The following is a 115,343-nucleotide window of genomic DNA, read 5'->3' on the forward strand; positions in this document are numbered from 1 at the left end:
GTAAATCAGTAGGCATACCTAAAGTTTTAGTATTACCTTTAATATTTGCGTTACCTATGAAAGAATTATTTTCGCTATCAAATTTTCCTTCGATTTTAATTTTTGCACCGGCAAGATTAATATTGGCACTTAACGGAATTATTTTACCGATTTCTTCAATATTTCCGTCTATATTAATTTGCTGTTCCAAAGCTTTTAAAGCTAAAGTCAAATCTATAGGACCTTTAAGGCTTTTAATTTTAGTCTCTAAGTTAATATCGTAAAATATTTTCTTACTGTTTTTTTCTATATATATTACTTTGCCGTCTATAATTTTAAAATGACTAATCAAAATAGGAAGTGCTAATTCAGTTTTAGTATCGGTAGATTCTACAGAGCTAATTTCATTTGTTTTGGATGCATTATTAGGTGTAGAAAATTGCCAATTTTTTTGTCTATTATTTAAAACTTCTAGATTTATAATCGGTTTTTGCAGTTCTATAGAAGCTACTTGAATTGCTCCTCTAAAAAGAGGCAAAAGTCGCAATGACGCTTTAGCACCTTCAACGGAAACTAGATGAGGTTCTTTTGTACCGTTTATTGATGATAATTTAATTTCTGATAGTGATATTGCGGGATTTGGTAGTAAAGATAATTTTATGTCGCCGTTAATAGTTAAATCTCTATTTGTAGCCTCTTTAACTTTATCTATTACTATTCCTTTATAATTATTTAAAGGAATAAAGAAAGGAATAACAATTAATAATAATATTATACTTATAAATATAATAAGTGAGTATTTTAAAGTTTTAGGCATAGAGCTTAACCTTCTATTTATATACATATATTAATTATAGTATTTAAGGATTAATTGTCAATTTTATATAATTTATTCAATTAAGGATTGAAATATTATATTCTATGTCATTCCCATGAGGTGTTGTTGCGTGGATCAGTTTTTCTGTCATGACGAGTAGGTATTGTTGCGTGGACCGGTAAAACCCACTGTGTCACCCCGTGGTTTGACCACGGGGTCCATAAAAACAATAAATACTAATAAATTTAGTATTTTTAACTGGATCCCGTGGTCAAGCCACGGGATGAGACAGAGGTGAATAAGAATTGTAGGGTACTATAAAGAAATTGAAAACTACGGTAAATTATTCAAGCTTCTCTTTGATAATTTAAAATCACATAATCTTTAGTTATAATAGGAAAAAATTCTTTATTGAAAGGTAATAATTCGGTTGTTTGATCTGAAAATTCTATTTCAATTATGTCACCAGCACCAAAGTTAAGAATATTTTTAATTTTGCCTATTTCTTTATGATCTTGGTTTAATACCAGTAAATGAGTTAAATCCGCTATATAAAATTCATCTTCTTCTAGTTCCGGTAAACTGGCTCTTAAGCAAAATATTTTATAACCTTTTAAATTTTCAGCTTCATTTCGAGTAGCTATATCATTAAATGTACAAATTAATTCTCCTTTGGCATTTTGGCTAATTAGCTTAATATGTATATTTGCTCCTGACTCATTTACTAAATTTCTTTCAAGTATTTTTGTAGCAGGGGCGGTAAAAGATTTTAACATTACATGACCTTTAATTCCGTGACATGATTTTATTACACCGACTAAAATTAAATTTTCTAAAGAATTCATTAATTTGCCTTTAAATTTTGATAATTATATATAATAATATATTTAAAAACTTTTTTACAGACATGATAAAAAAAATAGCTGCCGGCGTCATAATTTGTTTCTCATTATTGTTATTTATAATGTTTGGTGCATTATCGTTTGTTAACTATAATTCGGTTACTAATAATTTTACCAGTCATTTAGGAATTGCAAAAGAAAATATCGGAAAAATAAAGATGAATAAATTTCCTTTGCCCTATTTAGTTATTGAGACGATAAGAGAAGAAGGAAAGTTAGATTTAGAGCAGATTAAAATTCATTTTTCGTTGTGGTCGCTTATAAAATTTAATCCTAAAATTAATAAAATAGATATATTAGATGCTAAATTTTATTCACATTCTAATCTATTAAATATTTATAATCATGAAGAGTTAATAAAGAATTTCTGTAAATATAAATTACAAAATATAAATCTAAATGTTACTAATCTAAGTATTATTAATAAACAAGATTATTCTATTTTAAATTTTAGTAATTGTATATTAAAAAAAGAAAATGCTTTATCGTCTAATTACATATTTAAAACTACAAGTAACTATATAGGTAAAATTTCAGGTTCAATTAATAAACGTGACGATATAGTAGATTTTAGTCTTAATATTGATAATAATGATTATGGTTTTAAGTTATCGCAAATTTACAAAGATTCTAAGCTTACTAGCGGTAGTGGTGAATATCAGATTAAAAATTTAGCATCGGTAATGTATAATATATTACCGGATTTAAACCATCTTTTTAATAAATTTAATCAACATGAGGCAGTAAAAGTTAAATTTAATATTTCAAATAATGCAGATGAAATAGAGCTAAAAGACATAGTAATAGCATCGTCTTTTATTATTGGTAATGGATTTGTTAACATTGCTAAAAATGATAATATTACTACTAATGTAAAACTAGATTTTCCTAAAATAGATTTAAGTTCTTTAATTTCTCCAAATGCAGAGGTAACATTTAATACTTCTTCTTCAAATATTAGATTTATTTTTGCCGATAAATTACTTAAAGCAGATGTGGCAATTAACAAAATAATTTTAAGTAATAATGAAGAACTAGAAAAAATAGTCTTTTCTTCTAACTTATCAAAGGGTACTTTAAAGATAAATGAATTTTCAGGTAATATTAAATCAGGTGGAGAATTTAAGCTTACAGGTAATGTAACACAGAATGCCGTTAGAAGTATGTTCGATGGACAACTATATTTAAAGCACAACGATATAAATTCGTTACTGAATATTTTAGGATTTAACGACGTTACTATTAAAGAAGCTATTCCTTTTAGCTTGTCATCGGATTTAAAACTCACTTTAATAGATTTATTTTTTAAAAATTTATTACTCAAAACAGATAATTTAAATTTATCAGGAAATTTTTCTAGTAAATTTATTGCTCAAACACCTCGTTTAGACGCTACGCTTAATATATCTTCGCTTGACTTAAGCAGTAGAACGTATCCAATAATTTCGCCGCTTATCGAATTTACAAAAAATTTAACTAAAGATATGAAAGCTCTAGATTATCCAAGTAAATTCATCCCTATTAGAACAATAGGATATTTAGCTAATTTAGATATTCTGATAGATAGCGTTAAGTATAACGATCATGTATTTGACAAAATGAATTTGCTGGCTAAAATCGTACCGGCTAATATAAAAATTAGTAATTTAGATTTTAAAACTGCTAATAGCTATTTATCAACTAGCTGGAACTTAGATGCATCAAGTGTATTACCGTCTTTGACCGTAGAAATTAAGGACGGTAATCTTACTACTGATTTATTATCACCGGCAGGAATGCTTAATTTAAGAAATAAATTAATAAATGATTATAGTTTAGATAAAGCTACCTTACAAGTTTTCGGTACATTGTCAACATTATTACAAAATGATTTAATATTGAAAAATGTTAAATTTTATGTAGTAAATAATAATAATTTATTACAATTTAATAATATTGAAGCAGGATTATTAGGCGGTAAGCTTCAAGGTAACGGCAATATTTTATTAGAACCTTATGCTATAAATTTCGTATATGCTTTAAATACAATAGATTTAAATAAAGTTTTGGCTCTTATGCCTAAAATATTTACTGCAAGTGGCGGGAAAATAAGTATAAGCGGTAGTTTAGGAACTAACGGTAACACTCTTCAAAGCCAGCTATATAACCTTACTACAAAATCACAATTTGCTATAAACAATATAGATGTTAATAATTTTGCAATTGATTCTTTTATAGAAAAAATTGATACAGCTGATTATAAGGTACAAAATTTAGATAAAGATATAAATAGTGCTATAACCACAGGACAAGAAAATATTAGAGGTATAAGCGGTGATATTGAACTACAAAAAGGTATTGCCCTTTTAAAGAAAGTAAAATTTGCAACACAATATAGTAGCGGTGCGGCCTCTTTTGCAGTTAATATATATAATTTTGATATGGATGCATCTAGTATTTTATCATTTTATGTGCCGGCAAGGCTTGTTAAGTTAAATACCTCAAATACACGTTCTGATAAAGATAGTTTGGCACATCTTAATATAAAAATGCAAGGGAGTATTTTTGCTCCTAAGAAAACTTTTGATAGTAGTGAGCTAAAAAAATTGCTTATACCCCAAACAACTGAAGACACAACTACTACAGATAACCATTAAAAAATAAAAATAAATGACTAATACTAAAACTTTAGAAGCAAATATTAGCTTTGAAGAAGCTTTAAAAGAGCTTGAGGAAATTGTTAAAAAAATAGATAACGGACAAGAGAGTCTAGAGACGGCAGTTAATAGCTTTGAAAGAGGTATTTTACTTAAGAATCATTGTGAGAAAAAACTAAAAGAAGCTCGGTTAAAAATTGAAAAAATTACTAAACTTGCTGATTCTACAGTAGTCTTAGAAGAGACGGAAGTGTAGTGTTGACATAAAGCATACATTGGACTAATAGTATAAGATGACAAAGAAAGGTAATGATAGCTTTTCTGCTGAAAAAAAATTATAAGTTAATAAGTGAGCGCAAGGTAAGTTTTGAAGAAATAATATCAGTTATAGAAAGTAATTGTTTATTGGATATAATAGAACATCCAAATCCTAATAAATATTCAGCGCAAAAAATGTATATAGTTAAATTTAATGAATACGCCTATTTAGTGCCTTTTATTATTGAAGTTGATGGAACAGTTTTTTTAAAGACTATTATTCCACGTCGCAAAGCTACTCAGAAATATCTAAAAATAGGAAAAAGTAATGAGAAATCAAGAGAATATATCAAATATAATACTAGATGCTGAAGCAAACGCATTGCTGGAGTCTTTTGCAAATGATGAATGGCAAAGAATTAAAAATTTTGAACAAGAGAAACATATAGCACAAGTGGCAGCAGCTAATTATTTAAAAAAAAGATACTCGAATAAATATTCGTATTTCTAGTAGTGATTTAATGAGCATAAAACAAAAAGCTGCTTATGAGGGATTACCTTATCAAACTCTTATTTCTAGTATATTACATAAATATTCAGCAGGATATGGTTAATAATACCTATATAATCATATAATTGACTTTATCTATACCGTGTCTAATATTGTTTTGATGAGTTTTTATGCGGGATGTTTATATTTAACAAAATACATTATTCCTAATAATTTTCAAAAAGAAGAGCTTGGAAGTCTTGGCGGGTTTTTGGGTGTAGTCGGTAGTGTGTATGCGGTATCAACCGGTTTTGTATTAATTTATTTACTCGGTAATTTTTAATAAAGCACAAGAAGGGGTGGCAGTAGAATCTATAGTGTTGATGAGGCTTGCAGATAGTGTAGGTTGGCTTCTCCATGAAATGAGACCTACAATTTATCTAGATATTAAAAATTATACCAAAGATATAATGCAGCGTGAATGGTAATTAATGAAAGGCAGCAAGCAAATCAGTCATGAAGCTATTAGTTTCTTCCAAGATATTAATAAGAGACTACAAGCTTATAAAGCAAGCGAGCAAATGCAGCTATTGACTAAGTAGGAAATCATTGAGGAGATAAAAGAGCTTTATACAGTAAGGTATAACAGGATTAAAATGTCCTATTTTCCCTTAAATATTCAATATTGGATAGTTGTATGTATAATGACTGCTATTAATTTAATTTTTGTCTGTATGCTTGGCACCAAGCTTTATTTACATAAGATTTCGGTTGGTTTAGTTTGTATCACTTCATCATCAATGCTTTTGTTATTATTTATATTAGACAAATCTTTTCAAGGTCCTTGCGCCGTAAATCAATATGACCTTATTAAGGCTATACATTATATTGAGAGCTTAAATTAGTGATATCTGTAACAACATAACGCCATAATTTATCCGTGCCTTTAGTAATACCTATACGAGCAGTAGTAGAGTAGGGTAGCTTTAAGCCGATATCGCCGACAAAAAATTCGTTGTTATTTATAAGGTCGCATTTATTATGAGAAATATTAATTCCTAAATATTTACATAATTTACCCGGACCGTTGAGGTATAGATTTTCAGGCGAAATAACACGTACACCTCTTATTAAGGTTGCAGCAGGGAAGCCTTGAGCTTCGGTTACGAAATTTAAACAATAATACATTCCGTAAATTAAATAGACATAGCTAAAGCCTGCAGGACCAAACATTATATCCGTTCTTTTTGTCCGCCCTCTTGCTGCATGGCAAGCAGGATCATTCTGCCCTATATAGCTTTCAGTTTCAGTAATGATAGCTGTTTTACCTTGGAAATAAAGAGCTTTACCGATTAACTCAGTGCTTACTACATTAGTATCTCTTGCAAAAAATTCACGAGGTAAAGGGATTAGTTTATTCATGTTTTTAAAAAAATATTTAAATTCTTATGCCATTTTGTAGGAGTGAACTTAGTAATTTCATATTCAGCTAATTATTTATATAAAAAAGATCTTCTCTTAATATATCTTTAAGCTGACTTAGTTTTTCTATATTAGCTAAAATAATACCGCCAATTCTTGGATGTATAGGATCTAATAAAATATCCTTTATCATAACATGTATCTAAAAATTTTCTATATTCCGTAATAAATTTTTCAACAGAAGAAAGGTCTAAGCCTAAGGTATATTTAAGGTTTGCATAAACATAATTTATATTTTTTTATTGAGTGGTTTAGAATTTTTTATAGAGATTGGAACGGTATCATATCCGCCGTCGCAGAACGGTTGGCATTTGATGATTCTTTTAAGGGTAAGCCACAAGCCTTTTATGCTGCCGTGCATTGATATAGCTTCTTTGGCATATTCAGAACAAGTGGGGTGAAACCGGCAATTATTGCCAAATAGTGGAGAAATGAAATATTGATAAAATCTAAGTAATAATAATAAGATTCTAGTCATTTTGAAGCTTGTCTATTATGTTTTCCATTTTTTCTTGATTTAGATCTTCATAATAATCGTCATTAATCTGTACGACCGGAGCGTTAACGCATGCTCCCAAACATTCTATCTCGCTTAAAGTAAATTTTTGATCTTCAGTAGTTTCTTTGAGTTTTACCCCTAATTTCTTTTCGCAAATTTTCATTATATCATCACTACCACGCAGCCAGCAAGGAGTAGTAGTACATACTTGGATATGATATTTACCAACTCGCTTTAAGTTAAACATAGTATAAAATGTTGCAACCTCATAAGCCCGTATATAAGGCATTTCTAACATATTTGCGACATATTCGATAGCAGGAACAGGTAGCCAGCCGCCGTTTTGACGTTGTGCTAGATCAAGCAGCGGAAGTATTGCACTTCTTTTTCCATGCGGTGGATATTTTTTTATAATCTCTTCTGCTAGATTTAAATTTTTCTTATCAAATGTAAAATTTGTAATTTTTGTATTCATATATTTTTAGTACGGTATAGTTTTATGTCATTCCTGCGAAAGCAGCAATCCATAGAACTATTCAATTAAATCTTTCCATTCAGGATTAGTTTTTTCTATCAGTTCTATTTTCCAACTACGTTGCCATTTTTTTTAAGTTTTTTTCTCTTGTAAATGCTTCTTGAATATCAGTAAATTCTTCTGTATAAACAAGCTTTATAATATTATTTTTTGAGGTAAAACCTTTTATTATTTTTTGTTTATGTTCATAAGCACGACGTATTATATTATTAGTAATACCGATATAAAGTACCATTATTAGAGCATCATATATATACCCAATACATTTTTTGTTTTTTAGTTTTATTTTATGGATTCCTGCTTGCGCAGGAATGACAAGAGCAACGCGAGTACAAGCCACGGCATGACAAATATATTACCTATCTATCTCACCAAATACTATATCAAGCGTTGCAATAATAGTAATAACATCTGCCATTAAATGACCTTTAGACATAAAATCTAGTCCTTGCAAATGAGCAAAGCCGGGTGCTTTAATACGACATCTATAAGGTCTATTACCTCCTTGCGAGTATAAATATACACCAAATTCGCCTTTAGGGGCTTCTACGGCTTTATAGGTCTCGCCGGTTGGGACGTTATATCCTTCCGTATAGAGCTTAAAATGATGAATCATTGCTTCCATAGATTCTTTCATTTTGGCTCTTGTCGGTGGTATTAATTTAGGATCATCGGTTTTAACTGCACCTTTCGGCATTTTTTCTATACATTGCTTGATTATCTTGATTGATTCGTACATTTCAAGTATACGAACGAAATATCTGTCGTAACAATCACCGTTTTTGCCGATTGGTACTTTAAAGTCCATTTCATCGTAAACGTCATAAGGGTTTGACTTGCGTAAATCCCAAGCTATACCCGAACCTCTAAGCATTGGTCCTGAAAACCCCCAGTCCATTGCCTCTTTTTGAGACACAACGCCGATATCTACTAAACGTTGTTTCCATAATCTATTTTCATTTAGTAGACTTTCAATATCGTGAAGTTTAGGAGGAAACTGTTCTATAAACTTATCTATATCCTCAAGTAAACCTTCAGGTAAATCTGCTGCAACCCCGCCCGGTCTAAAGTAGTTTGAATGCATACGAGAGCCGGAAACATGCTCGTAAAATTCCATGATCTTTTCTCGCTCTTCGAAGAGCCATAATAAAGGAGTAGTAGCACCGATATCTAAAGCTTGGCTGCCAATATTCAAAGTATGGTTCAAAATTCTTGTTAGTTCTGAGAATAGTACCCTGATAAACTGAGCTCTTCGTGGGACTTCGCATTCTAATAACGACTCGACCGCTAAAGCAAATGCATGTTCCTGACACATCGGCGAAACATAATCAAGACGATCAAAATATGGTATAGCCTGCAAATATGTTTTATGCTCAATAAGCTTTTCCGTACCACGATGAAGTAACCCAATATGAGGGTCGGCATTATTTACTACTTCCCCGTCCATCTCAAGGATTAACCTTAAAACTCCGTGAGTTGCCGGATGCTGTGGACCAAGGTTTAGAGTTATAGTTTTAGTGTTGTTAGTCATAGTATTTTTCCTACTGTTACCTAGTGCGCTTGCCCACGGGGGCCAGTCTTTTTTATTTTTTCTGGATTCCGCAATCAAGGCATAGGATGACATTCATTTTATTTCTGGATTCCTGCTTTCGCAGGAATGACATCGGTTGCCTTCTCATCACCTGGCAATACATAACTCGGGCTATGCCAGTGCGAGCTAAAATCAAACTCACGATATTCTATGTCTAAATCGACCGGTTCATAAGCTACTTTCTTTAGTTTCTCATCATATTTAACTTGTGTATAGCCTGTTAACGGGAAATCTTTACGTAATGGATGCCCCTCAAATTCGTAATCGGTTAGTATGCGTCTTTTATCGTTATTACCCTCGAAATTTATTCCGTACATATCATACACTTCACGTTCATACCAACAAGCGGCACTAAATATATTCATTGCTGAAGGTATAGTTTCTTTTTCAGATATATATACTTTTATTATAAGACGCTTATTTAATTTTAAGCTTAATAAATTATATACTACTTCAAACCTTTTATAGTCAATTGATTTGGACTCGCCTACATTGTTGCTTGTCGCTCTCCTATGAGTTATAGGCTTCGCACCTTGCTCCTTGTAGCCAAGCCCAACTGAATTGACTACGTTATTCTGAGGAAAATCAGCCCCAAATAAATCAGTAAGTAAAGTGAAGCGTAATTCTTCCGATTCTTTTAAAGCTTTTAAAAACGGCAATAAAAAATTCGGCTCAATTTTATAAGCTAAGTAATCTTTAACCGTGATCGGAGTTATTAAAATGCTAGATTTAGCTGCAAGTCTTTCAATGAGTTTGTCTAGCGTCATACTTAAAACCTGTAGTGCTTTTAATTTTTTTCTGTAACTGCATAAGCCCATAAATTAATGCTTCGGCGGTAGGAGGGCAGCCAGGGACATATACATCAACCGGTACAATTCTATCACAGCCACGCACTACCGAATAGGAAAAGTGGTAATAGCCGCCGCCATTGGCACAGCTACCCATTGCAAGTACCCATTTAGGTTCAGCCATCTGATCATATACTTTACGTAGAGCCGGTGCCATTTTGTTAGTAAGCGTTCCTGCAACTATCATAAGGTCGGACTGTCTTGGACTTGGTCTAAATAACATACCGAAGCGATCCATATCATATCTACTTGCTGCTGCCTGCATCATCTCAACCGCACAACAAGCAAGCCCAAAAGTCATAGGCCATAAGGAATTAGCTCTCGCCCAGCCTATAACGTTATCAACTTTAGTGAGTAAGAATCCTCTATTAGAAAGCTCATTACTTAATAATGCGTCTTCTTGATAAAAATTATTTTTCATATTACTACCAGTCTAAAGCTCCTTTCTTCCATTCATATATGAACCCGATAATAAGTATAAATAAGAAAAACATCATTGAGAAAAAGCCTATTTTACCTATCGTATTAAGACTAATAGCCCAAGGCACTAAAAATGCAATTTCAAGATCAAAGATAATAAATAAAATAGCAACTAAGTAAAAATGTATGTCAAATTTTGATCTTGCATCGCTAAAAGGCTTAAAACCGCACTCATAAGGTTCTAGCTTATCTTTATTATATTTTTTTGTCGATAATAGGTTAGGTAGAATCATTATTAAACCGGAAACCAATACCGCAATACCAAAAAATATAGCAATCGGTAGATATTTTTGTACAAGTTCTGAGTTTTGTAGCATATGTTTTTTATTATATTTTTCCGTTATTGCAAGAAGAATTGCACAGTAATTCAACAAAGCAATCTCAGGATATTTGATGAGATTGCCGTGCAGCCTACGGCTGCTTGCAATGACGTAGATTTAATGACACTTAACTCTATATTTACCTCAAATAGCATCAATTATCAATGACAATATCAGGTTTAACTAGTAGCTTCATTAAAACTAGTACCCAAATACCGCTTGATATCCACCATATCTGCCAAATATTATATGAAATCATGCCGATAATATAGTAATTTATAAAACATGCATAGGAAATTGCCTTGAAATTTTTATTTTCGAGATTACTAATTTGTTTGAGATATTTATAAACTAAGCATAAAAATAATATTAAACCTATTATACCGAGTTCAAGAGTAATTTGTAATATATTATTATGAGGATGAAGCGGCAAAGGATGCCATTTTTCTCCGTTGTAATCGATCATTTCACTATCACCAGCTTCGATATATTTAGAAGAAGCTAAGCCATAGCCTAAAATCGGCTTTTCAATGATTTTGTTTGCGACGAAATGCCAAATAAATAAACGATGAGCAGCGGAAGGTTGTGTAGCTAAATATTTTTCAGATAAATCTCGTGGTTCTATTTGTTTAGCTATCACAGGAAATAGTAACGAGCCGGTAATTAAACTTATTGCGATTAATTTGAAAAATATCGGCTTCATAAATCTTGTTAAAATAAATATTACTCCTCCTATACCGAAGCCTAAAAAACTTGCTAAACTATCGGAAATACTTAGTAAATAAAGCACTAATATATATAGCATTAAGGCATGTCGTTTTTTACCGTTAGAAAGTAAAATTATAATCGCTACCCAAGCGGTAATTGAAAGTAAAGCACAACCACGATCTAGCATATATAAGCTAAAACTAGCTTTGAATATTCTTGTTAAAAATCCATGAGAAGAATATTCGATGAAGAATAATAATATTGCTGTGAGAATCCCGAATATTAAGGCTTTTTTAAGCTGTAAGCGATTTTGAAAAGGAGCAGAATTACTAACTGCAAAGCCAAGAAATAAGAGTATAAAAACTTGAGTAAAAGTAGCTAAGCTATTAATAAGATGCATTGCGAATAAACAAGATATAAAGCACCAAGCGGTGAATAACATTGTTATCCTGTGAGCTTGTAGCGGGATCCAGTCTTTTTTCATTTTTTGGATACCGTGGTCAAGCCACGGTATGACATTGTTACTGGATTGCCACGCTCCTTTCAGTCGCTCGCAATGATGATTAATACCTCGTAGGAGTGATATAAGCAAAAAAATTGTAATAGTAGTTGCAGCTGATAAGCCCGCCAGCATCCCAAGGCTTGGAATTAAAAATATTAAACTTGAAATTAAATATTGCATCTAAAAACAATCTTTAGCAAAAATTTCGTAGATTGGGTGTTCAAACGTTGAAAGTGAAATGCTTGAAGAAATCATCCATCCTTGAAAGAGTACATTAGGATCTTCGTCTATTTTATATTCCGTTATGGTCATCAACAAATAATTATCTTCATTATATGGATCAAGGTTTTTTATACATTTGTGCAATTTGATTTTTATATTACCGAAATATTTTTCTTCCCCGACTTTAAAATCTATCTCTTCAGAAGTAGCAGTAATGTTATTTAGAGCAATAATTTTGCCATTTGTATAATTCTTAAACTCAGAACTATCATTATCATTTGAATTTAAAATAGGATGATTGTCATCAAGAGGGATAAATACGTCATTTTCAATATCTTCGGTTGTAGTAACCGACTCTAAATTTTCTGCGAATATAGGAAAATTAATGCATATAGTAATGATAAAAATAATTTTTAGTAATTTCATAGATAAATATATTATTTTTCAAAATTATATACTATAGGGGATTAATGGCAATGATAATTTATGATAAGGTTTTAAGGTCATTGTGAGCGATTTCAAGGAGCGTGGCAATCTCAGGAATCTTGCCTAAGATTGCTTTGTCAAAACTTACAATACAATTTTTTCGCGCAATGACGATGTAGGTACAATATGCTCCACTCTAAAGCACTCTTAAATTCTATTTTACGACAGGATTTTCATAGTTTTATGATTAAGGTATTTAATACTATTAATCCTGGAGCGGAGTATTATCCAAGTAAGCATATAAGAATAATTACCGATTATTTAAATGCCGTGCAAAGCGGTGATATTAATCGTTTAATAATTAATATACCGCCAAGGAGCTTACAATCTATTTGTGTTAGTGTTGCTTGGCCTGCTTATTTATTGGGGGTTAATCCTGCCAAAAGGATTATGGTTGCCAGCTATTCTCAAATACTTAGCATTAAACACTCACTAGATTGTCGGTTCATTTTAAATTCTGATTGGTATAAAGAACTTTTCCCAAGTACTATCCTTAGTAAACCCCATAATCAAAAAAGTAAGTTTTTAACGACAGCTAATAGCTTTAGATTTGCAAAATCGGTTGGAGGATCAGCAACAGGTGAGGGCGATGATATCTTAATTATCGATGATTCTCATAACCCCACGCAAATTCATTCTTATAAAATATGTAAGAAAGTTATAGATTGGTTTGAGCAAACTTTTGTTAGCAGACTAAATAATCGTAATAAGGGAGCGATAGTTTTAGTTATGCAGCGTCTGCATATGGATGATTTATCCGGTTATCTACTTAATCATAGCAATTCATGGCATCATTTAAAAATTCCGGCGATTAGCATTCAAGATTACTCCTTTAAATTAATGAATAAAGAATATCAATATCTTAGTGGTAAAGTATTAGACAGTTATAGAGAACCTCCTGATTGTTGAATGAAATTAGAGCAGGAAATAGGTAGCTATAATGATAATGCTCAATATTTACAAGAACCGATAGCACAAAGGTCATCGTTACTGAATATGGAAGATATTAGCTTTTATGAAAATCTACCTTCAAGATTTGATTATTTGGTGTAAAGCTGGGATACGGCAATTAAGATTTCTGAAGATTCCGATTAGATTATAGTGTTTGTACTATATGAGGGATTCTTGAACAGAAATATTATCTAGTATCATTAGTACGGAAAAAATTGATTATCCTGAGCTTAAGAATTTGACGGAAAAATTAGCTAGAGAATATCAGCCAAAATTTATATTAATCGAAGATAAGGCAAGTGGTCAACAATTGATTCAAGGTATAGGATTTTTAGGTGGTAATATTAGAGTGATAGGGATTAAGCCAAGCTTTGATAAAGTTACAAGATTCGCCTCGGTAGTTCCTTTATTTCAATCAACTAGTGTTCTAATACCTAAACAATCAAGTATAATTTTAAAGGAATTACTGAATTTCCCCCATATTAAAAATAATGATATAGTAGATTCAGTTAGCCAGTTCTTGAATTTTATGAAGGATTAGGAGTTTGATATAAAAATAGTTGCTTTTTTGTATGGATGTTGGTAGTATTTATGTCATTCCTGCAAAAGCGGGAATCCAGTAAAAATACAATTATCCGTTTATGGATTCCTGCTTTTGCAGGAATGACATAGGATTGTGGTATGACCCTGATTAGGCTGGGTAGCAAAGTGGTAATGCCGTGGACTGCAAATCCTCTATTCGTCGGTTCGATTCCGACCCTGGCCTCCATTATAGAAATTAAAACATCTTATGGAATTTATTGCGCAATTCCTAGAAATGCTTTTAGCTGAGAGAGCATTGTCAAAAAATTCCATACTTAGCTATAAGCGTGACTTATTCGATTTTCAAAATTATCTTGCTAAACAAAAATTATCCGAATTAAATATTACTACTGAGAATATTAGAGACTGGATTGAGTATCTAGCAAATAATGATTTGCAAGCACGCTCAATCAACAGAAAAATCTCAACTATAAAAAGTTATTATGAATTTTTAATTAGCGAAAACCATACCGCTTTTAATCCGGTTCTTAATGTAGATTTGCCCAAATATCAAAATAAACTTCCCGAAATATTATCTATAGATCAAATTAAATCATTACTTGAACATTGCTCTCAAGATAATTCTCCTGAAGGTATCAGGCTTAATGCTATGATTCATTTGCTTTATGCTAGCGGTCTTAGAGTCTCGGAGCTTGTTAGTCTTAAGCTTGCTGATATTCTGACTAATAAAACGTCTAAAGGAGAAGTAAGAAAAATATTTTCGGTACTTGGTAAAGGTAATAAGGAAAGAGTCATAGTAATAAATGAACAGGCAGTTATCAGTATTGCTAAATATCTTGCAATTAGAGATGTTTTTGTGAATAAAGTTAAACCAAGAAATCTAATTTATTTATTCCCCTCATCAGCTTTAGCTGGTTATATGACTAGACAAAATTTTGCTATTCTATTAAAATCTGCTGCCCTTTATGCAGGACTTAACCCTGAGTATATTTCTCCGCATATATTACGTCACAGTTTTGCAAGTCATTTGCTTGAGGGCGGAGCAGATTTAAGAGTAATTCAAGAGCTGCTTGGTCACGCTGATATATCTACTACCCAAATATATACTCATCTTCAAACTAATCATCTCAAAAAAGCATTGTTGCATCATCCTCTCAATAAAAATTAATTTATCTTAATCTTCTATAAAGTACTTGTTAATATTTCTTAACTAAATATAATACTCCTTTTTAATGTAAGGAATAAATTATATGAAGCTAAAAGACATTATGATCTCTTGTATTAGTAAACCTAGAGACATTGAAAAAGAATATTCTAGATTAGCTCAAAAGAAAGAATCCGGATACAATGTTTATGCCGGGTTAGGATGCAAAAATCAAGAAGTAGAATTTAGCAACTATTATGAGTTACTTAAAAAAATTCAACTAGGAGTAGTAACTTTAGAAGTGCTAGAAAATTTAAGGAAATTAAAAATAGATGATAAAAAATCTTTTCTAGCAGATGCAGAAGAGATGATATCTAACCATAGGTTACATGAGCTTAATGCAGAAATAATGAAACATGCTTTAGATTTAGTTGATTCTAAAGATGCAGCTTTTTTACTTCGTAGAACAAAAGAGGATAGTATATTTCGAGATCTAATATATTTAGAAGCAAAAGAAAACAGGTTTACTGTAGAAATTGATAAAAAAGGAACTTTGAAAATTAACTTTCCTAGTGGGATACTTGAGCTTTACAAGTTATTAATTAATAATTTCTATTTGAAAAAATTTGAGGATGAGGAATTGCAGAAAAAATTATATCAAGAATTATTACCTGATTTCAAAATTCCTTTTGAAGAACTAATTGAAAAAAAGGAATTGCAGAAAAAATTATATCAAGAATTATTACCTGATTTCAAAATTCCTTTTGAAGAACTAAATTTTTTTGAAAATTTTATTGAATGCTTAAAAGAATGTTATATTAAAAATAGTTTAGCACGAAGCATAATGAGTTTATTTGTAAGTAGAGATATTAAAGAACATGCTGTATGTGAAGAATTACTTGAATTAGATACATTTAAAAAATTATTTGAGGCAAAAATGTCATTATATGGAACTTCTGCTGATTCTAAATTATTAGTGGTTGATTATGTATTAAATGATGTACAAGGTGTTTATATTAGCAATTTAGCATCTTCAAATATTTTAGATTTAGTAATGCATAGTCAATCAAATAATGAAACAATAGAATCAATAGAAATTTTGGGTAATAGCCAAGAACCAGTATGACTTGTTAGATACTGTTTTAAAGTTTTGATTATAAATATAGTAAAAACATCTATAATTTAATCTATCATTAATATTTAAATAATTATAAGTGAGATTAATACTAAATATGGCTACAAAAAATAAAAAAGAACCAGTGAATACTGAAACAAAAAATTTAGCAAATTTAGTTATCCAAGAAATAGGTGACAAAAATTTTGATTTTGGTGTTTTGCAAAAGATGCAGCAGGCTTTTAGTACTGCAAGTAAGCAAAAACAAAGAGAAGCTTTTATAAGTTTGTTAGATAAAAAGCTTAATAAAGAGCAATTACATAAACTCAATCAAGCAATAATGGAAAATGCAAATGAATTAATGCCGGATAACGATCCTAATTTCGTTTGTCGTACTCCTAATAATAAAGTTTTTCAAGAAATATTATTATTGGAAGCAAAACGCTCAGGTATGAAAGCAAAATTTAATGATAAAGGAGAATTACAATCTCTTGATGTACAAGATATAACACAGGAAATATTAGATCACTATCGTGTTTTACAAGAAAAATTTTATCCCAAAAGAGATTCTAAAGATTTGATAGATAGTAGAATAGCTCAAAGTATTAATTTTTTATTATATGCTCCACTTTTCCGAGAATCAGATATATATACAAAATTAGGTTTAAAATCTGCTGAGATAGAGCGAGAAATACAAGATCCTAACGGTAAGTATGCTAAACAATTAGTAGATGCTAAAATAGGAACTAATATAAATTTTAATACCAAAGAAAATTTAGAAAATAAAGCACATGAAGGAAAAGAAACTAAGATATCTTCAATAATTGAAAAAGCAATAACAAAACTCAAGAAAGACAAAAAAGTCAATATTAAAGATAAGAGACAAGGAGAAATAAAAAGGCATTTATCTAAATCCTTAGAAGGAGCTTCTGATTATATATTAACATTCAAAAAAAATGATTTAGTAGATGTAATATATCAAGGATTAGATAAAAGACAAACTTGGTGGTCAAAGATTGTTAATTATATAGGTATAAAATCATATTTCATTTCTAAAGAAAATCTTGAGAAAATAGGCACAATAATAAATAGTGAAATGAAAAATTCTCATACTCCTTTAAAGATAGAAGTACAAGAACAGTTAAAACAAATCTCAAAAGAGTTAAATAGATTAAAGAATCCGACATTGCCGTTAGAGGCTAAAAAGGTGCAGGCAAAATCTAACAAACCGCCTGTTCCTCCAAAACCTGAACACCTCAAAAAAAGAAATCATGGATTGTGATGATTTTGTTGTGTGACTTGAAAAATGCAGTTGTCATCCCGTGATTTATTCACGGGATCTAACTTAAAATACTAATATTATTAGTATTTTTTATTGTTTTTATGGACCCCGTGGTCAAGCTACGGGGTGACACAGTGGATTTTATTGGTCCACACAAGCAAGTCTTTTGCGGGGATGACATTAATGCCTACAATAATTTATTACTTCCCATAATATTATAACCGCAATCTACATAATGGATTTCACCGGTAACACCTTTAGATAATTCACTAAATAAATATACTGCTGCTCCTCCTACATCTTCTTGGGTAGTATTACGTTTTAATGGTGCGGTTGCAGCGTGAGATTTAAGCATAGTACTAAAATCACCTATTGCACTCGATGCTAAAGTTTTGATAGGTCCTGCCGAAATAGCATTTACCCTAATATTATTTTCTCCCATATCGTTTGCTAGATATTTTATACTAGCCTCAAGAGCAGCTTTGGCTACTCCCATAACGTTATAATTAGGTATTACTTTTTCAGCGCCGTAGTAAGTTAATGTCACAATGCTTCCGCTGTCATGCATTAAGGCTTCTGCGGACCTTGAGAGTTCTAAAAGAGAGTAACATGATATATGTAAAGAATTATGAAAATTTTCTAAGCTAGTATCAACATAACGTCCTTTTAATTCATTTTTATCGGCAAAAGCCATACCGTGAAGTAAGAAATCGAAGCTACCCCATTTCTCTTTTATATCATCAAATAAATTACTAATTGATTCTGGCTTCGTAACATCAAGTTCGCTAACAAAATTACAACCTATTTCTTCAGCGAGTGGTTTAACTCGTTTTTCTAGTACTCCCGATTGATAAGTAAACCATAGCTCTGCTCCGTGTTTTTTAGCAAGCTGTGCAATCGCCCACGATATTGACATATTATTTGCAATACCTGTAATTAAGCCTTTTTTTCCTTGTAGTAATCCTGTAGTCATTTATTTAACTCATTATATTAAAACTTGCTGAAATGATAGCATGATGTATTATTTTGTAAACAAATAATCGATAAAAATGTATAAACCTAAAATCATATGTTTACTGCTAGGGATATTAAGCGGTTTAGTTTTTGCTCCAACTTTCTTTATGCCGGCATTATTAACATTATCTTACTTATGTTATATAGTTCAAAAATCCAAAAATTGGCAAGAAGCCACAAAATTTGGTTATTTATTCGGTTTTGGGCATTTTTTAAGTGGAATATATTGGATAAGTATCGGTGTTAGCGTTTATATTGCAGATTTTTGGTGGGCAATTCCTTTTGCGTTATTTGGACTACCTATAGTTTTAGCTTGCTTTATATCGGCAAGCTGCACACTTAGTTTTTTTGCTAAAAATAATAAATATTACCAATTTATATTCTGTTTATGTTGGGTATTATTTGAGTGGGTACGTTCGTGGATTTTTACCGGTCTTCCTTGGAATTTGATCGGTTATGCTTTTTCGTTTTCAGATATTTTAATACAGCCTTTAAGTATAATAGGGATATATGGGCTTAGTTTTATAGTTATATATATTTCTACATCAGCTTATCCTTTTTTTAGCAAGCAATTTACTCAGTTAAAAATATTACTAGCTAGTTCAGTCCTAGTATTAACCATAATTGTCATTTACGGAGCAGTAAGGCTAAGTAATAACCATACAAATTTCACTGATATAAAAGTACGATTAGTGCAACCTTCAATACCTCAAAACGAAAAATGGAATGAAGAAGAATTTTGGCATAATTTAATGCTACATATTAATTTATCGGAAAATTTGGAACCTACCGATTTAATTATTTGGTCTGAGGCAGCATTAGTAGTACCTGATGATATACCGCAAGTTAAATCACAATTATTAAAAATGCTAAATTCTACAAATGCTATTTTGATAACAGGAGGAATTTCAGATAATAAAAAACAAGGTGATGAGTTTGAACTTTACTCAGCTATGTATGCTCTTGATAAAAATAATCATAAATTATTTGAATACCATAAATCACATTTAGTACCTTTCGGTGAGTATATGCCCCTTAAAAAGATACTACCGTTTAAAAAATTAACTCATGGTTTAATTGATTATAAAGAAGGCAACGGAGGGCTTGTTTATCTTGAAAAATATAATCTTAAAATTAAACCTTTGATTTGTTATGAATCTATTTTTCCTGATTTTGTACGGACGAATAATGAAATAGCCGATGTAATAATTAATATTACAAATGATGCATGGTATGGTAAGTCAAGCGGTCCATATCAGCATTTTTATATTAGTAGAAGTAGAGCCGTAGAGAACGGTTTACCTATGATTAGAGTAGCGAATAACGGTATTTCAGCTATAGTAGATCCTTTTGGCAGAACAATAAAAAAACTAAATCTAAATGAAATAAATTATACTCAAAGTTTAATTCCTAAAAAACTAATCTCTCCCACTATATTCTCGCAATTCGGTAATGTTACTATTCTATTACTCATTGTTTTTATACTTTTAATTAATTATTTATTAGCCTTGATTTTTGATAACCAAAGGGTTTTAGCATTATTATATTAAATTTTTAATAAAGTTGTTTGATTAAATATAAAGTAATATATACTACATTTAAAGTTGAATAGCATTTATTAATAATTAATTTTAATAATTAACGCTTATTGTTAAAATGAATGATTCAATAAAACATCCAGACAAACTTGCAAGTGAACGTTTAAAAGAACGGTGTCTTGCTGTAGGTATTAACCAAAAAGAATTAGGGTAAGCTTTAGATATTAGTGCTCTCCAAGTTAAAAAATATGAAGAAGGTTTAAGTAATATACCTATAAGTAGGTTATATGTTTTTGCAAAAGTTTTAAATACGCCTTTAAAATATTTCTTTAATAGTTCTGAAGCAGAAAAGTTAAAAGCTGACGATGAAAATACTCCTAATAATAAAATTGAATATCTATTCAAAGAAATAGAAAGTGATTTCTTAAATAATATTGCTGAAGAAGAAGGGCAATATGAACATGACGTCTCTTTTGATTATAAAGAATTATCAAGGACTATGGAAAGAGCACTTTTATCGTTAACTAGAGCATTTACTAGAGTACAAAATCCAAATAAAAATAATCATTGAACTTGTCAGATCAGTATCGATACCTTGTGAATAATATTTAAATTTTCATTGACTTAGCATTACCAAAGTATTAATTTTTGTTCAGGTTTAGTAAATTCTGAATCGTCAACAATTATTAAATATATTGGAGGAAGTTTATGAGTAAAAGTAAGGCTATTGAAAATAACGGTATTAGTAATACCAATAGTCCAAACGGTAAATATATGGCTCCAAGACCGGAAGGAGTAAAACCTACCTGTGTAGTAATTACTTATTCTGTAATCAATGATATTAAGGCTGTTCGTGAAGTATTGGATGAGCGAGGTGCAAGTGTTCATTACATCATTGATAAGGATGGGACTCAAAAAGAATATCATAATGATTTAACAGATCAAGCTTTTTATGCAGGCAAGAGTAGTTGGAAAGGAGAAGTAGGTGTTAATAAGTTTGGTATTGGGGTCATGCTTATTAATGATGCAAAAAGTGATTTTCCTGAAGAGCAAATAGGGAAATTAAAAGAATTTCTTAAGGATGTAGCAGCAAGATATCCAAATTTAGATTTAAAACATGATTTAGTCGGTCTTGGTGAAGTAACTGTAAACCGAGAAGGAAATGCTCATATAGCTCCTGGATCAAAATTTCCTTGGAAAGCATTAGCTGAAGCTGGTTTTGGTAGATATTTTGAGACTACGCAAGAGCAAAAGAGTAAATTATTATTAAGTCTTGATAGTACTGGAGAAAAAGTTAATACTTTACAGGAAAATTTAAAAGAATATGGCTATGGAGTAGAATCCACAAGTACATTTGATCAATTTACTCAGCAAGCAGTTAGAGTATTTAATGATCGTTATGGTACAGGTTTACCAAACGAAGAGCCGCCTGTAAGTTGGACTGAAGCAGGTCAAGATGTTCTATCGCAATTACTAGGGCAAACGGTATTAGAACAAACAGAAAATGCATAGTTTAAGAAATGAATTCCTTTTTCATTTTGCAAGCCTTGCTGCCTGGGTACTGAATCGTCATTAAGAAGATGAATGGCTTGTTTAGGTCATTCCTGCGTGGATCGATTCCACCCCTGTTATCCCGCGACTTGATCGCGGGATCCAATTTAAAATACTAAAAATTTAGTGTTTTTAAGTTACTTTTATGGATACCGTGGTCAAGCCACGGTATGATACAAAATACATTTTGCGATCCACGCAACAATGTTATGCGGGGGTGACATCGAGTAGGTTTTTTGTAGCCGTGCAACAACTTTATGCAATAATAACGTTTCGCAAAAGCAGTCATGACAGAAGTATAGGCTATCTCAAGTAATTCTTTTAGGCAATACTATTTATTGGTTATTGACATAATCTTAAAATGGTGCTAAACTTAAAAATTAATAGGCTATCTGTAAATAAGTTTTCATTGGTAATTTAAAGAGCTTTTTTACTGCAAATTGATAAGATTTTTGAAAAAATATTACTTTATATTTCAAAAAAGTCTTACAATTTGCAGTAAAAAAGCTCTTTAAATTACCAATGAAAACTTATTTACAGATAGCCTCTAGGTAGAGCTTTCTTGACTATGTTAGCTTCTAGTCAAAGAAAGATAAGTTTTTTATCTTTACTTTATATTTCTACAGTTAAAAATATTTATGATATCTTTAAGGGTTAATAGTTTAATACAAAATTGGCGTTGGCGTAGATAATTTTTTGCGTTTATGTGTTTGCTATATGCAAATTTAAATTTTGATTATTAAATTATAACTTATAACAGGATATTAAAATGTTTATCTCTAATATTTTTCAAAAATTTTTTTCTTTTCTTTTTGTTTTATTCATCACAGTTGCAGTTTATGCGGGTCAAAAAAAAGTAGCAGTCATTGTTCCACTTGAACATGCCGCAATGACTGAGATTATATCAGGAATTAAAGAGTCGTTAAAAGATATAGATGTAGAAATTATAGTTAAAAATGCTCATGCTGATTCTAATATTTTACTTGCCATTATAAAGCAAATAACAGCTCAGGATATTGATGTAATAATTCCAATAGGCACGACAGCCAGCCAAACTGTTATTTCTCATATAACAAATAAACCAATTGTTTGTGCTGCTGCTATGATTAATAGTAAAAACCTACCTTTAGTTACCGGTGTTAATGATGAGATAAAAATCACTGACACTATTAGTAAATTACCTTTTTTACAGAATATCACTTTAATTTATAGCAGTAGCGAGAAAGTTATACCTGAAGTCGCAATGTTAAAATTATATGCTGAACAAAACAATATTTCGCTGCACACGGTAATGATACAAAATTTCAATGATATGCCTATGGCTGTAAAAAATGCTCCTGAAAATACGCAGAGTTTTATAATTTTGAAAGATCATTTAATAGTCAGTGGGATTAATATTTTAAAGCAAGAAGCATTTAAACGCCGTATTCCGATAATTGCTTCCGATGAAGGTTCGGTAATTAGCGGGGCAACTATTGCGGTAGGAGTACAAGAGAAGCAAATAGGCGTAGAAGCAGGTTTAATGGCAAAAAAAATCTTACAAGGAATAGAACCAAAAGATATTCCATTTGGGGATATGAAAGACTTAACTTTATTTATTAACCTTAAATCATTTGTTAAACAAGATATTCTTACTAAAGAAAATTTATCCATACTTCCTTTCGCGCGTAAAGAACTTGAAGAGTAGTAACATGAACATTTTAGTTACTGCTCTTGAGCAATCCTTAATAATGCTGCCGCTTATTTTAGGGATGTATATAAGTTATCGGATTCTCAAAATTACCGATCTTACCGTAGACGGTACTTATGTACTTGGTGCGGCAGTGTTTGCCCGCAGCCTTTCATTTGGGTTATTTCCTGCATTAATATTTGCCGTAATAACAGGCGGAATTATAGGCAGTATAGTTAGTTTTATGCAGAAGAATAACCGAATTAACGGGCTTATAGCCGGAATACTTGCAAGTTTTATGCTTTATTCGGTTAACTTACAAATTATGCAGCGTCCTAATATATCAGTTCTTGGTATGCCGACTCTATTATCTATATTAGATCTTGAAAATTGGTTAATACCTTTAGTAATAATTAATTGTCTTATTATATGTTCAGTTATAATTTTATTAAAAGGTAAGCTCGGTTTATTTCTTCGTGCTTTTGGTTTTAATAAAGATTTATTGATTAATTTAGGAAAACCTGTCGAGCTTTACCGTACTATCGGTTTTAGCATAAGTAATTGTTTGGCTGCTTTAACCGGTACTTTATCTGCACAAGTAAATGGTTTTGCCGATATTAATATGGGTTTCGGGGTGGCACTAGTCGGTATCGGTGCAATTGTTATAGGGCGTCATATTTTAATCCATGCTAATAATTTTAATGCGTTTAAAGAGATATTTTCTTGTTTGATAGGTATATTATTTTACTTTATTGCTCTAGGCTTTTTACTCCGAATTGGCATTGATCCCATAAATCTTAAGCTTATTTTAGGGATAGTATTGTTTATTTCGTTGGGTTCTGTAAAAAGAGAGGCTTTATGAAACCTTATTTATATGCAGAAAATATACAGTTCAAAGTTAAAGAAAGAACTGAACCTATAATTGCTGAAACTACTTTAAATATTGCTAAAGAAGAGTTTGTTGTAATATTGGGTCATAACGGTAGCGGTAAGTCTACTTTAGCTAAAATACTTGCTGGCTATTTAAAACCTACTAGCGGGAAAGTGTGTCTAGATCAAGTCAGAATCGATAAAATACCTAAAGGACAAAAAGCTTCTACATTAGTTACATTAACACAAAAAGCTGAAGAGAGGCTATTTACCGAGCTAACCCTTGAAGAAAATATCATTTTGTGGGAAAGTAGATTCTCTAGTAATAAACGGTTAACAAGTAGCGAGTTGTTAGAGCTTACAGGGGCGCCTAAACGCTTTTTGCCTTTACTTTCACAGCCATTAGGTAAATTTTCCGGTGGAGAAAAGCAGATTATACTGCTGGCACTTAGCATAGCTCATCCACCTAAAATATTATTTCTAGACGAACATACGGCAAATTTAGATCCGAAAGCTTCTTTAGAAGTGATGAAAAAAACAGCAGAGATTATAGAGAAACATAAGATAACTTCCGTTATGATCACGCATAATTTAGAAGATGCCGTAAATTACGGCACAAGGCTTATAGTCTTAGATAGTGGTAAGGTAGTACTAGACTACCTAAAACCACCGGGTTTTTCTTTAAAAGAACTTAAAGAGATTTTAAATTAGAATTGAATATCTGCACCTATCTGTCCGGCTAATTCAGTACCGAAAGAATATTCACAAATATAATCTATTAGCTCACTTTTTACATTCTCATTAGTAGTCTGATAAAGAAGCACGAAATTAATAATATCATCCTTATTTTTCCTATTGTAAAGGCATGTCTTCAATTCAGCCGATAACTTTTTTTCTGTTGAAGTTGATGGAGCCGGTACTATAGGGGGTGCTACAGGAGTAACTAATGCTGGAGCTGCTAAAGGATTATTATCATTAACATTATAATTTAAAACTTTTTCTATTAACTCTGCTCTTGTATCTTCATGAAGACTAATCTCAATTAATGTATTAATAATGCCATCTTTATCTTCGCTGTTTTTAAGACGTTGCATAACATCTTTTGATAATTTTTCGTAAACCCTTCTTCATTCGGTAAATTATAATTATAATCATTAACATCCATGTCTTTATAATTGTTGGCTGATTTTGCACCCAAGTATTTTTGTATGGTGTTAATTTTTAATTGTTCATTAATATGAGAATTATATTTTTTAATGCATAAACTATCTTTTCTTTATCAACACCTATCTTTACAAGTTCTGCTATACTGCGATCGAATGGATTACGCAATAGAACGCCTTGTCCTATATCGGCACCTTTAGATATTAACTTCTCAAGTAACCATTTATCTCTTGATGTGAGTTCGTGATTAAAAACTGACTCACCACACGCATTAATATTAAGATTAACGTTATTATTTAAAAAGAAGTCCAGTAACGTTTTATTTTGACTTGATTCATGCTTTAGTAGCAAATAGAAAAAAGGTGTGTCGCCATAATTGTCTACTGTATCAATTGCACTGCCGGGTTGTAATAAAATTTGAGTTATTTCGTGCTGTTTAGAATAAGTTGCATAATATATAGGTATACGTCCCTTTCCATCTTTAGTATTAACATCCACATTTTTTTTCAGTAAAAAGCTTCTTATTTCCTATTGTTGCCGCCTAATGTATAGGTGAGTATAGATATTCATGCTCAACTTCAAAACTTGTCCCTTTGTCTAATAAAATTTTAGCTATTTCTTGAGTGCTTGCATAAAATAATGCCGTATTTCCTTTTTCATCCTTAGCATTGACATCATGACCTTGCTCAATTAATTTTTGAACAATATTTGTATTCCCGGCTGAGACTGCTATACTAAACGGTGTACGGTTGTCTTCAGCTTCAATTAAGGTGTCATATATTTCAGGGTTTGGTGCACGTACATTGTCCTCTGCTGCTATTTCTGTAGAAGTAGTGGTTGTTACTGGTATTTTTCTTCATCTCAGCAAGCTTTTGTTCTGCTTTGAATTTAGGCAGTGCTGAGCGTGCATTAGCGGAATCAGTTAGTATTTCTTTAATTTCTGATTTAGATGCATAATCTATAGTTTTTTTCCTTTAGCATCTAAAGTATTAACATCAGCACCTGGTGAAAGTAAAAGTCTAACATTATTTACATGTTCTAATACGTGCTGCATTATGTAAAACCGTAAGTCTGTAATTAGCATTATTTATTGGTTGATTCATCATATAAATATTCCTTTATGTTTAAATATTATTTTGTCGTGCGAGCATTATACATAATATTTGAATTTCTGCAAGCTAATAGTTAATTTTTAATTATTAATTAATAAAATTTAATGTTTGTAGTGATGTTATTTTTGCGGAAGCAGGAATCTAGAAAAAAGCGAAATTATTTGAGCTTTTAATTGTAAAAATTTAGTATGTTTATACTTTTTAGTGACTGAATTCCCGCTTCCGTGCATAAGTATCAAATTAAGAGCAGTCTTACTCAATGTTATACCCATGAAAGCGGGTATCCATAAAATGACTGTCACCCCGTGGCTTGGCCGCGGGGTCCAGAAAAAAATTAAACAAGACTGGATCCCGCGATCAAGTCGCGGGATGATATTAGAGGTTAATGGATTCCTGCTTTCGCAGGAATGACATAGATTCTTAGTTGACACTCATGCGTTTCCGCAGGAATGGTATAAGAATTAAGCAATATCGCCTGTTAGTTCAGTTTCAAAAAGATTAGCTGAATCATAAATTATTTGCTCTGCAGTTTCAGTCCAATAAGAGGTTGTTTTGGTACTTTTCATATCAAATGTGATATTTAGTTTTTCCTCTGTTGCTTTACTTGTTGCTACTTCCTTTAATATAATATCACTACCCGTGATTTTAAAACTAGGATGTAAAGATAAAAGTGTCTTGAATGCTTTATATTCTAAGGATTGTGTATCGTTGTTAAAAAATGCGGCAATACTTTCAATCTTTTTTGTAAAAGTAGGATCTTCAAATATTCCTAATGAAGTAATTGGGGAGTGAAAATATGGAAGGTTATTATCCATTTGATATTTATATTCATCATAATTCTTTTTTAAAAAACCTTTGTATTTATTGTAACTGTCTATAAAATTTTTATTTCCTGTTTTATTGTCTGAGTTAACTATCGCATCTTTAAGAAAGTTATTTACTACTTTATGATGAATATCATTTGAATATTTGAGTTCAAATATGGCTTGAGGTCTTACCTCATCAATATTCACATTATTAATAGTTAAAAAATTATTAGAGATATTATTAAAGGTTAGTGGTTTATTATAAGTTAATAAAGATTTAAGTATAATCTCATTATTTACATTGAAATGCTCAAATGTCCAAACTCTTTTAGGAGGGTTATTGTTATCTACTATTATTTCTGCGCCATGTTGAAGTAAAATCTCAATTAATTCTTGCTTTTCAATTGGTGTGATGGTTTGACTTTGCATTATGCTTGTTAAAGGAGTAAAACCAAAATTAGCATCAGTACCATTGTTAAGTAAAAGCTCGGCAGCCTTAATATTTTCATCAAATACTGAAGAATATAAAGGAGTAAAGCCGTAATGATTGTTTATTTCTAAATCAATATTAGTAGCATTTTGAAGTAAAAATTCCATTTTATCTATAGAATTAAATGATATGAGTTTATGTAAAATCGTTTGTCCGTAATTATCCTTAATATTAGGACTAGCATTATGTTCAAGTAATAATTTAGCTCTGTCCATATATCCTGTAAATAATGTATGGTGTAATGCTGTTTCGCCACGTGCATTTTTGTGTTCGTCAAGGTTAACACCTTTTGTTAATAAGCTTGAACTTCGCTAAGTTCACCAAAAGCGAGTGTTGCGAATAGATTGTTTTCATGATCATTCATCATAGTGTTTGCTTTTTTTTAAATTAGTTGAAATTATTATTTTTATACAATTCCTAACTAATTCTTAAAAAATTGAAATATATCAAAATATTGGAATTATAATTATACACAATATTTTTAATTTTTGCAAATAAATAGTTAATTTTTAACTATTTATTAGACTTTGGATAAAACAAAACGAGGAGTAAACAGATTAGAAGACTGATATTTAAGAGTAGATTATACTCTGTCATAGAAATACCAAAGATTTTGATGGCGGGTTTCGTGCAGGACGTGATTGGCTGCGAGTAGAACATTTGTTTGATGTGGTGTATAGACAAGCCTTTCGGGATGTGCATCATTGATGAACAAAGAGCACTTGGTTGTACTATGCCTCTTTCTACGAAGCTATGATAGGTTGATAATATGCAAGAGCTAAAGATAGTTAGGAGAATGAATATTAAAGTATACTTACTTAACTTTCGGATGATTAAAGCAGTTAAGCAAATTTTGATTAGGGTTAAATAGGGGAATCGTTCGTAAACACATAAAGGACAGGGTGTATAATGGAATATATATTCAGCAATATAAGCGGTAGCAAGTGCTATTATAGAAATTGCAATCAGTCCTAAATGTAGAACTTTATAGCTATCTTTTTTAATGTAATTTATAGTAGTATTAAATGGCATGGTTTTTTGTTTTTAATGTCATTACGAGCGACTGCCAGGAGCGTGGCAATCTCAGGAAGTTTGATGCGATCGCCACGTCGCTTTGCTCCTCGCAATGACGGTGTTTAATTTGATATTTTACAAATAAATAAATTTAGTATATTGTCACTGATTATTAATTAAAGTGCAAGAAAAATCAATGTCAGAAATTTGGGAAGATGCTATTAAGTCAAACGCGTGGCCTTTTGTTGAGGCTAAGAAGATATTAGACAGCTTAAACGGTAAAATTCCTGAGAAGGGGTATGTATTATTTGAAACAGGTTACGGTCCTTCAGGTTTACCTCATATCGGTACTTTTGGTGAAAATGCCCGTATGGTGATGGTACAGAAAGCATTTGAGCAATTATCCGATATTCCGACTAAACTAATTTGCTTTTCCGATGATATGGACGGGCTTCGTAAAGTACCTAGCAATATCCCAAATCCTGAAATGGTGGCACAGTATATGGATATGCCGCTTACTTCTATCCCTGATACATTCGGTGAATGTGAAAGTTATGGGCATTATATGAATGCAAAGCTTCGCTCATTTCTTGATAAATTCGGCTTTGAGTATGAATTTTATAGCAGTACTAATTGTTATAAAGCTGGTATGTTTGATGAGATGCTGATAATGGTGCTTGAGAAATATGACGAGATAATGGAGCTAATGCTACCAACTTTTAGAGAAGAGCGCAAGGCTACCTATTCACCTTTCATGCCTATATGTCCGAAAACAGGTAAGGTACTGCAAGTACCTATAGAGAAATGGGATGCTAAAGCAGGCACTGTAACGTATAAAGACGAAGCCGGTAGTTATAGCGAGGTACCGGTAACGGGAGGGCATTGCAAATTACAGTGGAAGCCGGATTTTGGTATGCGTTGGGCTGCGCTTCAAGTCGATTATGAGATGTACGGCAAAGACCATTTGGCAAATGCTCGTCTTTATTCGGAAATTTGCCGAATCCTAGGAGGAAAGCCGCCAGTGCAGTTATGTTATGAGTTATTCTTAGATGAAAACGGTGAGAAAATATCAAAATCAAAAGGTAATAGTATTAGCGTTGATGATTGGCTTAAATATGCTCCTGTTGAAAGTATGGCATTATTTATGTATCAAAATCCGACTAGAGCTAAGCGTTTGTTTTTTGATGTAATTCCTAAAAATGTTGATGAATATATTACTTTTAACCAGAAATATCATTTAGAAGAGGATAGGGCAAAGTGTTTTGCAAATCCCGTTTATCACATCCATCACGGAAATGTACCGAAAATTGAGACTTTTGGAATTACCTATTCGTTGCTTTTAAATCTTACTTCTGTGTGTAATCCTTCGGATAAATCGGTGCTTTGGGGATTTATTAGCAAATATGAGCCAAAAGTAACTCCAAATACTCACCCTTATCTTGACCATTTAGCAGAATTTGCTATAAGATATTATAATGACTTTATTAAAGCACATAAATCATATTTATCTCCTTCTGAAAAGCATAAGGTTATTTTGCAGGATATATTAGATATGTTATCTGATATAGCTGATCAAACCGAAGCTGAAGCAATTCAGAAAGCAATATATGATATAGGAATGAAAGCAGGATATGAAAATCTGCGTGATTACTTCAAAGATTTATATCAAATATTGCTTGGACAGAATGAAGGTCCAAGACTTGGGACTTTTATAAAGCTTTACGGGGTGCAGGAAATGAAAAAGCTGGTTGAAGAGCAGTTGTAGCCTATATATCATTCCCGCATGGGTATCTAAGCGTCATTGCGAACGAACGAAGTAAGTGTGGCAATTTCAAGAAGTTTGACGAGATTGCCGTGTTGCTTCTCGCTCCTCGTAATGACGTTAAAATAAAAACTATTAACAAATGAATGAAATTTTTTGTAGTACGTTACCTATTTTTTTAATTACGCTGCTTGGTAGTATTATCAAAAATAAATGGTTAACTTCAGAAGAATTTTGGCGTGGTATTGAGAAATTATCGTATTTTGTACTATTTCCTGCCATGCTGTTTAATTACGTATCTACTGCCGATTTAAGTGTTGCATCCATAATTAAATTAGTAGTGGCTCTTATTATATCCACTATTCTTGTATCAATCGGTCTTATAATTTACCAAAAAAAATACAACATAGATAAAGTCCAATTTACTTCCATTTTTCAAGGATCGATTCGTTATAATAGCTACATTTTTTTTGGGGTAAGTAGTCCCTTGCTTGGTTCTAGCGGGCTTTCAATCGTTGCCGTTATTTCTTCTTATATGATTATTTTTACCAATATTTTATCGGTAATGATTTTCGCTTATTATATCCCTAATAAATCCGTTACTAATACTATTAGCACTAGTTTTGTTTTAATGATGAAATTAATTGTACGTAATCCGTTAATTATCGCAAGTTTAGTAGGATTCATTTTTAATTACTTAAATCTTGAATTACATTTAGGGCTTAAGAAAATGTTAGATAGCCTTTCTAATGCCGCTTTAGCTATCGGTATGCTAAATGTTGGGGCAGGGCTTAATTTTACTATTAGACAAGAGCTTTTACATAATGTAATGTTTACAAGCTTTGTTAAATTAGTTGTATTTCCTCTAGTTAGTGTAGTAGTACTATGGTTAATGTCTATTGACGGATTAGATAGATCGGTAGGAATATTATATAGCTGCCTTCCATGTGCGAGTACGGCTTATGTTTTATCTCGTCAACTTGACGGTGATCCTGATTCTATGGCGTCGATTATAACATTTACTACTTTTTTCTCGGTAGTTACTATATCAATTATTATGTATATAATGGGGTGAATTTACCACGTCATTGCAAGCGACTGAAAGGAGCGTGGCAATCTCAGGAATATTGCCTGAGATTGCTTCGTCGACGCCTATTGCGTCTGCTCGCAATGACGAAAAACCAAAACAAACAAATAAAACAGGAATTTCTAAAATGGATGAAATGAATAAAATAAATTATGCTGAGGCTCTTGAATATCATGAAAAAGATAAGCCTGGTAAGATCGCTATTTCTGCAACAAAGTCTTTAGTTACTCAGCAAGATTTATCACTTGCTTATTCCCCAGGGGTTGCAGCTCCTTGCCTTGAAATTGCTAAAAATTTAGAGGATGTATATAAATATACTGCTCGTGGTAATTTAGTTGCCATAATCTCTAACGGTACTGCCGTACTTGGGCTTGGTAATTTAGGAGCTGCTGCTTCAAAACCGGTGATGGAAGGTAAAGCGGTACTATTCAAAAAATTTGCTGATATTGATGCAATTGACTTGGAAGTGAATACGGAAGACCCTGAAGAATTTATTAATGCCGTGAAGTATCTTAGTTATAGTTTTGGGGGTATTAATCTTGAAGATATTAAAGCTCCGGAATGTTTTATTATAGAAGAAAAATTAAAATCTTTAATGGATATACCGGTCTTTCATGACGATCAGCATGGAACAGCGATTATTACCGCCGCAGGGCTAATAAATGCTGCGTATCTTACTAATCGCAAGTTTGAAGATTTAAAAATCGTAGTTAACGGAGCAGGTGCAGCAGCTATTGCTTGCATTGATTTATTAATTGCTCTTGGAGCTGATAAATCAAAGATTATTGTATGTGATACTAAAGGGGTTGTTTACAAAGGACGCCTAGAAGGTATGAATAAATGGAAAGAGCTATATGCAAGTGATACCAAGTTTAGAACTTTAGCGGAAAGCTTAAATAACGCTGATGTATTTATAGGGTTATCGGTAAAAGGGGCAGTAACTAAAGATATGGTGAGTAGAATGGCAAGTAATCCGATTATTTTTGCTATGGCTAACCCTGATCCGGAAATTACTCCGGAAGATATAAAACTTGTGCGCGATGATGCGATTATAGCAACAGGGCGATCTGATTATAATAATCAGATTAATAATGTTATGGGATTTCCTTATATTTTTAGAGGAGCATTAGATGTAAGAGCTAAGACTATTAATACGGAAATGAAAATAGCTGCAGCAAAAGCCATTGCAGATTTAGCTCGTAGACCTGTACCGGAAGAGGTATATAAAGCTTACTCAGGGCGTAGGATGGTTTTTGGTAAGGAATATATCATTCCTGTACCGTTTGATCCTCGTTTAATTACTGTAGTAGCAGCAGCGGTTGCTGTTGCTGCAATAGAAAGCGGCGTTGCTAGGGTTAAAGATTTTAGTATAGGTAAATATAAGAAAGCATTAGGTAGCAGATTAAATCCTACTGCTAACTATATGAATTTCTTAGCTGAAAAAATTCATAATGCACCGCTTAAACGGATTGTTTTTGCTGAAGGTGAAGAAGAAGAAGTAATTTCTGCCGCTCTTATGATGCGAGATAAGAAATATGGTCATCCGATTATAATTGGTCGTGTTGAACGCATTGAGGCTATGTTAAAAAAGATAGGTCAAGATATTAGCTTAGACGGAATTCAAATAATGAATGCGGCCTTAAGCGATAGTTTAGAGAAATATACTGATTATTTATATAAAAGACTTCAGAGAAAAGGTTATTTATACCGTGATTGTGCAAAGCTTGTTAAAACTGATAAGAATATTTTCGCTGCTTGTATGTTAGCATGCGGTGACGGTGATGCTCTTTTAACCGGTGTTACGAAAAGTTATATCGATAGTTTAGAAGATATCATGAAAGTCATTTCACCAAAAACTAATCGTAGCATCCTTGGCTATTCAATTATGATTGCTAAAGATAATAATATTATTATTGCCGATAATTGTATTACGGAATATCCAAACAGCTGGGAACTTGCACAAATAGCAGCCCAAACTGCAGAAATTGCTAAAAATATGGGAATCACGCCTCGTGTTGCACTTCTTTCTTTTTCAACATTCGGTAATTCTTCTAAGGCAAAAACAGCTCGTATTCGTGAAGCAGTAAATATACTAGATAATTTTAGCAAAGACAAAGAAGAGCTGAGCGGCATGAAGGTAGATTTTGAATATGACGGAGAGATGTCGGTTAAAGTGGCTTTAGATGGTGATTTACGTAAATTATATAAATTTTGTAGATTATCAGGATCTGCAAATGTATTAATTATGCCTGGTTTAAATTCAGCTGCTATTTCTACTGAGTTGTTACAAGAATTTTCGTCAAACAGCTTTATAGGTCCTATAACAAACGGTTTTGAAAAACCCGTTCAAATACTTCAAGCTACAGCAACAGCTAATGAAATACTAAAAATAGCAACTTTTGCTTGCGTTGAAGCTATAAAAGAGTTGTAATTACTATATCTTTAAAATCAATTAACTTGTGAGAGGTAAAGTGGTGTCGATTACAGAACTTCATAAAAATATACAAGAAATTACAAAAGATTTACGAAAACATGATCCTCAAATACCTGATACCAGTAAAAAACTGTTAGCGTCTAGAGAAAATTGTGAAGATCTAATACATTCTGATTTAGGAAAGCCTGTACGAAATAAACCGCTTTCTTTTGATGAAGAGTTAAAGAAAAAAGTTCAAAGCAGAGATAAGTAAAGGATTCTTTCGAGCAGCAAACAAAGAGTACAGAAGAAAAAATAGATAATCATGCAAAACGTATAGAAGAATTAAAGCAAAAACAGAAAGAACTAGAAGAGAGGAAAAAGGGGCTTGAAGAAAAAAAAGCTAATTCTAATATTACTAGAGAAGAAAGATGGGAAATCGCTGCAGAATTAGAAGCTATTAATAATCAATTTAAGGCTATAGAAAAAGAACATAATAATATTAATAGTGCTTCCGATAGAGCAAAAAAGTTGGATAATAAAAATCAACACTTAACTTCTACAAAAAGAGAGCTGACAGCTGCAGATTTACAGCAACAAGGAGCATTAGCAGCTATAAAACGTATGAAAGAAGAGAAGATAAAGCAGTAGCTGTTAATCAATCTTCAAAAAATACTCCAACTATGCAGCGGTACTATATCGATGCCGCCTCCAATGTCTGGAAGCGGTATTCCTATTCCCCCCATCGCCTCCGCCACCACCTATATCAATTTCAAAAACTATAAAAAAAGAGGCAAAGGATATTGCTAAACAAATGCCTCTCAAGGAGGAGATAAGCATAAAGAAGAACTAGCAAAAGCTATGAAAGCACGAAGAGAAAAAATAGAAAAGCAACACTCAGGAAGAGGAAGGTAATTATTATAGTATCATAATGGCTCTTTTTTCAAATTTTATCATAAAATGAGCTGTTAGGCTCTATGAAGATTTCTAAGAAGATTTAATTTTGGTTATTTTTTGCTGCAAATTATAAGGTTTCTTTGAAATAGGAGTAGCTATTCTTTTAAAAATCTTATTAATTTTCGCTAAAAAATACCTCAAAATAGCAAATCAATTAGAAATTTTTATAGAGCCTAGCGAATTAAAACGATTTTACAATTTAATTACAGTTTAGCCCAAATTTTATCTGCAGTATATATATTATATAGGATAGTCTGTAATTAATCCTAGGCTAATGCAAGCTCTGTCACCAAGAGATAAGTCAAATTGTTCTATTTCTTTCTTTAAGCGTCCAATTTCTATAGCTTGATCAAAATCTAAGGCTACAATTTTATTTATTGAAGCTGAGATCATTTCTTTACTTTGAATAAAAGATATGTTCAATTTTTTATCTAGTTCAGCTACTACTTCTGCTATATTTACTGTAGACATAATAGATAACGGTAATAATTCTTCGACCTTGTCACTACCAGTTTCTGAGTTAAATAATGCAAGTAAAGCAGATGAATCTAAAATATATTTATTCATTATTAAATTCCTTTCTTCTTGATTCAATTCAAGAGTCAACTAATGATATGTTATCTTTATTTCTAGATTTTACTAATGCTTGAAATTCTTTAATTTTATTTTTTAGAGGAATCAATGTTAATTCTTTATCAAGTATTAGCATTAACTGATCTCCTGAAGCAAGATGTAATTGATCACGAATTTTTGCAGGAATATTTATTCTGCCATTTTCAGATATAGTAACTTTATAAAAGATTTCTATATTGAAATTATGCTGTAGTTGTTCCTATTTCAAAAAAATCTTATAATTTGTAGACACAAAGAGTAAAAATAGATTAAATTAATTTTCTTTCACACAGCCTAAATAGTTGGTATCATATGATGTTGCTACAAAAAGAAAATATTATATGTCTAATTCAGCTTTTTTAGTTGCATTTTTTACAACGATTATCCGTTATTATGATTATGCTCTATTCGGTTTATCAGCTAGTATTCTTGCACAAAATTTCTTACCTAATATAGAGCAGGATAAACAACTACTCAGTTTTTTTGCTATTCTTAGTGCAGTCGTTATAGTACGACCTTTAGGGTCCTTAATTTTTGGATTTATCGGGGATAAATACGGGCGTACTAAATCTATCAAGATATCAATGTGCATGAGTAGCATTTCTACCGGATTAATTGCTATTACTCCTTCCTTTGAGATAATAGGTATTTTTGCTACGGTAATACTAACATTATGTCGAATGTTTTTTTTAGCAAGCCTTGCCGGAGAAGTTGACGGAATAAAGGTTTATGTAGCTGAGAAAACAGGAGATAATCGGAAAAATTTAAATATAGGAATAGTTTCATGCTGTAGCCAAATAGGTGCATTACTTGCGGCTATAGCTTATTATTACGCTAGTAATTCCGATATCCAATATTTATGGCGTTTTAATTTCTTTATTGGTGCAATATTTGGTTTATTTGCTATTTTGATGAGAAATTTTTTTAAAGAAAGTAGCGAATTTTTAAGAACGTCATCAAAAAGTACCTTGCAGCAAATTATATGGAATAATAAATTATCCGTTATAATAGCATTACTAATAAATGGTGCTATTGGAGGAGTGTATCACTTTTTAGTAATTTTCTTAGGAGTTTTTTTAACAAAAATAGCTTTTATAAATCATCCTGAAATAAGATTTATAAATATAGCTCTTACTGCTACCTATGGAATATCAGCTGTTTTTGCAGGGCTGTTTGCCGATAAAATAAACCCTTTAAGACAGATTACATGGGCTTTATTTGCCAGCATTATTGTTGCTTTAGGCATGCAAATAATGTTATGCAAACAAATATTTAATATTCTCTGTCCCATTATATTAATAGGACTTGCAGCATTTTATGCAGTACCGCTACAAATTATTGTTCAATCCTTATTTAAGACTAATGTTAAAATGAGGCTTTATAGTCTATCACATTCTTTTGGAGGTATTATTCTATCCTCAACTACTCCTTTCTTTAGTATGTTGTTATGGCAAAATTTTAAGTCAATATCTCTAACTTTAAGCTTTTTCATATTTTTGCTTATAATATTAATGAGTACAGTGTTGGTTTTACGTAGGATGTCATCCTCACAAAAGTAAAGCCTTGTTGCATGGCTTGAAAAACCTACTCAATGTCATCCCCGCGAAAGCGGGGATCTAGAAAAATAACTTCAATATTGATACAGAATTTACATATTTGACAAAATAAACACATAAAAAACTTGTTTTTTATGTGTTTTACTGGAGTTCTGCCTCCGCGGAAATGATATAAACGAGCCATGCAACAAGACCCAAAAACAAGAATAACATCAATGGCCTTAGATATTTCTTCCGTTTTTACTGCAATCTGTAGGTTTTATGCTAGGACTACTTGAAGATTTGGAGCTTTGCTGTGCTTGTGTCCCAATTTGCTGCGCTTCTTTTGCTAAGTTTTCAAATTTGTCTTTTAAGTTTTTTGTATTGCCTTTTAGCTTTAAATCGTGAGTTATTTCGTTAATATTCAATTTTTCAGGAGTTAGATGATATATAGGCTCTTTAGATTGAGTATGTTTAGAGTGTTCTATTGCAAATTTTGTACGAGGTCTTATTAGTTCATTCTCTTTTCCTGTACCTTTCTGTTTTTCTCCCCCCATTTATCCCATTCCGCCGGTGATGTCCAGTATCTTGTTATTTTACTATCAAAGCCTTTTTCAAATTTGTTTATTAAATTTTTGGTGCTATTCTCTTTAATTTCTTTACCTCGATTTTCAAACTCAAAATTTTTCTGAGGAGTTATATAGTCAGATTGGGTATTTTCATGTTGTTTTTCTACAGTCTGTTTCTTTTCTTCTATCCAGTATTTGTTGATTTTGCTGTCAGAGTCTGCTTCAAATTTTGCTATTCTATCTTTTATACCGGTAACTGCTCCTGTAGATATTTTAGGTTGATCTTGGGTTGATTGCTTAATATGTTTCGGAGATGTATTTTTAGATAATTCATAAGTCAAAGATTCTAAATTAAATCAATTCTTTTGAACTTTTTCTATATTGGAATTTAAATATTCTATTTCGGGTCCTTTATATTCTATTATATTTTTTAATGTGGTATTAATTTCTACAAAAGATTCTTTAATCTCTTTATTAAATTTATCATCATTATTACTTATCTTACTACAATTAGTAGAAATTTTTTGAAGTTTATCTAATATATCATTAATTCTCTCATCTTGTTGAGAAGTCGATACCATACTTGCTAAAAATTCACTTCTTCCTAAATTTCTATTAATATTACTTCAATATAGAGGTATGGTAGAGGCTTTAGTATAATCTTGTGGAAATTTATCGATCTCTTCTTTAAACCTCTTTAAGAACTTTATTGTATCATCGAATAATAGGATGAGTATTCTAGGAAAGAGCAGGAGGAGTCGGTATTGCTGCCTGTATTGGATGAGTTATTGCCTCAACTTGTTTCGGGGATGTATCTTTAGATAGTTTTTCATTTTGTAGCTCAGATATATAATCATCTACTGCTTCTTTTAATTTATCTGAAACGGTACTATTTGGGGCAGGAGGCAGCATTTCGGTGTTCATCCTGCTCTAAAGCGATATTATCGCTTCTACGCTCCTCATGAGGATCAGTTAGCTTATAGTAATTTTTATTTAATAAACGAGGAACACGTGAATTATCGCTCTTTTCATATTCCTTAATTTCTTCAAATATACCTAGTGTCTTATAAATATTATCTATTTCTTCTTGAGTAAGTCTTTCATTGCTTACTTCTTTTTGTTGGATAGATTTTTGTAGTTCTTTTGTTGCCGTTAACTTATCTTTTGCTGTATTTGAATTTGATAAATTTTCGATTGTGCTAAATCAAGAGCTTCAATTAAATTAGTAGAGCTGCTTTTTCCAAATGTGGTAGATAATTCTTCTTGACTTGAGCTTATTCCTGAATCAATAGAAGAAGATCTAGAAACGGTATTAGATTTAGGATTAATATTTGCCTGTTGTACATAAGATTTGCCAGCATCTATTAATATTTTATCAGTAAATTATGCTAGTTCATTGAATGAATTTTCTAGTTTTGCAAAAAGTTCTGTTGAGGAATGTACTATTGCTGGTGATAACTTAGGTATAGAATCTTCAGGTATAGTTTTTAAAAAAGGAGAATATTTACCTATTTCTTTTTGTAGTACCGATTCATTTTGCCTGATTAAATTTGATATATTTTTAAATTTATTTGCTAATTCTTCAGATAATATATCAATCTTGTTATTGTTATTACTTCCGGCATATAAGACTAGAGCCTCCTTTATATTTTGCGAGATATTATCTGCATGATCTATTAATAACATCTTATATTGTAAATCTAATTCGCTTGAATTATTAGTATTACGGAAGTAATTTTTATTTACTGATATACTTTTGCTGAGTATATTGTTAGAAGTTTCTATAAGTTCTTTTCCCCCAGTCTCTTCTTTAAGGCTAAGCTCTACTTTTTGTTAACCATGTGTTATAGCTTGTTCGTTTTTTTGTGAGGTAAGTACTTTTTTATCTTGCTGTATATTTAAGCTCTTTTCCCCTACTTTCTGAACAACTTCTTCCATCAATTGCAATAGATTAATATTGCCCTTTATTTCTAGTTCTTGCTCATTAGTGATCGGTAATGAATTACTTAGTCTTAATCATGCTGAAAAATCTGAAGGGGATATTAGGACATCAAGTTGAGCCTTTGTTTTTCTACCTTTTCCGTCTTCCTTAAAGCCTTCAACTTTACCAATACTAATAGGTAGATTTTTTAAATAAATTTCTTTACTAGCACCCTGTATATTTTTATCATTTGTTACTTTGAAGTTAGCTTGTTGCTGAGAAACATACGGTGGTCCCGGCGTTCTAGGGTCTATTTTGTTTATTAGAGCTTCTATCAAATTAGTTGTACGTGTTACAGCTAGTTTATCTGTTTCTAAAATATTATTTAAATTAGTATTTTTTATTAAATAAAGATTTCTTATTAGCCAGTCTAATTCATTCTTATGTTTCATAATTTCCCTCTATTAATAAAAATAAACCAAAATGTAATACCATTTATATTCAATTAACAATACTAACTAATTAGTATTAATTCAATATTTTAAATCTTATTGCATTTGTGCTTCAATAATATAATTTTATCATTTATTTTATCGTCTCAATGAGTTTTTTAACTCCCTCGACTGATTTATCAAATAGTGCTTTTTCCTCTGCGGTTAACTGTAGTTCTATTACTTTTAGAACACCTTCTTTACCGATCATAATAGGCACTCCGACATATAAATCATGTACGCCGTACTCACCTTGTAAATGAGCGGCACAAGTTAGAATCTGACGTTTATCTTTTAAATATGACTCAAGCATTGCTATTGCTGAGGCTGCGGGAGCATAATAAGCAGAACCTGTTTTAAGTAATGCAACAATCTCACCGCCGCCGTTTCTAGTACGATCGATTATTTTTTCAATATTTTCATTACTTGATAAGCCCATTTTTATCAAGTCAGGTATCGGCACGCCTGATATTGTAGAATATCTTGCAAGAGGTACCATAGCATCGCCGTGACCGCCGAGAACCATGCTATTAACATTGCTAACCGATACTTTAAACTCTTCAGCAAGAAAAAGATTAAATCTTGATGAGTCAAGTACTCCTGCCATACCGATTACTTTATTGTGAGGCAATCCGCTTTCTTTAAGCATGACATATACCATAACATCAAGTGGATTGGTAATTACTATTACAAAGGCATCAGGAGCGTATTTTTTAACATTTGCTGCAACCGTTTTCATAATACCGGTGTTAATGCTAATTAAATCGTCTCTACTCATCCCTGGTTTTCTTGGTACACCGGCAGTAATAATTATAGCATCAGATCCTTCAATATCTTTATAGTCGTTTGTGCCTTTTATTTTGATATCAGACCCGGCTATTGTACCAGCTTGCATGAGATCCAATGCTTTTCCTTGCGGTACTCCTTCAGTCACATCAAATAACACGATATTGCCGAGTTCTCTAAGGCTAATTAAGTGAGCAAGCGTACCACCTATGTTACCGCTACCTATTAATGAGATTTTTGGATTTTGTTTCATTACTCCCTCTACAAATATTAAATATGCCTATTACTATATTACAAATAGATTCAAGAAAAAAGAATTTTTAAATTATATTGTTAATTGGTTAATTCGTAAAAATTAACCATTCACATTGACTTTATTAAAATAGATTAATATAATGTCGAGTCAAAAATACCATGAAACATAGAATTTTAATAAAATAACTAAAAAAAATAATTATACCTAAAATTTCTAAGTTAATAAATATTTTTAAATCTTGTATAGGGAAGGGGAGTAATACAAAAGAATGTAAAACCGCTTTAGAAATGTTTCATGATTTACGCATTAGTATTAACAATAGTCTTAATAGTACAACAGTAAAGATGTGAGTTTTGATACGGTAGATAGCCCAGAAAACAAAAGTACCATACATTATGTAACTGACTTAGCAGACCTTAAAGAGTTACTGCAAAAAGGTATTGATCTTAATATACAAGATGAGAATGGTGATACTGCTTTAGAGGTAATTTTAAAAAAGCCAACATGTTACTTGAATATGGTGCTACGGTGAAATATTACATTACTGTAGTCGTAACTCAGTAGAAAACAAAATTATTCTTTCACTATTAATGCATAACAATGCTAATACTAATTTTACAAAAGCAAATTGAGTAAGACAATGTAAAGAACCGAATGAAGAGGCAGAGCGGTTAATAAAACAAATTAAAAAAAATAGAGGGCTTAATATATCAAAGTAAAGAAGTAAAGACGTTAAGAGTATATGTTGACAGATTACAGAGCTTAAAAAATAAATATGAAAATGAAAAAGCAAAGGATAGTAGCCGAGCTGTTTTAAAAATAATATTAGATTATATTAAAAATCAATAGAATGATGGTTTAAAAGCTCAACTTGTTATTACTTGTCAAAATCTAGGGTTAATCGCAGATTATTCGGAAGTAGCTTAAGAAAATGCAGTATATTAAGTGCTTGGATGAGGCTTTTGATTTGCTTGATCAAGGATTAATAGGAGAGGATGTTCAAAATACAATAGTTTGATTCATAGCATCAGGCAATTTTTGAAAAGCACTGCTCCATGCAACAAGGTTGAGCTAGACATCATATGCCTTTTCTGAGTCATGCAATAACGCCTACGTAGCTTATGAAGATTAGGTATCAACGCAAGCAAGCCTTCGCAGAAATGGACATCCTTATCAACGTTGTATCATCTTATTATAATATTTCGATAAAACTTGTACGCCATATAGCCATAATAGACATACGATAATAAAACTAAACATCAATAAACCGGCTATGTCATTATGTACGGCGTTCGGGAAAATACTAAAGGATATGAATTGAATAATAGCACCTATTGATTTACCGATTTTAGCACCCATAACATCAACTGCAGCTTTACCTTTGGTCTTCATTTCACTATCGAGCGGAATATATACCATTTCTTTAGTAGCATCAAAAAGTGAATATTTTACGGATTTAGAAAGTATATGCCAAAGTCCGCCGATACAAACTATAACGACAAGCGGTGCACTATAGCCGAGAGTATTTACGATATTTCCTAGGTGATTTTCAAAAACCGTGAATGAAAAGAACATAACACCTGCTCCAAACATCATAATTGGTGTTATAATAGCTCCCCAAAACCAGCCGCATATTCTAATTAAACTACTGCCTAAAAACGCACTAACTAACGTGAGTACTCCCGTCCAAAAAAACACTTTACCGTGATAGGCTATAAAATCCTTTGTAGCGGGATAGAGTTGCTTTACTTTGGACATCCATAATCCTTCTATTAGGCTAATACTCATAGAATAAGACATTACAAGAAGACAAATAAAACCGAGATATCTAGAAGTTAATATCACTTTTGTACTTTCAACCAAGCTTAATTTCAATATATCCGTTCTTTGGTTTTTAAATTTAATATTTTTGTCAGCTTCTACGACTGATTTATCAATAAGTTTATGAAGAGCTAAACAAATTAATCCGGATATTAAAATAACCGTAATAAATGATTTTAAAAGAATTTCATTTGTATCGTTTAAATAAGAAAATAAAGGTAATAAAAAATGCTCACTCTTAGCAAAATAAATAATTACGGTTCCTGAGATGAGTAAATTAGTTTGTCCGAATAAAGTAAAAAATGAGTAAAATCTTGGTGCTTCTTCAACTTTAGTAATTTTATTTGCAAGCTGCCAATATAAAAGAGTAAAGACTATAACCGGCCATAATTCTCCTATAATATAAAATAATACCAAACTCCACTGTCCCCAAATTATTAAAAACCATTTTAAGTGAGGAAGAACAGTGATATAGTGCTTAATTAATTCGGGATCGGGATGAAAAAACTCTCTGTATGGAAATAAAATAAAACCAAAAATTGCGAAGAAAAATAAAAAAGTACTGGTAATTATCCTAAAAACTTGCTCTGTTGTCATAATATTACAGAGTTTAGAATAAAAAATAACAAATAAAATTCCCATCGGCATTTCGCCCCAAAGTTTGATAAAACTCAATACTTCCGAGCTAATTAAGGTAACAACAAAACTATCTTTAATACTACGAACTAAGTTTTGATTAAGTAGAATAAAAAACATTAGTAAAGCCATCGGGATGAACTTGGTTAATTCATACGATCTAATCGGCCATACTATATGCCTAAATTTACTGTTTCTGGCTTTATTCCAAATTGTGAAATTAGAATCCACGCTATCCATTGATTTGCTATGAGCTTATTTTTTTTAGTACCGGATAGTTTTTAAAAATGTTATGTTTTTGCAAGGCTTAGAGCTTTATAGGTCATTCCCGCATATGCGGGAATGACCTCAAACGCTTTTCAGAAACTGTCCGGCTATATTATTTTTATGCACCCTAGACTATAATAAAAACTATGTCAAGATTTTTTAAAATAGTCTCATATATTGTTGTTAATTACATTTGTTATACTCAATCGCTGCTTTAATAAACTGAATAAATAACGGATGAGCTTCAAAAGGTTTAGATTTAAATTCTGGATGAAATTGTACTCCTACGAACCAACGCAGTAGCGGTAGTTCAATTATTTCTACAATCTCTTCATCTTTTGAAAAACCGCTAAATACTATTCCGTGTTTTTCAAAAATATTTTGAAATTCATTATTAAATTTATATCTATGACGATGTCTCTCATTTATTTCAAGGCTTTTATAAGCATTAGCTGCAATGGTACTTGCGACCAAACTACAAGGATAAGAGCCAAGCCTCATAGTCTTTTTTACATTTTCAACTGTTATTTTGGAGTCTTCACAGTTTTTATTTATTTTCTCAATAATTTTTGTACCGTCTACTTTAAATTCTTCCGTTACTGCATCTTTAATACCGATTAAATTCTGAGCTATTTCGATCGTCGCAAGTTGCATACCGAAACATATTCCAAAAAAAGGTATGTTATTAGTACGGGCATATTTTATTGCTATAATTTTTCCTTTAGTCGCCCGTTCTCCAAATCCGCCTGGTACTAAAATCCCATCTATATCTAATAATTTTTTATTAATATTCTCTTCAGTTAGATTTTCAGCATTTATCCATACTAGATCAATTTTGTATTTGTAATAAATACCTGCATGATCAAGTGCCTCGATTACTGATTTATAAGCATCTTTTAATTTATGATATTTAGCTATTATAGCGATTCTTACTTTTGAATTAGAATCTTTTAGCCTATTAATTATATCATGCCATTTATCTAATTTAGACGGCATGACATTAATATTAAAAAATTTTAATACTTTATTGTCAAGACCTGAATTATGATATGCCATCGGTACTAAATATATATTTTTTTGATCTATTGCCGGGACAACATACTCAGATTCTATATTACACAATAAAGCTATTTTATCTATTTTACCTTTTGAAATGTTACGTTCTGCACGACACACTAGTATATTAGGTGAAATACCTATAGCGCGTAATGCTTTAACTGAGTGTTGGGTAGGTTTTATTTTTAATTCACGGGCGGTTTTAACATAAGGTAATAATGTTAAATGAATAAATAAACAATTTTTGCTTTTTAATTTGTTACCAATTTGCCTTATAGCTTCAAAAAACGGTAGACCTTCAATATCACCGACTGTACCGCCTATTTCACAAATAATAAAATCAAAATCCTTGGTATTTGAAAGTATAAAATCTTTTATTATATTTGTAACATGCGGGATGATTTGAACAGTAACGCCGGCGTAATTTCCTAAACGTTCATCTTTAAGTAATTTTGAGTATATCGCACCTGTTGTGATGCTATCAAATTTACATGCGGAAATTCCGGTAAAACGTTCATAATGTCCAAGATCTAGATCGGTTTCTGCTCCGTCATCGGTTACATATACCTCACCATGTTCGTGAGGATTCATAGTTCCCGGGTCAATGTTAAGATAAGGGTCTAGTTTTCGTATATTTACTCTAAAACCTTTCGCTTGCAATAGCATAGCAAGAGATGCTGCCGTTAGACCTTTACCAAGTGATGAAACAACGCCACCGGTAACAAAAATGAAATGTACCATTATTATAAACCTATTTACTAATATTTTCGTAAAATTTTACTGCTTTTTTTAAGTCTTCTTCCGTATCTACGGAAATAGGAACATTCTCAACTAAACATGTACCTATAGTCATGCCATTTTCAAGGGCACGTAATTGTTCTAAACGTTCTGTTTTTTCTAAAAAAGTTGGCTTAAGAGATACAAATTTTTCTAAAGCGTTTTTGCGAAAACCATACATGCCTACATGATATAAAAATTCTTCTGCACCGTTTGGAATAAGACTACGCGAAAAATACAATGCTGTCCCCGCCGAGTCAACCGCTACGGTGACATTACTACTAGATTTCACTGATCCCCTATCTACTTTTACTATTGGTGTAACAATATCGTATTCGCTGTTTTTTAAATATTCTATAATTTTCAAAATAGAGCTAGGTTCAATGAAAGGCATATCTCCCTGTACATTAACTATGTAATTAATGTTTTGATTATTTGGAATTAATTTAAAAGCTTCATAACTACGATCAGTACCGGTTGGGATAGCACTATCCGTAAATATTACTTTTCCTCCGACTTTTGTAATAACGCTTGCTATCTCTGCCGAGTCGGTCGCAACATATGTATGCTCAAGGTCCGCTTGATTTACTTGTTTGAATACCCGCTCGATTAAAGTTATAGAGCCGATAAGCTGCAGTGGTTTTTGTTTAACCCTAGTTGAACTTAGCCTTGAGGGGATAATTATAGCCACGTCCTGATGCTGCATAAACTTTACATTTAAATTAAAAAAAATTGTTGACAGATTAGCCTTTTTGGGCGATAAAGTAAAACATAATTTTTGAATATATGCAATATATTTAAGAGCTCGTAGCTCAGTCGGTAGAGCATTTGACTTTTAATCAAAGGGTCCCGGGTTCGAATCCCGGCGAGCTCACCATACTTCTATACTGTGGGTTTGTAGCTCAGCTGGTTAGAGCACACGCCTGATAAGCGTGAGGTCGGAAGTTCAAGTCTTCTCAAACCCACCATTCAATCTGCTACAACAATAAAATCTGTATTATTATAATTATAAATCAAGGTAATCATTTATTAATATTGCTAAGTTAGGATGATATTGTCAAGCTAAGGTTTAGATTATGAAAAAATACAAATTTACTGAAAAAGAACAAGAAATACTAGATTATTTTGAACAAGATGAGCTTTTAGAGTTACCTAAAAAAGAACTAGAGAGCCAAAAAATATAGCTAAAATTGCCGCAGCTAATTTTTTTAAAAAATCGGAAAGAATTAATATTAGATTGCCTTTATATGATTTAAATCATATACAAAGAATTGCAGCACAAGAAAGAATATCTTATCAAACTCTTATTGCTAGTGTTTTATACAAATACGCGTCCGGATATTTAAAATTAGATAAACTTAGTTAATCAATACTTTTTTTATATAAATAACATTTTTTCTCAATGAGTCTTTTTAGAGGTAGAAAAAGGTTAGAGGGTAAATTATCAAGAGCAAACCACTACCAGCTTTCTACTTTATGAGGCTTAAGATTCTGTAATTTATGCTCATTTAAACAATGAGCTTTAAGGAAAAGCAAGACGTAATGCTTTTGTTCTTTTTCAAAAATATCGTTAGTCACCGCTATCAATTGTAGGTTTTCAATGATCAGATTTGTTTCTTCTAAAATTTCACGGATAGCACATTCTTCAAATGTTTCTCCAAATTCTAAATGTCCACCGACAGGAGCATAACTAGACTCACCATGGGAACTAATACGTTTACCTAATAAAATTTCATTCCTATTATTAAAGATTAAAATACCGATATTACGTAGATGGTTAGTCATAACTATTAACTCCTTATTAATATCGTATGTTAGCTTCTAAAGCAAATAAAAAAACATTGCTTATTTAAATATCGTGAGCTATTTGTAGATTATATTTAATATTTACCTGTAGTTATGAATTCTACCAATCAATTACAAAATAATAGCTTAACTCATTCTTGGCTTAAGCTTGGTATTTTATCCTTGGGATTCGCGGGTTTATATTCAATTATTTTGGTGGTACTACGTACCCCGCAATTATCAAGCTTTTTCCTAAATCCGCATATTTTCAAATCTGCTTTAATTATTCATGTTAATTTATCGGTATTGATTTGGTTATTGTCGGTTACGGCTAGTGTTTGGGGGGGTGAAACGTCATTGCGAGGAGAGGCAAAACCTCGACACGGCAATCTCATGAAACAATACAAAATTCCTGAGATTGCTACGTTTTCTACATTCGCTCGTAATGACGTGTTCCGCCTTTACCCCAAACTTGCTTTTCTAGCTACTCTTCTAATCGCCATCTCCCCAATAGCCGGGCATAATCCGGTGATGAATAATTATATACCGATACTTGAAAATATCGTATTTATTTTGGGGTTAAGCTTATTTGGTGTTACGTTGCTATTGTACGCTATAAATATTTTATATTTCTTCGACTGGACGAACTTAAATAGTCTAGTTAATTTTACCGTATTATCGACTATTATAATGTTTATTTTAAGCTTTGTTTGTTTTGGATGGTCTTATAATGGCTTGCAAAATATCATTCAAATTATTCCAATCGAGATAGAATTTTATTATGAATTACTTTTTTGGAGCGGAGGTCATTTACTGCAATTTATATATACTCAAATATTAATATTTATTTGGGTTAGTTTATTTAGAGAGTTAATAGCTAGAGAATTGAAATTTCAAAAATTCTATCTTTTCTTACTTTATTTAAATTTTATTTTCGGAATTCTTACACTTTTCGGTCATATATTTTATGATATTATCGATGGAGCCTTCAAAGTATTCTATACAAATCATATGAAATATCTAGGCGGCATTGCTCCTGTTTTATGTTTAATAGGTATGGGGGTTGAGTCGGTGTGGGTATTTGTTATCCTACGGCTTGATCGCGAAATCCAAACAAAATATCAGAATAATGTTATCGATCTCGCGGTCAAGCCACGGGATGACACGGTTACAATAAATGACAGAGTAATCAAAACTATCTTACTTTGCTCTATTACTGTATTCTTACTTGGCGGGCTTATAGCACTGAATATCACAGATATAAATGTAGCAATTCCTGCTCATTATCACGGGTCTATAGTAGGGATTAGCATTGCTTGTATGGGGTGTAGTTATTTGGGTATTGGGAGGTATCAACGTCATTGTGAGCAATTAAAAAGAGCGTGGCAATCTCATGAGGTAATACAAAAACTCCCTGGATTGCTGCGTCGGGACTTCGTGCCTCCTCGCAATGACAATATTATTAATTTTACATTTTACTTCCTAACATTCGGGCAGATTTTGCACATACTAGGTCTAGCATTCGCCGGTGGTTACGGTGTTATGCGGAAAGACCCAAATAGTGTAATGCCGATGTCAGCTAAGCTATTAATAGGAATGATGGGCGGAGGCGGGTTTATTGCTATAGTAGGCGGCTTGATGTTTGTATATATTTGTGTTAAAGTAATGTTTTTTAAAAGTATAAAACTAGCACATGAGTAAACCAACTAGAGAAGAAGCTAAAGAGGCAGTAAGAACGTTAATAAAATTCATTGGTGAAGATCCAAGCAGAGAAGGGCTGCTTAAAACGCCTGATAGAGTAATTAATAGCTACGCAGAAATATTTTCCGGTTATGGAAAGGATGTAGCAGAAATATTAAATACCAAGTTTTATGAAACTTGTAATTTTCAAGATTCTGTCTTACTGAATATAAAATTTACCTCTTTCTGTGAACATCATATATTACCTTTTAACGGTACAGTAGATATAGCTTATGTTCCTGATAATTGTATTGTCGGCATAAGTAAGCTAGCACGAATAGTAAATATTTTTGCTAGAAGACTACAAATCCAAGAAAAAATGACGGTACAGATAGCAGAAAGCGTGCAGGAGAATTTAAAGCCGCTTGGCGTTGCCGTTAAGATTTCTGCCGTACATAGCTGTATGTCAATGCGTGGCGTAATGCAAGATAATAGCGTTATGAATACCATGCATTATACGGGTATATTTGCCGAACAGCAGAAATATCGTCATGAGTTTTTAAACCTTACTACTAAAAGGTGATACGTTATTAATGTCATTTCTGTGGAAGTGGGAATCCAGTAATTTTGTCATACCGCAACTTGATCGCGGTATCCAGAAAAAAAATTTAAAAAAACTGGATCCCGTGCAAGCCACGGGATGACACAGTAAATGATTATAAATATAGCAAGAAAGTAAATAAAATATGTTATTATCAAAATATTTTTTACCTGTGTTAAAGGAAGAGCCAAGTGAAGCTCAAGTGACTTCGCATAAATTAATGCTTAGAAGTGGAATGATTAGGCAGCAAGCAGCAGGGATTTATACTTGGCTTCCGCTTGGCTTAAAAGTATTGAAGAATATCGAGAATATAGTACGCTTAAATATGAATAAAGCGGGAGCTTTGGAAGTTCTAATGCCTTGCATTCAGCCGGCACATTTATGGATGGAATCGGGACGTTTTGATAATTACGGTAAAGAAATGCTGAAATTTCAAGATCGCCACGATAATATTTTACTATTCGGTCCTACTAACGAAGATATGATTACAGATATTTTTCGTCATAATATTAAGTCATATAAGGATTTGCCGAAAAATCTTTATCATATCCAATGGAAATTTCGTGATGAGATTAGACCTCGTTTTGGTGTTATGAGAGGACGAGAGTTTTTAATGAAAGATGCTTATTCTTTTGATATAAATGAAGAAAATGCCGTTAAAACCTATAATCAAATGTATAAGGCTTATATCAATGTTTTCAGGGATTTAGGTGTGTTTGCTATCCCTGTTATTGCCGATAACGGTCCGATCGGTGGCAATTTAAGCCATGAGTTTCATATAATCGCTGAAACTGGTGAAAGTACTATTTATTACGATAAAAAATTTAAGACATTAAAAGATAATCCTGATATCGGCGTAGAGGAAATTAAAAGTTGGTACGCGGCAGCTGAAGAAAAACATGAAGTAAATAAATTACCTATATCTGAACAAGAAATAACCAGCAGTAAAGGAATAGAAGTCGGGCATATTTTTTATATAGGCTCAAAATATTCGGTTAATATGAATGCACTTATTAATGATGAGCATGGTAAACTAACTCCTATAGAAATGAGTTCTTACGGCATAGGCATTTCAAGGTTAGTTGCGGCTATCATAGAAGCAAATTGCGATGAGAAAGGTATCATATGGCCTTCTAGTGTTGCTCCTTTCAAAGTTTCTCTAATTAATTTAAATATTCATGATAGTAAATGCGTAGAGCTTGCGGGAATGGCTTATAAAGAGCTATCAGATAAAAATATAGCAGTGCTATATGACGATACCGAAGCACGTCCAGGCAGTAAATTTGCAACGCATGATCTTATAGGCTCACCTCATCAAATTATAATTGGTCCTAAAAAAGCCGCAAATAATATTGTTGAATTAAAAGATCGTAAAAGTGGTGTTATAGAAGATATTGAGGTAGGTAGTCTAATGAGTGTATTGTAAAATAAAGAGATATACGTCATTACGAGGAAATTGCATAGCAATTGATGAGGTAATCTCAGAAGTTTGTTTTATTTCATGAGATTGCCACACAGTCTACGGCTGTTCGCAATGACGATTTTGGAGTTATGCAATAAGGCTAATACCCTATGGGAATGATATAGCAAAAATATTCTTCGTAGACAATGATAGTATCATATGATACTATCATATAATGAATAGTACACCGTCTTTTCAAATAACTAATAAAATCTTGGAGTTATCACAAGATATTTCTTATGAGCTTGGTATTTTAGCCAGTAGCAAGCTTTACTCTCAACCTATAAAACTTAGAAAAAATAATCAAATTAAAACCATCCATTCTTCTTTAGCAATTGAAGGAAATAGTTTAAGCGTAGAGCAGATAACCGATATAATAAATGGCAAGCGTATACTTGCACCTGAAAAAGATATTGTAGAAGTAAAAAATGCTATAAAACTATACAATAATCTGACTATATTTAATCCCTTCAAAATTGAATCATTATTAAAAGCACATGAGATATTAATGCAAGGATTAGTAGAAGATAACGGAAAGTGGCGTAAAGGTAATGCCGCTATATTTAAAGGTACAGAGATTATACATTTTGCCCCTACGGCAAGCCGTGTATCTTTATTAATGCAGGATTTATTTAAGTTTATAGCACAAGATAAGCAAATTTCTGGAATAGTTAAAGCTTGTATATTTCATTATGAGTTTGAATTTATCCATCCTTTTTCAGACGGTAACGGACGAATCGGTAGATTATGGCAACAATTATTACTAATGCAAGCTAATAAAATTTTTGAGTATATTTCCATTGAAAGTTTGATAAGGAATAATCAAAGTGAATATTATGGTGTTTTAAGTAAGTGTGATAAGCTTGGTGAATCGACCTTATTTATCGAGTTTATGCTTGATAAAATAGTTGCAGCATTAAGATTATATAGTAATAATATTACATATGAGGCAAATACGCCTTTATCTAGAATGGAATTTGCTAAGGTTAATTTAATAGATCAATGGTTTTCTAGAAAAGATTATATTACTGTACATAAAAATATTTCTACGGCAACGGCTAGTAGAGATTTGTTATATGGTTTAGAGCGTAAACTTTTAATAAGTAAAGGGGATAAGAATCAAACTTATTATAAGTTTGTGTAGTTTTTAATGTCATTCCTGCTTTCGTGTATGAGTGTTAGCTTAAGAGAAGAAAAAACCTCTGATGCCATTCCCGCGAAAGCGGAATCCAGTACTTTAAAGCTTTTTAAAAGCTCGATTTATCTTGCTTTACCCCTAGATTTCTGCTTCCGCAGGAATAACATCATATCACTGATTTAAAAAGAGATTAACATGAAAAATTTTATAAAATATTTGTTTTTTACCGGTCTATATATAGTGGTGATGATAATAGTTACTTATATGGTTTTGGCTCAAACTATCCCTAATGATGGGCAGTGTCATATGATGGATAGACCGCTTGTTATTCATTACATCTTAGCAGCAATTATTACCGCTTTACCGACACTAATTTTAATATATAGTAAAAAGAAAAAGTAAATATATGATCGGTAAATTAAGCGGTCAAGTTGATTCCCAAGGGGATGATTACGTTATAATCGAGGTAAACGGGGTAGGGTACTTAGTCTATGTTTCAGGTAAAACTTTGGGTAAACTTGCTGAAGGGGAGTTTTATAAACTATTTATCGAAACCCATGTTAGAGAAGAACATATTCATCTTTACGGTTTTTTGACTCTAGAAGAGAAGAATTTTTTTAATTTGCTACAATCAGTAAACGGTATAGGTACAAGAATGGCTTTATCTATCTTATCAAGCCTTACGCCTTCGGATATTCAAATTGCTGTAAATAATGAAGATAAAAATATATTTAAAGTAATATCCGGAGTAGGGGCTAAACTTGCTGAACGTATAGTGCTAGAGCTGAAAGGTAAAGTAGCAAAAATATCAAGCGGTTCAGCTATTATTAAAGAGAGCTTAAATATTAAGAATATCACACCCGTTGCAAGTAATGAAGTAATAAAAGCTCTAGTAAATCTAGGATTTTCTAGATTTGAAGCTCAAAACGCTGTTCAAGGCATCATTACCCAAAATCCTGAAATCTCTATTGATGAATTAATCAAAACAGCCCTGAAAAATCGATATTCTAATTTTTAGTTGATAAATTAGCAGTTATTTTATATTAATTTTAATTACTAAAATTAATAGATAAAATATATGTCCAAGTTAATAGAATATTTAGGGAAAATATAGGCTGAAGAAATATTAAAAGAGCTAGAGAAAGACCCTGCTACTTTAAGTATTACCGAAGTGAATTTTGTACCACAATCAGCGAGCGGTATTTGTAGCTGCTGGATACTCTAAAATTTCTGCAGATGCTTTAAATGGGTTATTTAATGCTTGATAAGGAGACGCTACTATAAAGTACTTAAGCACTGATAGTTTTTCGTGGAGTTTAAAATCAATAAAGTTATTTGCTGAATTTTTTAAAGATTCGCTATGCCGAATTACCGACATTAGTTTTATAAATGCTTTGAATAATGTTAATAAGATAGATGTTCTTTTAGATACCTTAAGAGTAAACGGAACTATAGAAAATATTAAACTAGCTCATAATTATTTAAGAGATAAGGGATTAGATAGATTATAATTTTATTAAATTTCTTAAAGAATCTAATATTGAAGCTCTTGATATTTCTCATCAAATCCTATAACACAAGAAAATTTAATAAAATTACTCGAAGATATAAACGAAACAAAAATAAGCGATTTAGATATAAGTGGGATATTTTTTGATAATAATAATGTTCCTGTCTGATCCTCATTTGTTAAAAATACTAAACTTGCCGGATTGAATTTTTTATTAAGTACAGAAGTAAGCGAGGAATCAAAGCAAGCCTTATCAGATGCTATAAAAGAGAATAAAAGCTTAATTGGATGTAATATTTTAGGTTATAAGATAGGAATGAAATCTCAAGATAGACAAGCATTGGACGCACAAATTACAGAAATAACTGATGAAAATAACCTTACTCTAAAAGATGTAGCAGAAGTTTTGAAAAATTATTATGAAAATCCTAATATAATATTATCAAATGAGGTATTTGGTCATTATTTCAAGTTATATAAAGGATTAAATAAAAATTACCTTAAAGAAGAATTATAAAACTTAGGCGTCACTGATACAGAAAAATTTTTTGAAACCGTAGATAAACTTAGAGAAGGGGTAACTAGTTTCTGTGAAGAGGGCTAATTAAAAGTCTAAAATAATTTATAGCATAAAACTATTTTTTAGCTATTATTAGTTATTATATTCGATTTAAAATAATGACTAATATATTATCACCTGCAAAAAGTGAAAATGATCAAGAATTGCCGATAAGGCCGTCATATTTGCAAGAATTTGTTGGTCAACAGCAGATTAAAGAAAATCTTTCGGTATTTATTAAGGCTGCAAAATCTCGAAATGAGCATCTTGATCATACTTTATTTTACGGTCCGCCCGGGCTTGGTAAAACTACGCTTGCTAAAATTATCTCTAACGAAATCGGCGGTAATTTTAAATCCACCTCCGGTCCTGCTATACTTAAGGTAGCTGATCTTGCTGCTATTCTTACCAATCTTGAAAAGAACGATGTATTATTTATTGATGAAATCCACCGCTTAAATACTGCGGTTGAAGAGGTTTTATATCCTGCTATGGAAGATTTTGAGCTTGATATAATTATCGGTGAAGGATCTGCCGCAAGGTCAGTGAAAATAACCTTGCCGAAATTTACCTTAATCGGTGCTACCACACGCCTCGGGCTGCTTAGTAATCCTTTGCGTGATAGGTTCGGTATTCCTATGCGGCTAAATTTTTATAATACTGAGGAATTGAAGAAAGTTCTAAATAGAGCAAGTAAACTACTTGATATTGATTTGACCGATTCGGGTTCTGAAGAAATAGCTAAAAGAAGTAGAGGAACGCCAAGAATTGCATTAAGATTGCTTCGTCGTATAAGAGATTTTGCAGCAGTTGACAGTAAATCAAGAGTAGATAAGGAAATCTCTGATTTTGGGTTAAATCGTTTGGAAGTTGATCGCATAGGACTTGATAGCAATGATTATCGTTATCTAAAATTCATAGCGGATAATTATAATGGCGGTCCTGTCGGAATTGAAACGATTGCAGCTGCCTTGTCTGAACAACGTGACGCACTTGAAGAAACCATAGAGCCTTATCTTATACAGATAGGTTTACTACAAAGAACTCCTAGAGGTAGGGTAATCACGATTGCCGCTTTTGAGCATTTGAAAATGCCTGTACCGAATCAATCACATCATCAATTTAATATTTTTAACGAGAATGAATAACAATAATTTAAATGATAACTACACAGCCGCAGATGTTATAAAAAGGCTGATAAAAGATCATGTTAAACCTTACGCAAATAAAATATATTTTTCGATATTTTGTATGGTTGTTGCAGCACTTTGTACGGCAGTGATCGTACATGCAGCTAGACCTATTATTGATAAGGTTTTTTTAACGCATGATAAGAAAATGCTTATAATAATGCCTATAGTGCTTACTGTAACTTTTGTTATAAAAGGAATTTCAGAGTATTATCAGAATTATCTAATAAAATTTGTTGGGCAGAGGGTACTAAACGATTTACAGATAAAAATGTATGAGCATTTGTTATTTGCCGATATTTCTTTTATTCAAAACCAATCTTCAGGACGTTTAATATCTCGTTTTACTAATGATATTTCTTTGATGCGTGGAGCTGTTTCTAACTTACTTGTCGGATGTGCTAAACATTTCCTAACTGTAGTATGTTTAATAGCAACAATGTTTCATTTAGAACCGCTATTATCTTGCGTAGTTTTTCTTGTTTTCCCTGTAGCTGTTTATCCGGTGCAAAGGATGGGTAGAAAGATAAGAAGAATATTTGCACAGTCACAAGAAGAGTTTGGGCATTATACCTCTCGGCTTGATGAAACATTTCAGTCAATTCAGATTATTAAATCTTTTGTAGGCGAAAAAATAGAAAGTAATAGAGCATCGTTGATTATTAATAATATTTTAGAGTTCTACAAAAAAACATCTAAGCTAGATGCAATGGTTTCACCGATTATGGAGGGTTTAAGCGGTTTTGCAGTTGGAGGGATGGTATGGTATGGAGGTAATCTAGTCCTGGAGGGAAAAAGTACGCCAGGGGCTCTTTTTGCTTTTTTGGCTTCTTTTGCAGCGGCTTATAGACCGTTTAAAAGTTTGGTATCGTTAAATATTAATTTGCAAGAAGGAATAGCAGCAGCTAAGAGGGTATTTAGTATTTTGGATACCAAGCCTCTTATTAAAGATCATGAAGATGCTAAAGACGTAGATTTATATAATCCACAAATTACTTTTGAAAAACTAGCTTTAAGGTTTGAGAGTAAAATAGCTATAAAATATATAGATTTAAGGCTAGAGCCTCATAAAATTATTGCGTTTGTCGGGCGTTCAGGTAGTGCTAAGACTTCGCTTAGTAATTTATTAGTGCGTTTTTATGATCCAAATGAAGGAAGAATTTTAATTAATAATCATGATATTAAAGATATTAAGCTTATTTCACTTAGAGGTCAGATTTCCTTAGTTACTCAAGATACTTATTTATTTGATACAAGTGTTGCAGAAAATATAGCATACGGTCAGGAAAACGCTACAAGAGAAGAAATAATTAGAGCAGCAAAATATGCCGATGCTCATGAGTTTATTATGCATCTGCCGAACGGTTACGACACGCAGATAGGGGGGCAGGGGACAACTCTTTCAGGTGGTCAGCGTCAGCGTTTATCTATTGCTAGAGCTTTCTTAAAAGATGCCCCTATTTTAATTTGGGATGAAGCAACAAGCAGCTTAGACCAAGCTTCCGAACAGAAAATTCTAGAATCGTTAAAGAAATTACGTCAAGGAAAAACCACTTTAATTATTACGCATCGTTTAAGCAGTATTACCGATCTTGATAATATTATCGTTATGAAAAACGGTGAGATTTGTGAACAAGGAACTCATACACAATTGCTTAAGAATAAAGATGAATATTATAGGTTGTATACTAAGGAGTTAAGAGAAAATGGTTGATTTATAAAGTAAATAGCTTATATTGCTTAATTTTATTAATTATTATTGCAACACTAATATTTTCGTCATTACGAGGAAATTATGTAAGTAATTGACGAAGCAATCTCAGGATGCTTGACAAGATTGTCACGTCGGGGCTATACTATGCCCCTCCTCACAATGACGATTTAATGAAATATCACAATGCGCATTACCAAGATTTTTAAAGACTATCGATTATTTGAAATATTTATTTTAGGAATAGTTAGTGGTATGCCGCTGGTTATAATTTTTTCTACTCTTGCGGTATGGTTAAAAGAATCCGGTATAGATATCGCCGTTATTACTACTTTTGCAGTTGCAAGGTTATCATATTCGTTAAAAGTATTTTGGTCGCCTCTAGTCGACAATTTTAAAATACCTTTTTTAAGTAGGTGGGGACATCGCAAAAGCTGGCTTATATTATGTAGCTCTTTAATGGCTTTAGTACTAATTGCTATGAGCAAGGAAAATCCTGAAGTTTCTTTAACTTCTTTCTATTTTTTGACTATATTATTAGGCTTTTTATCTAGCACGTTTGATATTGCCGTTGATGCGTTGCGTATAGATAAGTTTGATCAAGAAACACAAAGCATAGCTAGTGCAACCGCCGTATTCGGTTATCGAATCGGTATGCTTATTACAGGGGCAGGTGCTTTGTACCTTGCAGAAATAACTGGAAATAATTGGCCACTAACTTTCTGTGTTATAGGTATAATATTTATCGTCGCAACGATATTTATAATAACCGTAAACGAAAAAGAATTAGTAAGAGAAAAAATTAATATTATTTCTATTACTTCATGGATTTCTACAGTAATTAATCCTTTCAAGGATTTTTTCAAAAGAGAATTTGCTGCAACTATTTTACTTGCGGTAATATTTTTTAAATTAGGCGATGCTATGCTTGGAGCAATTGCCTCACCTTTTTATATAGAGCTTGGTTATACAAAAGGCGAAATAGCAATAATAGCTAAACTTTATGGATTGATTGCAACCTTAGTCGGTGGTTTTGTCGGTGGTATTGTAATGTATAGGGTGGGGAATTTTAAAGGTTTGATTATTACCGGTATTGCCCAAAGCTTAACGCATTTTGCATTTATTTGGCTTAATCATCAGCCTCCTTCTTTTGAAGCTTTATTAATTGCTATTACTATAGAGAATTTTGCTGCCGCTATGGGTGCTACTGCTTTAGTCGGATATATAGGTAATTTATGTAATAAAAAATATTCCGCAACACAATATGCTTTACTTAGTAGTGCTAGTAGTTTATGTAACAATACTGTCACTATTTATGCTGGAAAACTCGTAAATATGATGGGCTGGGACGGTTTTTTCCTCTTTACTATAATTTTAGCCTTGCCTGCTTTGTTTATATTAATGTATCTTAATAAAAAGGTTAATGTGTAGTAAGTATTATTTTCATCGTCATTGCGAGCGACCGTAGAAAGCGTGACAATCTAGGAAAATAATAAAAAAAATGCTATGCATTTTTTACTGGATTGCTTCGTCAAAATGTTCAATTTTTCCTTGCAATGACGAAAAATCACACTTGATTTAATTTGAATAATATTTTATTTATTTAAAATGTTTAGGAAATTTTTATTACCTTATATTTTTGTTGTAACATTTTTCTTTACGCCTATAAGCGAAGCAAAAAAAAACGTAAAAAATACCCCTAAACCTCCTGTTCAAACTAGTTTAGTCATTGATGCAAAAAGCGGTAAAGTGTTGCAGGCCCATAATTCACAAATTCGGATTTACCCTGCTTCTTTAACTAAGCTAATGACTCTATACTTAATGTTTGAAGCAATTGAAGCCGGTAAGTTACCTTTAGATAAAAAATTACTTGTATCAGCAAAAGCTTCAAAAATGCCGCCTTGTAAGCTGGGTTTAAAAGCAGGGGAAACTATAACCGTTCGAGAGGCAATTAATGGATTAATTATAAAATCTGCTAATGATGCTGCTGTAACAGTTGCTGAGGGCATGAAAGGTTCAGAGAAAGCTTTTGCTCATTTAATGAATGTTAAAGCTAAACAGCTCGGTATGAGGAATACCTATTTTAAAAATGCTTCAGGTTGGCATGACCCATTGCAGCAAACTACCGCAAGAGATATGGCTAAACTTGCTATGGCTTTGAAGAGAGATTATCCTAAATTTTATCCGTTATTTGCTAAAACCAGCTTTGTATTTCGTGGAAACGTAGTAAACGGACATAATAGGGTTACTAAAAATTATCAAGGTGCAGAAGGGATGAAAACAGGTTTTCATACACCGGCAGGTTATAATTTAGTAACTACTGCTTCTAGGAACGGTAAATCATTGATTGCCGTTGTTACAGGTAGTAAAAGTGCTGCATCTCGTGATCAAAAGATGATGGGGCTACTAGATCAGTATTTTAATATTAAGCCTATAGTTCCTAAACCTTCAATCAAGCTTGCCTCTAATAATAAATCTACTACAAAAGCTAAATCAAAAATAATAAAGAAAAAGAATATACGTAGTTGATATGTATCGTCATTGCGAGACCACAAAGTGGTTGTGGCAATCTCATGAGGTAATACAAAAACTCTTGAGATTGCTTCGTCGAAACTTAAGTTGCTCCTCGCAATGATGTTAAAAATTGAGCCATGCAACAACGCCTACGACTACTGACGATTTAATATTTACACATCTTTTAAGGATTTACTGCCAATTTATACTTTAAATTTACAAGTTTTATATGACAATTAACGCTACATTTATTGTTTTTTGTAACTTTAGTAGATGAAGATTTTTTAGAGTTTTTAGCTAAAGTTTTACTTTGTGGTTTTTTTAGGTTAATATTTTTTAGAAATTTCTCAGTTTCATTAGGTAAATATTCTATTTTTACTTTAGTTATACCTTGATTTTTAAATGCTAAAATTTCAGCCGCTTTTTGAGAAACATCTATTATACGATTTTTCTTAAAAGGACCTCTATCATTAACCATTAAAATTACTGCTTTATTATTGGCTTTGTTGGTAACTTTAACTAAGCAAGGGAGCGGAAGAGTTTTATGTGCAGCAGTTAATAAATTTCTATTAAATCTATCGCCGTTAGCTGTTTTTTTACCATGAAAACCGTCTTTACATCCACCGTACCATGAGGCATAACCTGTTTCGGTAAAAGATTTAGGGTTGTGAGGTTTGTAAGTCTTTCCTTTTATTTTATAATTTTTACCGACTTTATAATGTCCTTTATAAGTTAGATTATGAGGATCATCTTTTGATAATTCTTTGTAAGAATATTTGTGGGAATAAGGTAATCTTTTTGAGGTATTACAACCGCTTAGACCAAAACAAAAAATTAACAAAAGTAATAAACCCTGTGCATAACTTGCTCCTAAAGATAATTTCTTTGATACTTCAAGATTTGGTACGTCAAATTTTGGGATTTGCCTGTGTTCACGTATTTTTATACGCTGTGCAGGCTCACCACTTATTTGATTTTCAACTTTTGAAATATCTGCGGTATACGTCAATTCGGTACTCGCATCCTCACGTACTAAAGTGTACGCTGCGGTGCTACGTGCCGTGTTTCCTTCAATTTTCTTTTTATTAGCTTCGTTCTGCAAGAGGTCTAATTTGAATTTATGATTCTTCACTATTATCATGATTTGTATTAAAGTTATTCATTATTTTAGCGTAACACACAACTTTTTCAACACCTTTTATTTTTGATGCAATAGAAGCAAGCTTTTCTAGCTCTTCTTCTGATCTTGCAACTCCAAATAAATAAACAATATTATCTATAGTTAGAATAGTATAATTAGCAAATTTAATGTCTTTTTTGACTAAATTTTTAGCTTTAATTTGCGTGGTTATCATACTATCTTTAGTATATTGGGCTAAGTCAAAATGATTACTGTTTTTATTTACTTTCAACTCATTAATAACTTCTTTTACACTTTTTTGATTCCAAGCAATTTCTACGGCTTTTAACGCATCAGATTCTTTTTGAATATTTCCTGTTAATAATACTCTTCCTTGTGATACTTCAACCTTTATTTTAGCACCTAAATCTCTAAAATTATTTTTTACTAAATCAGCTTTAATGCTGGCAGAAATCCTTGCATCATTTAATGTTTCAGACATTGGTTGATCTTTTGAAGCAACAATGCCGGTAGTGGTTGCTGCGGTAAAAATAGCAGGTAAACAAGCAGATAGACTAAAAGAAAGAGCTATAAAAATTAGAACTCGTAATATCATAACAATAGTACCCTACGATTTTTAAAAAGCCACCGGTATTATCTCGGTGAAAGCAGGGATCCAGTGCTTTTCTGTGTCATCCCACGACTTGATCGTGGGATCCAGCTTAAAATACTAATAATATTAGTATTTTAAATTGTTTGTATGGATTCCGTGGTCAAGCCACGGGGTGGGTGACACAGTGGATTTTACCGATCCATGCAACAAAGCCTACACGGTAATGACATAAAGTAAAAATAGTAAGGTATTATATATCATATCTTACTATCCGGTAATTTATTCTTTAATAAAAGAGGTAATTGCAGTAAAATAAATATAAAAGTAATAGGTATTACACCGAATACTTTGAATTTGACCCATGTTTCATCTGAGCAATTACGCCAAACTACTTCATTAACTACAGCCATAAAAAAGAAAAAAGCCGCTGTTCTATAGCTTAAGGTTATCCAACTTTCTTCTTTAAGACGTACTATACTCTCTAAAGCATATTTGATAAAAGGATTTTTTCTTATACCGCTCATGAGAAATATTATTCCAAAAATAACATATAATATAGTAGGTTTGATTTTTATATACATTGAATCGCCGCTAATTAAAGTAATGCTTCCCGAAACTAATAAAACAGTCGTAGAAATAATAGAAAGCTTGGATACTTTCTTATCTATAACATAACAAAGGGTAATACAAATAACAGAGGTAATAAGCATATAAAGAGTAGCGTGTTGTATACCGCCTCCATAAAAAAAGCCTGTAAAAAATGCTATTACCGGACCAATTTCTGATAAAAGTTTTAACATATTTAATTTAATTGTTCTCTTTAATAAAATTAATTTGATTCGTTTTTTTGTACTGATATTAAGTTATTTTTGGAATATCTTAATTTTATTTGTATGACAATATTTATCAGTAATATAGTAGTAAAATAAGCCAGTACTTGTAGTCCGTTAGGCCTTGCAATATAACCGGTAACAATATGTAAGATTTTACCTATCATACTTCTATCTGCTACTAACCATGAACTATCCCAAAGTTGATCGGATAAAAACATAACTAGACCGGAAGAGGTTAAAATACCTGCAGCACTGGCTGCAAATCCGCCTGCTATCAGCATTAATAATATGGTAGAGATTTTAAAAATATATTTTTGATTAGCAATCTTAATGAAACCGAAATATATTACTACACCAAGTAAGAAGCCACTTGTAGCACCTATTATCACTCCTTGCAAGTAAATACTGCTTGGTATTGTTTCAACTGAAGATATGCTATATACTAAAATAATAATTTCTGCACCTTCTCGTAAGATAGTAGTGGCAACTAAAAAAAACAACATGAAATAACTGGCATTACCTTCATGAATTTTTACTGATAAGTCGTTTATATGTTGCTTTACTTTTATACCGTAACCTTGCATCCATATTATTGTCCAGCTAATCAGAATGGTTATTAGTATCATAATGCCGGAATCGAATAACTCGTCGCCTATTCCGCCAAAAGATAAAGATAATTTACGTGTAAAAAATGCAAAAATTGAAGCAAATACTACTCCAAGCATTACTCCAGCAATAATATAAAGACGTGATTTTTCTATTTGTTTTGTTACGACGAGTATTACACCAAGTAATAAGGATATTTCTAAACATTCACGAAACACTACTAAAGCAATTTTAAACATATTTTTTATCTAATCATTAACAATTATAAAACCCTGAGCCGTATCTTGATGAAAATCTCCAAAAAATTCATATTTTCCGGGCTTGAGAGGTGCAAGTATAATATGTATTGACTCATTTGGCATAACTATTTTTTCACGATGTAAATCATGACTTTCAAATTCTTCTACCGTATCATCTTCATTATGAACAATTAACCTTATCTTAGTTGATTTTGGTACTTCAACTATATTCGGAACAAATTTATGATCTTGTATAGCTATCTTTACTTCTAATATATTATCGTTTGTTTTATTATCGGAACTCTTACTTGTAGAGATATAAATAATTACTGCTAAAAATATTAAACCTACTAATATAATAATATTGTTGTTTTTTTTAATAATGTCCATACTATAATTAAAGTTTACAAGTAAGATGCTTATATACTCGTTTAATTTGAGTTTTAAATTTTTAATAATTACAAAATTTATCCTGCAATTTTTATTAATGCTATAAGATATACAATTATTATCATTATGACAAGGATAGATAATAAAATATAATTTTTTTGTCTTTGAATTTTATTTTGTTTCATATTTATTTAATTTTGTTTAAAGTCTCCTAGTTCAAGCAAAAGATATTCATTTATCGGTAACGATGCATGAGAAATAATTTTATTTATGTTAGAACCTAAAGTTTTAAATGTTTTGCCTTTAGCAATAACACTGCGTGTTCCAACCGTTACTTTACCTTGTAAGGCGTAAGAAAAAATTAAAGGATATGTAATATCGCCAATTTTCATATCTATTTGTTGTCCTTTTGCTTTTGAATCATATAGTATTTTACCGTTTGATAAGCGAGTAATTTTAGCATTAAAGCTTACTTTTTCACCACATAATAAAGGAACACGATAAGCTATCTCATCGTCATAAATTTTAACTTCATTACTTTTAACAAAATTTTGCGGTAATATGGATTTTAAAATTACATTAACTTTATAATTATACGCATCATCGAAGATAATATTATTACTATTATTAACGGCATATTTTGCCGGAATAATAGCTTCTCGTGCTTCTCCTACCATCATACCGATTATTACATTATCTAAGCCAAGCATTACAGGAGCAGAGCCTAAAGTAAAAGTCTTAGTATCTTCAGATATTAAAGTATTGTTCATATCTGATATTTGATAAAATACGGTAACTACATGTCCGCAAGAAGCAGGACCGATATTACCGCTACCGAGCGTATGAATTTTGAACAGTGTTTTTACTAAATCCTTACGTACTTCAATAGTGTAATCATTAGGATTGATAGGTCCATTTAACGGTTGTAAAATATTTTCAAAAAATGCTTTCCCTTCTTCAGTTTTAAGAGCATTTATTACTATTTTTGAAACCGTACGTTCAAATAAGTTACCGTTTAATGAAATAGGTGGTTCATTATTTATACTAGTTTGGTTTTCATTGGTAGATGAATTATTTGAAGCCGTTTGCTCTACAGTTGTAGGATTATTGTTGTCAGGAGATATTTTTAACTTTACTATATTGTAAAGTATTAGAATTACAATTATTAAAGATAAAAATTTTTGCATATATATAATATTTTAGTATAACAAAGTGTACTATAACAGTCAATTACTTAATAATCAAATGAGAATAAAAATAATTTGATTAATAAAAATAATTGATTTAAATTTAGATGTAGAATTTTATAAATATAGTGGTGAAAAGTGAAAAAATTTATATTTTGTTTTTTATGTTTATGGACATTAAACATATTTGCTGCTTCTAAAACTTACCCTAATAAGCTTAATCGTTGTAAAATTACTAGAAATATATTTAATGATTATGAACCAAAAGTTTTTGAGACTACTAATAATTTATTACGTAAAACAGGAAGATTATCAAAATTTTACGGAGAAAGGATATTAATTAAAGGAAAAGTATTAGATCAAAATTGCGTGCCGGTTGCGGATGCTAAAGTTTATTTATGGCAAGCAGGAAGCGGAGATAAATATCCTTACGAACCTTTAAAAACTAGAGTTGATAAAAGAAGATTTACAAGTAAAAGCGATTCAAGTTTTACCGGTTCCGGTATTGCTACTACTAATAATAAAGGAGAATATTACTTTATTAGCATGTTGCCTTATAAATCTTCTCGTTATTTGAGAAGTGCAAATATAAGAATAGAGCATCCTAGTCTTACTACTCTCGAAACACGCTTAGACTTATCTGATCAAAATATGTGTGATAATGAATGCGGTGAAGTAAATCCGATATTGATCGAACCGCAAGAAAATATGCCGTCTTATTGTTTTGACTTAGTTTTGCAAGGTACGACGCTTAAGAGGTATTGATACAGTACGTCATTGCGAGGAACATGACGAAGTAATTTGACGAAGCAATCTCAGGATATTTGATGAGATTGCCACGCAGTCTACGACTGCTCGCAATGATGTTTTGCCTTGTTCTGTGGTGCTTCTAAAGGCTTTTTTATACCACAACTACATAATGTAAGTGCTAATACGAATAAATAAAATGTCTTCATTACTATAAATTATTATATGACCTTAAGAAATTATAATAAATATCTTATATATATTATAGTATTTTTATTATCTATAATAATTTTTATTCCTAAAATTCATGCTAAGCTCTATGAGAAGCCTAAGGATAAATTAGCATTTTTAAGAGGTTCAAGTGTTCCTGATAATATAATTTTTTTTGATGAAGAAAAAAATCAATATTCTCTTGATCAGTTTGAAGGAAAGACTATATTGTTAGTGTTTTGGGCTACTTGGAGTGCTCCTTGTGTCACAGAAATGCCTGATCTTGATATGTTGCAAAAAGATTTTAGGAAATTACCTTTTTCAGTAATTCCGATTTCAGAAGATTATCAAGACATAAAAGTTGTGAAAGAATATTTTAAAAGCTATCAAATAAGATATTTGCCGATTTATCATGATTATAGAAATGAATTATTTAAAGCCTTAGGGGTTGTTAGTTTACCGACTAGTATATTAATAGACCCAAACGGCAAAATAGTAACTAGCTTTGTCGGTAATACAAATTGGTATGACGAAAAAGTTAGAGATACTATTTTATCTGCCATTCCCCAAAATTATCCTGAACCTAAAAATAGTTATAACGAGCAATCTCTGAATAAACCGGCTAAGCCTTTGCCGCCAATAAAAAAGGATGCTATAGAGTAACTCCAAGTAAATAGACGAAGTTTAATTTGGAAAAAAGCAAGGAGTCTATAAGGCGAGGAGCAGAGCGTATACTTAATAGGTGAGTACCGCAGATCTTATAAGACGACATAGCCAATTTTTCAAATTAAACGAGTATATTAAATTAAAAATGAGTAAAATTAATGAATGAAGTAAATACATCAACTATGGCGAATGCTGAATTTGATCAGATAATCACCAAACGGCAGATAAGTAAATTAGATCAATTATTTGCTTCGGTTTTTGGTAATTCTAAAGAGGTGATTGCCGTTTTACGCCTTAGTGGTGTTATCGGTAAAGTAAGTACTATGCAATCGGGACTTACGTTAGAATCATTAAATGAACTAATCGAAAAAGCTTTTAAAATAAAGAAATTAAAAGCATTATGTTTAATTATTAATTCTCCTGGCGGTTCTCCGGTACAATCTGAACTTATTGCAAAACGTATTCGTGACCTTGCTAAAGAAAATAAAATAAAAATTTATAGTTTTATTGAAGATATGGCGGCTTCAGGTGGATATTGGCTTGCTTGCAGTGGTGACCGGATATATGCTTTGCCGAGTTCGGTTATCGGTAGTATCGGAGTAGTATCAAGCGGATTCGGTTTTCATGAAGCAATTAATAAACTTGGGATAGAGAGAAGAGTTTATACGGAAGGCAAGAATAAATCAGTATTGGATCCGTTTAAACCTATTAATAAAGATGATCTTAAAATTATCAAAGATTTGCAAAAGCAGGTTTATGAACATTTTATAGAATATGTAAAAACAAGAAGAGCAGGGAAGTTAACTCAGCAAGACGAAATTTTATTTAACGGTGAATTTTGGGCAGGACAAACGGCGCTTGATTACGGCTTAATTGATGGCATAGGTGATATGTATAGCGTAATGAAAGAAAAATTCGGTGATAATATTAAGTTTCAATATCTATGTGCTAAACAACCTTGGCTTAAAAAGAAACTTGGCATGGGAAGTAAGATATTAACCGATAATCTTGCCAATTCTTTAATTGATGCGGTAGAAAATAAAATTATTAACGATAAATTTGATATGAAATAATATGCCAATAACACAAGTTAAAATTAAAAAACTAGAAAATTTTTCCGGCAGTCTGCCGGAATATGCTACAGAGCATAGTGCGGGGATGGATTTAATAGCCGCAAACGAGCAACCTATAACAATAAAAGCAGGCGCAATACAGCTAATTCCAACAGGCATCGCTATAGCACTACCAGATTCGTTTGAAGCCCAAATAAGACCCCGTTCGGGTCTTGCCGTTAAACACGGTATCACGGTTGCTAATTCACCCGGTACTATTGATGCAGATTATCGAGGTGAAATAAAGGTCATTCTTATTAATCTCGGTAAAGAAGATTTCATTATAGAAAAAGGCATGCGAATTGCACAGATAATAATCGCAAAGTACGAACGTATATTATGGGAAGAAAGTAGTAGTCTTATGGAAACGATGCGTGGTAGTGGTGGCTTTGGTTCTACGGGTGTTTAGTTGGTCTCTATGTCATTCCTGCTTTCGCGGGAATGATATAAATGAGCCATGCAACAACGCTTTTAGTAACTCGTAATGACTATTAGGTATCCACGCAACAAATCATAAAACTTATGAAAATCACAATAAAATTATTAACTTCTATATTCTTGTTATTAGCTTTAAAAGTAAATGCTAATTCTAATGTTGTAGATAATATTAAGCAAGTTTTTACCTATATCGATCAAAAAAATTGGTCACAAGCCGAAGATTTAGCTCTAGAAGTAAATAATAAAATTTTAACAAAAATTGTACTTTCTCAGAAATATTTAGATAATAAATATTCAGATAATAGTTTTGAACATGTAATAAGGTTTTTATGCAATAACCCGGATTGGCCTCAAAATAAGCTGCTTGAAGAAAGAGCGGAAGAATATCTAAATAATAATACAAATAAAAAAGTAATTTTTGATTGGTTTAGTAAACATCCTCCTCTTACCGGCAAAGGTTATAAATTTTATGCGGCAGCTGCAAGTAGTGTAATCAAAGATCAGAAGGTATTACTACCTATTATTAAAGAGGCTTGGGTATACGCCAATTTCACTCCTGAAGAAGAAAATGCATATTACAATAAGTGGCATAAATATTTAACTGCGAGTGATCATTTAGCGCGAATAGAAGAACATTTATGGAAAAATGATATTAGAGCTGCTGAGCAATCCCTGAAATATGTAGATCAAGGTTACCGTAATTCTTTTAAAGTTCAAATTGCGATTATAGGTAAAGCGCCAAATGCTGAAAAGCTTTTTAAAAGTATTCCTGAAAAATACTATACTTCCGGTTTATTATATCGTTATTTAGATTTTAAAAAAATGCAAAAGCCGACAAAGGAAATTATTACTTTGTTTAAGAAAGCTAAAAATAACCGTAAACATTTTATTAAATGGTGTCGTATTCAGTCCTATTATGCTCGTGAATTCATCGATTACAAAGATTTTGCTAATAGCTATAGAATGGCAACGCTTCCTTTTGCTACTTGTCCTGAAACTATAAGGGAGCAGGAATGGCTTGCGGGCTGGCTTTCTTTAAGTTTTTTAAACAAGCCTGATCAAGCATTAGTACATTTTAATAAGTTTATTAAAGTTGTTAAGACTCCGATTAGTTTGGCACGTGGGTTTTATTGGCTAGGTCGTACTTATGCAGCAAAAGGTGATAAGCAAACGGCTAGAAAATTTTACGAGCAGGCAGCCAAATATTCTTTTACCTTTTATGGGCAGGTAGCAAATATTGAATTAAATAGGACCAAGTTAGTTTTACCTCCTATTCCCGTAATAACTTCTGAAGAAAGGAAAATTATAGAAAATAAAGAGATTATTAAAGCAATAAGGTTATTGGTTAAATATAATAAAAGCTACTTAGCCCTGATATATTCCAAAGCAGCAATGAAAAACACTAAAAATTCTGCAGAAATTCAAATAATTGCGAATATTATTAAAACAAGTAATAATACTAATCATATGGTTGAGGTGGCAAAAATTGCCGCCCAAAATAATGCTTTTATTCCGGATTGTGCTTTTCCAACGCCTTATAATCTAGTAGGTTTGCCTATCCCACCTCATTTAACTTATGGAATAATTAGACAAGAATCGGTTTTTGATCATAAAGCAGTAAGTTATGCAAATGCTATGGGTCTCATGCAACTTATTAAAGATACTGCTTGTGATACCGCAAGATCCATAAATGTTAAATGTAATGTAGCAGACTTAACTAGAAATCCGGTATATAATATTAAACTTGGTTCGCATCATTTCAAAAAATTATTAGATGATCATAAAGGTTCTTATATTCTATCCATTGCTTCTTACAATGCCGGAAGTCATAATGTAGTAAAATGGATAGATAGGTTTGGTGATCCAAGGGATATAAAAGATACAAGAAAAGTTATTGACTGGATAGAACTTATACCTTATCGAGAAACAAGAGATTACGTTCAAAGAGTACTTGAAAATGTTCAGATTTATCGGGTAATCTTAAATAAGAATAGTAGTTTGTACTTTAAGCGTGACTTACATGCTGGTGATATAGCAAAAAGTTAATTGCTATTAGTGCTTTATTTTGACATATAGTAATACATAAGTATAATATGGTGGACACTAATTAAAAATATGAATTAAGGAGAGAGTATGAAAAAAATAGAGCAACACTTTAAAAAACAGCGTAATGATACCGATATTCAAGTACAGAAATATAAAGACGATCTTAATGTAATCGGCATTAGATATGACCACAAATTTGCACATGTTGAAGTCCCAAATCATGCTACCGGCGGGCTTGAATATTTTAAATGGGATTGGATGACAAGCACTACGGGTAGCCATTCAGAAATAGTACTAAGATTTAAGAAAATAGTAAGCATTTTAAAAGAAGCTAAAAGTAATCCGGCCCAGTATGAAAACTTAGTATCTAACTTGGATGCTAGTACTAAAAATGCACTTGAGGCTACTATGAAGAGTAATAATATTACTGTCCCGACACAAGACCTTAATAAGGTAATATCAGAAATATTATCAGGAATGCAAACATGGCTAGATACAAAAAGTCATATCCCTATGGACCTTAAACAAAAATTCTTAGATTTAGGTTCTAATAATTTAGAACTATTCATAAAAGCTGCTTATAATAAATTTAACAATACGTGGATAGTTAAAGAGTTTTTTGATAATGCTGTAAAAACTGGAGAAGAAGGTAGAAAATATCTAGCCGATTGTGATTGTAGTTCAACTGACCAGCTATGGACAAAACTTGTTAAACCTACAATAGAAAACCTTAGAATAAGCAAAAATTCAACTGATAAATCTGAAGATGATAAAATATCAGAGGCTTCAGCGAATAAACTTGGAGAAAAAGTAAAGACTTTAGCACTATCTAATACTCATGAACTACCAGCACAAAAAGAAGCATTAAAGCTTGTATATGATATGGGAAAAGGTAATTTAGATAAAGCAACTGTTGTTCAGAACATTAATTTTTGTCAGGACGATACTTTATTAGGTTGGTTTGTAGAATATAGTGGCCTTACTATTGACCAAATCAAGGCTAAAGCAGTAGAGCTTACCGGTGATGGTGCTGCTTTTTATTTAGAATAGTTTCTTAAGGTTCTGCTCATTTCCTATGTCATTTCTATTCCCTTTTATGTCATCCATAGCTAAAATGGGAATCCAGTGCTTGTCTCTGTCATAGCATGGCTTGTCCACGGTATTAGAAAAAATAAAATAAAGACTGGATGCCGTGGTCAAACCACGGCATGACATAGTAGATTTACCTGTTCATATAACAATACCTATCAATTATATTCATGATTCTTAAAAAGATATCTTTACTAATAATATTATTTTTTGCAATATCAACTTTTTCTGCTGGTCATAGTCTAAAAAGTATCTCTATTACTGTTGTTGCTCCGGCAACAGGAGCGGATAATAAAACCTTGTCGGATTTAAAAAATATTAATGGACTAAATTTACAAATTTCTTCTAAGTGTTTTGCTAAAGGTAAGCTACCCTTTCTTGCAAGTAACGATGAAGTAAGATTTAATTGCCTACGGGATGCATTATTTGATGAGTCTGATAATATAGTATGGAGTTTACGAGGTGGTTACGGCTCTGCGAGAATAATTCCTGATTTACTAAAGCTATCAAAACCAAATAAAGAGAAATTCTTTATAGGATATAGCGATATAACGGCGTTACATCTTTTTCTATCACAAGAATGGGGCTGGAAAACTATTCACGGCAGTAATATAGCCGATCTCTTAAAGCCGGAACAAGATCAAGGTAATTTTACCAAGCTTGCTGAAATATTAAAAGGTAAAGTAAAGCAGGTTACTATAGATAATTTAGTGCCTCTTAACGATATAGCAAAATCAAGTGATCTTGTTAACGGCAAACTAACAGGCGGTAACTTAACTATGGTGCAGACTAGTATAGGAACGAGTTGGCAAATAAAGACTAAGGGCAAAATTCTTTTTTTAGAAGATGTGAATGTAGCTCCTTTTAGATTAGATCGTAAGCTTTTACACTTAAAGCAAGCAGGGTTACTTGAGGATGTTAAGGCTATAATATTTGGTTCATTTGGTAAAGATCTTGATGCCACAATGTTAGTGCTTCGTAATTTTGCAGATAGTTTAGATATACCGGTATTTAAAACAAATAGATTCGGTCATGAAAAAATTAACGATCCGATTATTTATAATACGAATAGTAAGATTATTAAAAGTAAAGAATTTAAGTTAGTGATGGGGTTGTAAGCACTATTGCGAAATGACATAATTAGCTATCGACTCAAATGTAAATAATCATTATACTTTGATAAATTCAAATCATAAGAAAAGAATTTATTTGTAATATAATGTTCAAGTAATTTGACTAATCCTGCTTTATGTCTATTTAAAGTCTCGATGCTTAAAGTTATTTCCGTTGTGTGCACATAAGGTTCGGTACTAGTTATTTTTACGTAGGCGATAGTAATATTGTTATTCATAACTGGATTCCCGCTTTCGTGGGCATAACACAAAAGGGGCTGGGGATGACATAAAAGGGACAGAGAATTACATTTCGTAAATCCGTTTTCTAGTAACATCAAACTTTCTATGATAAGTTGAGGAGAAAGTCCAAGCTCTATTTCTTTCTTAGTTGGAATAGTACCGGTCTTATAATCTAGTATAGTTATATTGTTTGATTTACTTATTTCAATTCGGTCAGCTATACCGATTATTTTTATATCTTGACCTACAATATTTAGCCGTAACTCCCCTTTAGTTTCAAAATAGATTTCTTTGCAGTTTTTTCGGCGTTCTATATCAAATAAAATAAAAGCTTTGCTGAAAGCCATGAGTTTTATTTGCCAAGTTTTTTTTGTGTAGCTTGGTAAAATAGTGCTATATAAAATATGATTACCGATATTTATTAAAGCATTTTGTTTATCAAGCAAATTTAAATTAATATATTGTGTGTCGTAATTTTTAGAATATTCTTCTAAAACTTTATGAATCAAATTACCGAAATCCGATATTTTAGGCTCTTCCCATATATGATCTTTTTTACATAGTCCAAGAATTTTCTTAGCATAAAAGCCGTATGGGTTTCTTATTAATGTTTCTATTTCGGTTACTGATAAGGTGGTTGGGAAAGAGGGGCTGTGGATCTCAATACTCTTGTCATACCGTGGCTTGACCACGGTATCCATATAATTACTGGACCCCGTGATCAAGTCACGGGGTGACACAGAACCTTTTTCTAGCTTCAAAAATAAATTACTCGGCACTGACAATTTTCCATCATATTTTTTAGCATTCAGTATAACTATTTGTTTATTTTGTAGAAATAAATTGAAGTAATCTGAATGTAGAGTAGGGGCGATTTCATCGTAATCTATATTTAGTATCTGCAAGGCTTTCTTGCTAAGCCATGGGTGAGCTTTAGCACTAAGTGTCCAGTGTCCATTATTAAAATGTGGTAATATAATTAAGTCAAATTCACATAATGCTAAATCTTCAGGCCGTCCTATAATAATACTAGCAGCGTCGGTATTTTTGTAATATTTGATATTAGAAAGTAAAAAAGAAAAAATTTTAGGAAAATCCTTTTTATCCATTGAATTTATATATTTACTATATGCGGTTAAATTTGTTAAAAACTCAAGTAGTTCTGCTCCTCCTTCTTTGTCCCAAATAGTAGGCAAAAGTTTTTCAGTTATTTCTTTAGTTAAGGTTAGAATAGCTTGTATATTATGTGGAGTATCGGTAAATAAAATATCTATTAAGTTACGGCAATACTGTCTTATATCCTCATTATCAAATTGTAATTGCAATAAATATTTTGGTGAGGATATAAAACGGTTTTTATTAGATAGCATTAACTCTAACTGCTGTACAGTAGGGCAGTTAATTAAAGGATTTTTAAGTAATAAAAATAGAAGTTTTAAATCAAAATTATTACATAATATTTTAATAATGGAAGTTAGTAATTCACCTATATTAGTAAGCCTTAAGTCATTACCTAGTAGATCTTCATATTTGTCTAAAAAATTACAATATACTCTTTTAAGCTTATTATTATTTGTAACGATTGCAATCCGTCTGTCTTTATTACAGCTACATATATAAGCTATTTGTTTAGTTTCTTCATAAATGTCATTAGGTTCATAATAAGATATCCCATCGCTAATCTGCTTGGAGGCAGGACTATAGTGAATTATGTAATCCTTTAATTCTTCTTCAAATCTTTTAAAAAAAACATTAGGCTTGAATATTCCGGCGAGTATTACCTGCTTATGTCCCTTTTTTATTTTTATTATTTCTTCTTGTAATAGCTTTAATTTATAAACTGCTTTAGTTTGTTTTTGAGTAAACGATATTTCTTCTTGCCATCTTAAGAAGCAATATTCTAGAAATTGATAAATCTTTTGCCAATAGTTAGAATTGTTATAGACTTCAATTAATTTTATATCGGTCTTATTGATTATAAGATCATTAAATAATTTTCTTAAAAGTTCTGCAGCTTTTAATGATTCATTTTTATTAAAAGGTAATTCTTTATATTCGGTGATAATGGATGATAAAATAAGTAATTCTTCTATTTTAGATATATAATCCGAATCGGTTTTTTTTGAAATAAGAGAATTAAAAGGAATAATCATAGGTAATTTAATTTTATATTTATCGGTTAAAATCTTCTTTAATTCTAGGCATGAGAAATTGTTAGGCAATATTATTTGCACTTCTGTACCTTTACCTAATTTATCAATGATATACTCAGCAAAACTTTTCAAAAAAGAGTAATCAGCAGTCATAAATAATGTTTTTGATAATAATATAGCAGATCAAAGGTCCGAAATCTTATTTAAAATGATAATAATATATAATATTTGATTATTAGTTTCTTATTGAGTATCTTAAAATATATTAATTTAAATTTAATAAATAAGGTATCATATGAAAATTTTTATTATATTATTTATTACTATTATAGTCTCTATAACATCACGAGCTTATGCTAATAATTTAAACTCACATATAGCTTATTGTGATAATATACAAGTAGAACAACAAGAAGATTTGGTAATGCAAAAATTGGTTAAACTATTTGTGACTGAAATGAATTGTATTATTAGCGGCTGTTTATAACAATGGGATGTGCAAGATAATCAGGTAAAATATTCAATTGCTTGGCAAGAACAATGTGGACCTGTAATTTATGGTCAGTATCAACTAGAAGACAATGGTAGAGGTTCTACTTTCGTATATGAACGCTCTAAAAATTCCGTATGTTGTTGCTCGCTTGGATATGAATATAATAAAGCGTTTGTAATATGTTCATCTAATGATGTTAAAAACTAATATTTACTTACTAACTTTTACGAATTCTTTAAATAATTCTAAATCTATTCCATTATCGTTAAGATATTCAGGATGCCATTGAACGCCGATAACAAATTTATGTTTCGTTGATTCAATGGCTTCAATTATACCGTCTTCTGCTTTTGCAGATACGATAAGATCATTACCAAGTTGTTTAGCAGCCTGGTGATGAGTCGAATTAACCATAGTTTGTAGCTGATTATTAGCTATTTTAGCAAGTTTAGTATTCGCTTCTATATTAATTGCATGCGAAACGATGTTTTTAGGCGAATGTTGTGTATGATTAATTACAGTTTCAATATAATCAGGAATATGTTTAATAAGCGTACCCTTAAAAATAACGTTTAATAACTGCATACCTCGGCATATTCCTAAAACCGGAATATCTCTCTCTAATGCTTTCTTTAAAACTAATATCTCAAAATTATCACGTTCTTCATTGGAAACTACTACATCTGCGGCATATTCCGGCTCATAAAATTTAGGATGTATGTCCTCATCACCGCCTGGCATTACAACACCATCAACAAGTTCCATAAGCTGATTTATTGTATCACTTTGATAAGGTAATAATAGCGGTACACCGCCGGCTGTAATAATCGCATCGGTATAGTTTCTTCGCAAGGCGTACCATGGAAAAGCAGCGTAAGTATATTTTTCACAATTTTGAGCTAAATCAGGTGTAACACCTATTATCGGTTTTTTATACATTTTATTATCGTTTTATTATTTTTCTGTCAGCTATGTTATTCTTCATAGTACCGGACAGTTCATACAGGTCCCGTCATTGCGAGCCAGCATTTATGCTGACGTGGCAATCTTAGGAGTTTTTTTATATTATCTGATGAGATTGCCGCGTTGTTGCTAACGCAACTCCTTGCAATGATGACTTGGCATCCACGCAGCAAAGCCACTATTACCCTTCAATATGCGGTGGTGTTTCAAAAGTATGAAACGGCGGTGGTGAGGTAAGTGTCCACTCTAATGTGTCTGCTCCTTCTCCCCAAGGATTGTTTGGACAATCTTTGCCGTATTTTAGCGTATAGAAAACGATAAATACAAAATAAAGGGCAGCAAACATAGAAATACCTGCTCCTATTGACGAAACCATATTCCAGCCGGCGAAAGCTTCAGGGTAGTCTGGTATTCTTCTTGGCATGCCAGCAAGACCTAAGAAATGTTGCGGGAAGAAAGTTAAATTAACGCCTATAAAGGTAATCCAAAAATGAATTTTGCCTAAAATGTCCGGATATTGTTTACCAGATATTTTGCCAAACCAATAATAAAAGCCTGCAAATGCCGTAAATAAAGCACCGAGCGACATCGTATAATGGAAATGTGCAACAACATAATATGTATCGTGCAGAACTCTATCAAGTGCCGAATTTGATAGGATTATGCCGGTTACGCCGCCGATCGTGAATAATATAATAAATCCTATCGAAAATAGCATAGGAGTTGGGAATGTAATCGAACCACCCCACATAGTTGCTATCCAGCTAAATATTTTAATACCCGTCGGAACTGCTATAATCATCGTTCCAGCAGTGAAATATATAAGTGCATTATAAGCAAGTCCAACAGTAAACATATGGTGAGCCCATACGATAAATCCAACAAAGCCTATTATCACCATAGCCCCGACCATACCTTGGTAACCGAATATAGGTTTGCGTGAAAAAGTTGCAATAACTTGACTTACTATACCAAAGCCTGGAAGTATTACGATATATACTTCAGGATGACCGAAAAACCAAAATAGATGCTGAAATAATACAGGATCACCACCGCCGTCAGGCTTAAAGAAAGTAGTTCCAAAATTACGGTCTGTAAGTAGCATAGTAATAGCTCCACCAAGTACCGGCATAGCAAGAATTATTAGAAATGCGGTAACTAAAATAGACCAAACGAATAACGGCATCTTGAAAAGCCCCATTCCCGGAGCTCTCATATTAAAGATAGTAACGATTAAGTTAATTGATCCAAGGATTGACGATAGACCGGTTAAATGTAAACTGAAAATAGCCATATCAACGGCTGCACCGGGGTGACCGCTTAAATTACTTAAAGGAGGGTAGAGCGTCCAGCCCGTTCCCGGTCCACCGTCAACAAAAGCTGATCCCATGAGTAAAAGAAAAGCAGGAACTAGTAGCCAAAAACTGATATTGTTAAGGCGTGGAAATGCCATATCGGGAGCCCCTATTAACAGAGGTACGAAATAGTTACCAAAGCCACCGAACAAAGCCGGCATAATCATAAAGAATACCATAATAACTGCATGTGCTGTGATAAGCACGTTATATAGCTGGAAATCATGATTTAAGAAAGTGCCGCCGGGCATTGCAAGCTCTAACCTAAAAAGCAATGAGAACAAACCTCCGACAATCCCGGCAAAAATGGCAAATATGATATACATAATGCCGATATCTTTGTGATTGGTAGAAAACAGCCATCGCCTCCAACCGTGTTGGGTGTGGTGGTCATTGTGATAAATTTCAGTAGTAGTTATATCCATAATTATTATTCTGCCTGTTTTAATTTTTCGATATCTGCTCCAACAATTGCCGGAATATTCCGAGTGATTTTGTCATAATCCCAATCCCACAATTTAATTTCAAATAATTGCTCAACTATCTCATCAGGAAATCTATAGCGTACTATCTTTGCAGGATTACCGACAACAATACTATACTAGTACCCATAGCAATAGTACAAAATTTTCCTATAATCAATTTAACAAAATAAGCTCCTCTAACATTTTCATATTCAAATTTCTCAGGGTGATTAGCATCATTGTAATAAGTGTAATCTCCGACTATTATATTTGGATTATGGATAAAATGTTTTAAAAATATCCTTTCTTTCGCTTGTTTAGGAAAAAGATGGTGGATAAGGGTTATTGTGGTTAGTCATATATTAAAAAATTTAAAGTAATAGTTTTAGTTTATATAAATACTTTCGTTATAGATTACCATGCTTCTTTACCTGCTGAATCATCACTACTTAATAATTTCTTGATGTCGATTAGAAGCGGTTATATCGTTTAGTAATTTATCTAGTTCAGATATTTTTGTATTATAATTTTCCATAGAACTTCTAAATATAATTAGTTAGCTGCCAATTTTGGCTTCTTGCCATTCATAGCAGTTTTATTCTTGCTTGCAATCCAATTGTCGAAATCCTCTTTACTTACTACTTCTATAGCAATTGGCATGAAGCCGTGATGGATGCCGCATAGTTCGGAGCATTGCCCGTAATATACGCCTTTTTTAGCCACTCTTGTCCAGGTTTCATTTATTCTGCCTGGGACTGCGTCTATTTTAAACCCAAGTGATGGAACGGCAAAGCTATGTATTACGTCACCTGCGGTAATGAGAAACCTTACGGTAGCATTTTCAGGGATAACAATTCGATTATCAACATCTAATAATCTTTTTTGGTTAGGTTTTAAATTCTCATCAGAGATCATTACGCTATCAAATTCTAAATTATCATGATCAGGATATATATAATGCCAATACCATTGATAGCCTACTACTTTAATAGTTAAATCTGTTTCAGGTATTTTTTCGGCATGACGCAATATTTTAAAAGACGGTACTGCAATAATAACTAAAATTATTATAGGTATTACAGTCCAAATTATTTCTAGGAAAACATTATGTGAAAATTTTGCCGGTACGGGATTATTTTTTGCATTAAATCTGATGCATACAAAGCCAAGTAATCCGGCAACAAATAAAACAATAGCCGTTGAGATGTAAAGCAGAAAATTATGAAAATGATGTAATTCCTCCATAATCGGACTTGCCGGCGGCTGGAATGTTACTTGCCAAGGTAACGGCTCGGAAGCAAAGCAATTACTACTAACAATCAAAAAACAAATTAAAGCAATAGACATCTTCCCAAATTTCGCTTTTGGAGGTAATTTATATGTCGATCCGGTACTCGAATCCTCGCGTACGCTTTTGTGCGCTGCGGTTCGAGGGGAACTGTCTTCTTTAAATTCCTCGCTATAAGCTGGTTTGGAAAGATGTCTAATAATATTGTTCATAGCACATATAAAGTTATTTATATTTAATATAAATGGATATACAGTTTTATTAAAGTAAAAATCGATAAATTTTTGTAAAAACTATATATTTTTAATAATATTTGAGCTAGAAAGTGTACCTATATTAGGATGTTGCAGTAAGTCAATAACTTCTATTACTTTCGCATTTATTAATTTTGCTTGAATTTATTTATTAACTGAGGATCGTACTTTGTTACGGCGATTACAGAAGGACAAATATTTTGCACTAACCGAGCGTAATCATTAAAATCTTTTAGTTTAGGTAATATAAGTACTTTATCAACAAATGTGAAAGAACTTAAAATTTTTGCTTGTTGTAATTGATTATGGATAGGTTGACGTTTTGTATATTTAATAATTGTTTCATCCGGCTCTAAAGCAACGATTAAGTATTTGCCGTGTTTTTTAGCTTGGCGTAGAAATTCTATATGACCGTACATGTAATAAATCAAAACAACCGCCTACTAGAACTAATTTCACTATTTATAGGACAGTTTTTATTTAATATTCTATTTTGGATAATTTGACAGTATTATGGCTAGATGAGCAGGACATAAGATTTATAAAAATTAATAAAAATAGGGAAAGTCTAGGCATAATATTTATCTATATTAAGTTAATGAAAATTAACTTAAATTAAATTTTAATCAATAAAAAACTAATAAGACAGAAATAAAAAATTTTACAATTTTCTATTGTAATTTGTTTGTATATAGTTCATATTATTATTAGTAATGAAAAATTGATTCAAATAATCTTCAGAGCAATTTTAATGAATGATACCGCACTACCTTATGATTTTAATGGCATATTACCATCATCTTTTATTAGTGCACGTCTCAGGAAAATCCTCACCTTTGCCTCCTTATTATTATTTATAGGATTAGTTGTTTTTGTCTCTTTTGCTGTTAATAATTATGTTAACGACACTTTATCCATAACTTTAGTACAACCTGATATTAGTGAAGAAGAAACAATTTCATTTAAAGAAGTAGTAGTAAAAAAAGGCGATACTATAAAGTCAATTTTGATAGAACAACATATCCCTAAAAATGAAATAGACAAAATTGTAAGTTTAATAAAAGAGGGTAAATTATCTTCTGCTCTTAAAATAGGGCAGCAAATTATTTTTGAATATGAAACAAAAATTACCGAAAACGAGGATGAAGATTTAACCTCAGAGGTAGCATTCTTAAATAAAATCGTTATAATTATCGATAAGCTAAAAACTATTGAAGTAATTAGAGAAGGTGATAATTTTAAAGTTGAAGAAATTGTAGTACCTTTAAGTAAAAAAGTTGCTAAATCGTCGGTAAGTATTGAAGCAAATTTTATGTCAGCTCTTAAAAAACTGGGCTTATCGGATAACAGTATAATAGAGTTGATTAATGCTTATGCTTATCAAATCGATTTTCAGCGTCAAATAAAAAGTGGTGATACTGCAACCGTAATAACGGAACAATACGTAACGGAAGACGGTAAATTTTCCCACCACGGTAAAATTCTATATGTTTCATTAAATCTTTCAGGGAAAGAATATAATATATATCGTTATCCTCATGACAATAACGCAAATAATCATGCATTTTTTTCTGAAGACGGTAAAAGTGTAAAAAGAAGCTTACTTAAAACTCCGCTAAAAGTTATAAAAGTTTCTTCACATTACGGTAATAGAAAGCATCCGATACTCGGTTATACTAAAATGCATAAGGGGGTTGACTTTGCAGCTCCAACCGGTACGCCTATATATTCCGCAGGAAACGGAGTTATAACAGAAATAGGTTGGAAGTCGGGTTATGGAAAATTTATTCAGGTAAAACATAGTGGTACGCTATCTACTGCTTATGCGCATGCTTCAAATTTTGCAAAAAATTTAAAAGTGGGAAGTATCGTAAAACAAGGACAAATTATTGCATATGTTGGAAGTACCGGCAAAGCTACAGCTCCACATTTACATTATGAAGTTAAAATTGATGGCAAACATGTTAATCCTATGTCAGTTAAAACAACACCGGGTATAGAATTAAACGGAAAAAATTTAGAGAAATTTAAACAATTTAAAAAAGAAATAAAAACTTTAAGTGTTAAGCTTGATAAGGAATTGCAAGCTGATAAAGCAGCCACAGTTTCATTGTAGAGTGAATCCTTATCATACCGTAATCAACTTGATGTTGTATGACTCTTATGTCATTCCCGCGGAAGCGGGAATCTAGTAAACGCTATAAAAAACTTGTTTTTTATAGGTTTATTTTATCAAATATATAATTTTGTATAATATTAAGGTTATTTTTTTCTGGATTCCCGCTTGCTTGCGTGGGAATGACATTTACAATTATGCTCCCACTACTAAAAAAACTATATCTCACATTTGCTCGTAGTAGTCGTATAATGATAACCTTAGTGATTATTGATCAGTTAAGTAAATGGTGGTTTATTGATAGTTTGAGATGGAAGCCGAGCTTAATGCTTAAGGTTACTTCTTTCTTAAATATGGTTTATACTTGGAATTACGGTATTAGCTTTGGTCTAATGCGTGAATATTATCAATATAGCAATGCTATTTTCTTAATAACGAATACGATTATTGTCTGTTATTTATATTATTTGATGATACGTTCAAAAACGATCGGAAGCTTTACCGGTTATAGCTTTGTAATCGGCGGAGCTGTTGGTAATCTAATTGATAGATTTTTTAGAGGAGCAGTTTTTGACTTCATCCATTTTCATTATCAGCATTATAGCTTCCCCGTATTTAATTTAGCTGATTGCTTTATTACAATAGGAGTAATTATCTTAATAGAAGATTATTATAGTACTAAAAAAGTTATTGAAGAAAAGGCTAAAGGGAATTATGATAATGCTCAAATTGAAGCTATGGTTGAAGAATTTTGTAATATCGATAAGGGTGGTAACGATAAAATAGACTCCTTGCAAAATTAAACTTATAGATAGGAATTTGAAGGAAACACGGGACGTAGAACCGTAGCGTAGTAGACCTACGTGAGGATTCGAGTACCGGATTGACGTACAAATTACCTCTAGAAGTTCATTTTGCAAGGAGTCTAATATAATTTTAATTTATAGGTGTTTAAGTGAAAAAGATTTTTTTATTATTTACTGTTTTATTAATTACTGCTGCTTGTAGTAAAAAGTTAAAAGAAACCGTAGGTATATCAACAGCTGGACCTAATGAGTATCAAGTACAGCGTGCTAAAGCACTAGAAGTTCCGCCTCATTATTATTTACCTGATCCTGGGCATAGCAAAACAACTTACAGTAATGTAAAAGGACAAGGTGAATTTAATGAAGGTGAACAAGCATTAATGCAGGACATGAATTAGTATACTCGATCAACTTCAAAAATTGGCTATGTCGTTTTACAAGATCTGCGGTGCTCACGTATTAAGTGTACGCTCCGCTCTTCGACTTGTAAACTCCTTGCTCTTTATTGAAGTTGATCTTCATATACCTGTTCTTGAATACTAAGACTGCAATGTTCTTTTAAATTAATTCATGAATTCTCATACAAAACAAAAAATAGGTGTTTTTGGGCTTGGTAAAACCGGTATATCGGTTTACAAGGAATTGCGAAATAAATATGATGTAATTGTTTATGATGATTTAAAAGCAAATAGAGATATATTTGAAGAATTATATAGTAAAACCGCTATCGCTGCTTTATCTGATTTAAGATGGCAAAATTTAGATACAATTGTCTTAAGTCCTGGAATTCCTTTAACGCATGAGATAGTCAATATTGCAAAAAATTTTGATATTCCAATCACTTCCGATATAGACTTATTATTTGCAAAATCAAAAAACTTAAAATTTATAGCTATAACCGGTACAAACGGTAAAAGTACTACTACTGCTTTAATAAACCATATCTTAAATAGTAGCGGTTTAGACTATCCGGTTGCCGGTAATATTGGAGTTCCTGCTTTGCAAGCTAAAGCCAGTAAGGATGGATATGTACTTGAATTGTCTTCTTTTCAGCTAGATCTAGTAAAAACCTTTACAGCTAAAATAGCCGTGCTTCTTAATATAACTCCCGACCATTTAGATAGACATCAGGATATGACCTGCTATATTGCAGCAAAATCTAAGATCTTTGATCGAATGGATCAAGAGAGTTATGCGGTAATTAATATCGATAATGATTATTGTCATGAAGTCTTTATAAAATTGCAGCAAGAGCAGCGTATAAAGCTAATTCCTTTTTCGGTTACTAAAATTCTTGAAAACGGTATTTCAGTAGTTGATGATAAAATTAGCGCTAATTTTTTTGATGATATCAGTTTTGAATTACAGCGTAATTCAGAAAGTTTTAGACAAGATGAATTTCAAGGTGAGCCTGCGAAGCGTATCAAAATACGTGAGCATAGGCGAGACCTGCAAAATTCGCTTGTATCAAGCTTTATGCATTATACTTTACCTTTTAATAAAAACCTGCAAGGAGTGCATAATTGTGAGAATATTGCAGCAAGTTATGCAGTAGCTAAAATAATAGGAGTAGAACCTAAAAAAATACTTGAATCTATAAGTAGTTTTCAAAGTTTACCTCATAGAATGCAATATGTCGGTAGTATAAATAATATAAGTTTTTATAATGATAGTAAAGCGACAAATGCCATATCTGCCGTGCAATCAATTAAAGCACTCGATAATATTTACTGGCTTGCGGGAGGAATCCCTAAAGAGGGTGGTATTGAGGAAATAAAACCTTATTTCAGTCAAATTAAGAAAGCTTATTTTTATGGTCAAGCTAAAGAAATATTTGCAAATACTGCTAAGAATATAGTAGATTTTGTAATATGTGATAGTCTTGAGCAGGCTTTCGATCTTGCTTATAAGGATGCAGTAGGTGATAACGCGGAGGTAAAAAATATCTTGTTAGCACCTAGTTGTAGCTCATATGATCAGTTTAAAAATTTTGAAGAGCGTGGCGAGTTGTTTATAAAATTGTGTAATATCCTGTCCCTCCGTGGCTTGACCACGGGGTCTAGTTAAAAATACTATAAATAATATTAGTATTTTTTATTATTTTTCTGGATACCGTGGTCAAGCCCACGGGGGGAGGGACATTGGGGGTGTGTTCCGATCCATGCAATAACATTATAAATATAGCCATAATTGAATAACTATAATATGAATAACGAAATATCTAATAACTTTATAAAATTATGGTGGCGGAGTACCGATAGGCAAATAATAATTTCTTTAATTATCTTATTTGCTTTTAGTCTAATGCTTGTTACTACCTCAGGTTCAGTAGTAGCAAGTAGAATAGGTCTTGAAGAAAGTTATTTTGCATCTAGACAAATATTTTATTTAGCTGCCGCTTCAGGACTTATATTATTATTTTCATGTTTTAATAAAAAATGGTTAAGGCGTTTTGCAATAGTTGGATTTATTGCTAGTATAGTGTTATTAATAGCAGTTAAATTTTGTGGCTATGAAGTAAAAGGCGCAGTGCGATGGATTAATATTCTAGGTCTATCTATTCAACCTTCGGAATTTATCAAACCATTTTTTGCAGTTGTTACGGGCTGGATATTATCGCTAAAATTTAATGATGATTTCCCAAGTTTTACGATTTGTGTAATACTTTATTCTATTGTTGCTATGCTCTTAATTATGCAGCCGGATTTTGGAATGCTTGTAATGATTACAGCAGTTTTCGGTATTCAACTGTTTATTGCGGGTATGCCAATATTTTGGATTGTTTTAGCCGGTTTTTTAGGAATGATAGGAGTAACGATTGCTTATTTTTGGTTACCGCACGTAACGCAAAGAATTAATTCGTTTTTAGATCCAGATAGTAGCGAGAATTATCAAGTTAGTAAGTCTCTTAAGGCTTTTGAGCATGGCGGGTTATATGGACGAGGTCCAGGGGAGGGGGCAGTAAAGCAGGTACTACCCGACTCGCATACGGATTTTATTTTTGCTGTAGCAGGTGAGGAGTTTGGGGCTATTATTTGCCTTATTGTTATAGGTATATTTGCTTTTATAGTATTAAGAAGTCTTATTAAGTTATTAAACGAAACAGATAAATTTGTACAATTCGCTGCTAGCGGTATAATTGCACAATTAGGGCTTCAGGCAATAATTAATATGGGCGTGACGTTACATTTATTTCCTACTAAAGGTATGACATTACCGTTTATTAGTTATGGTGGTTCTTCAACGCTTGCAATAGCTATCGCTACCGGTATGCTTCTTGGCTTTACAAGACACCGAACGCCGTTAAATTCGTACAAAATTCGTAATATTGAAATATGAAAAAAATCATTTTGGTAGCAGGAGGGACGGGGGGACATTTTTTTTCGGCAGTTGCTCTTGGAGAAGAATTAATCAAACGTGGCTATGAAGTGCATTTTATTACTGATTTAAGATGCAAACAATATATAAAGCAGGATATGAAAGTAATTTTTCATATCCTAGATTTAAAACGCTCAGGTAATATTTTCTTGTTTTTACCTAGGTTATCAATTGCAGTTTTAAAGGCTATTAAATTATTATATAATATGAAGCCTTCCATCACTGTAGGGTTTGGCGGTTATCCTGTTATAGCTCCAATGTTTGCGGCAATTTTTTTAAGAGTACCGATTATAATTCATGAACAGAATTCTTACCTTGGAAAAGTTAATAAATTTTTTGCAGGCTTTGCTAAAAAGATAGCTATTTCTTATGACAAAATAAAGAATTTACCGGAATTTGCAAAAAGTAAAATAGTAGTTACCGGTGGGGTAGTTAGAGAGAATATTAGGGAATTAAAGGTTATAGAAATGTCGTCCCGTGGCTTGACCACGGGGGCCAAAAAGTCTTTAATAAAAGCACTGGACTCCGTGGTCAAGCCACGGAATGACAAGCTTTTTACAATATTCATCTTTGGCGGTAGTCAAGGAGCTAAGTTATTTTCAGAGCTGATACCTGCAAGTATTCAAATTTTGATGCAAAAACAGCCAAGTCTTGAATTAAATATAATCCAGCAAGCAGCATTAGATGATCAAGTAAAAATAAAAGATATATACTCGAAATTAAACATTACTTATGAATTTGCTGAATTTTTTGATAATATGGCATTGCAATATAAAGAAGCCGATTTAGTGATTTCAAGAGCAGGAGCATCTACTATAGAAGAATTGACCTATATAGGGTTGCCGGCAATCTTTATTCCACTGCCTAGTGCTGCGGATAATCATCAATATTACAATGCACAATTATTGGAAGATAAAAAAACAGGATGGTGTTTAGAGCAGAATAATATTTCGGCAGGAAAATTAGCAGATAAAATACTCGATTTGATAAGTAATCCAAAAATATTAGAGGATGCTTCACAAAATTTATTACAAAGAAGAAAAGAAGGGCATAAGCTATTAAGTAACCTAATAGAAGAGGTGATTTAGATTTTGTTTTCCGTCATTGCGAGGAAAGATTGTAAGTTTTGACGAAGCAATCTCGTGCTAAAGTCCTGAGATTGCCACGCTCCTTTTAGTCGCTTGCAATGACGAGGTGGTGGGAGACATACAACAAGACCAAAAATACCTCAGAATAACAATAATTTAATTAAGTACATAGCAGTTCGGCTCTTTATCCTTGCAAGTTTGGCTATTATGTGGCATTAATCATAATAGACTTCCTGTACAACTTAGCTAATAAGGAGGAATTTGTAGGAGACACGGAACGCAGCACCGCAGCAGCTTACGCTTTGGTACGTGAGGATGCGAGTACCGGATCGACGTACAAATTACCCTTAGAAGCAAGTTATGCAGAAAGTCTAATAAAAGTTTTGGAATAATATAAATATATGTTAAAAAAAATTATAATATTATTTTTAGGAATGTTTTTACTTTCAGCTTGTACAGATAATTTTAGAAGCTATTTTCAAAGATCAGCAAATAACAGATTGGTTGATAGCAAAGGTGCTAAAGGCGGCAAGAGAAAACCTGTATATAATAATAAATATATTACTTTGGCTAAAAAGAATATAGTAGAAGATAATCTTGATTATGATAACGACGATGATGATGACTATGATAGCGATAGTCCTTTAAGAGGAGAAAGCATCGATCCTGTAAAGAGAAATCGTGAAATGTATCTTAAGATGATTAAAAGGGATATAGCAAGGCAAAAAGCAGAAGCCGGCTTCGCTGAATCCGATGATGATATGACTTTCAGTAGAGCGAATAAAAAGGTTAGAAAAGACGATAGCGATAAAGAAAAAAAGATACAAGAGGAATTAAATCAGATAAAAGCCATGCTTAGAGAAACTAAGCGTGATATATCAAAATATACTTGTCCAAATGCTGTAGTAAATCAAAATTATGCTCCGCCCGTTACAAATAATAACAATTCTAAGGTAAAGCAAAAATTTATCCGTGAAGATGATGATAACGGCAGTAATGCTTATTCGATATAATAAGCCTATTCTTAGCTAAAAGCAGGAATCTCCAGTCTTACAGTAATCTCTGATGTGATATATTTATCACTATAGGTTTATTATTTATTAATAAAAATTAATATTTGAATATAGAAATATGTTAAATTTATTAATAGGTATATTATGAAAAGTAAACTCTCAGTAAGTACTGCTAGTCTTACCTTTATACAAGGCCTTCAAAACCCTATTGTTACTGAAATAAAAGAATTAACAAAAAAATTACATTTTTTAAAGATCAAGAGCTTGAAAAAGCTTACGGGATGGCTTCAGATGATGTTTCTATTCAAGCAACAAGAGAACAGATATTATATGCTTTAAGAGCTATGGAATCTGCAAAACAACATTCAACAAACAAGACACAAGCATTTATTAAATGACTACGGTATTGTGTTGCTTACTCATTTGCTAATTATAAAAGAAGCGGTAAGGACATATTAGAATTTGTATCACCTTATTTATTAAAAAATGCATCTGATATGGAATATATTAAGGCATATATTCCTGAAGCATATATAAAAGAAAGTAATAAAAATGATGCTATGGAATTGCTTTTGGTAAACGAGAAGTAAGAGACTGTTTAGATCAAAAGTCTTCTGAGTTAGTAAACACATTGCCTGTACCGTCTACTCCTTCTACAACGGACACATTTAATTATGATAGTGATGAAATTACGGTTGCTGGAGAAAAGCAAACGACGCCGCATACTGAACAAACTTGATACCACGGTCACGCCGTGGTTTGTCCACGGGGTCTGGTTAAAAATACTAATATTATTTGTTTCTTTACTGTTTTTTGTTCGATTTGCTCCGCCTTGTAAATTGATTTGTAGAAATCTATAAGAATTAATAAGGTTAAGCTGTGCTTTCGCTGCTAGCACATTACTCATTGCCAGCTCAATATCGGAGTTACCGGTTAAAGATTCTTCGATTAGGTTATTTAACACCGGATCGTTAAATTGCAGTTACCACTTGGAGGATGCATTATTATTTTGTTCTAGAGAATAATTATTCCAAGTAGTAGGTAATGAGAGTTTAGGGGGAATATTATCGTGTTTTGCAACCACATAGAAGAGATGATGAAATCAATAAAACTAGAATATATTTTAAGTCAATGAAAAATCGGCATACGACGTTCATCGAGTAGGTTCATTAAAATAAATTCATATTACTTAATATTAATTATGAATCTTTAAACCGTTATGTCAATATAGACTATTATTTTCAACTAACTATTTTTATAATTACGTAATAATGTTGCTACAGCATATTTTAGAAAGCTTGATATAAGTGAATTTTGCAGGATTTGCTTGTGTTCACGTATTTTTATACGTTGTATAGGCTCACCCTTAAATTCATCTTATCTGAAGCTTTCTAAAATATGCTGTAACTTTTCCGAAACAACTTTAATGTCATAATTTTGTTTGAGAGTAAGGTAGGCGTTTTTAGAAAATTCTTTTGCTTTTATAGGGTTCTCTATTAGATAGACAATTTTTTCTGCTAAATCTTCAGCAGAGCCGGCTTTACAAATAAGCCCGTCTTGCATGTCGTTTAAGATTGTTGCAGGCCCTTCAGTATCTGTACTAACGATAGGCACGCTTGCCTCCATTGCTTCAAGCACTATAATTCCAAACGGTTCATGAAGAGACGGTAAGCAAAAAATATCTATTTGTTTAAAGAATTTATCTCTATCGTTAACCCATCCCGTAAATGATATTTGATCTTGTAAATTAAGTTTATGTGCTAAAGTAATTAAATTATCTTTTTCCTCGCCGCTTCCACCTATAACTGCATGAAGATCATATTTTTTTTCTTTTAAAATTTTGATAGCTTTAATAAAAACATCAACACCTTTCTTAGCTACAAATCGTGCTAGTACACCAATTACGACAGGTTTTCTATATGTTTTATTTGGAATAAAGTCTTTAGCAATATTTATCATATTCGGTAGGATGCATATCCTAGATTCGGCAAAGTTATTTTTTAGTAAAAATTCTTTCATATGATGCGTCAAAGCAATAACAAAATCACATTTACGTAGTCCTTTTAAACTGTAATTATGAGCGATACCGATTAATTTTATATTTTGTGATTTAGCAAATTTACTAAAATTTATTGCTCTATTACCGTGTGCTATAATTATATTAGGCTTAGTCTTATGAATTATATACTTAAGAATAAGTACCGAGAGTAAATCAAACAGTACTATATTAGGTAGTTTTAAGCTTTGTTTGTGTAGAAAGGAATTTATTTTTGCCTTGTAAGAAGTGATATTTATAACCTCAATTTTTTGCATCTCTAAAGCAGTGCTATAATCTAAAAATGCTTGTTGAATGCCGCCAAGGTCACGACTTAGCATAATATTAAGGATCTTCATTTCGGTTTTTATCATTTTTTCATAAGTATTTAACTCTTTCTCAGGCCAACTAGCTTGATCCAAAGCATAAAATTTTTAATAATAAAATCATGACCTATCAAATTCTCCATTGCCTCTAGAGTGCTTTCATGTGTATGTTTAAAGAAATATGCCCATTTTTCTTGAAGGTTCTCTAATTCTTTATTAAATTTCTCAAGCTCTAAAAAGATAAAATAAAAATCTTGTAGGTCGTTCTCATAAGTTTTAGTATCAAGTAATCTATGATCTGATCTCCAATCTTTTTGATCAGGCAATAAAATAAAATCGGCAATAGCTAAGAATATTACTCCTCGAAGTTTTGTATATACTGCCATTTTTTTTAATGATCTTCATCTTCTTGTATTATTTGTCTTGAATAGGCCTTTGCTGTATAAAACTGAGCTCGTTTTTCAAAACCTGGATGTTTGCTGACCTACATCTCTACAATAAATTGAGTACCGTATTTATCTCTACATAATACATCAACTATGTCTAAGCAGCAGTATCATGATCTTAGATTGTTATTAAAAAAGTAACTTCGGTAATTACTTCTTTCCCCGTATAACCTAAAATGTCATTTAGAAAATGAATAAGTATATCCTTATTTTTTTCTGTACCGCAAATTTTTAAAAATGCATAGTTATTTTTAGGGTCTAAGAAACGTGAAATTAGCATAATAGTCTATATTTTTATATATCATCACTTCATTATAGCAAATTCCAAGAAATTTGCTATAATACAATTTCCTAATATGTAAAACATTATGATTAGTAAAATTAATTTTGTAAAAATGCATGGTCTCGGTAATGATTTTGTTATTGTTAACAAACGAGATTTATCAAGTCCATATGATTTATCGCAGTTAGCAAAAAATATGGCTGAGCGTCATACAGGTATTGGTTGCGATCAGTTTATTATTTATGAAGAGCATAATGATTTTTATGAAATGGTTATATATAATATAGACGGCTCTAGTGCTAAATTATGCGGTAATGCTACAAGATGTTTAGCCAAGTTAATTTATCTTGATACAGGACAGAAAGATATTACCGTAATGGTAGGCAATAAAAAATTGCTATGTAATGTCAATGATGAAAATAATATTAGCGTTAATGTAGGAAGCGTTAGTTTTAATGAAGCTTGGATGCCAAGTCGTGATAAAGTTTGGGAATTTGCAGAGCGTTATATGATTGATTTAAAGGAAATTATTTGCGTTGATATAGGTAATCCGCATGTGGTTATTTTTAGTAAGTTAGAACCTCAAGATCAAAAAATTGTCGGTGAAAAATTGCAGGCTAAGGAATTATTTGCAGATGGGGTAAATGTTAATTTTGCTGAAGTAAAAGATAATAAAATCTATTTATCCGTTTGGGAGCGGGGGGCAGGGTTAACGCTTGCTTGCGGAAGCGGGGCTTGCGGTAGTTTTGCTGCCGGTTTAAAGCGCGGTTTTATCCATTCGCCAAGTACTATAGTCTTTAAGCACGGTAACCTTACTATGAAAGAAGAAAACGGTAATATAATAATGCAAGGGGCAGCTACGCTTGTAGTACGTGGGGAATATTATTGTGAGCAATAATTTAAGACAAGACGTAGTAACATTTGGCTGTAGACTTAATATTTACGAAAGTGAGATAATACGAAAAAACTTGGAATTATCGGGTATCGATAATGTGGCAATATTCAATACTTGTGCGGTAACTAAAGTAGCTGAGAAACAAGCAAGACAAGCTATACGCAAGGCTAAAAAAAATAATCCTGATTTAAAAATTATTGTTACCGGCTGTAGTGCTCAAACAAGTCCGCAAATGTACGGTAATATGCCGGAAGTGGACAAAGTTATAGGTAATGAAGAGAAGTTATTACCTAATTACTACCAAATTACCGATGCAAAAATAACAGTTAACGATATAATGTCGGTGAAAAAGACGGCAAGTCATTTAGTAAGTAGCTTTGACGGTAAGTCTCGTGCTTTTATTCAGGTACAAAACGGTTGTGATCATTTTTGTACTTTCTGTATTATCCCTTATGGTAGAGGAAAAAGTAGATCAGTAGCAATAGGAGCTATAGCAGAGCAGGTAAAGCATTTGGTATTAAACGGTTTTAAAGAAGTAGTTTTTACCGGTGTCGATGTCACGGCTTACGGTAGTGATTTGCCGGGAAGTCCAACATTTGCACAAATGATTAAACGAGTGTTGAATTTAGTCCCTGAATTAAAGAGGCTTAGATTATCTTCAATAGATGTTGCAGAAATAGATGATGAACTTTTTGAGCTTATAGCTTATAGTGAAAGGATAATGCCGCATTTTCATATTAGTTTGCAAGCAGGCGACGATATGATATTAAAACGTATGAAAAGACGTCATAATAGAGCCAACGTAATAGAGTTTTGTCGGAAGCTGCGGGCAATAAGACCGGAAGTATCTTTTGGTGCAGATATTATAGCTGGTTTCCCGACTGAAACTCCTGAAATGTTTGAAAATACAAGAAAATTAATTTCAGAAGCGGAATTACAATATTTACATGTTTTCCCTTATTCGGAAAGAGAAGGAACGCCTGCAGCACGTATGTCACAAGTACCTAAAAATATAAGAAAAGAAAGGGCAGAAATTTTAAGGCAAGAAGGGCAAAACCAATTGACCAAATTCTTTAAAAAACATATAGGACAGAAAGTGGAGTTATTAGTAGAGAATAATAATATTGCCCATACCGAAAATTTTATTCCGGTAAAGCTAGATAAACCTTTAGAAATAGGGCAGATATTTAAAGCGAAGTTGGTGGGGATAGAAGAGAATTATATGAAGTGTATGTTGGTTTAACATCATTGTAAGGAGGTATTGTTGCGTAGATACTGAAGGTCGTCATTGCGAAGAGCCGTAGGCGACGTAGCAATCCAGAAAATAATTAAAAAAAATCTGTAAATCAGAATTTTTAACTGGATTGCTTCGTCAATTGCTATGCAATTTCCTTGTAGTGACGGATAAACAGGACTACGCAACAATACCTCCTTGCAATGATGTTCTACCGTACAATAAAAAATCAAAAACAAAAAAACAATCATGGGAAATATAGAAACAATATTAAGGCTTGCTGAAGACAAAATCTTATTAGTACAAAACTTAAAAGCTCTGCAAGAATATAAAGTAGAATTTTTAGGCAAGAACGGTATAGTGACCGGTGAGCTTAAAAAATTAGGTAGTTTAAATGAACAGGAACGTAAAGAATTTGGCTTAAAAATCAATAAATTAAAAGATAAAATACAGAATATAATAAAAGCAAAAGAAGAAATTTTAGAGGAGCAGGAACTAAATTTTAAACTTGCTGCCGATAAAATTGATTTAACAATCCCTGCACGGAGATATAAACAAGGTTCTATTCATCCAATAACACAATGTAGTGAGGAGTTAATACAAGTATTTTCGCAGTTTGGTTTTACTATAGAAAACGGACCGAATATCGAGAATGATTTTCATAATTTTACCGCTCTCAATTTTGAAGATGATCATCCCGCAAGGCAAATGCATGATACTTTTTATTTGCAAAGTCAGGAAAATAATAGGCCACTGTTATTACGTACTCATACCTCAACAGTGCAGATTAGAGCTATGAAAAACGGCAAACCGCCTTTTAGGTTTATAGCACCGGGTAGGACTTATAGATCGGATTCGGATATGACGCATACGCCAATGTTCCACCAAATAGAAGGGCTTGTTATTGATGAAAATATCAATATGGGACATTTAAAATATGTTATCACGGCATTTATAAAAAGCTTTTTTGAAAATTCTAATATTGAATTACGTTTTAGACCCAGCTTTTTCCCATTTACCGAACCTTCTGCCGAAGTTGATATTCGGATGAATAAAAACGATAAATGGCTTGAAGTCCTCGGTTGCGGGATGGTTCATCCAAACGTGCTTAAAAATGTTGGTATCGATAGCAGCGAGTATCAAGGTTTTGCTTTTGGGCTTGGAGTAGAGCGTTTTGCAATGTTAAAATATAATATCAAAGATTTAAGACAATTTTTTGAAGGAGATATGCGTTGGCTTAAACATTATAATTTTGGGAGCTTTGATATACCGAATTTAGCAGGAGGGCTTACGAAATGAAATTTACATTATCATGGTTAAAACAATTTTTAGAGACATCGGCTTCAGTTACTGAAATTGCCGAAGCCCTAACAGCTATTGGCCTTGAAGTGGAAGAGGTGATAGATAAAGCGGCGGAGTTACAAAAGTTTGAAGTAGCATATATTACAAATATTAAACCTCACCCGTCAGCTGATAAATTAAAGCTTTGTGATGTTGAGACTAAAAGCGGTATGCTGCAAATAGTTTGTGGTGCGCGTAATGCAAGAGCAGGTATAAAAGTAGTACTTGCAAATATCGGAATAGAAATACCAAACGGTAAATTTAAGATTAAGGAATCTGTTATTAGAGGCGCAAAAAGCTGTGGTATGCTTTGCTCTGAAGAGGAATTACTGCTAGCTTCAGAGTCTGAAGGGATTATAGAGCTATCTGAAGATGCCGTAGTTGGAGAGAATTTTACTAAATATTACGGTTTAGATGATCCTATATTTGTTATTAACGTTACTCCTAATCGTGGTGATGCACTTGGAGTTTACGGCATCGCAAGAGATTTAGCAGCTAAAGGAATAGGCATACTTAAAGAGCTAGAAATTTCAGCAATAAAGAGTACATTTATTTCTAAAATCAAGCTTAACGTACAAGATAAAGAAGCCTGTCCGTTATTTACTTTTAGAGAGATAAGAAATTTAAAAAATAAACCAAGCCCTGATTGGTTACGGAAATTATTAAAAAATGTTGGGGTAAAAACTATTTCAAGCTTAGTGGATGTAACAAATTATATTTCCTATAGCTTTGGGCAGCCGATGCATGCTTACGATGCAGATAGGATAAAAGGGGGCATTACTGTAGCACGTCATTGCGATAAGCGTAGCGACGAAGCAATCTCAGGACAACAAAATGAGATTGACACGGTTGCTTTGCAGCCTCGCAATGACGTAGCTAAATGCCACGCCCTAAACGGCAAAGAATATTTACTTACTGAAAATGATTTAGTTATAAAAGATGAAAGCGGTATTCAAGGTCTGGCCGGTGTCATTGGCGAGGCTGATAGTAGTTGTACTGATAGTACGACTAATATAATACTCGAGGCTGCTTGTTTTAATGCTAAAATGGTTGCAGCTAGCGGGCGAAGATTCCAAATTGATACGGATGCTAGATATCGTAATGAGCGTAATATCGATAGAAATTTTACAGAAAAGGCTTTGGACATAGCAACTAATCTTATTTTGTCAATATGCGGAAACGGTGAAGTATCGGAAGTAGTGAAAGTCGGTGAAAAAGAGTCACAAAAAAAACCTTTAGATTTTTCAGCATGTTATTTAGAAAAAATTACAGGAATTAAACTAAATATCAAAGCGATAGAAGCCATATTAAATAAACTAGGATTTATTACGGATGTTAAAGGTGAGATTATAAAGGTAATAGCTCCTTCTTGGCGTCACGATATAACTATTTTAGCAGATATAGCTGAAGAAATCGCGCGTATTTACGGCTATGATAAAATAGAGAGTATAAAATTACCCGAACTAGACCAAGATAATAATAAGCTAAGAGAGCATAAAAGAATATCTAGTTTTAAAAGGATATTAGCAAGCAAAGGCTATGATGAGGTAGTAACTAACTCTTTTATGAGTAGTGAAGATGCAAAGTTGTTTGCTGAATTAAAAGAAGAGTTATTTTTGCTTAATCCTATTAGTATAGGGAACAATTATATGCGTCCTACTATACTGCCGAATTTGTTAAGTATAGTAAGTAAAAATCTAGCGCGCTCTATAAAAGATATGGCTTTTTTTGAAGTTGGACCAAGTTTTATAGATTTAAATACAGAAGCAACTTATTTGACGGCAATTATAAGTGGTTCATATAATAATAAAAATCCTCATTCGCTTGGACGAGGCTATGATGTTTTTGATCTTAAAGGCGATTTAGAGTTGGTAGCTGATTATGCAGGACTATCTATAGATAAATGTATAGCAACAAATGGGACAGCATTGCCACAATATTATCATCCAACTAGAGCAGTAAATATAGGGCTTGGTAAAAATTTATTAGGTCATTTTGGGCAGATACACCCTAAAATCTTGAAATATTACGATATTAATCAGGAAATATTTGCATTCGAGCTAAATATTACGAATTTGCCATTGATAAAAGCTAAATTTGGTAAAAGAGACGAATTTGCAGTATCGGATTTCCAAGCTAATTTTAGAGATTACGCATTTATTGTTGATCAAGATCATAGAGTCGGTGAAATAATATCATATATAAATAATTTTAATAAAAAGCTTGTTAAATCAGTTATATTATTTGATATTTATAGCGGTGATAAATTACCTGAAGGTAAAAAATCTATAGCGGTTAAAATAGAGCTACAAGCAGATGATCGGACGTTATCTGATACTGATTTAAATTTGTTCAGTAAAGATTTAGTTGCTGCCATCTCGCAAAAATTTCAAGGCACATTAAGAGAATAACAATATGTTAAAATTAATAGTTGAAACAAAAACGTTAGTTCAGTCCCTAGGATTTGCAAGTTCCGTTGTTGAAAAACGTAATGTAATACCTGAATATGCAAACATTAAATTATCGGCAAAAGACGGCAATCTAGAGCTTAGTTCTACTAATATGGATTTGTACTTAAGTCAAAAAATAGCAGTACAGGTAGTAAGTGAAGGTGAATTTACCGTTTCTACGAAAACTCTAAATGATATAGTCCGAAAACTTCCGGATTCCGAGCTTACATTAACAGATCTCGGTACAACAGGACTTGAGATCAAAGGAAAAAATTGTAAATTTAATTTATTTACTTTGCCGGTTAGTTCTTTTCCTGAAATGGATGGTATTAATCCTGAAGCAAGTTTTAAAATTTCTTGCACGGATTTTGCTAAAATAATCGAATCGACAAAATTTTCGATTTCTTTAGATGAAACTCGTTATAATTTAAACGGTGTTTATTTACACATAAAAGACAAAGAGTTTTGTTCGGCAAGTACCGATGGGCATAGACTTTCGATTTCATGGGTAACATTAGAAAAACAAATAAAGAATTTTGGAGTTATATTACCGCAAAAAAGTGCAGAGGAAATTTTAAAAATCGTTAAAGATCCTAAAAATATAAATGAAGATATAGAAATTTTATTAAATAGCAATAAGATTAAATTTATATGTAACGAAAATACTATTATGCTATCAAAGCTTATAGACGGTACTTTTCCTGATTATAGTGCCTTTATTCCGAAAAGCAGCAGCTCAAAATTAGTAATTAATCGAAAAATGTTTGCAGATAGTATAGAAAGGATAGCGATAATAACCGTTGAAAAATTTAGAGCAGTAAAATTATCATTATCTCGTGAAACCTTAGAGATTAGTGCCGTCGGTGAAGCAAGAGGTAACGCAAAAGAGGTTATTAATTCTTCACAAGATAAGGAAAGTTTTTATGAATATAATAGTGATGAGTCTTTAGCTATAGGTTTTAACCCACAATATTTGGAAGATGTCTTAAAAGCAGTGAAATCGGATTTAGTAGAACTATATTTTTCAGATGTTTCAGCACCGGTACTTATTAAATTTCCTGAGAATCCTAAAGATATTTTTGTCATCATGCCTGTTAAGGTGTAAGTTGTATGAGAACCGGAATATATAAGCATTACAAAGGAAAATTATATCAAGTTATAGATACTGCAAAACATACTGAAACTTTGCAAGAGTTAGTAGTTTATAAAGCATTATATGATAATTTCCAGCTTTGGGTAAGGCCGCTTGAAATGTTTAACGAAAAGGTTTTATTACACGACAAAAATATTCCACGTTTTGAATTTATTTTTGAGAAATAATTAAATCTGTCCTATGTAATTCCTGCGTAGGCGGGCATGATATCGAGTGGGTTTTTGAGCCATATAACAATGCCAAAGAACGGTGGAAAGAAATAATTTTTGACTAATAGCTAAAGCTTCTCTATTATTTCCCTCAAGCACACTAATTAAATATTGGTTATGAAGAAAATTATCGGATTATTTTTTATAATTATACTTAGTACAATAAGTACTAGTATCTTAGCGGGTGATTATCCAAAAACAGAACGAGAGCAGAAATGGGATGAAGTAGGTTCTATAACAGGTGAAGAAGGATTAGTTTTTAGACCGGGTAGGGTTAAGAACGAATCTACTAAAGCTGTAGGAGGTTCAGTTAATAAATATCTTTGGCAAGCAGCATTAGAGACTATAAGTGTTGCTCCTCTTGCATCAGCCGACTCAAACGGTGGCGTGATTATTACGGAATGGTATAGCCCACGTTCTAATCCTAATTTTCGATTTAAAATAAATATATTTATTAAAGACGATGTAATAAGCCCTGATTCAATCGAAGTGAAAGTATTTGAAGAAATTCTTAAAAATAAACAATGGGTACTTAATGAAAACACCTCAAATCTTGCTATCACGCTTGAAGATAAAATTTTAAGAAAAGCTAGAGATATATATATTAATAGTGTGAGGTAATAACAGTATTTCCGTCATTGCGAGGAAATTACGGAGTAATTGACGAAGCAATCTCAGGATATTTGATGAGATCGCCGTGCAGTCTACGACTGCTCGCAATGACGATGCAGTATATAAATTTAAAAAATATGAACCAAATAGAACAAAAATGGCAGCACATTTGGCAAGAAGAAAAAGCTTTTGAGGTATCAAACGCGAGTAGCAAGCCAAAATATTACGTACTTGAAATGCTGCCTTATCCTTCCGGTAAAATCCATGTAGGTCACGTACGCAACTATTCTATAGGTGATGTTATTGCAAGGTTTATGATTATGCAAGGTTTTAATGTGCTTCATCCGATGGGTTGGGATGCTTTCGGGCTACCTGCCGAAAATGCCGCAATAAAAAATAATTCTCACCCAAAAAAATGGACATATTCTAATATTGAGAATATGAAAAAGCAGCTAAAATCTATGGGCTTTTCTTATGATTGGTCTAGAGAGATCAATAGTTGCGATCCTGAGTATTATAAACATGAGCAGAAATTCTTTTTAGAGCTTTATGAACGAAATCTTGCTTATCAAAAAGAATCGTTTGTTAATTGGGATCCGATTGATAATACCGTGCTTGCGAATGAACAAGTTGTAGACGGGCGTGGTTGGCGTTCAGGTGCAATAGTTGCAAAACGTTATTTAAAGCAATGGTTCTTAAAAATCACCGATTATGCGGAAGAATTATTAAACGAAATTCAGAATTTAGAAGAGTGGCCTGAAGCTGTTCGGTCTATGCAAGAGAAATGGATAGGTAAATCGATAGGTGCTAATTTTCATTTCAAAATTAAGGATAATGAAGAGACTACTATAGAAGTATTCTCAACCAAACCTGAAACCATTTTTGGTGCTAGCTTTATAGGAATTGCCTTTAATCATCCAATAATAGAGCGGTTAGTTTCTAAAACACCTGAAATACTCGCTTTTATAACTAAATGCTCGCATATTACAAGAAGTAGCGAACTAGAAAAGGCTGAAAAGGAAGGTGTATTTACCGGTCTTTTTGTTACTCATCCTTTCGAGTCAAATATAGTTTTACCGGTTATTATTACTAATTTTGTGCTAATGGATTATGGCACTGGTGCAATATTTGGTTGCCCTGCTCATGACGAACGTGACCATGAATTAGCTGTTAAAATGAATTTATCTATTAAACAAGTAATTAAAGCAGATATAGATGTACAAAAGACCGCTTATACGGAAGATGGAATTTTAATTAATTCGGATTTTCTAAACGGCTTAACTAGTAACGAAGCAAAACAAGAAGTTATCGGAGAATTTGAGAAACTAGGCATAGGTAAACGCAGCGTAAATTATCGTCTAAAGGATTGGGGGATTTCAAGGCAGCGCTTTTGGGGATGTCCTATTCCTATGATTCACTGCAAAACTTGTGGCATAGTGCCTGTACCGTACAAAGATTTACCCGTTACTTTGCCTGATGATGTAAATTTTGACGGTCACGGTAATCCGCTTGATCATCATCCTAGTTGGAAACATGTTAATTGTCCGAAATGCGATAAGCCGGCTGTGCGTGAAACCGATACTTTTGATACATTTTTTGAATCATCTTGGTATTTTACGAGATATTGCAATAGCAATGCTACAGAGATGACTGATAAAAAAGCTTGTGATTACTGGCTACCGGTCGATAAATATATAGGCGGCATTGAACATGCGGTAATGCATTTATTATATGCAAGGTTTTTCACAAAAGTAATGAAAGAACAGAATTACATAAGCGTTCTAGAGCCTTTTAAAGGGCTATTTACTCAAGGTATGGTGCTGCATGCCACTTACAAAGATGAACATAATAATTGGTTATATCCTGAAGAAGTAGTTAAAAAGGGTAATGAATTTTTTCATAAAGAAAGCAATAATAGAGTAGTGCAGGGACGCATTGAAAAGATGAGTAAGTCTAAAAAGAATCTCATCGATCTTGAGACAATGCAAGAACAATATGGGGCAGATGCTATTAGGCTTTTTGTACTGTCCGATAGTCCGCCTGAGAAAGATCTAGAATGGTCAGCAAGCGGTATTGAAGGCTGCTCACGTTTTATTAATAAGCTTGAGTATATATTTAAGGCGATAGATTCTTTAAAAGATGATATGAATAGCGAGATTAATAAAGAGCTTAATAGGTTAGTACATTTTACAATAAAGTACGTCGCCGAAGATATAAAGCATTTGGCCCTAAACAGAGCAATAGCACGTATGCGCGAGCTTTCTAATGCTATATCTGCTGAAATATCCAAAGATAAAATTGATGTTAAAACCGTAAGGCATGGTTTTAATGTTTTAGTACAGCTACTAAATCCTTTTATCCCGCATATTACGGAAGAAATTTGGCAGAAGCTTGGCAATAAAGAGCGATTATATAATTCGTCTTTTCCTGCATTTGATGAATCAATGCTAGAGTTAGATACATATATTATGGCAGTGCAGGTTAACGGCAAACTCCGTGATACCTATGAGTTTAACACTTCCGTAAGTGAAGATGAAATAAAGCAAGTTACCGTCAGTCTGCCAAAGGTACAAAAGTTCTTAGAAGGGAAAGAGCCGAAGAAGATTATCCTTGTTCCTCGTAAAATTGTGAATATACTCGTTTAATTTGGAAAATTGGCTACGTCGTTTTGGTAAGTCCTCGAATGCTCACGTATTAATATACGCTCCGCTCCTCGGCTTACAGACTCCTTGCGCTTTTCCAAATTAAACTTTGTCTATCTACTTTTCATTTATATATTATTTTTTGAATCTGTCATCCCGCGACTTGATCGCAGGATCTAGTTTAAAATACCGAAATTATTAGTACTTTAAGTTATTTTTAAATACCATGGTCAAGCCGCAGTATGACACCTAGCATACTTTTATTGTATGACCACCATACTAACCCAAAAAGAGTATAGTATGACCTAAAACTACCTCCTTATGTTTATCTAATGCAGAGTGATAATGCTGCTTCGTCATTAAGTTCATTTATAAAATTACTGCAATTATTATGATAAGTACCTTTTGAAGCACCCTTATAACTCTGATAAGATGAAGTTTTATAATGCCTCTTCTCTCTAAGGTAATAGTAAATATTGTCTGTTATTAGCATTAATACTTTATCGGTTATATAATTGACTCCCACCAAAATGCGGCAAAAACACCGTCATCAATACTTAAAATGTCTTCTTCTATTTCATAAATTATAATCCTAGGATAACAGAGGTTTGCTATACTATCTAGACTTAGATTTAAATCTGACTCTGAATCTAGCACGTCTATTTTTTTCTATTAGTTATAAAGACCCCCTTTTTAGTTACTAATTAATTAAACTTTTTGTATAACTTGTGTCTAAGGGTAAATTTGTATGTCAATCCGGTACTCACATCCTCACGTATTTTTATGTACGCTGTGGTGGCAAGTGTTTCCGTGTTTCCTTCAAATTCTGCCTTATTAGCTAAATTATGCAATAAGTCTATTGTAGGCTCAGTAATTTAAAAAAATCAATTAGCTACTAATAGACTGTCTGTAATAAATTTTAACCGGTAATTTATTTTTTTTGCTGTAAATTATAAGATTTTTTTGAAATAGGAACTGCTATTTCTGCAAAAATCTTCAATTATTAATTAAAATTTATTACAGATAGACTATTAAATAATGCACCTGATTTTATACCTGAAGTCAATAAATGGTATTAATAAATTAATGCATAAAAATATCGATTTCATCCCAACCGATAAGGTCTAAATTGGCTCTTGTCGGTAAAAAACGGAAAATATCTTGGGCAAGTTCATACCTATTTTCTTTAAGTAGCATTTTTTGTAAAATATCTTTTAACTGATGCAAATAAAGCACATCTTTTGCTGCATATTCTTTTTGTTCTGAAGATAAATTATCTGCACCCCAATATGAAGATTGTTGTTGTTTTGAAATATTTATATTAAGCAATTCTCGGCACAAATCCTTAAGCCCATGACTATCGGTATAAGTTCTAACTAGTTTTGAAGATATTTTAGTACAAAAGATATTTTCTAAATCTATACTTAAATATTTTTTTATGGATGCTAGATCAAATCTAGCAAAATGGAATATCTTGCATCTAGTTTTATCTAATAATAATGCTTTTAAATTAGGAGCTGTATAATCTTGATTTGTAAAATGAACAAGATGAGCTTCACCATTGCCGTTACTAAATTGTAGCAAACATAGTTTATCTCTATGTAGATTTAGCCCCATTGTCTCGGTATCTATAGCTAGATCTCCTTCAAGTTCAAAATTATTAGGTAGGTCATTTTGATAAATTTTTATAGTCATAAATGATTTTTAATTCCTTTTAATCAATAATGTTGTTGTACAGATCGAAAAATGCGTTCTGTGTCATACTGTGGTTTGACCATGGTATCCAAAAAAAATTAAAAAAGACTGGATCCCGCGATCAAGTCGCGGGATGACAATAAAGTTTTGTTATTGGTGATTAAATACCTGCTCATTTGGAGCAGCTACTCCTAAAACTTTCTTTGCTTGTTCTTCTAACATATCTTTATTTAGAGATTCCGTGCGAAGTAATTTGACGTTATGCTCAAGTTCTACTCTTTCTGCTCGTAAGCCTTTTAGTTCATCATAAGCTTTTTCAAGCTGCCTATTTACTTTTAAATATGCAATAATCCCTTTGTTACCATATATGCAATGAAAAACAAAATATCCAAGCAGTAAAGCTAAAAAGATATTTAAAATTATTTTTTTAGAATGATTATTTAAATGTATTATCATAAATATATCTTCATAAGAAATAATATTGGAGCGGTTAAAATAATACTATCAAATCTGTCTAGCACTCCTCCATGACCGGGTATTATATGACCGCTATCTTTAATATTAAATTTTCGCTTAAAATATGAAATAAATAAATCACTTAATTGAGTTATTAATGCTAATATACAACTAATTATAAACAAATAAATTTTATTTGAAAAATAGTAATTTTCAATATGAAAGTTTGATATAAAACTAACTAATACCGCAACTAAACCTGCTGATAATACTCCCGTCATTAAACCGCTCCAGGTTTTTTTAGGACTAAGTTTTGCAGCAAGTTTTGCTCCTTTAAAAGTTTTGCCGCCAATCATAGCAAAAGTATCTACCGACCACATTATGCAAAAATAAAGCATAATAAGCCATCTATTGGTATCTTCCATACTTAAAAATATTAATAGGCTTATAGGAATCGGAATAATAATTAGCCCGATTAATAGATAAGGAATAAAAGAGTAGGTCATATTATACCATTCACTTAACATTCCTGTACCTACTAATATCATTAGAATATAGAATAAAGGCTTACACCATAATATAGCTACGACAAATAACGGAACTAGCACTATACCAGACAGGATTCTTAAATATATGTTTGATTTTTGTTTATCTTTTGCCAAATGTTCTTTTCCTTTTTGAGTAATCATTTATAGCTTCTTGTATATCATCTTTATTAAAATCAGGCCAATATTTGGGTGAAAAATATAATTCAGCATAAGCTGCTTGCCAAAGCAAGAAATTACTGATGCGATAAACCCCACCCGGTCTTATTAATAAATCTACATCCGGCATTTCAGGATCATATAAAGCGTGTTGTATATCGCTGTTACTTACTGCTTTTTTACCGCTTGTAATAATTTTTGTGCAGGCATCAACTATTTCTTGACGACTTCCATAACTAAAAGCTATACAAAGCGTTATTGTATTATTGTTTTTTGTTAATTCTATAGCATCATTTATTTGTTTTTGCAATGAGCTACTTAATAAATTAAGCCTACCTATTACTTTTATTTTAACGCCGTGTTTATGTAAATTATTTAATTCGGTTTTTAAATAAATACTTAATAATTTTATTAAGAAATCTACTTCCATGCTTGAGCGTTGCCAATTTTCGGAAGAGAAAGTATATAAAGTTATATAAGGTATGTTAAGGTTAATAAACTCAGGCAGTAATTCACGAATTTTATCGGCTCCTGCTTTATGCCCTTCAGATTTTGTTAAGTTATGCCGATTTGCCCAACGAGCATTACCGTCCATTATTATTGCTAAATGTTTTATGTTAGTCATTATTTTACATTTTAGATGTTGCTGCATGGATCGATTTTTCTGTCATTGCGAGCGACTGCAAGGAGCGTAGCAATCTCATAAAACAATATAAAATTTCTGAGATTGTCACGCCCTCGGCTTTGCCTCTCCTCGTAATGACGATTTGGTAATCTACACGGGAATGACATCGGTAGTCATATTTTAGGTATTTCGATTCTTACCGATAGCCCGCCTAAATCCTTGCTATCTTCTAAATAAATAGAGCCTTTATGATCGTTTATTATTTCTTTAGTAATAGCAAGCCCAAGTCCTACGTTACTTGCATTATCAAGCTGTCTTGCTTTATCCGATCTATAAAACGGTTTAAATACAAGGTGTGTTTCCGTATCATCTATGCCGGGACCGTTATCCTCAATAATTATAGCTACGGTAGATGAATTATCTTTTGAGGATATCTTAATTTTAGTCCCATATTTTATAGCGTTACCGATTAAATTAGACAAGGCTCTTTCAAAAGAATTCGGCTTAATGCATACTTCTAGTTTATCTAAATTAGTAGATTTTATAAATTCAATATTTACATGTGACCATTTGTTAAAAAAACGTTCCATCCAAGGTAATAATAAAATGTCTTCAAATTCTTCTGTACTTTCACCTTTAGCAAAATCTAAATAAGAATTTATCATTTGCTGCATAGTTAATATATCTTGTTTTAACCCTTCGCTTTCTTCGCTTGCTTCCATCAATTCAAGTTGTAGCTTCATTCTTGTTAAAGGAGTTCTAAGGTCATGAGAAATCATAGCAAGCATAGTGGTTTTTTTAGTAATTTGTTTTTCAATACGAGCTTTCATTTTTAAAAAAGCAAGCCCTGCTTTTCTTATTTCTAAGGCTCCTGAAGGTGTGAAATTGTTGCCTTTTAAAACACCTCGACCAAATTTATCCATGCTATCCGCAAGAGTGAGTATTGGTTTAATTTGATTTTTGGAGAAAATAATAGAAACAGAAAGTAATATAACAGTTAAAGATATAATCCATAAAACAAATATATATACTGTAGGATTAAGTAGTAACTTTGCAGGAAAAGTAATATATAATACTCCATCTTGTAATTCTAAAAATACTTCAATTTTATTTTCCTTATTTAGTTTAACTATATTTTTTTCATGGATTTTTGTAGCTAAAATATTTTTAAATATAGTTAAAGGTTCGCCTAATTTAGGCTGTTTTATAGATAACTTTTTATTAAGCTGAAACTGATAAGATAAATTAAGATAATTTTCCGATAAATGGGTTATCTCTCTTAAATTATTTCTATGTTCTTTAATCAATGATTCTATTTCATTGATAATAATAGTACTAGTATAATATGAAACATTATACCAATGACGATCGTAAAACAAAAATATAGCAACGATTTGTCCTATTAAAATCGGAATGATTATAATAAACATAAACCGTACAAATAATGTTCTCGGTAAAGCATATTTCAAAGAGCTTGATACAAGCGAATTTTTCAAGATTCGTCTGTGCTCATGTTTTATACGCTGTGCAGGCTCACTTTTAAATTCATCTTGTCTGAAGCTCTGTGAAATATGCTGTAATAATTTAGATATAAAGTGCATAGCCCTCATTACGCACGGTTTTTAAATATTTTGGCTCTTTTGGGTTGTCTTCTATTTTGCTTCTTATTCTTGTAATTTGTACATCGATAGAACGCATACTAAGCCCTCCCATTATTTTTGACAGTTCAAAACGACTAGTAGATTTACCGGAATTTTTTATTAATATCTCAAGTAATTTTTGTTCAGTAGAGCTAAGAGGTACAGTTTGATTATTCTTGGTAAATTCTTTTGTATCAGAATTATACAAATTATTGCCGAATTTAATTATATTCGTTTCTTTTTTTAAGTTATTATAATTATTGATTAAATTATTTATCCGAAGTAATAATTCTCTCGGTTCAAAAGGTTTAGTTATATAATCAGAGGCACCGGCTTCAAGTCCTTTAACACGGTCATCGGCTTCTGATAAAGCAGTAAGCATAACTATAGGAATATTATTACCGGCATCCCTTATAGTAGTAGCAAAATCAAGCCCTGTTATTTCAGGTAACATAACATCTAAAATAATTAAATCATAATTAGAAGTTTTTAATAGATTTTTAGCTTCTATGACCGAGCTTGCCGTTGAGACTAAAAACGCGTTTTTATTTAAAAATTGCTTTAAAAGCGCTAATATTCTGCTATCATCATCAACGATTAAAATATGTGCTTTGTATGTATGCATTTATACTCGTTTAATTTAAAAAAATTGTATTTCACTATTGTCGTCCCGTGGCTTGACCACGGGATCTTATGTCGCGGGCTGTGTTCTAAGATCCTGCGATCAAGTCGCGGAATGACATAAGAACTACGGCCGTATAGCTCATGACGATTGACAATACTTTAATATAAATATAAGTTAATGACAATGATAAAACTAGAGCAAATTTTTTGGCATGTTTGGATTAACGGTGATTTAGTTCCTTATCAATTTGCAAGGATTCATGTTTTGACTCATAGCCTGCATTATTCAGGATCGGTATTTGAGGGTGAGAGAGCTTATAACGGCAAAGTTTTTAAACTAAAAGAACATACGGCAAGATTAATCAAATCAGCAGAAGCATTAGGTTTAAAAGTACCTTATAATGTAAACGAGATAATAAAAGCTCATGAATTTGTAATAAAACAAAATAATATTAAGGATGCATATATAAGACCGCTTATTTGGTGTGGAGACGAGTCACTAAATATCACTAATCAGTCTTTATCTACTAATCTTTTGATTGCCGGTATTCCATCTATGCCGAGGTCTTTTGAGAAAGGTATAAATTTGCATGTAAGCCGCTGGCGTAAAGCAATGCCTGATAGTACCCCGGTACAATCTAAATCCGCCGCTCAATATAATATGGCAATAACGAGTAAAAAAGAAGCTAAGGCTCTTGGCTATGATGATGCATTATTACTTGATTATGAAGGGTATATTGCTGAATGCACTACAACAAATATTTTCTTTGTTAAAGATAAAATATTATATACTCCAATTGCCGATAGGTTTTTAAACGGTATAACAAGACAGACTATTATTGAAATTGCAAAAGATTTAGGTCTAGAAGTAAAAGAAGAGCGTTTAAAATTAGAGCAAATAGAGGATTTTACCGGATGTTTTGTTACAGGTACGGCAATTGAGATACAAAATATTGATTCTATAGATCTTGGCAATAAAAAGATTATTTTTGATGATCATAAAATTGCAGATCGTTTGAAAGAAGAGTATGAGCGTGTTGTTAGGGAGTAGAAGAAACGTCATTGCAAGGAGGTATTGCCTGTGTATGGGATACCGAGTCGTCATTACGAGCAGTCGTAGACTGCGTGGCAATCTCATCAAATAAACAAACTCCTGAGATTGCTTCGTCGAATTACTACGTAATTCTTCTTGCAATGACGATTTAATAAGCTAAACAATTAAAATCAAAAAAATCATGCATAACATATTTAAAGGTTTAATTACCGCACTTATAACACCTTTTAAAGATAATAAGTTAGACTTATATGCTTTAGAGAGAATTATAAAACATCAAATAAAGCATGAAGTCGATGCAGTATTAATTGCAGGCTCAACGGGAGAAAGTAGTAGTTTAAGCTTTGAAGAATATAAATTATTACTGCAAACTAGCGTAGAAATCGTTAATAAGTGTATTCCTATAATAAGTGGGTGTTCATCAAATAATACTATTTATGCAAGAGCACTTGCAGCGGAATCTACAAAAATCGGCGTAGATGGTTTTATGGCTAGTCCACCATCTTATGTCAAACCTACCCAACACGGGATTTATAAGCATTTTGAAGCATTGCATGAAGCGTGTAATCTACCTATTATGTTATATTCAGCTCCAACTAGAAGCGGAGTAGATTTTTCTGATGAGACAATATTGAGACTTAGCAAGCTACCGCGTATTTTAGCATTAAAAGATTGTGGTGTAGATTTAGAACGTCCATTGCGGATCAGAGCAACAGTTAAAAAGGATTTCAATATTTTAACCGGTAATGATGAAGTAGTCTTAGCTTTTAACGCTCAAGGTGGGGTAGGGTGGACTTCTGTAGCCTCTAATATTGTTCCTAATATATGTAAAGAGCTATTAGAAAAATGGAATAAGAACGATACTAAAGGAGCATTAGAAATCCATCAGAAATTACTACCTTTATATACAACATTATTTGTAGAATCTAATCCGATTCCGATAAAATATGCTGTACATTATTTAGGTTTATGTGAAAATGAAATTAGACCCCCATTAACTGAAGCAAGCGATAGTGCCAAAAAACAAATTGAAAACATCATAACATCACTATCTATAAAAATATGACCGAATATAAGAAAGTTATTGCACAAAATAAGAAAGCCCTTTTTAATTATTTTATTGAAGAAAGATTAGAAGCGGGTATTGTATTAAAGGGTAGTGAAGTACAGTCTCTGCGTCAAGGCAAAACTTCTATAGAAGAAAGTCATGCGGCAGATACCGGACATGAGGTATTTTTGTATAACTGCCATATTGCAGAATATGAAAAAGCGAATAGATTTAATCATACTACTCGTAGACCGCGTAAATTATTGTTGCATACTAAAGAGATAAAGAAAATTATCGGTAGAATTAGAATAGAAGGCTATACGCTAGTAGCTCTTTCTATGTATTTTAATAAACAAAATAAAGTGAAAGTTGAACTTGGTATTGCTAAAGGTAAGAAATTATATGATAAAAGAGAGTCAATTAAAGAAAAAGACTGGAAAAGAGATCAGAGCAGATTAATCAGACAGAAGTAATGGACTGTGCTACACCGGATGACAAGTCGGCTTTATTACATAGCTCGTTTTATGTCATTCCCGCGCAAGCGGGAATGACATATAGAATTACTTAGACTTTAGGAAGATATTAAATTTTAAAAAAGGTATTTATGCAGCATATTATAGGTAAAATATTGGTTATATTTGTAGTTGTGATAGGAGTTTTATTTGTTTTCAAAACAATGAAAACTTATTCTACAAATTTGGTTTCCGTTGAGGTTAAACAAAGCGAAGATGCAAGAAAATGTGAAGAGGAAAGAGTACAAGAAATAATCAAAGATTATTTGCTTAAAACTCCGGAAATAATAATAGAATCAATAGAAGGGTTACAAAAACGTAAAGTACGGGAAAATGAGACTAAAGTTAATAACTATCTAAAAGATAATAAGTTAGGTATTGAAGATAGCACAAGCTTTCCTGTTATAGGAAATAAAGACGGTGATGTAACAATAATTGCTTTTTATGATTACAATTGTTCTTATTGTAACAAAGGCGATGTTGCTATAAATGAATTATTGCAAAATGATCCAAAAGTTAAAGTTGTATTACGACCGCTTCCTATCCTTGGAGATGTGTCTGAATATCTGGCAAGAATAGTTTTAGCCGTTTATAAGGTGAATCCAAGTAAATTCAAAGCTGTTCATGATGAATTAATAAAAATAAGAGATGTTTCTAAGGAATCTATAAAAGAATTATTAACTGAGAATGGCTTAAATGCTACGGAAATTGAAGAAAGTGCCGATAGCTATGAGATTCAAGATTTAATTACTCAAAATATGAAAATAGCTAGAAGTCTTAGAATGCAAGGAGTACCTGCGTATATAATTGATTCAAAATTAATACCTGGGTTAATAGATTTCCCACAATTACTAAATATAGTTAAAGAAATTAGGGATAATAAGAGTTCTTAAGAATTGTTACGTAGACCAGTAAATGCTTTTTATATTATTTCCGTGAAAGCATTGTTGCATGGATATCCAATCATCATTGCGAGGAGCGAAGCGACTTGGCAATCTTGTCAAGCATCCTGAAATTGCTTCATCAATTACTGACGTAATTGCCTCGCAATGACGACCTTCAGTCTTCCACGCAACAAGGCCTAGTAGGAATGACAGCAATTGCTCTTGAATAACTTTAGCCTTTATTTAGTAAATCTAACATAGTTTTACCGATATCGGCAGGGGATCTAGTGATAGTTACGCCGGCACTTTGTAGAGCTTCAAGCTTATCTTCGGCACTTCCTGTTCCTCCGGCAATAATAGCTCCGGCATGTCCCATTCTTTTACCTGGTGGTGCTGTAATACCTGCAATAAAGCTTACTATAGGTTTCTTGATTTTTGACTGCTTGATAAACTCAGCTGCATCTTCTTCTGCATTACCGCCAATTTCACCGATCATAATAATTGCTTTTGTTGCATCATCTTTCAAAAACATCTCAATACAATCAACAAAATTAGTGCCGTTAACAGGATCGCCGCCTATACCGACACACGTAGATTGTCCAAGTCCTACTGCTGTTGTCTGTGCTACTGCTTCATAAGTTAGAGTACCTGATCTTGAAACAATACCTATCGTTCCTCGTTTATGAATATGCCCAGGCATAATACCGATTTTACATTCACCCGGTGTGATAACTCCAGGGCAGTTAGGACCGATCAATCTAGTTTTAGAACCGACTAAAGCACGTTTTACTTTTACCATATCAAGCACCGGAATTCCTTCCGTTATACATACTACTACTTCAATTCCGGCATCGATTGCTTCTAATATCGAATCAGCGGCAAAGCCGGGCGGAACATATATAACGCTTGCATTTGCACCGGTTTTTGCTTTTGCTTCATGTACGGTATTATATACAGGTAAATTAAGGTGAGTATGACCACCTTTGCCGGGTGTAACACCGCCAACCATGTTAGTGCCGTACGCTATCGCTTGTTCAGAGTGAAAAGTTCCTTGTGAACCAGTAAAGCCCTGACAGATAACTTGTGTTTTTTTATTTATTAATATTGCCATGTTAAATAATTTTTATTGTTTTTATTTTACTTTGATGTCATCCCGCGACTTGATCGTGGGATCCATCCAGTCCTTTTTTAATTTTTTTATGGATACTGTGGTCAAGCCACGGTATGACACTGAACTGGTTTTCGAGCCATACAACAAGGTCAATCCCTGCATAGTTCATGACGGTTATCTACCGTATCGCTTCAACTATTTTATTTGCCGCATCTGCTAAATCATGTGCCGGTATTATTTCTAAACTGGAATTTAATAAAATTTCTTCGCCTTTTTCAACGTTTGTACCGGCTAAACGAACTACTAACGGTACTTTTATACCTATGTCTTTTGCAGCTGCAATAATCCCTTCTGCTATAATATCACAACGCATGATACCGCCGAAAATATTAACTAGAATCCCTTGTACTTCTTTATCAGATAAAATTATTTTTAAAGCTTCCTTTACACGCTCACGATCAGCTCCACCACCGACATCCAAGAAATTAGCAGGCGAAGCACCGTAAAGTTTAATAATATCCATAGTGGCCATGGCAAGACCGGCACCATTAACCATGCAACCGATATTACCGTCCATTTTTACATAGCTAAGTCCTGCATTTGCTGCTCTAGTTTCTAGAGGATCTTCTTCATCATAATCACGCATTGCCGTAATATTCGGATGCTGAAATAAGCCGTTATCGTCAAAAGTAATTTTTGCATCTAACGCTAATAAGTTCCCATCGCTATTTACAATTAATGGGTTGATTTCAATTTGTGCTGCATCGGTTTCAATAAAAGCATTATAGACTGATTTTACTATGTCTTTCATCTGTTTTGCTTGGTTATCCTTAAAGCCTAACTCATAAGCTATGCCTCGCATATGAAAATCTTGTAAACCGGTTGCAGGATCAACAGAAAATTTAATAATTTTTTCCGGAGTTTTTTCGGCTACTTCTTCAATGTCAACTCCTCCTTCTGTAGAAGCTATGAAAGTAATACAGCTAGCCGATCTATCAAATACTATACTAAAATAATATTCTTTTAAAATATCACAACCGGATTCGATATAAAGACGGTTTACTTTTTGTCCTTGAGGTCCTGTTTGATGCGTTACTAAATTAATACCAAACATGTCATGAGCAACTTTTTTGGCTTCTTCTTTACTCTTAACAACCTTAACACCGCCTGCTTTACCTCTACCGCCGGCATGTATTTGTGCTTTAACCACATATACTTCCGTATTTAATTTATCTATGGTTTCATTAATCTTTTCGGTTTTCGTAACAACTAGCCCGTTGGTAGTAGGTACGCCGTATTTTCTTAAAATCTCTTTTGCTTGATATTCATGAATATTCATTTTAAATAATTTATTTAAATTGCTATTAATTTTTATGGATAAGATGCATTCTTAACTTCTCTTACTATGTCTTTATCAAAAGTGATAAACTTATTAGCACTATTGACTTCTCCTTCTGCAATAATCATATAATCGGCAAAGTCTGCTTTACCTTTAATATATTTCTCAGTAGCTGATATTATTATGTCTTGATGCCTAATGATAAAGCTGGAAATCAATAAGATTAATTACTGCTTCATAAATTTCCTGGCGAGTAAATTTATTTACTTTTAGCACCCATACAAATTCAAGTAATGCATATGATGCAATAAAAATCTTATTAGTGATATTATTTTTTAAGAAATTTTGAGCTGCTTTATCTTGTATTTCATCATCTTCAAGAAAAGTACAAGTTAAGATATTAGTGTCAATTCCTATCATTTTCGATAACCGCAATACTAATAGCTTCATCTACATCCACCGGACCGTTTGTAGCTTTATGTTTACCTTCTTATATATTTGGTATAACTACCTGTCCTTTCGATGAGACTACTACTCTGGCACTTTTACTCATAATACTAATATAGTAAGTTATCTAATCTTACTTTGTATATAAAACACAATTTATTATATGTCAATAAGTTTATAATAAGGTTACTCATTCAACATCCTCTTTAATACGTTATCTTTCCTAATTAAAGTGATGATATAATGCAGCTAGTATATGCAAAATAATTAAAGCAGTAAATAAGCAGCCTTTTTATGGATTTTTTTAAAGATTTTGGCAAATTGTAAATCTGGAGCAAAAGAATTTATAGTAAACAAACCATAAAAATCAATATGATGGTTTGATAAAATAGTCATTAGAAAGCCGCTTATCAGCATTAATAAGCAAATTTATATTAATATTAGCGGCTTTTTTGCCAATTCGACATATCTTCCGGTAGCAAAACATTAGCATTATAGAATTTCCATAAAAGCCTTATTATTACTAAAGATAAAACAACTATACCGGTTGCTTCATGTATCCCGTATAATTGCCATTTTAAAGGAAGTTCTACGAAATTATCCATTAAGAAACCGACAACGAGCATTACTATAACTATAATACTCATGATCCAGTAAAAAAGTTTTGCAATTAAGCCGTAAGAATTTTCAGTATTTATGAGTATCATGTAGTACTCCAATAAATTATTCTAAACTTACTTAATGTCATTTTCGCTCTTCTATGTCATCCCTGCAAAAGCAGGAATCTAAAAAACAATAAAAAATACTAAAATTATTAGTATTTTTAACTAGATCTCATGGACAAGCCACCGGGGGTGACACCGCGTCGCAGTATGACAGTTTCTTCTTAATTCCCAACTGCCTTATCTATGATCTTTTCTGCCTCTGTACCACTAATTTTTTCTTTATCATTCAGAATGAGATTAGCATTCTTTAAGTCATCTCCTATATGTTCCGCTCTTCCTTTTAAAATCTTAGCTAAAAACTGCTCGACAAGAGCGTAATATGAGATTCTATTACCGGGTTTTGCAAATCCATGACCTTCATCTTTGTAAAGTGCATAAACTACCGGTATATGCTTTGCTTGCATGCTGTTGACAATCTGTTCTGATTCTGCTTGCACGACTCTCACATCGTGAACACCTTGTGCTATAAATAAAGGCTTTTTGATATTATCAACAAAATTAATTGGTGATCTTTGTCTTAAAAACTCTTTTTCTTCTTCAGTATCCCAAGGTCCTATACGTGTTTTATATATACTTAATAATGGTGTCATATAAGGGGCTTTAGATTGCACATGAGTTAATAAATTAGACATACCGACAACGTCAACACCGCAAGCAAATACGTCAGGCGTCATGGTAAGACCTACAAGCGTTGCATAACCTCCATAGCTTCCGCCCA

General features: G+C 32.2%; 115 protein-coding genes, 3 tRNA genes and 10 pseudogenes (2 of these 128 cut by a window edge). 65 read left to right on the top strand and 63 right to left on the bottom strand.

Annotated features, from left to right (window positions below):
• Both ACPKKV_RS03830 and rimM read right to left on the bottom strand, forming a co-directional pair.
• Positions 1 to 796, bottom strand: the beginning of a protein-coding gene (locus tag ACPKKV_RS03830) for an AsmA family protein (RefSeq protein ID WP_392506275.1). The gene continues 1,700 nt to the left of window position 1, outside the view; the window shows 796 of its 2,496 coding nt (coding positions 1–796); its start codon is at positions 794 to 796; its stop codon lies beyond the left edge, outside the window.
• A gap of 347 nt (positions 797 to 1,143) precedes the next feature.
• Entirely contained in the window at positions 1,144 to 1,641 is a 498-nt protein-coding gene (rimM, locus tag ACPKKV_RS03835; RefSeq protein ID WP_392506278.1) for a ribosome maturation factor RimM, read from the bottom strand.
• A 62-nt stretch (positions 1,642 to 1,703) separates the two neighbouring features.
• Between rimM and ACPKKV_RS03840 the strand changes: the two genes are divergently transcribed.
• The 4 genes and pseudogenes from ACPKKV_RS03840 to ACPKKV_RS03855 all read left to right on the top strand — a co-directional run bounded on the left by ACPKKV_RS03840 (position 1,704) and on the right by ACPKKV_RS03855 (position 5,987).
• A complete protein-coding gene (locus ACPKKV_RS03840) occupies positions 1,704 to 4,334 on the top strand; it encodes an AsmA-like C-terminal region-containing protein (RefSeq protein ID WP_392506280.1) in 2,631 nt (876 codons plus the stop codon).
• A gap of 13 nt (positions 4,335 to 4,347) precedes the next feature.
• Positions 4,348 to 4,590 (top strand): exodeoxyribonuclease VII small subunit, encoded by a 243-nt coding sequence (locus tag ACPKKV_RS03845; RefSeq protein WP_014014175.1) that lies wholly within the window; start codon positions 4,348 to 4,350, stop codon positions 4,588 to 4,590.
• A 53-nt stretch (positions 4,591 to 4,643) separates the two neighbouring features.
• Positions 4,644 to 4,964: a toxin gene (locus ACPKKV_RS03850; protein WP_392506282.1), complete on the top strand. Its 321-nt coding sequence runs from the start codon at positions 4,644 to 4,646 to the stop codon at positions 4,962 to 4,964.
• A 299-nt stretch (positions 4,965 to 5,263) separates the two neighbouring features.
• A pseudogene (locus ACPKKV_RS03855) lies at positions 5,264 to 5,987 on the top strand (hypothetical protein).
• Here the strand turns inward: ACPKKV_RS03855 and ACPKKV_RS03860 are convergent.
• The 11 genes and pseudogenes from ACPKKV_RS03860 to ACPKKV_RS03910 form a co-directional block, all read right to left on the bottom strand.
• Complete coding sequence (locus ACPKKV_RS03860) at positions 5,959 to 6,504, bottom strand: DNA-3-methyladenine glycosylase (RefSeq protein WP_392506284.1); 546 nt, start codon at positions 6,502 to 6,504, stop codon at positions 5,959 to 5,961. The pseudogene ACPKKV_RS03855 and the gene ACPKKV_RS03860 overlap by 29 nt on opposite strands.
• A gap of 67 nt (positions 6,505 to 6,571) precedes the next feature.
• Positions 6,572 to 6,697, bottom strand: coding sequence for a hypothetical protein (locus ACPKKV_RS03865; protein WP_424492206.1), 126 nt, complete (start codon positions 6,695 to 6,697; stop codon positions 6,572 to 6,574).
• Between the two features lie 96 nt (positions 6,698 to 6,793).
• Positions 6,794 to 7,042 carry a membrane protein insertion efficiency factor YidD gene (gene yidD, locus ACPKKV_RS03870; protein ID WP_392506286.1) on the bottom strand — a complete coding sequence of 83 codons (249 nt, stop codon included), beginning with the start codon at positions 7,040 to 7,042 and terminating at the stop codon, positions 6,794 to 6,796.
• Positions 7,035 to 7,538 carry an NADH-quinone oxidoreductase subunit NuoE gene (nuoE, locus tag ACPKKV_RS03875; RefSeq protein WP_392506288.1) on the bottom strand — a complete coding sequence of 168 codons (504 nt, stop codon included), beginning with the start codon at positions 7,536 to 7,538 and terminating at the stop codon, positions 7,035 to 7,037. Before nuoE ends, yidD begins: the two co-directional genes overlap by 8 nt.
• A 57-nt stretch (positions 7,539 to 7,595) precedes the next feature.
• Positions 7,596 to 7,864: pseudogene (locus tag ACPKKV_RS03880) on the bottom strand (GIY-YIG nuclease family protein).
• 89 nt (positions 7,865 to 7,953) lie between these two features.
• Complete coding sequence (gene nuoD, locus ACPKKV_RS03885) at positions 7,954 to 9,129, bottom strand: NADH dehydrogenase (quinone) subunit D (protein WP_392506290.1); 1,176 nt, start codon at positions 9,127 to 9,129, stop codon at positions 7,954 to 7,956.
• A gap of 98 nt (positions 9,130 to 9,227) precedes the next feature.
• Positions 9,228 to 9,956 (bottom strand): NADH-quinone oxidoreductase subunit C, encoded by a 729-nt coding sequence (locus ACPKKV_RS03890; protein ID WP_392506292.1) that lies wholly within the window; start codon positions 9,954 to 9,956, stop codon positions 9,228 to 9,230.
• A complete protein-coding gene (locus ACPKKV_RS03895) occupies positions 9,934 to 10,458 on the bottom strand; it encodes a NuoB/complex I 20 kDa subunit family protein (protein WP_392506294.1) in 525 nt (174 codons plus the stop codon). The genes ACPKKV_RS03890 and ACPKKV_RS03895 overlap by 23 nt, the downstream gene beginning before the upstream one ends.
• Positions 10,459 to 10,462: 4 nt before the next feature.
• Complete coding sequence (locus ACPKKV_RS03900; RefSeq protein ID WP_392506296.1) at positions 10,463 to 10,834, bottom strand: NADH-quinone oxidoreductase subunit A; 372 nt, start codon at positions 10,832 to 10,834, stop codon at positions 10,463 to 10,465.
• A 157-nt stretch (positions 10,835 to 10,991) separates the two neighbouring features.
• Positions 10,992 to 12,227 (bottom strand): O-antigen ligase family protein, encoded by a 1,236-nt coding sequence (locus ACPKKV_RS03905; RefSeq protein WP_410528168.1) that lies wholly within the window; start codon positions 12,225 to 12,227, stop codon positions 10,992 to 10,994.
• Positions 12,228 to 12,695 carry a DUF2155 domain-containing protein gene (locus ACPKKV_RS03910; RefSeq protein ID WP_392506299.1) on the bottom strand — a complete coding sequence of 156 codons (468 nt, stop codon included), beginning with the start codon at positions 12,693 to 12,695 and terminating at the stop codon, positions 12,228 to 12,230.
• 243 nt (positions 12,696 to 12,938) lie between these two features.
• Between ACPKKV_RS03910 and ACPKKV_RS03915 the strand changes: the two genes are divergently transcribed.
• The 7 genes from ACPKKV_RS03915 to ACPKKV_RS03945 all read left to right on the top strand — a co-directional run bounded on the left by ACPKKV_RS03915 (position 12,939) and on the right by ACPKKV_RS03945 (position 17,789).
• Positions 12,939 to 13,664: a hypothetical protein gene (locus ACPKKV_RS03915; protein ID WP_392506301.1), complete on the top strand. Its 726-nt coding sequence runs from the start codon at positions 12,939 to 12,941 to the stop codon at positions 13,662 to 13,664.
• Positions 13,665 to 13,808, top strand: coding sequence for a hypothetical protein (locus tag ACPKKV_RS03920; RefSeq protein WP_392506303.1), 144 nt, complete (start codon positions 13,665 to 13,667; stop codon positions 13,806 to 13,808).
• A 136-nt stretch (positions 13,809 to 13,944) separates the two neighbouring features.
• Positions 13,945 to 14,247: a phage terminase large subunit gene (gene terL / locus ACPKKV_RS03925; protein WP_392506305.1), complete on the top strand. Its 303-nt coding sequence runs from the start codon at positions 13,945 to 13,947 to the stop codon at positions 14,245 to 14,247.
• Positions 14,248 to 14,400: 153 nt separating this feature from the next.
• A tRNA-Cys gene (locus ACPKKV_RS03930) sits at positions 14,401 to 14,475 on the top strand.
• 21 nt (positions 14,476 to 14,496) lie between these two features.
• Positions 14,497 to 15,417: a site-specific tyrosine recombinase XerD gene (gene xerD / locus ACPKKV_RS03935; RefSeq protein WP_392506307.1), complete on the top strand. Its 921-nt coding sequence runs from the start codon at positions 14,497 to 14,499 to the stop codon at positions 15,415 to 15,417.
• An 82-nt stretch (positions 15,418 to 15,499) separates the two neighbouring features.
• Positions 15,500 to 16,519: a DUF5410 family protein gene (locus ACPKKV_RS03940; protein ID WP_392506309.1), complete on the top strand. Its 1,020-nt coding sequence runs from the start codon at positions 15,500 to 15,502 to the stop codon at positions 16,517 to 16,519.
• Positions 16,520 to 16,625: 106 nt separating this feature from the next.
• Complete coding sequence (locus tag ACPKKV_RS03945; RefSeq protein WP_392506310.1) at positions 16,626 to 17,789, top strand: DUF5410 family protein; 1,164 nt, start codon at positions 16,626 to 16,628, stop codon at positions 17,787 to 17,789.
• A gap of 187 nt (positions 17,790 to 17,976) precedes the next feature.
• On the opposite strand, the gene fabI is transcribed toward ACPKKV_RS03945, so the two are convergent.
• Positions 17,977 to 18,762, bottom strand: coding sequence for an enoyl-ACP reductase FabI (gene fabI, locus ACPKKV_RS03950; RefSeq protein ID WP_392506311.1), 786 nt, complete (start codon positions 18,760 to 18,762; stop codon positions 17,977 to 17,979).
• Positions 18,763 to 18,838: 76 nt separating this feature from the next.
• Between fabI and lnt the strand changes: the two genes are divergently transcribed.
• On the top strand, positions 18,839 to 20,353 hold the full coding sequence (lnt, locus tag ACPKKV_RS03955; protein ID WP_392506313.1) for an apolipoprotein N-acyltransferase: 1,515 nt from the start codon (positions 18,839 to 18,841) through the stop codon (positions 20,351 to 20,353).
• Positions 20,354 to 20,434: 81 nt separating this feature from the next.
• Here the strand turns inward: lnt and ACPKKV_RS03960 are convergent, their stop codons facing one another.
• Positions 20,435 to 20,746, bottom strand: a complete 312-nt coding sequence (locus ACPKKV_RS03960) for a hypothetical protein (protein WP_392506315.1) — start codon at positions 20,744 to 20,746, stop codon at positions 20,435 to 20,437.
• 303 nt (positions 20,747 to 21,049) lie between these two features.
• Here ACPKKV_RS03960 and ACPKKV_RS03965 point away from each other — a divergent pair, with 303 nt between their 5' ends.
• The 4 genes from ACPKKV_RS03965 (at position 21,050) to ACPKKV_RS03980 (ending at position 25,142) form a co-directional block, all read left to right on the top strand.
• Positions 21,050 to 21,853 carry an N-acetylmuramoyl-L-alanine amidase gene (locus ACPKKV_RS03965; RefSeq protein ID WP_392506317.1) on the top strand — a complete coding sequence of 268 codons (804 nt, stop codon included), beginning with the start codon at positions 21,050 to 21,052 and terminating at the stop codon, positions 21,851 to 21,853.
• Positions 21,854 to 22,661: 808 nt separating this feature from the next.
• The gene (locus ACPKKV_RS03970; RefSeq protein WP_392506319.1) at positions 22,662 to 23,579 is read left to right on the top strand and encodes an ABC transporter substrate binding protein; all 918 of its coding nucleotides are present in this window, start codon (positions 22,662 to 22,664) and stop codon (positions 23,577 to 23,579) included.
• A 4-nt stretch (positions 23,580 to 23,583) separates the two neighbouring features.
• On the top strand, positions 23,584 to 24,423 hold the full coding sequence (locus tag ACPKKV_RS03975) for an ABC transporter permease (protein ID WP_392506321.1): 840 nt from the start codon (positions 23,584 to 23,586) through the stop codon (positions 24,421 to 24,423).
• Positions 24,420 to 25,142: an ATP-binding cassette domain-containing protein gene (locus ACPKKV_RS03980; RefSeq protein ID WP_392506323.1), complete on the top strand. Its 723-nt coding sequence runs from the start codon at positions 24,420 to 24,422 to the stop codon at positions 25,140 to 25,142. The genes ACPKKV_RS03975 and ACPKKV_RS03980 overlap by 4 nt, the downstream gene beginning before the upstream one ends.
• Positions 25,143 to 25,221: 79 nt before the next feature.
• On the opposite strand, the pseudogene ACPKKV_RS03985 reads toward ACPKKV_RS03980, so the two are convergent.
• The 5 genes and pseudogenes from ACPKKV_RS03985 to ACPKKV_RS04005 all read right to left on the bottom strand — a co-directional run bounded on the left by ACPKKV_RS03985 (position 25,222) and on the right by ACPKKV_RS04005 (position 29,035).
• A pseudogene (locus ACPKKV_RS03985) lies at positions 25,222 to 25,629 on the bottom strand (hypothetical protein).
• 23 nt (positions 25,630 to 25,652) lie between these two features.
• Positions 25,653 to 26,093 carry an ankyrin repeat domain-containing protein gene (locus ACPKKV_RS03990; RefSeq protein ID WP_392506325.1) on the bottom strand — a complete coding sequence of 147 codons (441 nt, stop codon included), beginning with the start codon at positions 26,091 to 26,093 and terminating at the stop codon, positions 25,653 to 25,655.
• A 43-nt stretch (positions 26,094 to 26,136) separates the two neighbouring features.
• Positions 26,137 to 26,376 carry an ankyrin repeat domain-containing protein gene (locus ACPKKV_RS03995; RefSeq protein ID WP_392506942.1) on the bottom strand — a complete coding sequence of 80 codons (240 nt, stop codon included), beginning with the start codon at positions 26,374 to 26,376 and terminating at the stop codon, positions 26,137 to 26,139.
• A 792-nt stretch (positions 26,377 to 27,168) separates the two neighbouring features.
• Positions 27,169 to 28,290: pseudogene (locus ACPKKV_RS04000) on the bottom strand (ankyrin repeat domain-containing protein); the annotation flags it as partial.
• 226 nt (positions 28,291 to 28,516) lie between these two features.
• The gene (locus tag ACPKKV_RS04005; protein WP_392506327.1) at positions 28,517 to 29,035 is read right to left on the bottom strand and encodes a disulfide bond formation protein B; all 519 of its coding nucleotides are present in this window, start codon (positions 29,033 to 29,035) and stop codon (positions 28,517 to 28,519) included.
• Positions 29,036 to 29,213: 178 nt separating this feature from the next.
• Between ACPKKV_RS04005 and ACPKKV_RS04010 the strand changes: the two genes are divergently transcribed.
• From ACPKKV_RS04010 to ACPKKV_RS04025, 4 genes are all read left to right on the top strand, one after another.
• Positions 29,214 to 30,782, top strand: coding sequence for a lysine--tRNA ligase (locus tag ACPKKV_RS04010; RefSeq protein ID WP_392506329.1), 1,569 nt, complete (start codon positions 29,214 to 29,216; stop codon positions 30,780 to 30,782).
• Between the two features lie 139 nt (positions 30,783 to 30,921).
• Positions 30,922 to 31,854, top strand: a complete 933-nt coding sequence (locus ACPKKV_RS04015; protein WP_392506331.1) for an AEC family transporter — start codon at positions 30,922 to 30,924, stop codon at positions 31,852 to 31,854.
• Between the two features lie 139 nt (positions 31,855 to 31,993).
• Positions 31,994 to 34,297, top strand: coding sequence for an NADP-dependent malic enzyme (locus tag ACPKKV_RS04020; protein ID WP_392506943.1), 2,304 nt, complete (start codon positions 31,994 to 31,996; stop codon positions 34,295 to 34,297).
• Between the two features lie 43 nt (positions 34,298 to 34,340).
• A complete protein-coding gene (locus ACPKKV_RS04025; protein WP_392506333.1) occupies positions 34,341 to 34,553 on the top strand; it encodes a hypothetical protein in 213 nt (70 codons plus the stop codon).
• Between the two features lie 886 nt (positions 34,554 to 35,439).
• Here the strand turns inward: ACPKKV_RS04025 and ACPKKV_RS04030 are convergent.
• Positions 35,440 to 35,803, bottom strand: a pseudogene (locus ACPKKV_RS04030) (type II toxin-antitoxin system VapC family toxin).
• 28 nt (positions 35,804 to 35,831) lie between these two features.
• Positions 35,832 to 36,044 carry an AbrB/MazE/SpoVT family DNA-binding domain-containing protein gene (locus tag ACPKKV_RS04035; protein WP_392506944.1) on the bottom strand — a complete coding sequence of 71 codons (213 nt, stop codon included), beginning with the start codon at positions 36,042 to 36,044 and terminating at the stop codon, positions 35,832 to 35,834.
• Between the two features lie 145 nt (positions 36,045 to 36,189).
• Between ACPKKV_RS04035 and ACPKKV_RS04040 the strand changes: the two genes are divergently transcribed.
• Positions 36,190 to 37,407 carry an MFS transporter gene (locus ACPKKV_RS04040; protein WP_392506335.1) on the top strand — a complete coding sequence of 406 codons (1,218 nt, stop codon included), beginning with the start codon at positions 36,190 to 36,192 and terminating at the stop codon, positions 37,405 to 37,407.
• A 218-nt stretch (positions 37,408 to 37,625) separates the two neighbouring features.
• Here the strand turns inward: ACPKKV_RS04040 and ACPKKV_RS04045 are convergent, their stop codons facing one another.
• From ACPKKV_RS04045 to mdh, 7 genes are all read right to left on the bottom strand, one after another.
• Entirely contained in the window at positions 37,626 to 37,811 is a 186-nt protein-coding gene (locus tag ACPKKV_RS04045; protein WP_392506945.1) for a hypothetical protein, read from the bottom strand.
• 83 nt (positions 37,812 to 37,894) lie between these two features.
• Positions 37,895 to 38,293 (bottom strand): hypothetical protein, encoded by a 399-nt coding sequence (locus ACPKKV_RS04050; protein ID WP_392506337.1) that lies wholly within the window; start codon positions 38,291 to 38,293, stop codon positions 37,895 to 37,897.
• Between the two features lie 15 nt (positions 38,294 to 38,308).
• Entirely contained in the window at positions 38,309 to 38,533 is a 225-nt protein-coding gene (locus ACPKKV_RS04055; protein WP_392506339.1) for a hypothetical protein, read from the bottom strand.
• Positions 38,534 to 38,690: 157 nt separating this feature from the next.
• Positions 38,691 to 38,876 (bottom strand): hypothetical protein, encoded by a 186-nt coding sequence (locus tag ACPKKV_RS04060; RefSeq protein ID WP_392506341.1) that lies wholly within the window; start codon positions 38,874 to 38,876, stop codon positions 38,691 to 38,693.
• Positions 38,877 to 39,335: 459 nt separating this feature from the next.
• Positions 39,336 to 39,638, bottom strand: a complete 303-nt coding sequence (locus tag ACPKKV_RS04065; RefSeq protein ID WP_392506343.1) for a hypothetical protein — start codon at positions 39,636 to 39,638, stop codon at positions 39,336 to 39,338.
• 330 nt (positions 39,639 to 39,968) lie between these two features.
• Positions 39,969 to 40,325 (bottom strand): hypothetical protein, encoded by a 357-nt coding sequence (locus ACPKKV_RS04070; RefSeq protein ID WP_392506345.1) that lies wholly within the window; start codon positions 40,323 to 40,325, stop codon positions 39,969 to 39,971.
• A 133-nt stretch (positions 40,326 to 40,458) separates the two neighbouring features.
• On the bottom strand, positions 40,459 to 41,403 hold the full coding sequence (gene mdh / locus ACPKKV_RS04075; protein ID WP_392506347.1) for a malate dehydrogenase: 945 nt from the start codon (positions 41,401 to 41,403) through the stop codon (positions 40,459 to 40,461).
• 349 nt (positions 41,404 to 41,752) lie between these two features.
• Here mdh and ACPKKV_RS04080 point away from each other — a divergent pair, with 349 nt between their 5' ends.
• A complete protein-coding gene (locus tag ACPKKV_RS04080; RefSeq protein WP_392506349.1) occupies positions 41,753 to 41,938 on the top strand; it encodes an ankyrin repeat domain-containing protein in 186 nt (61 codons plus the stop codon).
• 641 nt (positions 41,939 to 42,579) lie between these two features.
• On the opposite strand, the gene tlc2 is transcribed toward ACPKKV_RS04080, so the two are convergent.
• The 3 genes from tlc2 to ACPKKV_RS04095 form a co-directional block, all read right to left on the bottom strand.
• The gene (gene tlc2, locus ACPKKV_RS04085; protein ID WP_392506351.1) at positions 42,580 to 44,103 is read right to left on the bottom strand and encodes a nucleotide exchange transporter Tlc2; all 1,524 of its coding nucleotides are present in this window, start codon (positions 44,101 to 44,103) and stop codon (positions 42,580 to 42,582) included.
• 210 nt (positions 44,104 to 44,313) lie between these two features.
• Positions 44,314 to 45,927 carry a CTP synthase gene (locus ACPKKV_RS04090; RefSeq protein WP_392506353.1) on the bottom strand — a complete coding sequence of 538 codons (1,614 nt, stop codon included), beginning with the start codon at positions 45,925 to 45,927 and terminating at the stop codon, positions 44,314 to 44,316.
• A gap of 10 nt (positions 45,928 to 45,937) precedes the next feature.
• Positions 45,938 to 46,669, bottom strand: a complete 732-nt coding sequence (locus tag ACPKKV_RS04095; RefSeq protein WP_392506355.1) for a 3-deoxy-manno-octulosonate cytidylyltransferase — start codon at positions 46,667 to 46,669, stop codon at positions 45,938 to 45,940.
• A 95-nt stretch (positions 46,670 to 46,764) separates the two neighbouring features.
• On the opposite strand from ACPKKV_RS04095, the gene ACPKKV_RS04100 reads away from it, so the two are divergent.
• Together ACPKKV_RS04100 and ACPKKV_RS04105 are read left to right on the top strand one after the other, a co-directional pair.
• Positions 46,765 to 46,840 (top strand) — tRNA-Lys (locus ACPKKV_RS04100).
• A gap of 14 nt (positions 46,841 to 46,854) precedes the next feature.
• Positions 46,855 to 46,931: transfer RNA gene (locus ACPKKV_RS04105), tRNA-Ile, on the top strand.
• A gap of 490 nt (positions 46,932 to 47,421) precedes the next feature.
• Here ACPKKV_RS04105 and ACPKKV_RS04110 read toward each other — a convergent pair.
• On the bottom strand, positions 47,422 to 47,748 hold the full coding sequence (locus ACPKKV_RS04110) for a nucleotide triphosphate diphosphatase NUDT15 (protein WP_392506357.1): 327 nt from the start codon (positions 47,746 to 47,748) through the stop codon (positions 47,422 to 47,424).
• A 114-nt stretch (positions 47,749 to 47,862) separates the two neighbouring features.
• On the opposite strand from ACPKKV_RS04110, the gene ACPKKV_RS04115 reads away from it, so the two are divergent.
• From ACPKKV_RS04115 to ACPKKV_RS04170, 12 genes and pseudogenes are all read left to right on the top strand, one after another.
• Positions 47,863 to 49,449, top strand: coding sequence for a hypothetical protein (locus ACPKKV_RS04115; protein ID WP_392506359.1), 1,587 nt, complete (start codon positions 47,863 to 47,865; stop codon positions 49,447 to 49,449).
• Positions 49,442 to 50,011: a GTP cyclohydrolase I FolE gene (gene folE, locus ACPKKV_RS04120; protein ID WP_392506360.1), complete on the top strand. Its 570-nt coding sequence runs from the start codon at positions 49,442 to 49,444 to the stop codon at positions 50,009 to 50,011. The genes ACPKKV_RS04115 and folE overlap by 8 nt, the downstream gene beginning before the upstream one ends.
• A 163-nt stretch (positions 50,012 to 50,174) precedes the next feature.
• Complete coding sequence (gene proS / locus ACPKKV_RS04125) at positions 50,175 to 51,455, top strand: proline--tRNA ligase (protein WP_392506362.1); 1,281 nt, start codon at positions 50,175 to 50,177, stop codon at positions 51,453 to 51,455.
• Between the two features lie 211 nt (positions 51,456 to 51,666).
• Positions 51,667 to 52,635, top strand: a complete 969-nt coding sequence (locus ACPKKV_RS04130) for a Fic family protein (RefSeq protein WP_392506364.1) — start codon at positions 51,667 to 51,669, stop codon at positions 52,633 to 52,635.
• A 189-nt stretch (positions 52,636 to 52,824) separates the two neighbouring features.
• On the top strand, positions 52,825 to 53,031 hold the full coding sequence (locus tag ACPKKV_RS04135) for a Holliday junction ATP-dependent DNA helicase RuvA (protein ID WP_392506366.1): 207 nt from the start codon (positions 52,825 to 52,827) through the stop codon (positions 53,029 to 53,031).
• Positions 53,032 to 53,035: 4 nt separating this feature from the next.
• Positions 53,036 to 53,647 carry a Holliday junction branch migration protein RuvA gene (gene ruvA / locus ACPKKV_RS04140; protein ID WP_392506367.1) on the top strand — a complete coding sequence of 204 codons (612 nt, stop codon included), beginning with the start codon at positions 53,036 to 53,038 and terminating at the stop codon, positions 53,645 to 53,647.
• Positions 53,648 to 54,455: 808 nt separating this feature from the next.
• Positions 54,456 to 54,743, top strand: a pseudogene (locus ACPKKV_RS04145) (hypothetical protein).
• A 74-nt stretch (positions 54,744 to 54,817) separates the two neighbouring features.
• Positions 54,818 to 55,846: a Holliday junction branch migration DNA helicase RuvB gene (ruvB, locus tag ACPKKV_RS04150; RefSeq protein WP_392506368.1), complete on the top strand. Its 1,029-nt coding sequence runs from the start codon at positions 54,818 to 54,820 to the stop codon at positions 55,844 to 55,846.
• Positions 55,839 to 57,602 carry an ABC transporter ATP-binding protein gene (locus tag ACPKKV_RS04155; protein WP_392506369.1) on the top strand — a complete coding sequence of 588 codons (1,764 nt, stop codon included), beginning with the start codon at positions 55,839 to 55,841 and terminating at the stop codon, positions 57,600 to 57,602. Before ruvB ends, ACPKKV_RS04155 begins: the two co-directional genes overlap by 8 nt.
• 183 nt (positions 57,603 to 57,785) lie before the next feature.
• On the top strand, positions 57,786 to 59,030 hold the full coding sequence (locus ACPKKV_RS04160; RefSeq protein ID WP_392506371.1) for an AmpG family muropeptide MFS transporter: 1,245 nt from the start codon (positions 57,786 to 57,788) through the stop codon (positions 59,028 to 59,030).
• A gap of 177 nt (positions 59,031 to 59,207) precedes the next feature.
• Positions 59,208 to 60,128 (top strand): D-alanyl-D-alanine carboxypeptidase family protein, encoded by a 921-nt coding sequence (locus ACPKKV_RS04165; protein ID WP_392506372.1) that lies wholly within the window; start codon positions 59,208 to 59,210, stop codon positions 60,126 to 60,128.
• A gap of 7 nt (positions 60,129 to 60,135) precedes the next feature.
• Positions 60,136 to 60,235, top strand: a pseudogene (locus tag ACPKKV_RS04170) (lytic transglycosylase domain-containing protein); the annotation flags it as partial.
• 62 nt (positions 60,236 to 60,297) lie between these two features.
• Here ACPKKV_RS04170 and ACPKKV_RS04175 read toward each other — a convergent pair.
• From ACPKKV_RS04175 to ACPKKV_RS04200, 6 genes are all read right to left on the bottom strand, one after another.
• Entirely contained in the window at positions 60,298 to 61,254 is a 957-nt protein-coding gene (locus ACPKKV_RS04175) for a septal ring lytic transglycosylase RlpA family protein (protein WP_392506373.1), read from the bottom strand.
• On the bottom strand, positions 61,232 to 61,849 hold the full coding sequence (locus ACPKKV_RS04180) for a BON domain-containing protein (RefSeq protein WP_392506375.1): 618 nt from the start codon (positions 61,847 to 61,849) through the stop codon (positions 61,232 to 61,234). The genes ACPKKV_RS04175 and ACPKKV_RS04180 overlap by 23 nt, the downstream gene beginning before the upstream one ends.
• Positions 61,850 to 62,103: 254 nt before the next feature.
• Positions 62,104 to 62,646, bottom strand: a complete 543-nt coding sequence (locus ACPKKV_RS04185) for a septation protein A (protein ID WP_392506376.1) — start codon at positions 62,644 to 62,646, stop codon at positions 62,104 to 62,106.
• A 29-nt stretch (positions 62,647 to 62,675) separates the two neighbouring features.
• Complete coding sequence (locus tag ACPKKV_RS04190) at positions 62,676 to 63,524, bottom strand: FTR1 family protein (protein WP_392506377.1); 849 nt, start codon at positions 63,522 to 63,524, stop codon at positions 62,676 to 62,678.
• Between the two features lie 9 nt (positions 63,525 to 63,533).
• Positions 63,534 to 63,914 (bottom strand): cupredoxin domain-containing protein, encoded by a 381-nt coding sequence (locus ACPKKV_RS04195; protein ID WP_392506378.1) that lies wholly within the window; start codon positions 63,912 to 63,914, stop codon positions 63,534 to 63,536.
• 191 nt (positions 63,915 to 64,105) lie between these two features.
• Positions 64,106 to 65,101: an FKBP-type peptidyl-prolyl cis-trans isomerase gene (locus tag ACPKKV_RS04200; protein ID WP_392506379.1), complete on the bottom strand. Its 996-nt coding sequence runs from the start codon at positions 65,099 to 65,101 to the stop codon at positions 64,106 to 64,108.
• Positions 65,102 to 65,239: 138 nt separating this feature from the next.
• On the opposite strand from ACPKKV_RS04200, the gene ACPKKV_RS04205 reads away from it, so the two are divergent.
• The 7 genes from ACPKKV_RS04205 to ACPKKV_RS04235 all read left to right on the top strand — a co-directional run bounded on the left by ACPKKV_RS04205 (position 65,240) and on the right by ACPKKV_RS04235 (position 72,527).
• On the top strand, positions 65,240 to 65,866 hold the full coding sequence (locus ACPKKV_RS04205; RefSeq protein ID WP_392506380.1) for a dioxygenase family protein: 627 nt from the start codon (positions 65,240 to 65,242) through the stop codon (positions 65,864 to 65,866).
• A 207-nt stretch (positions 65,867 to 66,073) separates the two neighbouring features.
• A complete protein-coding gene (locus tag ACPKKV_RS04210) occupies positions 66,074 to 66,721 on the top strand; it encodes a TlpA disulfide reductase family protein (protein WP_392506381.1) in 648 nt (215 codons plus the stop codon).
• A gap of 161 nt (positions 66,722 to 66,882) precedes the next feature.
• Entirely contained in the window at positions 66,883 to 67,797 is a 915-nt protein-coding gene (locus tag ACPKKV_RS04215) for a S49 family peptidase (protein ID WP_392506382.1), read from the top strand.
• A 1-nt stretch (position 67,798) separates the two neighbouring features.
• Positions 67,799 to 68,245 carry a dUTP diphosphatase gene (gene dut / locus ACPKKV_RS04220; protein ID WP_392506384.1) on the top strand — a complete coding sequence of 149 codons (447 nt, stop codon included), beginning with the start codon at positions 67,799 to 67,801 and terminating at the stop codon, positions 68,243 to 68,245.
• Between the two features lie 113 nt (positions 68,246 to 68,358).
• Positions 68,359 to 70,320 (top strand): lytic transglycosylase domain-containing protein, encoded by a 1,962-nt coding sequence (locus tag ACPKKV_RS04225; protein ID WP_392506386.1) that lies wholly within the window; start codon positions 68,359 to 68,361, stop codon positions 70,318 to 70,320.
• An 87-nt stretch (positions 70,321 to 70,407) separates the two neighbouring features.
• Positions 70,408 to 71,370: an SrfF family effector protein gene (locus ACPKKV_RS04230; RefSeq protein WP_392506387.1), complete on the top strand. Its 963-nt coding sequence runs from the start codon at positions 70,408 to 70,410 to the stop codon at positions 71,368 to 71,370.
• A gap of 209 nt (positions 71,371 to 71,579) precedes the next feature.
• Positions 71,580 to 72,527 carry an LD-carboxypeptidase gene (locus tag ACPKKV_RS04235; protein ID WP_392506388.1) on the top strand — a complete coding sequence of 316 codons (948 nt, stop codon included), beginning with the start codon at positions 71,580 to 71,582 and terminating at the stop codon, positions 72,525 to 72,527.
• A 26-nt stretch (positions 72,528 to 72,553) separates the two neighbouring features.
• On the opposite strand, the gene ACPKKV_RS04240 is transcribed toward ACPKKV_RS04235, so the two are convergent.
• Positions 72,554 to 75,070: a PD-(D/E)XK nuclease family protein gene (locus ACPKKV_RS04240; protein WP_392506389.1), complete on the bottom strand. Its 2,517-nt coding sequence runs from the start codon at positions 75,068 to 75,070 to the stop codon at positions 72,554 to 72,556.
• Between the two features lie 142 nt (positions 75,071 to 75,212).
• Between ACPKKV_RS04240 and ACPKKV_RS04245 the strand changes: the two genes are divergently transcribed.
• Positions 75,213 to 75,404, top strand: a complete 192-nt coding sequence (locus tag ACPKKV_RS04245; protein WP_392506390.1) for a hypothetical protein — start codon at positions 75,213 to 75,215, stop codon at positions 75,402 to 75,404.
• Positions 75,405 to 75,413: 9 nt separating this feature from the next.
• Positions 75,414 to 75,617 carry a hypothetical protein gene (locus ACPKKV_RS04250; protein ID WP_392506391.1) on the top strand — a complete coding sequence of 68 codons (204 nt, stop codon included), beginning with the start codon at positions 75,414 to 75,416 and terminating at the stop codon, positions 75,615 to 75,617.
• A gap of 3 nt (positions 75,618 to 75,620) precedes the next feature.
• Here the strand turns inward: ACPKKV_RS04250 and ACPKKV_RS04255 are convergent, their stop codons facing one another.
• The 5 genes and pseudogenes from ACPKKV_RS04255 to ACPKKV_RS04275 all read right to left on the bottom strand — a co-directional run bounded on the left by ACPKKV_RS04255 (position 75,621) and on the right by ACPKKV_RS04275 (position 80,165).
• Positions 75,621 to 76,349, bottom strand: coding sequence for a gamma-glutamyl-gamma-aminobutyrate hydrolase family protein (locus ACPKKV_RS04255; RefSeq protein WP_392506393.1), 729 nt, complete (start codon positions 76,347 to 76,349; stop codon positions 75,621 to 75,623).
• 205 nt (positions 76,350 to 76,554) lie between these two features.
• On the bottom strand, positions 76,555 to 78,153 hold the full coding sequence (gene ctaD, locus ACPKKV_RS04260; RefSeq protein WP_392506395.1) for a cytochrome c oxidase subunit I: 1,599 nt from the start codon (positions 78,151 to 78,153) through the stop codon (positions 76,555 to 76,557).
• A 5-nt stretch (positions 78,154 to 78,158) separates the two neighbouring features.
• Positions 78,159 to 78,551 (bottom strand): annotated as a pseudogene (locus ACPKKV_RS04265) (acetyltransferase).
• A gap of 193 nt (positions 78,552 to 78,744) precedes the next feature.
• Positions 78,745 to 79,692, bottom strand: a complete 948-nt coding sequence (coxB, locus tag ACPKKV_RS04270; RefSeq protein ID WP_392506397.1) for a cytochrome c oxidase subunit II — start codon at positions 79,690 to 79,692, stop codon at positions 78,745 to 78,747.
• A 170-nt stretch (positions 79,693 to 79,862) separates the two neighbouring features.
• The gene (locus ACPKKV_RS04275) at positions 79,863 to 80,165 is read right to left on the bottom strand and encodes an adenylyltransferase/cytidyltransferase family protein (RefSeq protein WP_392506398.1); all 303 of its coding nucleotides are present in this window, start codon (positions 80,163 to 80,165) and stop codon (positions 79,863 to 79,865) included.
• Between the two features lie 320 nt (positions 80,166 to 80,485).
• Between ACPKKV_RS04275 and ACPKKV_RS04280 the strand changes: the two genes are divergently transcribed.
• The 8 genes and pseudogenes from ACPKKV_RS04280 to ACPKKV_RS04315 all read left to right on the top strand — a co-directional run bounded on the left by ACPKKV_RS04280 (position 80,486) and on the right by ACPKKV_RS04315 (position 88,135).
• Positions 80,486 to 81,850 (top strand): M23 family metallopeptidase, encoded by a 1,365-nt coding sequence (locus tag ACPKKV_RS04280; protein ID WP_392506399.1) that lies wholly within the window; start codon positions 80,486 to 80,488, stop codon positions 81,848 to 81,850.
• Positions 81,851 to 82,047: 197 nt separating this feature from the next.
• On the top strand, positions 82,048 to 82,653 hold the full coding sequence (gene lspA, locus ACPKKV_RS04285; protein ID WP_392506401.1) for a signal peptidase II: 606 nt from the start codon (positions 82,048 to 82,050) through the stop codon (positions 82,651 to 82,653).
• 152 nt (positions 82,654 to 82,805) lie between these two features.
• A complete protein-coding gene (locus ACPKKV_RS04290) occupies positions 82,806 to 83,054 on the top strand; it encodes a DUF3035 domain-containing protein (RefSeq protein WP_392506402.1) in 249 nt (82 codons plus the stop codon).
• A gap of 172 nt (positions 83,055 to 83,226) precedes the next feature.
• Entirely contained in the window at positions 83,227 to 84,723 is a 1,497-nt protein-coding gene (murD, locus tag ACPKKV_RS04295; RefSeq protein WP_392506403.1) for a UDP-N-acetylmuramoyl-L-alanine--D-glutamate ligase, read from the top strand.
• Positions 84,724 to 84,861: 138 nt separating this feature from the next.
• Positions 84,862 to 85,995, top strand: coding sequence for a putative lipid II flippase FtsW (ftsW, locus tag ACPKKV_RS04300; RefSeq protein WP_392506404.1), 1,134 nt, complete (start codon positions 84,862 to 84,864; stop codon positions 85,993 to 85,995).
• Entirely contained in the window at positions 85,992 to 87,122 is a 1,131-nt protein-coding gene (gene murG, locus ACPKKV_RS04305) for an undecaprenyldiphospho-muramoylpentapeptide beta-N-acetylglucosaminyltransferase (protein ID WP_392506405.1), read from the top strand. Before ftsW ends, murG begins: the two co-directional genes overlap by 4 nt.
• Before the next feature lie 224 nt (positions 87,123 to 87,346).
• A pseudogene (locus tag ACPKKV_RS04310) lies at positions 87,347 to 87,484 on the top strand (palindromic element RPE1 domain-containing protein); the annotation flags it as partial.
• Between the two features lie 39 nt (positions 87,485 to 87,523).
• Positions 87,524 to 88,135: a hypothetical protein gene (locus tag ACPKKV_RS04315; RefSeq protein ID WP_392506406.1), complete on the top strand. Its 612-nt coding sequence runs from the start codon at positions 87,524 to 87,526 to the stop codon at positions 88,133 to 88,135.
• Between the two features lie 619 nt (positions 88,136 to 88,754).
• Here the strand turns inward: ACPKKV_RS04315 and ACPKKV_RS04320 are convergent.
• The 4 genes from ACPKKV_RS04320 to ACPKKV_RS04335 all read right to left on the bottom strand — a co-directional run bounded on the left by ACPKKV_RS04320 (position 88,755) and on the right by ACPKKV_RS04335 (position 91,222).
• Positions 88,755 to 89,042, bottom strand: a complete 288-nt coding sequence (locus tag ACPKKV_RS04320; protein WP_392506408.1) for a hypothetical protein — start codon at positions 89,040 to 89,042, stop codon at positions 88,755 to 88,757.
• Positions 89,043 to 89,512: 470 nt separating this feature from the next.
• Entirely contained in the window at positions 89,513 to 90,529 is a 1,017-nt protein-coding gene (locus tag ACPKKV_RS04325; protein ID WP_392506947.1) for a glycosyltransferase family 4 protein, read from the bottom strand.
• A gap of 29 nt (positions 90,530 to 90,558) precedes the next feature.
• Entirely contained in the window at positions 90,559 to 90,882 is a 324-nt protein-coding gene (locus ACPKKV_RS04330) for a PD-(D/E)XK nuclease family transposase (RefSeq protein WP_392506409.1), read from the bottom strand.
• Positions 90,883 to 91,060: 178 nt separating this feature from the next.
• A complete protein-coding gene (locus ACPKKV_RS04335; protein ID WP_392506411.1) occupies positions 91,061 to 91,222 on the bottom strand; it encodes a PD-(D/E)XK nuclease family transposase in 162 nt (53 codons plus the stop codon).
• A gap of 88 nt (positions 91,223 to 91,310) precedes the next feature.
• Between ACPKKV_RS04335 and dapF the strand changes: the two genes are divergently transcribed.
• The 8 genes from dapF to leuS all read left to right on the top strand — a co-directional run bounded on the left by dapF (position 91,311) and on the right by leuS (position 101,764).
• Positions 91,311 to 92,123: a diaminopimelate epimerase gene (dapF, locus tag ACPKKV_RS04340; RefSeq protein ID WP_392506412.1), complete on the top strand. Its 813-nt coding sequence runs from the start codon at positions 91,311 to 91,313 to the stop codon at positions 92,121 to 92,123.
• On the top strand, positions 92,098 to 93,363 hold the full coding sequence (gene mtaB / locus ACPKKV_RS04345) for a tRNA (N(6)-L-threonylcarbamoyladenosine(37)-C(2))-methylthiotransferase MtaB (protein ID WP_392506414.1): 1,266 nt from the start codon (positions 92,098 to 92,100) through the stop codon (positions 93,361 to 93,363). Before dapF ends, mtaB begins: the two co-directional genes overlap by 26 nt.
• A gap of 240 nt (positions 93,364 to 93,603) precedes the next feature.
• Positions 93,604 to 94,653: a phenylalanine--tRNA ligase subunit alpha gene (gene pheS / locus ACPKKV_RS04350; protein ID WP_392506415.1), complete on the top strand. Its 1,050-nt coding sequence runs from the start codon at positions 93,604 to 93,606 to the stop codon at positions 94,651 to 94,653.
• Positions 94,650 to 97,106: a phenylalanine--tRNA ligase subunit beta gene (gene pheT, locus ACPKKV_RS04355; protein ID WP_392506417.1), complete on the top strand. Its 2,457-nt coding sequence runs from the start codon at positions 94,650 to 94,652 to the stop codon at positions 97,104 to 97,106. The genes pheS and pheT overlap by 4 nt, the downstream gene beginning before the upstream one ends.
• Positions 97,107 to 97,110: 4 nt before the next feature.
• Positions 97,111 to 98,250 (top strand): DNA polymerase III subunit beta, encoded by a 1,140-nt coding sequence (gene dnaN / locus ACPKKV_RS04360; RefSeq protein WP_392506419.1) that lies wholly within the window; start codon positions 97,111 to 97,113, stop codon positions 98,248 to 98,250.
• A gap of 5 nt (positions 98,251 to 98,255) precedes the next feature.
• Positions 98,256 to 98,465 (top strand): DUF1653 domain-containing protein, encoded by a 210-nt coding sequence (locus ACPKKV_RS04365; protein WP_392506420.1) that lies wholly within the window; start codon positions 98,256 to 98,258, stop codon positions 98,463 to 98,465.
• Between the two features lie 159 nt (positions 98,466 to 98,624).
• The gene (locus tag ACPKKV_RS04370) at positions 98,625 to 99,128 is read left to right on the top strand and encodes a DUF3576 domain-containing protein (RefSeq protein ID WP_392506421.1); all 504 of its coding nucleotides are present in this window, start codon (positions 98,625 to 98,627) and stop codon (positions 99,126 to 99,128) included.
• 128 nt (positions 99,129 to 99,256) lie between these two features.
• The gene (leuS, locus tag ACPKKV_RS04375) at positions 99,257 to 101,764 is read left to right on the top strand and encodes a leucine--tRNA ligase (RefSeq protein WP_392506423.1); all 2,508 of its coding nucleotides are present in this window, start codon (positions 99,257 to 99,259) and stop codon (positions 101,762 to 101,764) included.
• Here the strand turns inward: leuS and ACPKKV_RS04380 are convergent.
• The 8 genes from ACPKKV_RS04380 to ACPKKV_RS04415 form a co-directional block, all read right to left on the bottom strand.
• Complete coding sequence (locus ACPKKV_RS04380; protein WP_392506424.1) at positions 101,761 to 101,862, bottom strand: palindromic element RPE5 domain-containing protein; 102 nt, start codon at positions 101,860 to 101,862, stop codon at positions 101,761 to 101,763. The genes leuS and ACPKKV_RS04380 overlap by 4 nt on opposite strands.
• A gap of 406 nt (positions 101,863 to 102,268) precedes the next feature.
• Positions 102,269 to 102,418, bottom strand: a complete 150-nt coding sequence (locus ACPKKV_RS04385; RefSeq protein WP_424492207.1) for a hypothetical protein — start codon at positions 102,416 to 102,418, stop codon at positions 102,269 to 102,271.
• 426 nt (positions 102,419 to 102,844) lie between these two features.
• Entirely contained in the window at positions 102,845 to 103,456 is a 612-nt protein-coding gene (locus ACPKKV_RS04390) for a ribonuclease D (protein ID WP_392506428.1), read from the bottom strand.
• Between the two features lie 150 nt (positions 103,457 to 103,606).
• Positions 103,607 to 103,912 carry an FtsB family cell division protein gene (locus ACPKKV_RS04395; RefSeq protein ID WP_012150781.1) on the bottom strand — a complete coding sequence of 102 codons (306 nt, stop codon included), beginning with the start codon at positions 103,910 to 103,912 and terminating at the stop codon, positions 103,607 to 103,609.
• Positions 103,909 to 104,601: a phosphatidate cytidylyltransferase gene (locus ACPKKV_RS04400; RefSeq protein ID WP_392506430.1), complete on the bottom strand. Its 693-nt coding sequence runs from the start codon at positions 104,599 to 104,601 to the stop codon at positions 103,909 to 103,911. The genes ACPKKV_RS04395 and ACPKKV_RS04400 overlap by 4 nt, the downstream gene beginning before the upstream one ends.
• Entirely contained in the window at positions 104,561 to 105,268 is a 708-nt protein-coding gene (uppS, locus tag ACPKKV_RS04405) for a polyprenyl diphosphate synthase (protein ID WP_392506431.1), read from the bottom strand. The genes ACPKKV_RS04400 and uppS overlap by 41 nt, the downstream gene beginning before the upstream one ends.
• 146 nt (positions 105,269 to 105,414) lie before the next feature.
• Positions 105,415 to 106,842 carry an ATP-binding protein gene (locus tag ACPKKV_RS04410; protein WP_392506432.1) on the bottom strand — a complete coding sequence of 476 codons (1,428 nt, stop codon included), beginning with the start codon at positions 106,840 to 106,842 and terminating at the stop codon, positions 105,415 to 105,417.
• The gene (locus tag ACPKKV_RS04415; protein WP_392506433.1) at positions 106,826 to 107,506 is read right to left on the bottom strand and encodes a response regulator transcription factor; all 681 of its coding nucleotides are present in this window, start codon (positions 107,504 to 107,506) and stop codon (positions 106,826 to 106,828) included. The genes ACPKKV_RS04410 and ACPKKV_RS04415 overlap by 17 nt, the downstream gene beginning before the upstream one ends.
• Positions 107,507 to 107,683: 177 nt before the next feature.
• On the opposite strand from ACPKKV_RS04415, the gene ACPKKV_RS04420 reads away from it, so the two are divergent.
• The 4 genes from ACPKKV_RS04420 to ACPKKV_RS04435 all read left to right on the top strand — a co-directional run bounded on the left by ACPKKV_RS04420 (position 107,684) and on the right by ACPKKV_RS04435 (position 111,012).
• Positions 107,684 to 108,556: a branched-chain amino acid transaminase gene (locus ACPKKV_RS04420; RefSeq protein ID WP_392506435.1), complete on the top strand. Its 873-nt coding sequence runs from the start codon at positions 107,684 to 107,686 to the stop codon at positions 108,554 to 108,556.
• A gap of 184 nt (positions 108,557 to 108,740) precedes the next feature.
• Positions 108,741 to 109,625: a 4-hydroxy-tetrahydrodipicolinate synthase gene (dapA, locus tag ACPKKV_RS04425; protein WP_392506436.1), complete on the top strand. Its 885-nt coding sequence runs from the start codon at positions 108,741 to 108,743 to the stop codon at positions 109,623 to 109,625.
• Positions 109,622 to 110,080 carry an SsrA-binding protein SmpB gene (gene smpB, locus ACPKKV_RS04430; RefSeq protein ID WP_392506437.1) on the top strand — a complete coding sequence of 153 codons (459 nt, stop codon included), beginning with the start codon at positions 109,622 to 109,624 and terminating at the stop codon, positions 110,078 to 110,080. The genes dapA and smpB overlap by 4 nt, the downstream gene beginning before the upstream one ends.
• Positions 110,081 to 110,211: 131 nt before the next feature.
• Positions 110,212 to 111,012, top strand: a complete 801-nt coding sequence (locus ACPKKV_RS04435; RefSeq protein WP_392506439.1) for a DsbA family protein — start codon at positions 110,212 to 110,214, stop codon at positions 111,010 to 111,012.
• 223 nt (positions 111,013 to 111,235) lie between these two features.
• On the opposite strand, the gene sucD is transcribed toward ACPKKV_RS04435, so the two are convergent.
• The 6 genes and pseudogenes from sucD to ACPKKV_RS04465 form a co-directional block, all read right to left on the bottom strand.
• A complete protein-coding gene (gene sucD, locus ACPKKV_RS04440) occupies positions 111,236 to 112,114 on the bottom strand; it encodes a succinate--CoA ligase subunit alpha (protein ID WP_392506440.1) in 879 nt (292 codons plus the stop codon).
• 178 nt (positions 112,115 to 112,292) lie between these two features.
• On the bottom strand, positions 112,293 to 113,453 hold the full coding sequence (gene sucC / locus ACPKKV_RS04445) for an ADP-forming succinate--CoA ligase subunit beta (RefSeq protein ID WP_392506442.1): 1,161 nt from the start codon (positions 113,451 to 113,453) through the stop codon (positions 112,293 to 112,295).
• Between the two features lie 32 nt (positions 113,454 to 113,485).
• Positions 113,486 to 113,873: pseudogene (locus tag ACPKKV_RS04450) on the bottom strand (type II toxin-antitoxin system VapC family toxin).
• A 294-nt stretch (positions 113,874 to 114,167) separates the two neighbouring features.
• Complete coding sequence (locus ACPKKV_RS04455; protein WP_014392220.1) at positions 114,168 to 114,296, bottom strand: hypothetical protein; 129 nt, start codon at positions 114,294 to 114,296, stop codon at positions 114,168 to 114,170.
• A gap of 44 nt (positions 114,297 to 114,340) precedes the next feature.
• Positions 114,341 to 114,547: a cytochrome b gene (locus tag ACPKKV_RS04460; RefSeq protein WP_424492208.1), complete on the bottom strand. Its 207-nt coding sequence runs from the start codon at positions 114,545 to 114,547 to the stop codon at positions 114,341 to 114,343.
• Positions 114,548 to 114,786: 239 nt separating this feature from the next.
• Positions 114,787 to 115,343, bottom strand: partial view of a S9 family peptidase gene (locus ACPKKV_RS04465; protein WP_392506444.1) — the final stretch only. It continues 1,480 nt past the right edge of the window; 557 of the gene's 2,037 nt are visible here — the last part of the coding sequence; its start codon lies beyond the right edge, outside the window; it ends in the stop codon at positions 114,787 to 114,789.

Source organism: Rickettsia finnyi (assembly GCF_049668125.1).
GTDB lineage: Bacteria > Pseudomonadota > Alphaproteobacteria > Rickettsiales > Rickettsiaceae > Rickettsia > Rickettsia kotlanii.

Coding starts and splice junctions, on each gene's coding strand:
- rimM (WP_392506278.1), bottom strand. CDS start 1,641: ATGAATTCTTTAGAAAATTTAATTTTAGTCGGTGTAATAAAATCATGT.
- ACPKKV_RS03840 (WP_392506280.1), top strand. CDS start 1,704: ATGATAAAAAAAATAGCTGCCGGCGTCATAATTTGTTTCTCATTATTG.
- ACPKKV_RS03845 (WP_014014175.1), top strand. CDS start 4,348: ATGACTAATACTAAAACTTTAGAAGCAAATATTAGCTTTGAAGAAGCT.
- ACPKKV_RS03850 (WP_392506282.1), top strand. CDS start 4,644: ATGATAGCTTTTCTGCTGAAAAAAAATTATAAGTTAATAAGTGAGCGC.
- ACPKKV_RS03860 (WP_392506284.1), bottom strand. CDS start 6,504: ATGAATAAACTAATCCCTTTACCTCGTGAATTTTTTGCAAGAGATACT.
- ACPKKV_RS03865 (WP_424492206.1), bottom strand. CDS start 6,697: ATGATAAAGGATATTTTATTAGATCCTATACATCCAAGAATTGGCGGT.
- yidD (WP_392506286.1), bottom strand. CDS start 7,042: ATGACTAGAATCTTATTATTATTACTTAGATTTTATCAATATTTCATT.
- nuoE (WP_392506288.1), bottom strand. CDS start 7,538: ATGAATACAAAAATTACAAATTTTACATTTGATAAGAAAAATTTAAAT.
- nuoD (WP_392506290.1), bottom strand. CDS start 9,129: ATGACTAACAACACTAAAACTATAACTCTAAACCTTGGTCCACAGCAT.
- ACPKKV_RS03890 (WP_392506292.1), bottom strand. CDS start 9,956: ATGACGCTAGACAAACTCATTGAAAGACTTGCAGCTAAATCTAGCATT.
- ACPKKV_RS03895 (WP_392506294.1), bottom strand. CDS start 10,458: ATGAAAAATAATTTTTATCAAGAAGACGCATTATTAAGTAATGAGCTT.
- ACPKKV_RS03900 (WP_392506296.1), bottom strand. CDS start 10,834: ATGCTACAAAACTCAGAACTTGTACAAAAATATCTACCGATTGCTATA.
- ACPKKV_RS03905 (WP_410528168.1), bottom strand. CDS start 12,227: ATGCAATATTTAATTTCAAGTTTAATATTTTTAATTCCAAGCCTTGGG.
- ACPKKV_RS03910 (WP_392506299.1), bottom strand. CDS start 12,695: ATGAAATTACTAAAAATTATTTTTATCATTACTATATGCATTAATTTT.
- ACPKKV_RS03915 (WP_392506301.1), top strand. CDS start 12,939: ATGATTAAGGTATTTAATACTATTAATCCTGGAGCGGAGTATTATCCA.
- ACPKKV_RS03920 (WP_392506303.1), top strand. CDS start 13,665: ATGAAATTAGAGCAGGAAATAGGTAGCTATAATGATAATGCTCAATAT.
- xerD (WP_392506307.1), top strand. CDS start 14,497: ATGGAATTTATTGCGCAATTCCTAGAAATGCTTTTAGCTGAGAGAGCA.
- ACPKKV_RS03940 (WP_392506309.1), top strand. CDS start 15,500: ATGAAGCTAAAAGACATTATGATCTCTTGTATTAGTAAACCTAGAGAC.
- ACPKKV_RS03945 (WP_392506310.1), top strand. CDS start 16,626: ATGGCTACAAAAAATAAAAAAGAACCAGTGAATACTGAAACAAAAAAT.
- fabI (WP_392506311.1), bottom strand. CDS start 18,762: ATGACTACAGGATTACTACAAGGAAAAAAAGGCTTAATTACAGGTATT.
- lnt (WP_392506313.1), top strand. CDS start 18,839: ATGTATAAACCTAAAATCATATGTTTACTGCTAGGGATATTAAGCGGT.
- ACPKKV_RS03965 (WP_392506317.1), top strand. CDS start 21,050: ATGAGTAAAAGTAAGGCTATTGAAAATAACGGTATTAGTAATACCAAT.
- ACPKKV_RS03970 (WP_392506319.1), top strand. CDS start 22,662: ATGTTTATCTCTAATATTTTTCAAAAATTTTTTTCTTTTCTTTTTGTT.
- ACPKKV_RS03975 (WP_392506321.1), top strand. CDS start 23,584: ATGAACATTTTAGTTACTGCTCTTGAGCAATCCTTAATAATGCTGCCG.
- ACPKKV_RS03980 (WP_392506323.1), top strand. CDS start 24,420: ATGAAACCTTATTTATATGCAGAAAATATACAGTTCAAAGTTAAAGAA.
- ACPKKV_RS04005 (WP_392506327.1), bottom strand. CDS start 29,035: ATGCCATTTAATACTACTATAAATTACATTAAAAAAGATAGCTATAAA.
- ACPKKV_RS04010 (WP_392506329.1), top strand. CDS start 29,214: ATGTCAGAAATTTGGGAAGATGCTATTAAGTCAAACGCGTGGCCTTTT.
- ACPKKV_RS04015 (WP_392506331.1), top strand. CDS start 30,922: ATGAATGAAATTTTTTGTAGTACGTTACCTATTTTTTTAATTACGCTG.
- ACPKKV_RS04020 (WP_392506943.1), top strand. CDS start 31,994: ATGGATGAAATGAATAAAATAAATTATGCTGAGGCTCTTGAATATCAT.
- ACPKKV_RS04040 (WP_392506335.1), top strand. CDS start 36,190: ATGTCTAATTCAGCTTTTTTAGTTGCATTTTTTACAACGATTATCCGT.
- ACPKKV_RS04055 (WP_392506339.1), bottom strand. CDS start 38,533: ATGGTATCGACTTCTCAACAAGATGAGAGAATTAATGATATATTAGAT.
- ACPKKV_RS04060 (WP_392506341.1), bottom strand. CDS start 38,876: ATGAACACCGAAATGCTGCCTCCTGCCCCAAATAGTACCGTTTCAGAT.
- ACPKKV_RS04065 (WP_392506343.1), bottom strand. CDS start 39,638: ATGTTATTAATAGATCATGCAGATAATATCTCGCAAAATATAAAGGAG.
- ACPKKV_RS04070 (WP_392506345.1), bottom strand. CDS start 40,325: ATGAAACATAAGAATGAATTAGACTGGCTAATAAGAAATCTTTATTTA.
- mdh (WP_392506347.1), bottom strand. CDS start 41,403: ATGAAACAAAATCCAAAAATCTCATTAATAGGTAGCGGTAACATAGGT.
- tlc2 (WP_392506351.1), bottom strand. CDS start 44,103: ATGGATAGCGTGGATTCTAATTTCACAATTTGGAATAAAGCCAGAAAC.
- ACPKKV_RS04090 (WP_392506353.1), bottom strand. CDS start 45,927: ATGGTACATTTCATTTTTGTTACCGGTGGCGTTGTTTCATCACTTGGT.
- ACPKKV_RS04095 (WP_392506355.1), bottom strand. CDS start 46,669: ATGCAGCATCAGGACGTGGCTATAATTATCCCCTCAAGGCTAAGTTCA.
- ACPKKV_RS04110 (WP_392506357.1), bottom strand. CDS start 47,748: ATGACTAACCATCTACGTAATATCGGTATTTTAATCTTTAATAATAGG.
- ACPKKV_RS04115 (WP_392506359.1), top strand. CDS start 47,863: ATGAATTCTACCAATCAATTACAAAATAATAGCTTAACTCATTCTTGG.
- folE (WP_392506360.1), top strand. CDS start 49,442: ATGAGTAAACCAACTAGAGAAGAAGCTAAAGAGGCAGTAAGAACGTTA.
- proS (WP_392506362.1), top strand. CDS start 50,175: ATGTTATTATCAAAATATTTTTTACCTGTGTTAAAGGAAGAGCCAAGT.
- ACPKKV_RS04130 (WP_392506364.1), top strand. CDS start 51,667: ATGAATAGTACACCGTCTTTTCAAATAACTAATAAAATCTTGGAGTTA.
- ACPKKV_RS04135 (WP_392506366.1), top strand. CDS start 52,825: ATGAAAAATTTTATAAAATATTTGTTTTTTACCGGTCTATATATAGTG.
- ruvA (WP_392506367.1), top strand. CDS start 53,036: ATGATCGGTAAATTAAGCGGTCAAGTTGATTCCCAAGGGGATGATTAC.
- ruvB (WP_392506368.1), top strand. CDS start 54,818: ATGACTAATATATTATCACCTGCAAAAAGTGAAAATGATCAAGAATTG.
- ACPKKV_RS04155 (WP_392506369.1), top strand. CDS start 55,839: ATGAATAACAATAATTTAAATGATAACTACACAGCCGCAGATGTTATA.
- ACPKKV_RS04160 (WP_392506371.1), top strand. CDS start 57,786: ATGCGCATTACCAAGATTTTTAAAGACTATCGATTATTTGAAATATTT.
- ACPKKV_RS04165 (WP_392506372.1), top strand. CDS start 59,208: ATGTTTAGGAAATTTTTATTACCTTATATTTTTGTTGTAACATTTTTC.
- ACPKKV_RS04175 (WP_392506373.1), bottom strand. CDS start 61,254: ATGATAATAGTGAAGAATCATAAATTCAAATTAGACCTCTTGCAGAAC.
- ACPKKV_RS04180 (WP_392506375.1), bottom strand. CDS start 61,849: ATGATATTACGAGTTCTAATTTTTATAGCTCTTTCTTTTAGTCTATCT.
- ACPKKV_RS04185 (WP_392506376.1), bottom strand. CDS start 62,646: ATGTTAAAACTTTTATCAGAAATTGGTCCGGTAATAGCATTTTTTACA.
- ACPKKV_RS04190 (WP_392506377.1), bottom strand. CDS start 63,524: ATGTTTAAAATTGCTTTAGTAGTGTTTCGTGAATGTTTAGAAATATCC.
- ACPKKV_RS04195 (WP_392506378.1), bottom strand. CDS start 63,914: ATGGACATTATTAAAAAAAACAACAATATTATTATATTAGTAGGTTTA.
- ACPKKV_RS04200 (WP_392506379.1), bottom strand. CDS start 65,101: ATGCAAAAATTTTTATCTTTAATAATTGTAATTCTAATACTTTACAAT.
- ACPKKV_RS04210 (WP_392506381.1), top strand. CDS start 66,074: ATGACCTTAAGAAATTATAATAAATATCTTATATATATTATAGTATTT.
- ACPKKV_RS04215 (WP_392506382.1), top strand. CDS start 66,883: ATGAATGAAGTAAATACATCAACTATGGCGAATGCTGAATTTGATCAG.
- dut (WP_392506384.1), top strand. CDS start 67,799: ATGCCAATAACACAAGTTAAAATTAAAAAACTAGAAAATTTTTCCGGC.
- ACPKKV_RS04225 (WP_392506386.1), top strand. CDS start 68,359: ATGAAAATCACAATAAAATTATTAACTTCTATATTCTTGTTATTAGCT.
- ACPKKV_RS04230 (WP_392506387.1), top strand. CDS start 70,408: ATGAAAAAAATAGAGCAACACTTTAAAAAACAGCGTAATGATACCGAT.
- ACPKKV_RS04235 (WP_392506388.1), top strand. CDS start 71,580: ATGATTCTTAAAAAGATATCTTTACTAATAATATTATTTTTTGCAATA.
- ACPKKV_RS04240 (WP_392506389.1), bottom strand. CDS start 75,070: ATGACTGCTGATTACTCTTTTTTGAAAAGTTTTGCTGAGTATATCATT.
- ACPKKV_RS04245 (WP_392506390.1), top strand. CDS start 75,213: ATGAAAATTTTTATTATATTATTTATTACTATTATAGTCTCTATAACA.
- ACPKKV_RS04255 (WP_392506393.1), bottom strand. CDS start 76,349: ATGTATAAAAAACCGATAATAGGTGTTACACCTGATTTAGCTCAAAAT.
- ctaD (WP_392506395.1), bottom strand. CDS start 78,153: ATGGATATAACTACTACTGAAATTTATCACAATGACCACCACACCCAA.
- coxB (WP_392506397.1), bottom strand. CDS start 79,692: ATGAACAATATTATTAGACATCTTTCCAAACCAGCTTATAGCGAGGAA.
- ACPKKV_RS04280 (WP_392506399.1), top strand. CDS start 80,486: ATGAATGATACCGCACTACCTTATGATTTTAATGGCATATTACCATCA.
- lspA (WP_392506401.1), top strand. CDS start 82,048: ATGCTCCCACTACTAAAAAAACTATATCTCACATTTGCTCGTAGTAGT.
- murD (WP_392506403.1), top strand. CDS start 83,227: ATGAATTCTCATACAAAACAAAAAATAGGTGTTTTTGGGCTTGGTAAA.
- ftsW (WP_392506404.1), top strand. CDS start 84,862: ATGAATAACGAAATATCTAATAACTTTATAAAATTATGGTGGCGGAGT.
- murG (WP_392506405.1), top strand. CDS start 85,992: ATGAAAAAAATCATTTTGGTAGCAGGAGGGACGGGGGGACATTTTTTT.
- ACPKKV_RS04315 (WP_392506406.1), top strand. CDS start 87,524: ATGTTAAAAAAAATTATAATATTATTTTTAGGAATGTTTTTACTTTCA.
- ACPKKV_RS04320 (WP_392506408.1), bottom strand. CDS start 89,042: ATGAGTAATGTGCTAGCAGCGAAAGCACAGCTTAACCTTATTAATTCT.
- ACPKKV_RS04325 (WP_392506947.1), bottom strand. CDS start 90,529: ATGAAGATCCTTAATATTATGCTAAGTCGTGACCTTGGCGGCATTCAA.
- ACPKKV_RS04330 (WP_392506409.1), bottom strand. CDS start 90,882: ATGGCAGTATATACAAAACTTCGAGGAGTAATATTCTTAGCTATTGCC.
- ACPKKV_RS04335 (WP_392506411.1), bottom strand. CDS start 91,222: ATGCTAATTTCACGTTTCTTAGACCCTAAAAATAACTATGCATTTTTA.
- dapF (WP_392506412.1), top strand. CDS start 91,311: ATGATTAGTAAAATTAATTTTGTAAAAATGCATGGTCTCGGTAATGAT.
- pheS (WP_392506415.1), top strand. CDS start 93,604: ATGGGAAATATAGAAACAATATTAAGGCTTGCTGAAGACAAAATCTTA.
- pheT (WP_392506417.1), top strand. CDS start 94,650: ATGAAATTTACATTATCATGGTTAAAACAATTTTTAGAGACATCGGCT.
- dnaN (WP_392506419.1), top strand. CDS start 97,111: ATGTTAAAATTAATAGTTGAAACAAAAACGTTAGTTCAGTCCCTAGGA.
- ACPKKV_RS04365 (WP_392506420.1), top strand. CDS start 98,256: ATGAGAACCGGAATATATAAGCATTACAAAGGAAAATTATATCAAGTT.
- ACPKKV_RS04370 (WP_392506421.1), top strand. CDS start 98,625: ATGAAGAAAATTATCGGATTATTTTTTATAATTATACTTAGTACAATA.
- leuS (WP_392506423.1), top strand. CDS start 99,257: ATGAACCAAATAGAACAAAAATGGCAGCACATTTGGCAAGAAGAAAAA.
- ACPKKV_RS04390 (WP_392506428.1), bottom strand. CDS start 103,456: ATGACTATAAAAATTTATCAAAATGACCTACCTAATAATTTTGAACTT.
- ACPKKV_RS04395 (WP_012150781.1), bottom strand. CDS start 103,912: ATGATAATACATTTAAATAATCATTCTAAAAAAATAATTTTAAATATC.
- ACPKKV_RS04400 (WP_392506430.1), bottom strand. CDS start 104,601: ATGATTACTCAAAAAGGAAAAGAACATTTGGCAAAAGATAAACAAAAA.
- uppS (WP_392506431.1), bottom strand. CDS start 105,268: ATGCAGCAACATCTAAAATGTAAAATAATGACTAACATAAAACATTTA.
- ACPKKV_RS04410 (WP_392506432.1), bottom strand. CDS start 106,842: ATGCACTTTATATCTAAATTATTACAGCATATTTCACAGAGCTTCAGA.
- ACPKKV_RS04415 (WP_392506433.1), bottom strand. CDS start 107,506: ATGCATACATACAAAGCACATATTTTAATCGTTGATGATGATAGCAGA.
- ACPKKV_RS04420 (WP_392506435.1), top strand. CDS start 107,684: ATGACAATGATAAAACTAGAGCAAATTTTTTGGCATGTTTGGATTAAC.
- dapA (WP_392506436.1), top strand. CDS start 108,741: ATGCATAACATATTTAAAGGTTTAATTACCGCACTTATAACACCTTTT.
- smpB (WP_392506437.1), top strand. CDS start 109,622: ATGACCGAATATAAGAAAGTTATTGCACAAAATAAGAAAGCCCTTTTT.
- ACPKKV_RS04435 (WP_392506439.1), top strand. CDS start 110,212: ATGCAGCATATTATAGGTAAAATATTGGTTATATTTGTAGTTGTGATA.
- sucD (WP_392506440.1), bottom strand. CDS start 112,114: ATGGCAATATTAATAAATAAAAAAACACAAGTTATCTGTCAGGGCTTT.
- sucC (WP_392506442.1), bottom strand. CDS start 113,453: ATGAATATTCATGAATATCAAGCAAAAGAGATTTTAAGAAAATACGGC.
- ACPKKV_RS04455 (WP_014392220.1), bottom strand. CDS start 114,296: ATGACTATTTTATCAAACCATCATATTGATTTTTATGGTTTGTTTACT.
- ACPKKV_RS04460 (WP_424492208.1), bottom strand. CDS start 114,547: ATGAGTATTATAGTTATAGTAATGCTCGTTGTCGGTTTCTTAATGGAT.